This window comes from Mesorhizobium sp. LjNodule214 (genome assembly GCF_964252735.1).
In the GTDB taxonomy this organism is placed as follows: Bacteria; Pseudomonadota; Alphaproteobacteria; order Rhizobiales; family Rhizobiaceae; genus Mesorhizobium.
Window position 1 is genome coordinate 113,101 of sequence record NZ_CAXUPE020000004.1, and the last position, 115,343, is coordinate 228,443.

88 protein-coding genes and 7 pseudogenes (1 of these 95 running past the window's edge) are annotated in these 115,343 nt (G+C 59.6%); 45 read left to right on the plus strand and 50 right to left on the minus strand.

Annotated features, from left to right (window positions below):
- The first annotated feature begins 59 nt into the window (after window positions 1–59).
- From ACSQ3Z_RS32300 to ACSQ3Z_RS32315, 4 genes are all read left to right on the plus strand, one after another.
- Window positions 60–2,018: a putative bifunctional diguanylate cyclase/phosphodiesterase gene (locus tag ACSQ3Z_RS32300; protein ID WP_436175441.1), complete on the plus strand. Its 1,959-nt coding sequence runs from the start codon at window positions 60–62 to the stop codon at window positions 2,016–2,018.
- Between the two features lie 110 nt (window positions 2,019–2,128).
- The gene (locus ACSQ3Z_RS32305; protein ID WP_436175259.1) at window positions 2,129–2,251 is read left to right on the plus strand and encodes a hypothetical protein; all 123 of its coding nucleotides are present in this window, start codon (window positions 2,129–2,131) and stop codon (window positions 2,249–2,251) included.
- A 296-nt stretch (window positions 2,252–2,547) separates the two neighbouring features.
- Window positions 2,548–2,850 (plus strand): DUF982 domain-containing protein, encoded by a 303-nt coding sequence (locus tag ACSQ3Z_RS32310; protein ID WP_436175260.1) that lies wholly within the window; start codon window positions 2,548–2,550, stop codon window positions 2,848–2,850.
- 485 nt (window positions 2,851–3,335) lie between these two features.
- Window positions 3,336–5,756 carry a bifunctional diguanylate cyclase/phosphodiesterase gene (locus tag ACSQ3Z_RS32315; protein WP_436175261.1) on the plus strand — a complete coding sequence of 807 codons (2,421 nt, stop codon included), beginning with the start codon at window positions 3,336–3,338 and terminating at the stop codon, window positions 5,754–5,756.
- A gap of 893 nt (window positions 5,757–6,649) precedes the next feature.
- On the opposite strand, the gene ACSQ3Z_RS32320 is transcribed toward ACSQ3Z_RS32315, so the two are convergent.
- The 10 genes from ACSQ3Z_RS32320 to ACSQ3Z_RS32365 all read right to left on the minus strand — a co-directional run bounded on the left by ACSQ3Z_RS32320 (window position 6,650) and on the right by ACSQ3Z_RS32365 (window position 15,803).
- Entirely contained in the window at window positions 6,650–7,111 is a 462-nt protein-coding gene (locus ACSQ3Z_RS32320) for a transposase (RefSeq protein ID WP_436175262.1), read from the minus strand.
- A gap of 142 nt (window positions 7,112–7,253) precedes the next feature.
- On the minus strand, window positions 7,254–7,805 hold the full coding sequence (locus ACSQ3Z_RS32325; RefSeq protein ID WP_436175263.1) for a GNAT family N-acetyltransferase: 552 nt from the start codon (window positions 7,803–7,805) through the stop codon (window positions 7,254–7,256).
- The gene (locus ACSQ3Z_RS32330) at window positions 7,805–8,539 is read right to left on the minus strand and encodes an SDR family NAD(P)-dependent oxidoreductase (RefSeq protein ID WP_436175264.1); all 735 of its coding nucleotides are present in this window, start codon (window positions 8,537–8,539) and stop codon (window positions 7,805–7,807) included. Before ACSQ3Z_RS32330 ends, ACSQ3Z_RS32325 begins: the two co-directional genes overlap by 1 nt.
- Entirely contained in the window at window positions 8,532–9,554 is a 1,023-nt protein-coding gene (locus tag ACSQ3Z_RS32335; RefSeq protein ID WP_436175265.1) for a histone deacetylase family protein, read from the minus strand. The genes ACSQ3Z_RS32330 and ACSQ3Z_RS32335 overlap by 8 nt, the downstream gene beginning before the upstream one ends.
- 19 nt (window positions 9,555–9,573) lie before the next feature.
- Entirely contained in the window at window positions 9,574–11,121 is a 1,548-nt protein-coding gene (locus tag ACSQ3Z_RS32340; protein ID WP_436175266.1) for a UxaA family hydrolase, read from the minus strand.
- Window positions 11,122–11,123: 2 nt separating this feature from the next.
- A complete protein-coding gene (locus tag ACSQ3Z_RS32345) occupies window positions 11,124–12,383 on the minus strand; it encodes a CaiB/BaiF CoA transferase family protein (RefSeq protein ID WP_436175267.1) in 1,260 nt (419 codons plus the stop codon).
- 23 nt (window positions 12,384–12,406) lie between these two features.
- The gene (locus ACSQ3Z_RS32350) at window positions 12,407–13,318 is read right to left on the minus strand and encodes a dihydrodipicolinate synthase family protein (protein ID WP_436175268.1); all 912 of its coding nucleotides are present in this window, start codon (window positions 13,316–13,318) and stop codon (window positions 12,407–12,409) included.
- Between the two features lie 148 nt (window positions 13,319–13,466).
- Window positions 13,467–14,315 (minus strand): fumarylacetoacetate hydrolase family protein, encoded by an 849-nt coding sequence (locus ACSQ3Z_RS32355; RefSeq protein WP_436175269.1) that lies wholly within the window; start codon window positions 14,313–14,315, stop codon window positions 13,467–13,469.
- 19 nt (window positions 14,316–14,334) lie between these two features.
- On the minus strand, window positions 14,335–15,012 hold the full coding sequence (locus tag ACSQ3Z_RS32360) for a hypothetical protein (protein ID WP_436175270.1): 678 nt from the start codon (window positions 15,010–15,012) through the stop codon (window positions 14,335–14,337).
- 11 nt (window positions 15,013–15,023) lie between these two features.
- On the minus strand, window positions 15,024–15,803 hold the full coding sequence (locus ACSQ3Z_RS32365; RefSeq protein WP_436175271.1) for a 2-keto-4-pentenoate hydratase: 780 nt from the start codon (window positions 15,801–15,803) through the stop codon (window positions 15,024–15,026).
- Window positions 15,804–15,948: 145 nt separating this feature from the next.
- On the opposite strand from ACSQ3Z_RS32365, the gene ACSQ3Z_RS32370 reads away from it, so the two are divergent.
- Both ACSQ3Z_RS32370 and ACSQ3Z_RS32375 read left to right on the plus strand, forming a co-directional pair.
- Window positions 15,949–17,010 carry an ABC transporter ATP-binding protein gene (locus ACSQ3Z_RS32370; RefSeq protein ID WP_436175272.1) on the plus strand — a complete coding sequence of 354 codons (1,062 nt, stop codon included), beginning with the start codon at window positions 15,949–15,951 and terminating at the stop codon, window positions 17,008–17,010.
- A 171-nt stretch (window positions 17,011–17,181) separates the two neighbouring features.
- A complete protein-coding gene (locus ACSQ3Z_RS32375; protein ID WP_436175273.1) occupies window positions 17,182–18,798 on the plus strand; it encodes a phytoene desaturase family protein in 1,617 nt (538 codons plus the stop codon).
- An 828-nt stretch (window positions 18,799–19,626) separates the two neighbouring features.
- Here ACSQ3Z_RS32375 and ACSQ3Z_RS32380 read toward each other — a convergent pair.
- The 6 genes from ACSQ3Z_RS32380 to ACSQ3Z_RS32405 all read right to left on the minus strand — a co-directional run bounded on the left by ACSQ3Z_RS32380 (window position 19,627) and on the right by ACSQ3Z_RS32405 (window position 25,815).
- Window positions 19,627–19,902, minus strand: coding sequence for a Gfo/Idh/MocA family protein (locus ACSQ3Z_RS32380; RefSeq protein WP_436175442.1), 276 nt, complete (start codon window positions 19,900–19,902; stop codon window positions 19,627–19,629).
- A 147-nt stretch (window positions 19,903–20,049) separates the two neighbouring features.
- On the minus strand, window positions 20,050–20,886 hold the full coding sequence (locus ACSQ3Z_RS32385; protein WP_436175274.1) for a carbohydrate ABC transporter permease: 837 nt from the start codon (window positions 20,884–20,886) through the stop codon (window positions 20,050–20,052).
- A 4-nt stretch (window positions 20,887–20,890) separates the two neighbouring features.
- Window positions 20,891–21,826 (minus strand): carbohydrate ABC transporter permease, encoded by a 936-nt coding sequence (locus tag ACSQ3Z_RS32390; RefSeq protein ID WP_436175275.1) that lies wholly within the window; start codon window positions 21,824–21,826, stop codon window positions 20,891–20,893.
- Window positions 21,827–21,883: 57 nt separating this feature from the next.
- Complete coding sequence (locus ACSQ3Z_RS32395; protein ID WP_436175276.1) at window positions 21,884–23,131, minus strand: ABC transporter substrate-binding protein; 1,248 nt, start codon at window positions 23,129–23,131, stop codon at window positions 21,884–21,886.
- 657 nt (window positions 23,132–23,788) lie between these two features.
- The gene (locus ACSQ3Z_RS32400; RefSeq protein ID WP_436175277.1) at window positions 23,789–24,601 is read right to left on the minus strand and encodes a 3-deoxy-manno-octulosonate cytidylyltransferase; all 813 of its coding nucleotides are present in this window, start codon (window positions 24,599–24,601) and stop codon (window positions 23,789–23,791) included.
- Window positions 24,602–24,657: 56 nt separating this feature from the next.
- Complete coding sequence (locus ACSQ3Z_RS32405; RefSeq protein ID WP_436175278.1) at window positions 24,658–25,815, minus strand: acyl-CoA dehydrogenase family protein; 1,158 nt, start codon at window positions 25,813–25,815, stop codon at window positions 24,658–24,660.
- 147 nt (window positions 25,816–25,962) lie between these two features.
- Here ACSQ3Z_RS32405 and ACSQ3Z_RS32410 point away from each other — a divergent pair, with 147 nt between their 5' ends.
- The 3 genes from ACSQ3Z_RS32410 to gfa all read left to right on the plus strand — a co-directional run bounded on the left by ACSQ3Z_RS32410 (window position 25,963) and on the right by gfa (window position 28,766).
- The gene (locus ACSQ3Z_RS32410) at window positions 25,963–26,754 is read left to right on the plus strand and encodes an IclR family transcriptional regulator (protein WP_436175279.1); all 792 of its coding nucleotides are present in this window, start codon (window positions 25,963–25,965) and stop codon (window positions 26,752–26,754) included.
- A gap of 196 nt (window positions 26,755–26,950) precedes the next feature.
- On the plus strand, window positions 26,951–28,078 hold the full coding sequence (locus ACSQ3Z_RS32415; RefSeq protein ID WP_436175280.1) for an S-(hydroxymethyl)glutathione dehydrogenase/class III alcohol dehydrogenase: 1,128 nt from the start codon (window positions 26,951–26,953) through the stop codon (window positions 28,076–28,078).
- Between the two features lie 118 nt (window positions 28,079–28,196).
- Entirely contained in the window at window positions 28,197–28,766 is a 570-nt protein-coding gene (gfa, locus tag ACSQ3Z_RS32420) for an S-(hydroxymethyl)glutathione synthase (protein WP_436175281.1), read from the plus strand.
- A gap of 317 nt (window positions 28,767–29,083) precedes the next feature.
- On the opposite strand, the pseudogene ACSQ3Z_RS32425 reads toward gfa, so the two are convergent.
- Window positions 29,084–29,573: pseudogene (locus ACSQ3Z_RS32425) on the minus strand (transposase); the annotation flags it as partial.
- Between the two features lie 539 nt (window positions 29,574–30,112).
- Between ACSQ3Z_RS32425 and ACSQ3Z_RS32430 the strand changes: the two are divergent.
- The 3 genes from ACSQ3Z_RS32430 (at window position 30,113) to ACSQ3Z_RS32440 (ending at window position 33,221) form a co-directional block, all read left to right on the plus strand.
- Window positions 30,113–30,793, plus strand: a complete 681-nt coding sequence (locus ACSQ3Z_RS32430) for a methyltransferase (protein WP_436175282.1) — start codon at window positions 30,113–30,115, stop codon at window positions 30,791–30,793.
- Between the two features lie 92 nt (window positions 30,794–30,885).
- Entirely contained in the window at window positions 30,886–32,223 is a 1,338-nt protein-coding gene (locus ACSQ3Z_RS32435; protein ID WP_436175283.1) for an aspartate aminotransferase family protein, read from the plus strand.
- Window positions 32,217–33,221 (plus strand): zinc-dependent alcohol dehydrogenase, encoded by a 1,005-nt coding sequence (locus ACSQ3Z_RS32440; protein WP_436175284.1) that lies wholly within the window; start codon window positions 32,217–32,219, stop codon window positions 33,219–33,221. The genes ACSQ3Z_RS32435 and ACSQ3Z_RS32440 overlap by 7 nt, the downstream gene beginning before the upstream one ends.
- Window positions 33,222–33,992: 771 nt before the next feature.
- Here ACSQ3Z_RS32440 and tnpC read toward each other — a convergent pair.
- The 9 genes and pseudogenes from tnpC to ACSQ3Z_RS32485 all read right to left on the minus strand — a co-directional run.
- Window positions 33,993–35,267, minus strand: a pseudogene (tnpC, locus tag ACSQ3Z_RS32445) (IS66 family transposase); the annotation flags it as partial.
- Complete coding sequence (locus tag ACSQ3Z_RS32450) at window positions 35,176–35,526, minus strand: transposase domain-containing protein (RefSeq protein WP_436175285.1); 351 nt, start codon at window positions 35,524–35,526, stop codon at window positions 35,176–35,178. The pseudogene tnpC and the gene ACSQ3Z_RS32450, both read right to left, overlap by 92 nt.
- 69 nt (window positions 35,527–35,595) lie before the next feature.
- Window positions 35,596–35,952: an IS66 family insertion sequence element accessory protein TnpB gene (tnpB, locus tag ACSQ3Z_RS32455; protein WP_436175286.1), complete on the minus strand. Its 357-nt coding sequence runs from the start codon at window positions 35,950–35,952 to the stop codon at window positions 35,596–35,598.
- Complete coding sequence (tnpA, locus tag ACSQ3Z_RS32460) at window positions 35,949–36,395, minus strand: IS66-like element accessory protein TnpA (RefSeq protein WP_436175287.1); 447 nt, start codon at window positions 36,393–36,395, stop codon at window positions 35,949–35,951. The genes tnpB and tnpA overlap by 4 nt, the downstream gene beginning before the upstream one ends.
- Window positions 36,396–36,605: 210 nt before the next feature.
- A complete protein-coding gene (locus ACSQ3Z_RS32465) occupies window positions 36,606–37,241 on the minus strand; it encodes a histidine phosphatase family protein (protein ID WP_436175288.1) in 636 nt (211 codons plus the stop codon).
- A gap of 46 nt (window positions 37,242–37,287) precedes the next feature.
- Complete coding sequence (gene kdsB / locus ACSQ3Z_RS32470; protein WP_436175289.1) at window positions 37,288–38,103, minus strand: 3-deoxy-manno-octulosonate cytidylyltransferase; 816 nt, start codon at window positions 38,101–38,103, stop codon at window positions 37,288–37,290.
- Between the two features lie 28 nt (window positions 38,104–38,131).
- Window positions 38,132–39,073 (minus strand): sialidase family protein, encoded by a 942-nt coding sequence (locus ACSQ3Z_RS32475; protein ID WP_436175290.1) that lies wholly within the window; start codon window positions 39,071–39,073, stop codon window positions 38,132–38,134.
- A gap of 357 nt (window positions 39,074–39,430) precedes the next feature.
- On the minus strand, window positions 39,431–40,066 hold the full coding sequence (locus tag ACSQ3Z_RS32480; RefSeq protein ID WP_436175291.1) for a KpsF/GutQ family sugar-phosphate isomerase: 636 nt from the start codon (window positions 40,064–40,066) through the stop codon (window positions 39,431–39,433).
- A gap of 587 nt (window positions 40,067–40,653) precedes the next feature.
- Entirely contained in the window at window positions 40,654–41,337 is a 684-nt protein-coding gene (locus tag ACSQ3Z_RS32485; protein WP_436175292.1) for a GntR family transcriptional regulator, read from the minus strand.
- A gap of 695 nt (window positions 41,338–42,032) precedes the next feature.
- Here ACSQ3Z_RS32485 and ACSQ3Z_RS32490 point away from each other — a divergent pair.
- Window positions 42,033–42,353, plus strand: a pseudogene (locus ACSQ3Z_RS32490) (TCP-1/cpn60 chaperonin family protein); the annotation flags it as partial.
- Between the two features lie 601 nt (window positions 42,354–42,954).
- On the opposite strand, the gene ACSQ3Z_RS32495 reads toward ACSQ3Z_RS32490, so the two are convergent.
- The 3 genes from ACSQ3Z_RS32495 to ACSQ3Z_RS32505 form a co-directional block, all read right to left on the minus strand.
- Entirely contained in the window at window positions 42,955–43,632 is a 678-nt protein-coding gene (locus ACSQ3Z_RS32495; RefSeq protein WP_436175293.1) for a ProQ/FINO family protein, read from the minus strand.
- A gap of 143 nt (window positions 43,633–43,775) precedes the next feature.
- Window positions 43,776–43,976: a hypothetical protein gene (locus tag ACSQ3Z_RS32500; protein WP_436175294.1), complete on the minus strand. Its 201-nt coding sequence runs from the start codon at window positions 43,974–43,976 to the stop codon at window positions 43,776–43,778.
- A gap of 138 nt (window positions 43,977–44,114) precedes the next feature.
- The gene (locus ACSQ3Z_RS32505) at window positions 44,115–44,306 is read right to left on the minus strand and encodes a hypothetical protein (RefSeq protein WP_125006927.1); all 192 of its coding nucleotides are present in this window, start codon (window positions 44,304–44,306) and stop codon (window positions 44,115–44,117) included.
- 1,752 nt (window positions 44,307–46,058) lie between these two features.
- Between ACSQ3Z_RS32505 and ACSQ3Z_RS32510 the strand changes: the two genes are divergently transcribed.
- The gene (locus ACSQ3Z_RS32510) at window positions 46,059–47,087 is read left to right on the plus strand and encodes an IS110 family transposase (protein WP_436175295.1); all 1,029 of its coding nucleotides are present in this window, start codon (window positions 46,059–46,061) and stop codon (window positions 47,085–47,087) included.
- A gap of 601 nt (window positions 47,088–47,688) precedes the next feature.
- On the opposite strand, the gene ACSQ3Z_RS32515 is transcribed toward ACSQ3Z_RS32510, so the two are convergent.
- Window positions 47,689–47,859, minus strand: coding sequence for a Tn3 family transposase (locus tag ACSQ3Z_RS32515; RefSeq protein ID WP_425462890.1), 171 nt, complete (start codon window positions 47,857–47,859; stop codon window positions 47,689–47,691).
- 534 nt (window positions 47,860–48,393) lie between these two features.
- Between ACSQ3Z_RS32515 and ACSQ3Z_RS32520 the strand changes: the two genes are divergently transcribed.
- The 9 genes from ACSQ3Z_RS32520 to ACSQ3Z_RS32560 all read left to right on the plus strand — a co-directional run bounded on the left by ACSQ3Z_RS32520 (window position 48,394) and on the right by ACSQ3Z_RS32560 (window position 58,302).
- A complete protein-coding gene (locus ACSQ3Z_RS32520; protein ID WP_436175296.1) occupies window positions 48,394–49,815 on the plus strand; it encodes an alpha,alpha-trehalose-phosphate synthase (UDP-forming) in 1,422 nt (473 codons plus the stop codon).
- A gap of 479 nt (window positions 49,816–50,294) precedes the next feature.
- Window positions 50,295–51,248: a LysR family transcriptional regulator gene (locus ACSQ3Z_RS32525; RefSeq protein ID WP_436175297.1), complete on the plus strand. Its 954-nt coding sequence runs from the start codon at window positions 50,295–50,297 to the stop codon at window positions 51,246–51,248.
- A gap of 231 nt (window positions 51,249–51,479) precedes the next feature.
- Complete coding sequence (locus ACSQ3Z_RS32530) at window positions 51,480–52,214, plus strand: helix-turn-helix domain-containing protein (protein WP_436175298.1); 735 nt, start codon at window positions 51,480–51,482, stop codon at window positions 52,212–52,214.
- 132 nt (window positions 52,215–52,346) lie between these two features.
- Window positions 52,347–53,222, plus strand: coding sequence for a hypothetical protein (locus ACSQ3Z_RS32535; RefSeq protein ID WP_436175299.1), 876 nt, complete (start codon window positions 52,347–52,349; stop codon window positions 53,220–53,222).
- A 137-nt stretch (window positions 53,223–53,359) separates the two neighbouring features.
- Window positions 53,360–53,932, plus strand: coding sequence for a glutamate acetyltransferase (locus ACSQ3Z_RS32540; RefSeq protein ID WP_436175300.1), 573 nt, complete (start codon window positions 53,360–53,362; stop codon window positions 53,930–53,932).
- A gap of 117 nt (window positions 53,933–54,049) precedes the next feature.
- Entirely contained in the window at window positions 54,050–54,748 is a 699-nt protein-coding gene (locus tag ACSQ3Z_RS32545; RefSeq protein WP_436175301.1) for a glycoside hydrolase domain-containing protein, read from the plus strand.
- 138 nt (window positions 54,749–54,886) lie between these two features.
- On the plus strand, window positions 54,887–55,747 hold the full coding sequence (locus ACSQ3Z_RS32550) for a site-specific integrase (protein WP_258598415.1): 861 nt from the start codon (window positions 54,887–54,889) through the stop codon (window positions 55,745–55,747).
- Window positions 55,748–55,760: 13 nt separating this feature from the next.
- The gene (locus tag ACSQ3Z_RS32555; protein WP_436175302.1) at window positions 55,761–56,942 is read left to right on the plus strand and encodes an IS91 family transposase; all 1,182 of its coding nucleotides are present in this window, start codon (window positions 55,761–55,763) and stop codon (window positions 56,940–56,942) included.
- A gap of 411 nt (window positions 56,943–57,353) precedes the next feature.
- A protein-coding gene (locus ACSQ3Z_RS32560) for an IS630 family transposase (RefSeq protein WP_436175443.1) occupies window positions 57,354–58,302 on the plus strand; the annotation gives its coding sequence in 2 pieces (ribosomal slippage) (window positions 57,354–57,689 and window positions 57,691–58,302; 948 coding nt in all).
- 440 nt (window positions 58,303–58,742) lie between these two features.
- On the opposite strand, the gene ACSQ3Z_RS32565 is transcribed toward ACSQ3Z_RS32560, so the two are convergent.
- Together ACSQ3Z_RS32565 and ACSQ3Z_RS32570 are read right to left on the minus strand one after the other, a co-directional pair.
- A complete protein-coding gene (locus tag ACSQ3Z_RS32565; RefSeq protein ID WP_436175303.1) occupies window positions 58,743–59,771 on the minus strand; it encodes a type III secretion protein in 1,029 nt (342 codons plus the stop codon).
- A gap of 505 nt (window positions 59,772–60,276) precedes the next feature.
- Window positions 60,277–60,558, minus strand: a pseudogene (locus tag ACSQ3Z_RS32570) (type IV secretory system conjugative DNA transfer family protein); the annotation flags it as partial.
- Window positions 60,559–60,977: 419 nt separating this feature from the next.
- On the opposite strand from ACSQ3Z_RS32570, the gene ACSQ3Z_RS32575 reads away from it, so the two are divergent.
- Both ACSQ3Z_RS32575 and ACSQ3Z_RS32580 read left to right on the plus strand, forming a co-directional pair.
- A complete protein-coding gene (locus ACSQ3Z_RS32575) occupies window positions 60,978–61,157 on the plus strand; it encodes a hypothetical protein (RefSeq protein WP_436175304.1) in 180 nt (59 codons plus the stop codon).
- Window positions 61,158–61,178: 21 nt separating this feature from the next.
- A complete protein-coding gene (locus tag ACSQ3Z_RS32580; protein WP_436175305.1) occupies window positions 61,179–61,382 on the plus strand; it encodes a hypothetical protein in 204 nt (67 codons plus the stop codon).
- A gap of 154 nt (window positions 61,383–61,536) precedes the next feature.
- On the opposite strand, the pseudogene ACSQ3Z_RS32585 reads toward ACSQ3Z_RS32580, so the two are convergent.
- The 3 genes and pseudogenes from ACSQ3Z_RS32585 to ACSQ3Z_RS32595 all read right to left on the minus strand — a co-directional run.
- Window positions 61,537–61,908 (minus strand): annotated as a pseudogene (locus ACSQ3Z_RS32585) (OB-fold nucleic acid binding domain-containing protein); the annotation flags it as partial.
- A 265-nt stretch (window positions 61,909–62,173) separates the two neighbouring features.
- Window positions 62,174–64,093, minus strand: coding sequence for a potassium transporter Kup (locus ACSQ3Z_RS32590; protein WP_436175306.1), 1,920 nt, complete (start codon window positions 64,091–64,093; stop codon window positions 62,174–62,176).
- Window positions 64,094–64,633: 540 nt separating this feature from the next.
- On the minus strand, window positions 64,634–64,813 hold the full coding sequence (locus ACSQ3Z_RS32595; protein WP_436175458.1) for a hypothetical protein: 180 nt from the start codon (window positions 64,811–64,813) through the stop codon (window positions 64,634–64,636).
- Here ACSQ3Z_RS32595 and ACSQ3Z_RS32600 point away from each other — a divergent pair.
- Together ACSQ3Z_RS32600 and ACSQ3Z_RS32605 are read left to right on the plus strand one after the other, a co-directional pair.
- Window positions 64,784–64,918 (plus strand): annotated as a pseudogene (locus tag ACSQ3Z_RS32600) (IS110 family transposase); the annotation flags it as partial. The gene ACSQ3Z_RS32595 and the pseudogene ACSQ3Z_RS32600 sit on opposite strands and share 30 nt — an antisense overlap.
- Before the next feature lie 81 nt (window positions 64,919–64,999).
- Window positions 65,000–66,620, plus strand: a pseudogene (locus ACSQ3Z_RS32605) (ISL3 family transposase).
- 10 nt (window positions 66,621–66,630) lie between these two features.
- Here the strand turns inward: ACSQ3Z_RS32605 and ACSQ3Z_RS32610 are convergent.
- From ACSQ3Z_RS32610 to ACSQ3Z_RS32630, 5 genes are all read right to left on the minus strand, one after another.
- On the minus strand, window positions 66,631–67,014 hold the full coding sequence (locus ACSQ3Z_RS32610) for a helix-turn-helix domain-containing protein (protein ID WP_436175307.1): 384 nt from the start codon (window positions 67,012–67,014) through the stop codon (window positions 66,631–66,633).
- Between the two features lie 18 nt (window positions 67,015–67,032).
- A complete protein-coding gene (locus ACSQ3Z_RS32615; RefSeq protein ID WP_436175308.1) occupies window positions 67,033–67,263 on the minus strand; it encodes a hypothetical protein in 231 nt (76 codons plus the stop codon).
- A gap of 101 nt (window positions 67,264–67,364) precedes the next feature.
- Window positions 67,365–68,081 (minus strand): dihydrodipicolinate synthase family protein, encoded by a 717-nt coding sequence (locus ACSQ3Z_RS32620; RefSeq protein ID WP_436175444.1) that lies wholly within the window; start codon window positions 68,079–68,081, stop codon window positions 67,365–67,367.
- A gap of 15 nt (window positions 68,082–68,096) precedes the next feature.
- Window positions 68,097–68,897: a YggS family pyridoxal phosphate-dependent enzyme gene (locus ACSQ3Z_RS32625; protein ID WP_006333993.1), complete on the minus strand. Its 801-nt coding sequence runs from the start codon at window positions 68,895–68,897 to the stop codon at window positions 68,097–68,099.
- A gap of 1,126 nt (window positions 68,898–70,023) precedes the next feature.
- Window positions 70,024–71,883: an ABC transporter ATP-binding protein gene (locus ACSQ3Z_RS32630; RefSeq protein WP_436175309.1), complete on the minus strand. Its 1,860-nt coding sequence runs from the start codon at window positions 71,881–71,883 to the stop codon at window positions 70,024–70,026.
- 819 nt (window positions 71,884–72,702) lie between these two features.
- Between ACSQ3Z_RS32630 and ACSQ3Z_RS32635 the strand changes: the two genes are divergently transcribed.
- The gene (locus ACSQ3Z_RS32635) at window positions 72,703–72,930 is read left to right on the plus strand and encodes a 6-carboxytetrahydropterin synthase (RefSeq protein ID WP_436175310.1); all 228 of its coding nucleotides are present in this window, start codon (window positions 72,703–72,705) and stop codon (window positions 72,928–72,930) included.
- A gap of 1,088 nt (window positions 72,931–74,018) precedes the next feature.
- Here the strand turns inward: ACSQ3Z_RS32635 and ACSQ3Z_RS32640 are convergent.
- On the minus strand, window positions 74,019–75,584 hold the full coding sequence (locus ACSQ3Z_RS32640) for an RNA-directed DNA polymerase (protein WP_436175311.1): 1,566 nt from the start codon (window positions 75,582–75,584) through the stop codon (window positions 74,019–74,021).
- 674 nt (window positions 75,585–76,258) lie between these two features.
- Between ACSQ3Z_RS32640 and ACSQ3Z_RS32645 the strand changes: the two genes are divergently transcribed.
- The 16 genes from ACSQ3Z_RS32645 to ACSQ3Z_RS32720 all read left to right on the plus strand — a co-directional run bounded on the left by ACSQ3Z_RS32645 (window position 76,259) and on the right by ACSQ3Z_RS32720 (window position 104,649).
- Window positions 76,259–82,225: a DUF3320 domain-containing protein gene (locus ACSQ3Z_RS32645; protein ID WP_436175312.1), complete on the plus strand. Its 5,967-nt coding sequence runs from the start codon at window positions 76,259–76,261 to the stop codon at window positions 82,223–82,225.
- A 13-nt stretch (window positions 82,226–82,238) separates the two neighbouring features.
- On the plus strand, window positions 82,239–83,363 hold the full coding sequence (locus tag ACSQ3Z_RS32650; RefSeq protein ID WP_436175313.1) for a metallophosphoesterase family protein: 1,125 nt from the start codon (window positions 82,239–82,241) through the stop codon (window positions 83,361–83,363).
- A complete protein-coding gene (locus tag ACSQ3Z_RS32655; protein ID WP_436175314.1) occupies window positions 83,360–85,993 on the plus strand; it encodes an AAA family ATPase in 2,634 nt (877 codons plus the stop codon). Before ACSQ3Z_RS32650 ends, ACSQ3Z_RS32655 begins: the two co-directional genes overlap by 4 nt.
- A gap of 91 nt (window positions 85,994–86,084) precedes the next feature.
- Window positions 86,085–86,915, plus strand: coding sequence for a DUF6088 family protein (locus ACSQ3Z_RS32660; protein WP_436175315.1), 831 nt, complete (start codon window positions 86,085–86,087; stop codon window positions 86,913–86,915).
- Window positions 86,912–87,991: a nucleotidyl transferase AbiEii/AbiGii toxin family protein gene (locus tag ACSQ3Z_RS32665; protein WP_436175316.1), complete on the plus strand. Its 1,080-nt coding sequence runs from the start codon at window positions 86,912–86,914 to the stop codon at window positions 87,989–87,991. The genes ACSQ3Z_RS32660 and ACSQ3Z_RS32665 overlap by 4 nt, the downstream gene beginning before the upstream one ends.
- On the plus strand, window positions 87,988–88,845 hold the full coding sequence (locus ACSQ3Z_RS32670) for a DNA-binding response regulator (RefSeq protein ID WP_436175317.1): 858 nt from the start codon (window positions 87,988–87,990) through the stop codon (window positions 88,843–88,845). The genes ACSQ3Z_RS32665 and ACSQ3Z_RS32670 overlap by 4 nt, the downstream gene beginning before the upstream one ends.
- Window positions 88,842–89,420, plus strand: coding sequence for a hypothetical protein (locus tag ACSQ3Z_RS32675; protein WP_436175318.1), 579 nt, complete (start codon window positions 88,842–88,844; stop codon window positions 89,418–89,420). Before ACSQ3Z_RS32670 ends, ACSQ3Z_RS32675 begins: the two co-directional genes overlap by 4 nt.
- Window position 89,421: 1 nt before the next feature.
- Window positions 89,422–92,823 carry a UvrD-helicase domain-containing protein gene (locus tag ACSQ3Z_RS32680; RefSeq protein WP_436175319.1) on the plus strand — a complete coding sequence of 1,134 codons (3,402 nt, stop codon included), beginning with the start codon at window positions 89,422–89,424 and terminating at the stop codon, window positions 92,821–92,823.
- Between the two features lie 80 nt (window positions 92,824–92,903).
- On the plus strand, window positions 92,904–93,650 hold the full coding sequence (locus tag ACSQ3Z_RS32685; RefSeq protein WP_436175320.1) for a multiubiquitin domain-containing protein: 747 nt from the start codon (window positions 92,904–92,906) through the stop codon (window positions 93,648–93,650).
- On the plus strand, window positions 93,625–94,797 hold the full coding sequence (locus ACSQ3Z_RS32690) for a ThiF family adenylyltransferase (RefSeq protein WP_436175321.1): 1,173 nt from the start codon (window positions 93,625–93,627) through the stop codon (window positions 94,795–94,797). Before ACSQ3Z_RS32685 ends, ACSQ3Z_RS32690 begins: the two co-directional genes overlap by 26 nt.
- Window positions 94,794–95,234 (plus strand): DUF6527 family protein, encoded by a 441-nt coding sequence (locus ACSQ3Z_RS32695; protein ID WP_436175322.1) that lies wholly within the window; start codon window positions 94,794–94,796, stop codon window positions 95,232–95,234. Before ACSQ3Z_RS32690 ends, ACSQ3Z_RS32695 begins: the two co-directional genes overlap by 4 nt.
- A gap of 219 nt (window positions 95,235–95,453) precedes the next feature.
- A complete protein-coding gene (locus tag ACSQ3Z_RS32700; RefSeq protein ID WP_436175323.1) occupies window positions 95,454–98,111 on the plus strand; it encodes a PD-(D/E)XK nuclease family protein in 2,658 nt (885 codons plus the stop codon).
- Window positions 98,111–101,503, plus strand: a complete 3,393-nt coding sequence (locus ACSQ3Z_RS32705; RefSeq protein ID WP_436175324.1) for a UvrD-helicase domain-containing protein — start codon at window positions 98,111–98,113, stop codon at window positions 101,501–101,503. The genes ACSQ3Z_RS32700 and ACSQ3Z_RS32705 overlap by 1 nt, the downstream gene beginning before the upstream one ends.
- A 294-nt stretch (window positions 101,504–101,797) precedes the next feature.
- On the plus strand, window positions 101,798–102,784 hold the full coding sequence (locus ACSQ3Z_RS32710; protein WP_436175325.1) for a hypothetical protein: 987 nt from the start codon (window positions 101,798–101,800) through the stop codon (window positions 102,782–102,784).
- A gap of 238 nt (window positions 102,785–103,022) precedes the next feature.
- A protein-coding gene (locus tag ACSQ3Z_RS32715) for an IS3 family transposase (protein WP_436175445.1) occupies window positions 103,023–104,200 on the plus strand; the annotation gives its coding sequence in 2 pieces (ribosomal slippage) (window positions 103,023–103,269 and window positions 103,269–104,200; 1,179 coding nt in all).
- A 107-nt stretch (window positions 104,201–104,307) separates the two neighbouring features.
- Complete coding sequence (locus tag ACSQ3Z_RS32720; RefSeq protein ID WP_436175326.1) at window positions 104,308–104,649, plus strand: hypothetical protein; 342 nt, start codon at window positions 104,308–104,310, stop codon at window positions 104,647–104,649.
- A 43-nt stretch (window positions 104,650–104,692) separates the two neighbouring features.
- Here the strand turns inward: ACSQ3Z_RS32720 and ACSQ3Z_RS32725 are convergent, their stop codons facing one another.
- The 3 genes from ACSQ3Z_RS32725 to ACSQ3Z_RS32735 are packed head-to-tail and all read right to left on the minus strand — an operon-like array spanning window position 104,693 to window position 106,453.
- Window positions 104,693–105,220, minus strand: a complete 528-nt coding sequence (locus ACSQ3Z_RS32725) for a DUF6650 family protein (protein WP_258598829.1) — start codon at window positions 105,218–105,220, stop codon at window positions 104,693–104,695.
- A gap of 8 nt (window positions 105,221–105,228) precedes the next feature.
- The gene (locus tag ACSQ3Z_RS32730; RefSeq protein ID WP_258598831.1) at window positions 105,229–105,942 is read right to left on the minus strand and encodes a DarT1-associated NADAR antitoxin family protein; all 714 of its coding nucleotides are present in this window, start codon (window positions 105,940–105,942) and stop codon (window positions 105,229–105,231) included.
- Window position 105,943: 1 nt separating this feature from the next.
- Window positions 105,944–106,453: a DarT ssDNA thymidine ADP-ribosyltransferase family protein gene (locus ACSQ3Z_RS32735; RefSeq protein WP_024927403.1), complete on the minus strand. Its 510-nt coding sequence runs from the start codon at window positions 106,451–106,453 to the stop codon at window positions 105,944–105,946.
- A 195-nt stretch (window positions 106,454–106,648) separates the two neighbouring features.
- Here ACSQ3Z_RS32735 and ACSQ3Z_RS32740 point away from each other — a divergent pair, with 195 nt between their 5' ends.
- The gene (locus ACSQ3Z_RS32740; RefSeq protein WP_436175327.1) at window positions 106,649–108,100 is read left to right on the plus strand and encodes a hypothetical protein; all 1,452 of its coding nucleotides are present in this window, start codon (window positions 106,649–106,651) and stop codon (window positions 108,098–108,100) included.
- 218 nt (window positions 108,101–108,318) lie between these two features.
- Here the strand turns inward: ACSQ3Z_RS32740 and scpB are convergent, their stop codons facing one another.
- From scpB to fic, 6 genes are all read right to left on the minus strand, one after another.
- Complete coding sequence (gene scpB, locus ACSQ3Z_RS32745; protein ID WP_436175328.1) at window positions 108,319–109,068, minus strand: SMC-Scp complex subunit ScpB; 750 nt, start codon at window positions 109,066–109,068, stop codon at window positions 108,319–108,321.
- Window positions 109,069–109,073: 5 nt separating this feature from the next.
- Window positions 109,074–110,024 carry a DUF1403 family protein gene (locus tag ACSQ3Z_RS32750; protein ID WP_436175329.1) on the minus strand — a complete coding sequence of 317 codons (951 nt, stop codon included), beginning with the start codon at window positions 110,022–110,024 and terminating at the stop codon, window positions 109,074–109,076.
- A 409-nt stretch (window positions 110,025–110,433) separates the two neighbouring features.
- Window positions 110,434–111,639, minus strand: a complete 1,206-nt coding sequence (repC, locus tag ACSQ3Z_RS32755; RefSeq protein WP_436175330.1) for a plasmid replication protein RepC — start codon at window positions 111,637–111,639, stop codon at window positions 110,434–110,436.
- Window positions 111,640–111,793: 154 nt separating this feature from the next.
- Window positions 111,794–112,759 carry a plasmid partitioning protein RepB gene (gene repB / locus ACSQ3Z_RS32760; RefSeq protein ID WP_436175331.1) on the minus strand — a complete coding sequence of 322 codons (966 nt, stop codon included), beginning with the start codon at window positions 112,757–112,759 and terminating at the stop codon, window positions 111,794–111,796.
- A gap of 77 nt (window positions 112,760–112,836) precedes the next feature.
- Window positions 112,837–114,039, minus strand: coding sequence for a plasmid partitioning protein RepA (gene repA, locus ACSQ3Z_RS32765; RefSeq protein ID WP_214393836.1), 1,203 nt, complete (start codon window positions 114,037–114,039; stop codon window positions 112,837–112,839).
- Window positions 114,040–115,298: 1,259 nt separating this feature from the next.
- Window positions 115,299–115,343, minus strand: the final stretch of a protein-coding gene (gene fic / locus ACSQ3Z_RS32770; RefSeq protein WP_436175446.1) for a protein adenylyltransferase Fic. The gene runs 1,059 nt beyond the window's last position; only the last 45 of its 1,104 coding nucleotides appear in the window; the start codon falls outside the window, past its right edge — the gene reads right to left on this strand; it ends in the stop codon at window positions 115,299–115,301.

Consider the following 115,343-nt stretch of genomic DNA (forward strand, 5'->3'; position numbering starts at 1 on the left):
GTTCGATGCTAGGGGACCAACACGCAGCTACTACTCTAGCGTGGGGGAGTGAAAGAGTGATGCAGCGTTTGTATGCCGCAAGGCTCGGTGACCTTCTGGCGGGAGACCTGCGTTTTTTTGGCGGCCCCTCGACGATCGAACCACTTGCCGGCCGAATCAGGGCGGAGCAGGTCAGTATCGTGCTTCGCAACACGCCTCTTGGTATGGCTGCGAACATCCTCAATGCGGCCACTCTTGTCATGGCGCTTTGGGGTTCCCCCGACCAGACGAAAGCCATCCTCTGGGCGAGTGTTGTCATCGTCGCCGCCGGGTTCGTAGGCCTAAGAGCGAGATCATCATTTCAGTCAGTCAAACCAAGGTCGGTGTCTCGCCGAACAGCGCAAAACCTGGTCCGTAACGCCTTCCTGTTCGGCACTTGGTGGGGAGCACTTCCCGTTCTGTTCTTCAGCGGGGCAACCAGTGCCGCCCAGGTCGTCATTACCTGCCTGAGCGCCGGGATGATCGCAGGCGGTGCCGCTTCTTTTTCCACGATTCCTATTGCGGCCGTCGCGTATACGCTCCCGATTTTCGTCGGTTCGATGCTTGCGATCGCGTGGGTGGAAGGCGCCGTCAATCTGCCCGTCGCAATCCTGATAGTGAGCTACGCCATCACGCTGTTTCGCGCGGTGCTTGCCCACGCGTTCGAATTTACCCGACGCTTCATTCTGCAAGCGGAAAGCGAAAATGCCATTCGCAGGGATGTTCTAACGAGGTTGCCAAACCGGTTCAGCTTCAACGAGAGGCTGGAGAACGCGTTGGTGGACGCAAAGCAGTTTGACCAGCACTGTGCGTTGCTTTTGTTCGATCTTAACAATTTTGCCGAGGTGAATGATCGCTTTGGCCGAGCAATGGCGGATGCCCTTTTGGTCGAAGTGGCTGCGAGACTTCGGAGATCGACGCGGGAGAGCGATGGCATTGCCAGATTGGAGGGCGGCGAATTTGCAATAATCGCTACGCGCGATATCAGGCCAGATCAGATCAGGTCCTTGGCCAAACAGATCATAGAGGCCATGCGCGCCCCCTTCTTGATCGAAGGGCGCGAAATATATTGCAGGGCCTCTATAGGTATCGCTTTGGCCCCCGCTGACGGTTTGGATGCCAACCAACTCCTGCGGTGCGTCGACACCGCGCTATACAGGGCCAAGACGCTGGGGGCGGGCTCCATCCAGTTTTTCAGCCCGTGCGACGATGAAGCTGCTGCAAGGCGCCATGCCCTTGAACGCGATCTGCCATCTGCGCTGGCCAATGACCAGCTTTGGCTCGCATTTCAACCATTTCTCGACCTCGGGAGCGATCGCATCCGAGGTTTTGAAGCGCTTCTGCGCTGGCAGCATCCGACCCTTGGCCCGATCCCTCCGTCGGAGTTCATACCCATCGCTGAAGAAACGGGTTTGATTCACTCCATCGGACACTGGGTCGTCAAAACGGCTTGTTTGGCAGCGGCGCGCTGGCCGCGCGACTTGCGGGTCTCCGTCAACTTGTCGGTAATGCAGCTTAAGAACAAGGCCTCGCTGGATGGAATTATAGTGGCCTTGGCTGAAGCCGGTTTGGAGCCCCGACGATTGGAGGTCGAAATCACAGAAACTGTGCTGATTTCGAATTTTGAAGAAACGATTTCATTATTACAATCGTTAATTTCTCTATCCGTCACAGTTGCTCTTGACGATTTTGGCACCGGCTATTCATCACTGACTTATCTTCGTAAATTGCCTCTTTCGCGGCTGAAGATCGACCGATCTTTTGTCCAGGATATGCTCACTGATGCGGACTGCGCCGCGATTGTACGATCATTGGTTGAGCTGGCGCATGAGCTTCGAATTGAGGTAACGGCCGAAGGCGTAGAAACTCCCGAACAGCTCGACTATCTGCGCGGCGTCAGATGTGATGAAGCTCAAGGCTATTTAATCGGGAAACCTCTCCGGATAGGCGAAATTCCTGGCATTGCCGCGGAGCCGGTGGGTCAGAAGCTAGGTACTTGAATAGCAGGACCGGCATTTTGGCGATGGTCTGGTTGTCTCATATCTCGACGGGGACGGCCGCCTTGCTCAGGTAAGCTCGCAATCCTGGCGCAAGCACTGGGAGTAGTCCTGTGACGAAGCATCCGATCGAGGTGATCATGTCGGCCGAGCAGCGCCGGCGTATTCTCGGAGGAGAAGAGCGTCTGGTCGCAGCGACGCTTGAGGTTGAGACCAGTGTTTTGGAGATCGCGTGATTGACCGGCATTCATATGTTTTTCCGGAAAGCTGGAGTAGGATCCTCGGGGGGGTCAATGGCGGAGGATACACCAACTTATTCATCCGCAGTGGTCGAAGCGATGTCGATTTTTTGCCACCTGATGAGCCGCTCTTGCAGCAGTATGTTTGGAATCGGCCTGCTAGCCGAAGCGTCACACCGCTGCTTTCCCCCTTGAACCGTCATTGCCCTGACAACACATTCTGCAATCGTCGGCGGGTGCGATGAGGCGCCTGTTCACGCAAATTAGCGGTTCAGCAGGATGGGGAGGAACAGATGAACCCGGAGGCTTTCAGCAGCCCACTTTTCGTGAAACGTGCAGCATACATCGTGCAGGAGATCGCCAGTCTTGCCGACGCTATCGATTTCCTCAACGAATGGCCAGAAGATCGGAGAGACCTGGCTCACGATGCCGCCCTCAGGGCGTGCTATGATGCACACGCTGGGGGAGAACTTGTTAAAGCAGCGCGCAACGCCTTTCTCGGTTTTGCGAAACAGGCCGCCATATTGGAAGATGCGACCTCCGCCATGAAATGGCTCGCTGCCTGCAAGTCGGGCAGTAGAAAAGTGCGAGTTTAGACCGTGGGCGATGCATGTGAGGCTGGCTCGGGGCACGTCGGTGTGTGATCGCAGCGCGAACCGCGCTCGGCGGAGACGAACTGGGCCTATGGGCGCATAATCACCGAGGGGGCACCTAGATGACCGAGTTTCGTTGTTCAGATTAGCCGCCATAGCCCAGAGCCTCGTGTTCGACGTTGGTGATGCCGCCGCTATCTTGCTGAGTGATCTTCATCGTGAGACCGGGAAACGGACGATGGACGCCAGTCTGCAGGTATTGCTTGGGTAAGGCCCATCCAGCAGCGGCTCGAAGAGCTTTCGTGGCAGCCGCTCTTGAAGCAAAGATACTTCGCAGCGATTAGCCCCTGCACTGGATCTCGATCTCCGCCGGCGACACCGTCGACCGCAACCGCCAGCTCGAAGTGGATTTTCCGCTTAAGCGCTTTATTCAAGTTTTGGCCGTAGATTTCTTCCCAGCAGGTGATCATCCTGCCTGGGGGAAGAGCATGTTGAAAGTCTACACTTGCATTGCGACGCAGCATGATTTGCGTCTGGTTGCGCTGGCCGCCTTCATTTGCGCCCTGGCTTCCTTCACGGCCGTGAACCTCCTCCACCATGTCGGGCGCAGTGAAAGCGAAATGCGACGGATCTGGCTAGCCGTCGCTGCGGTCGCCACCGGCTTCGGCATCTGGGCCACGCATTTCATAGCCATGTTGGCCTTCCAGCCGGCCGTACCGAGCGGCTACAACATCGCTTTGACGATCATGTCGTTGCTGGCCGCGATCGCCTTGACCGGGACGGGTCTCACGATCGGCATCTCGCCACGCGTTCCCCATGGACGCTGGATCGGCGGTGCGATCGTGGGAGGCGGCATCGCGGTGATGCACTACACTGGCATGGCCGCATTCGAGATCGCGGGCCGCGTCGTCTGGGACGTGCCGCTCGTCGCCGCCTCAATCATTCTTGGTGGGCTGTTCGGCGCGGCCTCATTGCCGGTTGCCCTTCACGCCAACACGGTCAAATGGAAGTCGCTCGGCGCCCTCGTGCTGACAGTAGCGATTTGCAGCCACCATTTCACGGCGATGGGTGCGGCCGCAATCATGCCAGACCCGCGCATTGTCATTTCCGCAACGGCGTTGCCCGCCGACTGGATGGCAGCTGGCGTAGCCCTCGTTTCGATCCTCATCATCCTTTTGGCCATCATCGGCCTCACCCTCGATGTGCGTGAGCTGCGTCGCGCCGGCGAAGCAGCGCGTATGCAGGAGCTGGCCGATGCGGCCGTCGAGGGGCTGATCGTGTACGACGAAACCAGGATCGTGGCAGCCAATCGCAGTTTCGCCGCGCTGGCCTGCGTCGACAGCTCTCAGCCGGTCGGCCGCCAGTTCACGTCCTTTTTTCCCACGGTTTCGCAAGGCGACCTCACGGGCACCGCGCAAATCCCGCTGGAGGTGGAGCTGTGCGCGACGGACGGCAGTACGGTCCCGGTTGAGCTGATCCGGCACAGCATGCTCTATGCCGGCAAGCAACACCAGGTTCTTGCCGTCCGCGATATCCGCGGGCGCAAGCGGGCGGAAGAGGAGATTCATTTCCTTGCCCACCACGATCCCTTGACCAAGCTTCCAAACCGCACGAGCTTCAACGAAAAGCTGGAGGCCGAGTTTGCGACGCATCGCAGCGGAGAGCGGTGCCTTGCCGTCCTCTTCCTCGATCTCGACCGCTTCAAAGAGATCAACGACCTCTTCGGCCATCTCGTCGGGGACGCCGTGCTGCAGTGTGTGGCCGACAAGATCAGGGGCGTCCTTAAGCCAGGGCAGATGGTTGCGCGCTTGGGCGGCGACGAGTTCGCTGTAATTGTTCCCGGTTTGCCGAGCGCGGCCTATGCGACGCGCACTGCTGAAGCCATCCTGGAGGCATTCAACGACACAGGCGCCAACCTGCCTGCCGGCGTCACCATCGGCACCAGCATCGGCATTGCTGTGTTCCCGAACGATGCACCCGATCGGGAGACGCTTCTGAGCCATGCCGACGCAGCGCTTTATGAGGCAAAGATGCAGGGGCGTGGCCTTTATTGCGTTTTCGAGCCATCCATGGGTGAGCATCTGCGCGATCGCCGCCAGTTCGAGCACGACATTCGTCACGCGATCTCGCGCAAGGAACTCCGCCTCGTCTATCAACCGCAGGCGCAACTCCTGTCCAACGAGGTGTTCGGTTTCGAAGCGCTGCTGCGGTGGGATCATCCCGAACGCGGCGCCGTTCCGCCGGCGGTGTTCATCCCGATCGCAGAGGAGTGTGGCGCCATTCTGAAGATCGGGGAATGGGTACTGCGGACTGCCTGCGCCGAAGCGGCAAGCTGGCAACAACCGCTAGCAATCAGCGTCAACGTTTCACCCATGCAACTCCATGGCGGGAATTTATCCGAGCTGGTGGGGGCAGTGCTGAAAGAAACCGGTCTCGATCCGTGCCGCCTCGAGCTGGAAATTACCGAAACTTGCCTGATCAAGGATATCGGGCGGGCGCTCGCTGTCTTGCGTCAGCTGAAAAGCCTTGGGGTTCAAATCGCCATGGATGATTTCGGCACCGGATACTCGTCGCTGTCGAACCTGCGGGCCTTCCCTTTCGATAAGATCAAAGTCGATCAGTCTCTAGTGCGGGCGGTGGATACCAGCGATGAGGCGGCTGCCGTCATGCGTGCGGTCTTTGGCCTCGCTCGGGGCCTCAAGCTCCCGGTCCTGGCAGAGGGTGTCGAAACGGATGCGGAGCTGACCTTTTTGCGGCAAGAAGCCTGCGATGCGATCCAGGGTTACCTACTTGGCCGACCCTGCCCGATTTCCGACTTCGCTCAGCACACGAGCGGCAAAGGCGGGACCCCCGCTTCCCGACGGCTGGGGACCCACGAACTGCGCGTGATCAAGAACAGCGCGGCGTAGTGCAGAAGCGGGTCACATGTTCGTACTCGCGAGCGTTCGGGGATGGGTGCATTGTTCCGCAGGTCCGCGCGAGCGGAGGTCGCTATCGGGTTCGACCGTGTTCATGTCCGAAATATGCGACAAGTTTCGGATACCTGGCCTGGAAGCCTCTCGTTCAAGTCGTCTTGCGCACCCTTTGCGGCCGTTCGCGACAGGCGCTGGCACGCTCCGAAACACAAATCCCACAGCAATCGTTTACGGACTGCGGATTCCTGCATGAGTTTTCGCGTCGCCACTAGCGCACAGGAAGGTGCCCGCAGCGCGTTCCGGTGACTTCAGCCATCGGTGCAACTCCGCCACGAACGCCAGCTGTGTCGGTCGCGCGCCCGAGACAACGTAACACCGAGCGATGTCAGCGGAAGGAAGCGCCAATAGGTCCAGGATTTGCTTTTGGAAGCTCCCGAGCTTCGCGTGCTATAACAGGTAGAAGGCTCTGCGCCTGCTGGCAGCCCTCATTGGCAACCCGATTTGGGCAACGCCGGGCGCAGCCCGCTCGCAAATTCATGTGGGCTTCATAAATCCGTCGCGACGGTTTCGTACCTTCTGGAGACGGCTTTTGTCTTTGGCATCCATGCGCAGCACGTATTATGGAATGTTGGCCGTCGACTGATCCCAAATCTGCTGCCTGCGGCGTCAGCGTCATGTGAGCAGCTCACCAGGACAATTGCTGGCATTGTAGTTCGATGGGAATCTTGGTGCGAGCACGTGGTCGAGAACCTGACAACGGAGCCGTGCGCTCCCGAGCCGCCTACCACTGTCGTGTTAACTGAAGTCGAGGAGTTCGTTCGGCTTCAGTTCGCCTGAGCTGGTCAGCTGTTCGATAGGTATTCTTCGAAATTGACGGGGGACGACGGTCAGCCAGCTTGTTGCAGCGATTCACTCGTGTCTCCCATTGCAGCGAGAATGTTCTCGCAAATGGCTCTGCAACGCTTGTGCCAGCCGGAAAAGCCTCGCCTGATATCGGCACCGCGCGAATGACTACGCCATCCAGCTCGATCTCGACCGACGCAGATACTGTCGGCGTGACCTCGACAAAGCCGAGCCCAGCCATATCCCTCCTGACCGCACTGCTCTCGACCGCCTTGCGCCGCCAGCCGAACAGCTACCGAGCTCGCCAGTCCAGCCTGGCGCGCGGTCGCCGACGCGTTCGCACCAGGATTCAGAGACTCTTCAACCAGCCGTGCCTTCGCTTCCGCCGACCATCGCCGCCGCAGACTTGCGTCCAGCCGCATGATTGGCCGCTCCCTTTTGCAGAATCCAATTCCTTCGCTCGCGCCTGCTTCTGCACGGATCGATGGGCAAGCCCAATGATGCATCCGGTATTTTGTCTTGGCGTGCTTCCGTCAAAACTGAAAGCAGCTAGAATAAGACTAGAGATGGCGCACTGCCGGTGGGGAGGCATAGGCAGGGCGCGCCACTGCATCGGTCTCGGTCGGGCGCGAACCGGACGGCGGCAGTCTAAAGTTTTCGGCTCCATTCTTGATAGGTAAGCCTGTAAAGGACTTGGCGTCTCAGGGGATCACCGATTGCCTTCAGCGGATGGTCGAAGTCATCCTCTGGATCACGAGACATCCCAATGCGTTCCATGACCCGCCGTGACTCGACGTTGTCCACGGCGGCGTTCGCGACAATTTGGTCCAATTCCAGATCCTGGAACCCGAAGCTAAGCGACGCAAAGGCTGCTTCAGTTGCATATCCCCGCCCCCAACAATCTGGATGCAGTCTCCAAGCGATCTCAACCGCCGGCGTAAAATGTGCAACATAAGGAACTTTAGTGAGGCCGCAGAAACCGATAAACCCGGCACTGTCCGAGGCTTCGAGAGCCCAAAGCCCATACCCGTATCTTTTGAAGTGATGACGTTGGGCACTGACCCAAGCGTCAATCGCGATCCGGTCCGCAAGTCTTGCGACATACTTAACGACCCTACCGTCGTCATTCATACGAGCGAATGGTTCGACGTCTTCGTCCTTCCACTCACGCATCAGCAATCGTTGGGTGCGCAGTTCCATCAGTAACTCGCCCTTCCGCCGGAGATATCGAAGACCGCGCCAGTTGAAAAGCTGCTCTCCTCCGAAGCCAGCCATGCGACCATGGATGCAACTTCGTCAGGCCGGCAAAGCCGGTGCATGGGTATTAAGCTACGCAGAACTCGCAGTTCTTCTTCTGTTGCGGTTTCCGATAGGCCGCCTTCGATGACCGTTGGCGTGATGCAGTTCACCAGGACACCGGTTGTTGCAAGCTCTCGACCCATTGTCTTGGTCAGTGCAATGACCCCAGCTTTCGAGGCGTTGTAGGCGCTGGTCTTAATAGGCGCTTCCTTGCCACGAAGCGATGCGATGTTGATGATCCTACCGCCGCCAGCAGCAATCATGCGCGGAACAACTGCCTGGCTGCAAAGAAACACGCCGGTCAAGTTGATATCAATGACTTTGCGCCAAGTGGCGACATCCAAGGCAATCGCGTCGGTAAATGGCCCTTGTATTCCTGCATTGTTAACCAGAATGTCCAGCCTGCCGAAGGCGTCGATAGTCCTGTCGGACGCGTCCTTCACCAATTGCTCGCTTGTCACGTCAACGATAAGGGACAAATCTGCCCAGGGCGCTTCGGCTTGGTCCCACACGGCAACCCTGGCGCCGTCACGTTTCAGGCGCTCAGCGATAGCTTTTCCCAATACGCCTTGCCCGCCGGTCACCACCGCCGATTTGCCTGAAAACGGAAGGCTGCGTCCATCGGAGCTATTCATCTATAGCTCCGAGAAATGCGACAAGGTTGTCTCCAAGTTCGGGGCACGGGTAACCACCCTCCTGCAGGATAGCGATCGGTTTGACGAATGCCCCAATAGTCTCAGCCGCCTGGCGAAACCCGTCGGTGGTGACATCAAACACACTGAGTGGGTCGCCGCGGTAGGCATCGAGGCCGAGTGAAACCAGCAGGACATCCGGTCCGAAATCCTCTATCTTTCGCATGCCCACCGCGATTGCATTGACGAAAGCTGCATTATCGCTGCCATGCCTCAGCGGTAGATTGAGATTGAAACCTTCTCCGGCACCCGAGCCGATTTCGTCTGCATAGCCGCTGAAGAACACAGGAAATCCGTCTGGATCAGCATGAACCGATACGGTGAGAACGTCGGGGAGGTCATAGAAGATCTGCTGGGTGCCGTTCCCATGGTGAATATCGATGTCCAGAATCGCGACGCGTTCCGCGCCTGATGTCCGCAGGGACTCGGCCAGCACCGCCACATTGTTGAGGTAGCAAAACCCCCAAGCCATTTCCGTACAGGCGTGATGCCCGGGCGGGCGGCAAAGCCCATATGCTCGGCTCTGGCCACGTGCAATCAGATCACCGACGTTGAGGGCAATGTCGACACTGGATCGAGCTGCTGCCCACGTTCCGCGGCCAACGGGGCAGGCTGTGTCAGCTTGATGGAAGCCGGCGCGTGCCACGATATGGCTGGCATAGTGCGACGCAAAGCGGTTGGGGTGCGTGTTGGGTACGATTTCCGGGCCGGCATGGGGCAGGGCTAGCCATTCATTGATGCCATTTTCCAGAAAATCGAGATAGCGTGCCGTGTGCACGCGAGTCAGCATTGGCGCGTCCGTTTGATTTGCCTCCAGCGTCTCATGCCCAGCGGCGATCGCTGCCGAAAGCAAAAGGTCTGCACGTTCCGGCCGCTCGGGGCTTTCGACCAGCCGGCCGCGATGAATGAATGTCTGCGGATTGTGGCTGCGGTGGCCATCCGAGTAAACGATCTTCATGTCGACGCTTTCTTGTGACCTAAACCGTCGCCCCGAGAACCCATGGCGCAAATTCGTCGGCACCAAAGTCAAACTCTTCGCTCTTGGTCCGTTCGCCCGAAGCGACCCGCAGGATCAAATCGAATATTCGCTTTCCGCATTCTTCAACGGTCTCGCCCCCGCTAAGGATCTCGCCGCAATTGACGTCCATATCGTCTTTCATGCGCTGGTACATGGCCGTATTGGATGCCAGTTTGATCGAGGGCGCCGGCTTGCAGCCAAACACGCTGCCTCGTCCCGTCGTAAAGCAGATCAGATTTGCACCACCGGCAACCTGCCCGGTCGCCGATACCGGGTCGTAGCCGGGAGTGTCCATGAACACCAAGCCAGGCCCCTTGACGGTTTCGCCGTATTTGACGACATCGACCAGGTTTGTTGTGCCGCCTTTGGCCATCGCTCCCAGCGACTTCTCGACGATGGTGCTTATCCCGCCGGCCATATTCCCAGGGGAACGATTATCGTTCATAATGGCCCCTTCCCGCTTGAAGTAGGCATCCCACCAATCCATCAGGGCGATCAGCTTTTCGCCCACTTCGCGTGAAACGGCCCGTCGAGTCAGCAGATGCTCGGCGCCATAGGTTTCAGGCGTTTCGGACAGGATCACCGTACCGCGGTGCCGCACGAGAATATCGCTGGCGGCTCCCAATGCTGGATTCGCGGTGACTCCTGAAAGGCCATCTGACCCTCCGCACTGCAGCCCGACAATGAGTTCGCTCGCGGGAATGGGTTCCCGTGTAACCTGGTTCGATTCCTTCAATACATCCCGGACAAACTCAACCGCGGCAGCCACGGTTTTCTTGGCGCCTCCCATGGCCTGAATGTCCATGCTCCGCACCCGCCCTGCCAGACGTTGATCCTCCAACAGACCGCCAATCTGGTTGACCTCACAGCCCAATCCCAGAACTATGACATGGCTGAAATTAACGTGGCGCGCGTAGCCGCCCAGGGTCCGGCGCAGGACATTCAGTGGCTCGCCCCCCGTCATGCCGCAACCTGTCTTATGGGTCAGCGCGACGACACCATCCACATTCGGAAACTCAGCCAACGGGTCGGTGCCGGTAAATGGGTTTCTCTTGAAAACCTCTGCCACTACGTTGGCAACGTGGCTGCTGCAGTTCACACTGCTGAGAATTCCGACATAGTTTCGTGTCGCAGCTCGGCCGTCGGGGCGGCGAATACCCAAGAATGTCGGCGGAGTGTCAGTATATTCAGTCGGGCGAGCCGCCTCGCCAAATGCGTAGTCCTTGTCGAACTCACCGAGCGCCATGTTCTGAAGATGAACGTGAAGGCCAGGATCTATGTCTTTTGTCGCAAAGCCGATTATCTGACCATAGCGAAGGATCGGTTCGCCTGCCCCAATGAATCTCAGAGAAACTTTGTGGCCGGTCGGGATCGCGCTTTTAGCGACAATCGATCCACCCAACGCCGTACCCTGCGTTATCATTCGTCTTGCGATCGCGACATTGTCGCTATCGTGCAGGATCAGCACGGGAGCGACGTTGCGGTTTTGGGTGGCATCGCTCTGCATGGCTAGTCCTGGCTGGCTTGGGGATTAGAGACCCGAACTGTTCCGCTGGCGATCAAGGATTCAATGCGAGCCTGCTTGATGCCAGTCTCTCGCAAAACCTCGACGGAATGCTCGCCCAGATCGGGGGCCGGACGATCGAATACAAGCGGGGAGCCTGAAAGCTTGAGCGGTTCTAGCGCGACGCGATAGCGACCTCCGTAGCTGTGCTCAACCTCGCGGACCAACTCGCTGGCCACATCGGGATCTGCCAACGCTTGTTCGACGCTGCGCACCGGAGCCAGCAGGATACCCGTAGGCGCAAGACGGGAAAGTGCATCGTCGCTGGTCAACTGACGTAGCCGCTCCGAGAGGATGGCAGCGATCTCGTCACGCTTCGTCCAAGCACCCTTACCCTCCAGCAGAGGCACAATACGGTCGGTCAGATCCAGCGCAGCGGCAATGCCGGACAGGGCTATAGGGTGTGCCACCAGAGCAATGGCACCATCGCGGGTCGAATAGATGCCGTAGGGGGCTGGCTGGTGACTGTGGCTAATGCCATTTCGGCCTCTACTTGCCTGCTGCTCCGCGTTTAGGGAATAGCTTGATTCAGAGGCCAGCAAATGAAGTGCACAAGACATCATATCCACGCGAACCCATTGGCCGCGTCCTGTCTGGTCCCGCTGGCGCAAGGCAGCTTGAATTCCGATAACTGCCTGTGATGCCGTATAAGTATCGACGATGTAGGCACCGGCAGCTACAGGCGGACCGTCGGCAGTCCCGCCAAGACTGGCGATGCCCGACAGGGCCTGGATAATGAGATCCTGACCCGGCTTGTTTCGGCTTGGGCCGGCCGGGTCGTAAGCTGCGATCGAGCAATAGATCAATCGAGGGTGCTTCTCAATAAGGACGGCACTGCCCAGACCCATGCGATCCAAAACTCCGGGACGGAAGTTCTCAAGAATGATGTCTGCTCCGGAAATCATCTCGCGAATAATTGCTTGGGCCTCGGGTTTTTTCAGGTCGATGGACAATGAACGCTGGTTGCGGTTTATGCCGAGAAAATAAGGGCTGGGTGCATCAGCGGCCGCGGTCGGTTCCTTGATCCCGGTACGCTGATAATCACCCGCGGGGGCTTCGATCTTGATGACATCTGCACCAAGGGAGCCAAGATATTGCGCCGCAATTGGCCCAGCCGCGTAGTGAGTAAATGCAAGGACGCGAATACCGCTCAGCGGATGCACGTCACTGTCCTCTAGGCCATTCGATTTGCTGGGGATGTTCACCGTTGGTTTCCTCCGCTGGCTCTCTATGCTGCCTTGGAATTGCGGCTTCTCAGGGAGGCGATGGTGGTGTCGATCACCGAAACGACCTTTTCGCGCTCCTCGCCGACCAGCGGCAAACGCGGCGCTCGCGTCCATTCGGGCGCCCCGTAGACAAGATGTTCAGCCAGCTTAATATATTGAACAAGCTTTACGCTGGTATCCAAATGAAATGCCGGCGTCATGACTCGATACAGGTCGAGCGCCTCGGCGAACTTTCCGGCTCGACCCAGTTGGAAGATGCGGACGCATTCTTCTGGCCAGGCGTTCGTCATTCCTGAGACCCAGCCCGTCACCCCCAGAACGAGGCTTTCCAGTATCAAATCGTCAACCCCGCAGAACACAGAGAACCGATTTCCGAATTCATTGTAGAGATCTGTGACGCGGCGGATGTCGCCGGATTCCTCCTTGATGCAGACGATCCCATCGACATCTTCCAGCGTACGCAAAATTGCCGGCGTTACATCAACGCCATAGGCAATGGGATTGTTGTAGATCATGATTGGAAGGTCGCAGCCGGCAGCGAGCGTCCGGTACCATTCTGAGGTCTCCCGTGCGTCGGACTTGTACGCAATGCTGGGAAAGGCCATCAAACCTTCCGCCCCGAAGCTCTGGAATTTGCGCGCCGCATCGATCGCGGCCTCCGTCGAAACCTCCGCGAGACCCGAAAGAAGCGGCACACGCCCGGCGACAACTTCCTTTGCGGATCGGATGACTTTCTCTTTCTCCGACAGCTTCAAAGAGGCGTTCTCACCCAACATCGGCAGAACAATGATGCCAGAGACACCATTTTGGATGAGCCGCTCAATGCTGCCCTGTGTCGCGATCAGATCGACATCACCATTTTCGCGCAGTTTCGTCGTGACCGCCGGAAAGACGCCCGTCCAATTCACTTTCATTTCATGCCCCTCGTTTTGTCGTTAAGGATTTCAATGTGGCCAAACGTCATTCTTGATGGAACAGTATTCTATTAGCTCGACAAGCCGATGTCAATTGAGCCAAGAATGGTGCGCTGCTCGGTTGTTCACATTAGACGCGAGGAAAAGCCTATCCTCCTCGAAGGACGACAGTTTGCTTTTGCCGACCTAGCCCATCTGCGCCCAGTTCGACCACGTCGCCCGCCTTTAGAAATACAGGAGGCTTCATCCCAAGTCCGACACCATGTGGAGTGCCGGTCGTGATGACGTCCCCGGGTTCGAGCGCCATGAACTGCGAGATGTATGAGATCAAATATCTGAAGGGGAAGATCATTTTGGCTGTTGATCCTGACTGCCTGGCGATCCCGTTAACTGTCAGCCAAAGATTTAAGTTTTGCGGGTCGGGGACCTCGTCCCGCGTCACGAGCCAAGGTCCAAGCGGGCCAAAGCTTGGCGAAGATTTGCCTTTGATCCACTGTCCACCACGGTGTATTTGAAACTGGCGTTCGGAAACATCGTGGCAAATAAGAAACCCGGCCACAACCGACAACGCATCCTCCTCCGCCAGCTCAAAGGCATGCTCACCGATCACGACGGCAACTTCCCCCTCCCAGTCCAGCATGCGAGCCTCTCGAGGCATCACCACGTCATCATTTGGTCCGACAATGCATGATGGCGCTTTGGAAAAAATAACCGGCTCATCGGGAATGGGAGTGTCGGTCTCAATCGCGTGATCCGTATAGTTCAGGCCGACCGCAATAAAGTGGCGAACGTCAGCAACTGGGGGCCCCAGACGAACATCGGCATCAACACTTGGCAGCGACGAAGGAGGGACGGAACGCAACATCTCCAAGCCAGCCCGTGATAATGTTTTGCCGTTAATGTCCGGAACAACACCGCTAAGATCTCGGATAATTCCAACATCGTCCAGCAAACCCGGCTTCTCCGAGCCGAGGGGCCCAAATCGTAACAGTTTCATGATTTGTTTTTCCTTACACTCAGCCGGCTGCCATGTCGGTCTTCAAACGGGTGTACTCGAGCAGATATCGACCTACTTGAGCCTTTCGTACGACAGGATGTTGGAGGAGAGCATTGAGAGGTGTCTCCAAAGCCTCCGCGGTGCACCCTTCCAAAAGAAAAAACCAATTGGGTGGCGTGTCATAGTCTGTACGCCCATCACTTTCGGCGGTGCGTATCCCGGTAGCTTCCTCGTCAGATTCGCACAAATGCGCCCCGGTCATGAGTGGCGACTGCATAATCTGAGACACAACGGACGAGAGTTCACCAAGCGCCCGCTGGGCATGGCTTGTGACAGGCTGGAAGCGCACCGTGGCAAGGACGCCACCCGGCCCTGGGCCCTCGGACAGCAAGACTCGCGCTAGACCGCGAGAGGTATTGAGAAAATGCGATGTTGCGCGCCTTGTCCAAGGTGTCGGGGCATTGAGCCTCTTTGCATACTCTTCGCCTGTAATGACGGCGAAGTCCTCAACTTCATAGAGCGTAAAGAACTCTGGATGGGTTTCCTTATCCACAGCACGATAACGTCGACCTCTTAGGAACCCGGGAATGCCGGCTCTCTCCGGCATGTGCTCGTGGATATGCCACTGATAGAAATCTTGGCGTCCCTCCTCGGTTATTCCGTTCCAGATGGCCACCACACCCTTACCGCAAAGCATAGCTCTCTCCGCTATTTCTCTAAACTGTTGAAAGCCACCGAAACGGGGCTGAAACCATCAAACTCGGCTACGATCTCGTCACCTGGCTTTGCCGTGTGAAAGCCTGTGTAGCTTCCGGTCGTGACAATCTCGCCGGGGCTGAGCACAATTCCCCTTTTTCGCAGATCGTTCGCGAACATGGTCAGGAGGCCAATGAGATCTCCGTCGGGGTGGCCGCCCGTACTTTGGCATGCGGTACGTCCGTTGATCCCAAGGCGAGCCCCGAGCGCTCTAAAAGCGACATCTCTCCAGTTCCTGTTTGCGGGTCCGACAACCAGCGCGCCGTTGGAAAGCAGGTCCGCGATCATCGCGTTACGAGGTGTGGAGAAGGTCGTGGCCCAACGGCTATCTACGACCTCAATGGCCGGGCAAGCTCCATCGATGGCCTCGATGATATGCTCCTTTTCGAAGCCCTCGCGCCCCGGAATTGGCTCTCTCACAAACCGGAACGCGATTTCGCATTCGACGCCGCCTAGCCCGTAAATCGCAGGACAAATCGATGCCGGGCTCGGAAAAAGGCGATCTCTGAGAATAGGTGCAGAGATCAAGTCTCCATCTGGCAATGCCGCCACCTTCCAGCCCGCGACAGGAACCGCCAATGCTTTGACCACCTCATGCTGAATGTTCAAAGCTTGAACGCGGCTCAGCGCTTCCAGCATCAATGGATCGGCGGGAACGCGCTTGCCGGCTCTGTATGCCGCGACGAGCTTTTGAGCGATCCCTCGCGCGATTTCGTTGGCAATGATTGACATGACATCCTAACTGGAATAGCGTTCCAACAACGATATGGCGTTTTACGACTGGGGTCAACCGGACTTGTCGGAAAAATGATAATGTGAGCTGGAAGGTCCGCTGTGCGGAACGAAACCTACCTATGCCAATAAAGGGGAAGTCTCCGTGTCTAGTGTTTCAATAAATCAAGTGACGAAGTCTTACGGAAAGATCTCTGTCATACACGGGATTGATCTTGAGGTAGAAGATGGGGAATTCGTAGTTCTGGTAGGCCCATCCGGATGCGGAAAATCAACATTGCTTAGAATGATTGCCGGCCTTGAATTGATATCAGGGGGGCAAGTGTCGATCGGATCACGAGTGGTGAACGAGCTTCCACCTAAGGAACGCGATATTGCGATGGTGTTTCAGAGTTACGCGCTCTATCCACACAAAACTGTTACTCAGAACATGGCCTTTGCCCTGAAACTGCAAAGAGTTCCGAAGGCCGAGATCGAAAGTCGCGTCAAGCTGGCCGCCGGAATTCTAGGACTTGACGGTCTACTGGACCGTTATCCCAGGCAGCTCTCAGGCGGTCAGCGGCAACGCGTTGCAATGGGCCGAGCGATCGTAAGACAGCCTCAGGTCTTTCTGTTCGATGAGCCCCTCTCGAACCTGGATGCCAAGCTTAGAATTTCGATGCGGACGGAGATCAAGGAACTGCATCAGAGACTAAAGACCACCATGGTCTACGTTACCCATGATCAGATCGAGGCTATGACCATGGCCGACAAGATCGTGGTGATGAACAGTGGACGCATCGAGCAAGTCGGCGCGCCACTGGATCTTTATGACTCGCCCCGGAACCTCTTTGTCGCCCAGTTCATAGGCAGCCCGGCGATGAACCTGCTTGAGGGCAGTCTCATCAAACATAGCGAAGCCGCGATTGTGACCGCGGGCGGTCTTCGGATTCCCGCGATCGCTCCTCCAACTTTGGCCAATGGGACGGGCTTGGTTTTCGGAGTGCGTCCCGAGCATGTCCGCATCGACGATGCTGGATTTCCCGCCGCTGTCGTTGTCGTCGAACCGATGGGTGCCGAAACGCAGGTAACTTTCAATGCTCAAGGAACGGAGTTCGCAGGAGTGTTTCGAGAGCGGATCCGAGCGGCGCCAGGCGAAATAATCCGAATTAGCTTTGATCCCGATAGAATCTACCTGTTCGATAAGCAAACAGGTCACCGGCTTTAAGCAGCGAGTTGGAACCGCTGCCGGTCACTCTGTTGGCCGCGCGGTGTGGCTTTAACCCTGAGGCGGTTTCGATCGGGCGACTTGGCCACGGCAGCGAAGCTGATCGAGCAGGCGGAACGATGTTCCCGAGCTTTGACAACCGAAACCTAGCAATTTCCAGAGGATAAAAAAATGGCGACAAAAACGGATTATGACGTCGTAATCATCGGCGGCGGGCACAACGGCCTGACAACGGCCGGCTACCTGTCCCGTGCCGGCCTGAAGACCTTGGTGCTCGAGCGACGGGGAGTCGTCGGCGGTGCTGCCGTCACTGAGGAGTTCCATCCCGGCTTCCGCAATTCGGTTTGCTCCTATTCCGTCAGCCTACTCCATCCCAAGGTCATTCGCGACCTCGAGCTCGGCGCCTACGGTCTGGAAATCATGGAGCGGCCCGTGGCAAGTTACATGCTCCTGCCCGACGGCGAATCGATGGTTTTGCCGCGCGAGGCCGAAGCGGCTGAGCGGGAGATCAGTCGCTTTTCTCGACAAGATGCCCTCCGCATTCGCGAGTTCGATCAGCAAAGGCAGCGTTTGGCCGACGTGTTGCGCGACAGCCTGCTTGAGACGCCGCCGAATTTCGGCGGCGGATTTGGCGACCTGCTGACCCTGCTGACCACGGGCAACCGCTTCCGCAAGCTCTCGCCGGCTATGCAGCGCGAGTTCGTGAACGTGATGACAATGAGTATCGGCGACTACCTCAACGAATGGTTCGAGTGCGATCCCCTCAAAGGCGATTTCGGCTGGGAGGGCATTGTCGGCAACATGGTCAGCCCCTACCAGGCTGGGACCGCCTACTTCCTGCTTCACCACGGCTTCGGTGAGGTCAACGGCAAGAAGGGCGCTTGGGGCCACGCCCGGGGTGGTATGGGCGCGATCACGCAAGCGATGGCTCGTTCTGCCGAGGCCAAGGGCGCCGAGATCCGCCTGAGTGCGCCCGTGCGCGAGGTGATTGTCGAGAAGGGTGTGGCGCGCGGTGTGGTGTTGGAGGACGGAACGGCGATCCGTGCGCGAGCCGTCGCCGCCAATGTCGGTCCCAAGCTGCTTTACCTCAAGATGATAGACCGCTCTGCCATCGACTCGGATTTCATGCGCCAAATCGACGGCTGGCGTTGCCGTTCCGGCACGTTCCGGATGAACGTAGCCCTTTCGGAGACGCCGCGCTTCAACGGCCTCGATCGGGTCGAGAATCCCGCCAAAGCGCTGACCGGCTCGATCCACATCACTCCTTCTCTCGACTACCTCGAACGAGCCTACGACGATGCCAAGCGTGGCGGCTGGTCGAAGGAGCCGGTGATCACGATGGGCATTCCCAGTGTGTACGACAACAGCTTGGCCCCGTCCGGCTGTCACGTAATGAGCCTGTTCTGCCAGCATTTCGACTCCCAGCTCTCTGGCGGTCGGACCTGGGACGACGTGAAGGAGGAGGTGGCCGATCTGATTGTCGCGACAATCAACGGCTACGCTCCCAACTTCAAATCCAGCATCCTTGGGCGCCAAGTGCTGAGTCCACTTGATCTGGAGCGCGAATTCGGCCTGATCGGCGGCGACATCCACCATGGCGCTCTGCACCTCGACCAGATCTGGTCCATGCGCCCGGTCGGCGGGTACGCCCAGTACCGAGGCCCGCTAGGCAATCTTTATATGTGCGGCGCCGGCACGCATCCCGGCGGTGGGGTGTCCGGGATTCCAGGCCACAACGCCGCGCGGGAGATCATCAAAGATTTCAGGAAGCGCCGCTTGGCAGCTTAGTATGGCCCTGTCGCTCGGCATCCCTTGCGGTCGTGCACAGTTTGAAAGCCGGTCGAGCGGCTTTTCGAACAAAAGGGGTGCCGAGATGAAGCGGCTAATCGGTGAAGGCGCTAACCTGCATCGCTGCCAGGTCGCACTTCACGGAGAACTCACACCCCAATTTCTCCAGGAAACATTTTGCCCTCTTCGGCCAACGCATCCTTTGAAGTTCGTCTTTGGGGTGCCACAAATCTCGGGCGTTGGTCCAAACTCTGTCCGAAGATAGATGTCGCTCGTCGCAGTTTTAATCCAACAACGTGTCCGCTCCGCTGAGCTCCGCGCGCTACGTCGAAGAGCTCTTTGCTGAGACGAATAACGCGACACACGACGAGCGGATTGCGTGACACCGCACTTCTCGCCGCAACCTCGGGCGAAACCGCCCTGTTCTTCACGATCGAACGTCGACGCGATTAACTGCGATGCAGAGGCGTTTGAGTGGGCAAGGCGGCTATGAGGACCAAAGGGCGACATTCAAATGTTGGCCTGAATGACCTTGCCCGTTTCGCAAGACCGGATCGCCGCCTCCATCAGAGCAACGCTTTTATATTGTCGCTCCATCTGGGAAGAACCATGACCTAGGCTGCCCGATGATGGCTGCGGCAAAAGCCTCGAGCACCGCTGCCCTGCCAAAAAAACGGTCCCGCACGAGCGCCTCAATGCAGTCTTTTCCATGGCCGTCAACCACGGACACCCGATCCCCATCAAGGGTGACGTCACGGTCGCCACGCTGGCATCGCACGTGCCAATCGCCCGAAAATGCGTATTGCTCCGTGCTTCCCACGATCCTGACTAGGTCACGGTTACGCCGCCGTCAAAAACCACGATCGCCGCGGCCGTGGCGGGATCATTAAATTCACTCCAAGACGGTCGAGGTGCGGCGCAGCAGACAGATACAGGCTCTCGACCGATCACCATGCGCATGAGGTCAAAATGATGGATTGCGAGATCAGCGATGAGTGGGTGGCGAAGCTCGCAATGCCATCGCGCACTCGCCTCGCTTTCATACGAGTATCCGGGGAATGCGATGGAAACCGCGGCGATTTCGCCGAACTTGCCTCCGCGCATCTCTACGGAACATCTGACTTTCGCCTCATTCCATGAGGCGGACTTTGCCTGGATCACTGGGCTTGAACTGCCGATATCTTTGGAACAAAAAGCCCCTCGCCCGTCAGCACCGATGCCGAACAGCCCTCGAATTCCAAAAACATTCGGTCAGCCCTTGACGGCCCCAGCACTCAAACCGGCCACGAATTGCCTCTGCATCAAAAGAAATAGCAGTACTGGGGGTAAAGAGAATAACACCGCTGCTGCCATCACCAGATTCAGGGGTGTCAAGTATTGGCCAACGAACGAAGATATGCCGATCGACGCGACCCAGTTTTGGGGCGAGGTGATGATTGTCCGTGCAAGCATGTACTCGTCCCAGGCATCGAGAAATGCATATATCGTGGTCGCCGCGAGCCCCGGAAGAACCAACGGACCAGTGATATGGATCATTATCTGGAACCAGGACGCTCCATCTATGCGCGCCGCCTGTTCAATTTCCTGCGGTACACCGTCCAACATTGCCTTCATCATCCAAACGACGACAGGCAGCATAAAAGCGAAATTTCCAAAAATTAGGCCCAGCAATGAGTCTCTGATCCCCAACTGCACGAAAATTTGGAAAAGCGGGATGATTAGCACCAGGGTCGGGATCATCTGCGTCGTCAGGATCAGCAATGAGAAGAACGCCCGCCCACGGTACCTGAATCGCGAAAGTGCGAAGGCGGCGGGAGTCCCCACAAGCAAGGCCAAAGCTGTTGAGCTTAGCGACACGACAAGCGAGTTGCGCAACCACAACGGCAAGTCGGTATCGAAGATGACTGAAATGAAATTTCCAAAATTCAGCCGTGGTATAAAGCTGGGGGGAAAATCGAACACTTGTTCAGTCGTTTGCAACGAGGTCACGACCATCCAGTACACTGGGAAGAGTGCAGCAATGCAGGCCACGCCCAGCGACACGAAAAACAGGATTCTCTTCGAACTCACTTTGGTTTTGGAGGGCATAGCGTCACTCCTCCGAACGATACAAAATGGCGAGGTAGATAGCGGAAAACACCAAGCATATTCCCAGGATGATGGTCGCCAGGGCCGCGCCCGTCCCCGGATGGAAATAGCGGAACACCTCATGGTAGGCTTGAATTACCACAGTCTCTGTTCCCCTTGCCGGACCACCAGCTGTCAAAACGTAGACGATCGTGAATGCTCTCCCGAAGCTCCAGATGCCGACTAGCAGCATAAGAAAAATGCTGATGGTCTTGAGGCCGGGCAGCGTTACATGAAAAAATTGAGATATAGGACCTGCACCGTCGACAAACGCTGCCTCGTACTGCTCCTTGGGAATCGATTGGAGCCCAGCCAGCAGCATCACCATGCCGAAAGGAAAGCCCTTCCAGACAGACACGCCGGTCACTGACATAAGGGCGTAAGGATTCCGATTAAGAAAATCAGGCGCGGTCCCGGCAACCGCAGCCGTGAGATACCTCAGGACTCCAAATTCATAGTTGAACATCCACGACCAAATTAGGGCAGTGGCAACATACGGAACAGCCCATGGCAAGATCAGCACGCACCGAAAGAACCAACGGCCCGTGAAATCACCGTGAACCAGTAAGGCGCCCGCGAGGCCAAAAACCCACACCAGTATGACATTACCCGCCGTATAAATAGCTGATATGAATAACGCGCGATAAAAGTAGTCGCTCGAAATAATTTGCGAGTAATTTCTGAATCCCACAAAATTCGTCCCGTTGGACGAAAGTTCATTCGATTCGAATGACGCTCTTATAGCCTCTAGTATGGGATAAAAATACACGACGGCGAGCGCTATTGCACATGGCAAAAGGAACAAGAACGGAGTGAGCTTCTCGCGCCTGCTCCAGCTCAGACCGAACTTCCATGCGCGGCCATGCGACAACTCCATGGCGCCAGGAACTGCCTTGTGCATCGGGTCCTCCTTCGTGCGACGGTATACCGACCGGCCGACGGCCGGTCGGCAATGACATCAGTTCGCCTTCTTCTCAGCTACGAACTTCTCGAGCTCCCCTTGTAGATCGTTGGCGGTTTGCTCAACGTCCTTGCCGTTGAAGAGGATGTCTTCGATGCCCGGCCCGATTATGTTATAGATCTCGGGACCGTACTCCTCCATACCCTCAGGCGCATAAGAGACAGCGCGGTCCCCCGCTTTGACGAAGGCCTTGAACCAGGGATTTTGGTCCAGGAAGCCGGCCGGGATCGAGCCTTTGACCGCGGGAAGTGCCTTGACGATCTCGACAACGCTCTTCTGCATTTCGGGCTTCAGAAGAGTAGCGATGAAGCGTCCCGCTGAATCCTTGTTTTTAGCTGCCGTTGGGATGCCCAGAAAGACAGTGACCGAGGCTGATTGATCCCCCGGAAACGGAGGTATGATGGCTTCGATATTCCCGTAGGTTTCCTTGTTTTGTTCGGCAGCAAAGCCCACCAGGAAGGGCCCGACAATGAACGAAGCGATTTTGCCATCGACAAACAACTGCTGGGCTGCCCTGCTGTCGATTCTAGGCACCAGACCGTCGTCATAGACTTTTTTGATAAATTTGAGCGCAGCAATCGTCTGCGGGTTGTTTGCTGTTGGCTTACCCTCCTTAAACCAACTTCCACCGAACCCCAGAACGATCGGCGCCGTCTGCAGATAGGCGTCCTGGGCAGGCCCGCTTGTAGACAAGCTGTAGAACCCAAACTGCTGCTTGGTTGGATTTCGCAGCTTCTCAATCGCGGCAAGGAACTCGTCCAGGTTTGTCGGCATGCTCAAGCCGGCATCCTTTAGCAGCTTGCCATTCACCAAAAGGGCGCGCGGATTTGTTTGAAACGCTACACCAAAGACATGACCATCTTTGATTGCTATCTTGTGGGATGCACTAAGCTGATCAGCGGATACACCGGCCGTCTCCAGATACTTATCCAGAGGCTCCAGCAATCCTTGCTTAACGTATGAGGCAACATCAGGGTCAAAAAGCGTAACGATATCAGAGGGGCTACCAGACCGCACCTCAGAATACTGTTTGTCGAAGAAGCCCTCATACGGAATGTTAATCGGGGTGAGCTTGTCTTGTGGATTATTCTTCTCAAACTCGCCTTTGATCTTGTTCAGAAGTGCCGCGTTCGAAGATTCTCCCCACTGCCAAGATGGGAAACTAACCTCAGCGGCGCTCACAGCGCCGCAAAATCCCATGGCGACTGCACAGCTCACTACGAGCAAAAGTTTGGATCCCTTCATTTCGTTTTCCTCCCTTGGGAAACGCCGCCGGCCTTCCGGCAACTTCATTCCTAACAGAACGCTATTCCATCTATGGTGTGAGGTCAACGCCTTTCTGCTTGTGGCCTCATCCCGACTGCGAGGAATCGCGGCGCTGAGCAGCAGCACAATCGGACGCTGCCGTATTTGCTTGCTCTTGCAGGCCGGCTGACGCACATGTGAGCTGTAGTCCGAGAGGGCCTCTAGACAGTTGACCATAGCTGGCGACCTGACAGATTGGTCCTCGTCCTTGCTGCTGCGAGGGCGGCCTTCGATTTTCTATGCCGAAGGTCTTGGATGGATGGATGGATGGTGCAAGCAATTCGGAGTTGGTGGCTACGGGCCATGCCGCCGACCCAATCCTCCGCGAGGCATGGTAGTGTCGTTGCCAATGCAGGAAGTGCCGACGGCCGTTCCCAGCTTGCTGCGCCCGGTAGGACGGCTTGGCCGTTTCCGCCGAACGTGCCGATAGCTACCCGAGATGGACTTCCGGCCGGACGCCCTTTGCAAGGAATCTTGACGAGAACGAAGCACCGAGATTGCTCGTCAATGCAATGATCTCCCTGGCACAGAGTCGCCACGTGCGGGGGGCGGTAGGAGGCGGTCCGATTAGGAGCTGACCGGCGGGGCATCTTGATTTCAACATCGATCCGTATCCGATCGCAACGGCTCCCCGGATGGCAGAGCTCGTTCCAGATACGAGACATCGCCAGGGTTGTTGAGTTCCCAGAACTCCTGGCCGTCGTCGTCTACTTCGACAACGTGAACGGCATGGCCATTTTCCAAAAACCGCAGTTGCTCGAGCCTTTCAGCCCGTTCCAGCGGACCGACAGGCAGGTGCGGAAAACCCTTAAGACACCTGACCCGATACCCATAGAGACCAACATGATGATATACAGGCAGGTCGAAGAGTGTCTCCACCGAGGAGCCATTCGGAAGGAGTGCCTTTGAGAAGTAGAGCGCGCGACCTTGTGAATCGAACACGCTCATCGTGGCGCCGATCCTTCCATTGCGAATATCTTCGGCGATGCGAAGGTAGCTTTCGGCGCCGCACCTGATGACAGGGGTGGCGGCGTCAGCTTCGGGTCGCTCATCCAGAACGCCAAAAATTTTGACAATGAAATCTGGGGGCGTCAGTGGAGCGTCGCCCTGCAAATTGACAACAAGATCGTCCTCGTTGAGCCCAAGGATGCTGGCTGCTTCGGCCACCCTCTCAGTCCCGTTGCGACATGAGCCACTCGTTAGCAGCGCCGTGCAGCCATATGCTTCCACTACCGCTGAAATCCGGTCGTCGTCAGTCGCAACATACACGCCGTCGGTGTCGCCGACCCTCCGGGCGACATCGATGGTGTGCAAGATAGCAGCTTTACCGTTGAGCGCGACAAGGGGCTTACCTGGAAACCTTGTAGACCCATAGCGTGCGGGGATGATTATTGTGCGTTTTCTAGACAATCAATGGTCCGCCTGACGATTCGAAAGGGATACTAAGCATCGACTGTTTCCCAATATTATAAGACGCCACCCTCGAATTGCTTTCTGATCTGACGCGCAATAACGATGCGCTGTATTTGATTGGTTCCATCCCAGATTTGATGGATCTTGGCATCGCGGTAGAACCGCTCGATTGGATACTCCTTGGAGTAGCCGTAGCCCCCGAATATCTGGAGGGCATTGGAAACATTCCTCACGCACATGTCGCCAGCAAAGAGCTTGGCATGCGAGGACTCTTTGGTGAAGGGTAGACCAGCATCTCGCCGCCATGCGGCATTCCAGATTAGCAGTCGGGCCGCCTCTATTTCGGCGGACATATCGGCCAACATGAATTGAATGGCCTGATGATCAAATATCAGCTGTCCGAACTGGCTTCGCTCAAGTGAGTAGGCGAGTGCGCTCTCCATCGCGGCCTGTGCTAGACCTACTGCTTGCGATGCGGCACCCAGTCGTCCTGGGCCATCCAGACCTTGCATGACAATCCGGAACCCCTCGTTTCCACCAAGTTGGTTCGACGCCGGAATTCTGCACTCATCGAAAAAAACGGGGGAAGTGCCGAACCCGCGAATGCCCATCAGATCGAGCTTCTCTCCAACGGCCAGGCCTGCCGCGTTGCGGGGAACGATATAGGTGCGAATCCCTTTGTGCCGTAGCTCTTTATCCACGGTCGCGACGACGATAAAGTGGTCCGCGTAGGCCGCGCCAGAAATGAACATCTTTTGCCCATTTAGGATGACTTCGTCTCCCTCATGGCGTGCGGTCGTACGCACGGACGCGGCGTCCGAACCTGTATTTGGCTCGGTAAGCGCGAAAGAGCAGAGCGTCTCCCCTCGAAGAAGCGGAGGTATGTATTTTTGCTTCTGCTCGTCTGTCCCGAGCGTTGAAATGTAGTGAATCATGCCGTCTGTAAGGGTAATTCCATTCGACACTGTAGAGGACGCCCTTGCAATCTCCTCGACGACAATGCACCAGCTAAGCGTATCGCCCCCCTGCCCGCCGAGCTGTTCAGGAGCAGTTAAGCCAAGGAATCCCAATTCTGCTAAGCGTCGGTGAAGGTCCCAGTCAAACTGAGCCGACGCGTCAATGTTCGCAGCCCTGCCCGCGACCTCGGATTTTGCGATACTACGCGCCTGATCTCGAATTGCCGCTTGTTCGGCGGATAGCTCAAGGTTCATACATTTACTCCGTTCGATTTCGAGACGCCATTGTATGGGTGCGGCGCGACCCGAGGAGGCGTCAAGGACAAGTCAGGAACGGCTTGACCGGCGCATCGCCAATAGATAGAATGCTGTTCTTACTAGAACGCCATCTAGGAGTCTCAGGTGCGGGTTGTCAACTCTCTTGTCGAGCGATGTTTTGCTGTCGTTGAGCTGCTGGCTAACGAGGCATCGACAATTCGGCTCGGCGAAATTGCCGAAAAGCTCGATTTGCAAAAAAGTGCCGCCCACCGGATGCTCACCACTTTGTGCGAGATAGGCTGGGTTGAGCAGGAGCCGGTCACCGGTTTTTACAAGCTGTCTCTCAGATTGGCCATCCTGGGACAACGCTTCCTGAGCGCTACGCACCTAACTGACGTCTGCCAGCCAGTGTTGGAGGAGTTGGCTAGCGAAAGCGCCGAGCTTGTTCGTATGGCGGTAGTGCAGGGTGAAACGCTGACGTGGATTGCGCAGGTCCAGGGCGCTCGAAACGGACTTAAATATCAGCCGGAATTGGTTGCGAGAGTTCGCTTGGCGACCACAGCCAACGGCAAGGCTTATTTGTCGAAGCTAAATCCGACAGACGCAATTCGGATAGCCGTCAATGACGGCGGCCCCAACGCGGAGAAACGCGCTATCACTTCAGTAGAAGAGTTTATGGGAGAACTGGAGCTGACCAAGAAAAGAGGTTGGGCAATTTCCATCGAGGAAGCTGAGCCTGGAGTCGTTGCGATTGCTGCCCCGATTACATTGAGCGGTGGCCAAACGGTCGGCACGGTTAGCGTCGCAGGCCCCAGCTCGCGGTTAACTCCGGACCGACACAAGGAAATCTCGTCGTCAGTAGTAGCTACAGCTGGCAAACTCGGAGAGCTCTGGCCGCTAAGGGAACGATACCAAAACGCGAAGCAATCGGCATAGATACTGTCCCGAATTGGGGTGCTATGCGTGTAGGCTCCGCCCCGTGCCCGCTACATAGCCCTCGGCCGGCTAGCCTCAGAGATGCTCGCGCTCAACGATGTGGCGACTGCTGCGTTTTGCGCAAAATTACCACGGGGAAGGCTAAGTCCGTTGACATGCCGCCAGAGGCTTGAGGCCAAGCAGGAAAGCAGAAATTATGGATGCACGGGCAGCTGTCGCCATTCAGGCCGGAAAGCCGCTGGAAGTCATGACAGTTCACCTCGACGGCCCGCGCGATGGCGACGTGCTGGTCGAGATCAAGGCGACCGGCATCTGCCACACCGACGAATTCACGCTGTCGGGCGCCGATCCCGAAGGCCTGTTTCCGGCCATCCTCGGCCATGAGGGCGCCGGCGTCGTCGTCGATGTCGGCAAGGGCGTCACCTCGGTCAAGAAGGGCGACCACGTCATCCCGCTCTATACGCCCGAATGCCGCCAGTGCCCGTCCTGCCTGTCGCGCAAGACCAATCTGTGCACCGCCATTCGCGCCACGCAAGGACAAGGCCTGATGCCGGACGGCTCCTCGCGCTTCTCGATCGGCAAGGACAAGCTTTTTCATTACATGGGCTGCTCGACCTTCTCCAACTTCACCGTGCTGCCCGAGATCGCCGTCGCAAAAGTCAATCCCGACGCCCCCTTCGACAAGATCTGCTACATCGGCTGCGGTGTCACCACCGGCATCGGCGCTGTCATCAACACCGCCAAGGTCGAGCAAGGCGCGACCGCCGTCGTCTTCGGCCTCGGCGGCATCGGCTTGAATGTCATCCAGGGGCTGAAACTTGCCGGCGCCGACATGATCATCGGCGTCGACCTGAACAACGACAAGAAGCCCTGGGGCGAGAAATTCGGCATGACGCATTTCGTCAATCCGAAGGAGATCGACGGCGACATCGTCCCTCACCTCGTCAACATGACCAAGCGCGGCGCCGACCAGATCGGCGGCGCCGATTACACGTTCGACTGCACCGGCAACACCAAGGTGATGCGCCAGGCGCTGGAAGCCTCGCATCGCGGCTGGGGCAAATCGGTCGTCATCGGCGTCGCGGGCGCCGGCCAGGAGATTTCGACCCGGCCGTTCCAGCTGGTCACAGGCCGCAGCTGGATGGGCACCGCCTTCGGCGGCGCACGCGGCCGCACCGACGTGCCGAAGATCGTCGACTGGTACATGGACGGCAAGATCCAGATCGATCCGATGATCACCCACACGCTGAAGCTCGAAGACATCAACAAGGGCTTTGACCTCATGCATGAGGGCAAGTCGATCAGGAGCGTCGTGGTTTACTAGAGCGCTAGCAAAAGTGGCGCCCGGTTTTGCGTCCGATCGCGCTCCAAGCAGGAGAAGGAAGCCGCCGACCGAATGCCAGCGACTGAAGTTGCACAGGGTTCAACAAGGGAGGAATAAAATGCCGGAAAAACTGCATCCGAAAATCGACAATGGCCTGCCCAGGGAAAGCGCAAGCTTTGCCGGCGGCACGCTGGTCTGCGCCTGCACCAGCAACCCGGTGAAGGTGAAGATCAAGGGCCAGATCGCGCACAACCACGCCTGCGGCTGCACCAAATGCTGGAAGCCTGACGGCGCGATCTTCTCGGTCGTGGCCGTGGCCGGCACTGGCGACGTCACCGTCGTCGAGAATGGCGACAAGCTGAAAGTGGTCGACCCGAGCGCGCTGATTCAGCGCCATGCCTGCACCGGCTGCGGCGTCCACATGCACGGCCCGGTCGAACGCGATCATCCGTTCAAGGGCCTGTCCTTCATCCATCCCGAGCGTTTCGAGGAAGACGGCTGGTCACCGCCGGGCTTCACCGCTTTCGTCTCGTCGATCATCGAATCCGGTGTCGACCCCAAGCGCATGGACGGTATTCGCGCGCAGTTGAAGTCGATCGGGCTCGAGCCCTATGACTGCCTCAACCCCGGCCTGATGGACTTCATCGCAACCTGGACCGCCAAGAAGTCCGGGGCTCTGCCAGCCTGAGATATGTTGAACTGGGATTGCGGGGCCGGGCATGTTCCGGCCCCTGCTCGTTCTGGAGATATGATACCCGCACCCGCCATTTACGTCGACGCCGATGCATGCCCGCCATGTTGTCGTGATCGGGTCGTATACGTCTCAAAATAGCGCCCAACTGGCTGACTCGGCCTAAACGCCTAAACTAATCTCACTGCGTCATAAATGACGCGGAACTGTCCATTGCCCGTGTGCAGCACGGACATGGTTGCAGACGGTCGGCCAGGGCCACAGTCAGGCGTCGCCTGAAGGTCGGAAGCGGGGTCGGGGCGTGCCGCTCTGGTCGGATCGGAGGATCTGCGGGGTCGACAACGGTCGGGAAGACCAGGTGTTTGGCGGCCTTGGGCGAGAGCTGGACCCAAGGGGGAAATAGTCTCCCTCAGAGAGGAAGCCATAGGCGGCGATGCAGAGCCTGGCGTGGTGGTGGAAGCCCCGCCACCCTCGGCCTTCGTAGTGGCCCAGTCCCAGCTCCTGCTTAAGCTCCCGATAGTCTCGCTCGATCCGCCAACGCAGCTGGGCGGTGTCGACCAGATGGGCGACCGTAAGCGTTGGCCGGCAAGGTGGAGAGCCAATACTTGCCCGGGTCGATCTCGCCTTCAGGCCACTCGATCAGGAGCCACATTCGGCGTGAGCCTCGGGCCGATTATGGCCCCTGGAACCCGGCCGCAAGTGCACGGCGGCGAAGCGGGAATTGAGCTCGGTGTTGGTTCCTTCACACCAGGCGATGGTGCGCCAGGTCTCGGCGTCGAACTCGGCCAGGGCCTTGGCCGATAATTGGATAGAGAGCTTCTGACTTCTGGCGCCACCGCTCAGCAAATCTGCCTCAATGCAAACGCTGTTCGCCCGAACCAGTGTTGGAGTGCCATCAGTGCATTCTCATGCCGCTGCTCGCCAGCGGACAGGTTGGAACTCTAAGAATGATAGGGACAAGAGCTGCCCAAGATGGTGCAGTTTGTCCGCCTTCGTTTCAGAACCGCATTGGCAACCGGGCTGTTGGTGACTTGGGTTGACACGCTGCACGGACCGGCGCTGTCGCGTCGGCCGCTCGGCCTGCGCATCGGCCCGACCGACACAAGCCCGCGCTACCCGTCCACGAAGCAGCAACGCGCCATCGCTGATTCAAAGGGCAGATCCACATCAGTCCACAATCACAGAAATCCAAGCTCAAAAATATTATATAATATATTATTTTTTTGCGAATGTCTCTGTGGTATCCACATCGGCATTAGCAGAATAAATGCTCAGCAACCGAGCCACGCGATCAATTGCACGACGATATCGTGTCTCGCTCGCTCTTAGTTGAGGATGATAATATGGCAGATCTTCGCCAGGTAAAGATGAACCTTAAACTCAGTCAACAGCATACTTTCCCGCTGCACATCGAGGCGTTTGGAATGCAATTGACCGTGCACGAAGGTGTCTTTTCTCCGCGAGACTTCCATAGTTGGCGCTGGTACACAAAGAACTTCCCGTGCGTAACGGGGAAGCACATACTGGAAATCGGCTGCGGCTTCGGTCTTCCCGGACTCCACCTCATCCAACTCGGCGCGGCCTCCTTGGTGGCTTGTGATATCGATCCTAAGGCGGTCGTCAATACGATGGAAAACGCCGCAAGAAATGGCATTGACAATGTGGAAGTCTTCCAAAGCGACGTTTTCAGTAATATTCCGCCCCATCGAAAGTTTGACTACATATTTTGGAATTGTCCGTCAGTCTTTGCGCCAGACGACTACGAATATACACATGCCATCGAACAGGGGGCCATCAACCCCGGCTATAAATTGCTGAACCGATTTCTTTCGGAAGGCCCCGAATACCTCACCCACTCAGGTCGCATCCTTCTCGGGTTCGCCAGCGACGGACGCGACGATCTTCTCTCAGGCATCGTGGCAGCAAACGATCTCAATTCTGTGCTTCTCGGAACCGGCACTTACCCGGACGTGGGCGCTCATTACAGGCTGTTCTCGATTCAAAAAAATGGCCGAAATACATGAACCGCTCGACCGCCGACGTCACCTCCACAAGGTTGGCGGACGGGAGCAGACTTTGAGAGTTTTATCCAAAGAAAACCCTTTTTGGAGGAAGAATGAGCAATTCCTACGCTCTGTCTAAGGCTCTCCTTGCAAGAGCTCGTGTCGTCATCCCAGGAGGGGTGTCAAGTGGAAATCGAGCGAATTGGACTCCATTCCCCCTTTACTACGACCGAGCTGATGGCGCTCGCGTATGGGATGTCGACGGTAACCAATACATCGACTACGTTTTGGGCCGAGGACCACTTATACTTGGCCACGGCGAACTTGAAGTCATTGAGGCGATCCACCAACAATTAAAAAGGGGAGAGTTTTATGCCGGCCAAACTGAGGCGGAGATAGCGCTTGCCGAGCTGATTTGTTCCCTGGTGCGCAATGCAGAAATGGTCCGATTCTGCAATTCTGGCTCAGAGGCGGTACACGCGTGTATTAGGCTTGCTCGATCAGCTACTGGTCGCGAGAAGATAATCAGATTCGTAGGGCATTATCACGGCTGGTATGATGGGATCGCGTGGGGATTTTCAGGCGTGAAACCCAGCCCCGGGGGGCGCTCTTTGCCCATGCCAATGTCTCTCGGCCAACCCTCTTCCGATGCAGTGAATATAGTTCCTGTCGAGTGGAACGATCCAGACGCATTCACACATGCCGTAACAACTAACCGAGGGCAAGTTGCCGCCGTCATTACCGAGCCAATCATGTTTAACGGCTTCTGGAGCAATATCCAGCCGCTTAATAGTTTTCTTCGACTTCTGCGAGAACAATGTGACTCGAATGGCATGCTTTTGATTTTCGATGAAGTTCAAACTGGCTTTCGCACCTCTTTGGGTGGGGCCGCAGAGCACTTTGGTGTAGCCGCGGATCTGAGTGCGTTTGCCAAGGCGCTGGGCGGAAGTGTTTGTCTCGCTGCCTTTGCTGGTCGTAAGGAACTTATGCGCCTGCTCGCTGAAACCAATACCGTGCATACTGGGACCTATAATGCTTACCCGCCGGCCGTCGTAGGAGCGCTGACGCATCTAACGCTCTTGGCCGAGAAGTCCGGCGCGAGGCTCAAACGAGTACATCATCATGCAGCGCTGCTTGAACGAGGCCTTAGAGAGCTGGCTAGGGAAACTCAGTTGCCTTTTGTGGTTCGAGCGAGCCCTGGGGCAGTCACCACAGCCTTCAGAGGCGCGGCGACGCCGGTTACCAACTTTCGCTCGGCTGGTGAGGGTCTGGATTTTGAACTTCAGCGCAGATGGCACCTAGCATTGCAGAACAGAGGAGTCCGGATCACGCCTGAAGGGCTGTGGTACGTCTCCGCAGCGCACTCCGCCAACGACATAGAAGTTACCATCGATGCTGCGCAGGATGCCCTTCGCAGCCTGTCGCCACGAAAGGGAGATGCGCTATGCTGACAAGTTCCAACAGTGTTGCCCGCCTTATTTCTCCCGGCCGCCTGATCCTCACGTGCGACGCGCTGGGCCAGGATCTTCCTCGAGATTTCATACGAATTAAGATCGAGTTTTGTGGTGTCTGCGGGACGGATAGGTCGTTCTATTTAGGTCACCGCGATGAAGGATACCCGATCAGTCTTGGCCACGAGCACTGCGGCACTATCGTAGCCGTCGGCGATGGAGTCACACTCTGTAGGGTTGGTGACTTCGTGGCAATTGACCCCAACTTCCGCTGTGGTGATTGTCACTATTGTCGAAGTGGTGCTGGTCATCTGTGCGTCAACGGCGCTGTTAACTGGTATTCCAACCGCGGCTATGCAAGGTTTGTTGATATCAAGGACACGTACGCTCTTACGCTTCCGAAATATAGGGCTCCTCATATGGGGGCTCTGGTCGAGCCTTTGTCGGTGGCGATTAATGCAACAGAGATCGCGAAATGTGCTATAAGTGACGAGGGATCACTTGTACTTGGGGCGGGCGGAATTGGAACGCTTCTGATATTCACTCTCCTTGAGACCCAGGAAGGGGAAATATGGATCTACGACAAAGAGCCTCACAAGATGGCCGCTCTGCAAGCCCTTTATCCAACCCGGGTCAGAATATTGGAGGACACGGATGACCGGGTGTTCAGCGTAGTTTTTGAAGCGACTGGCAGTTCGAGCGGCTTTGCCTTGGGGTGTGCTCGGTTAGCAAAGCTCGGCAGGCTTATTGTAGTGAGTAGGTATCATGCCGATGAACCCGCCATCCCCGAGCGGTTGCCTTGGAAACAGCCCAATGTCTACTTCGTCCATCTGAATGGAAATGGCGAGTCCTTCCCGAAAGCAGCTGCATTGATGGAAGAGAGCTGGGGCCAGGACCACGATTACCTGCTTAGCTTCCACTCCCTCAGCGATATTGACAAGGTGTTCTCGGAATATGGGACCCTTCCAGCCAACAAGAAGATTATCACAATGGAGTGAAGTAGTTCGTATTGCGAACATAGTTTGACCGGAGCTGCTGATGCAGAATATAATGGTCTGCAATGAAATCGGCGGGTTAGGGACGCTGCGCTCACAAGGCATGAACATCGGAAGAAGATCGTTGCCTATCGAGGGGAGACGAGACAGACAGTCCTTGCAAACCATGCCGCCCGTCGTTGGTTCCATGGCCCGCATTGGTGATCGAGAGTTCGCTCCGCCGATCGGAACGTTCAGAAAGCGGCATCGATTCGGACCGTCAGCTCGTGGATCCAGTCCGACAGATCGCAGGATTCGCGGACCCAGATTAGGCAATTGCGTTCTCGTCCTCAACGAGCCTGCAAGTGCGCAGCAAAGCCGGTGGCTAACTCCAGAATTGCGCGGCTTTGCAGAGTGAGTCCGCGCTTCTTTACATTTTTGCGGCGTCGCCCACCACTGAAGATATGCTCACCTGATCCATTACTACCTGAACGTCTGACAAGTTGACATACCGAGGTGCAATCAGCCTCGGCTCATGACCAAGCAGGGCCGTGTCGCGAGCCTAACATTGGGAGCCGGCGCACGCCTCACACCGCCACGGCAGCCCTAGCGCTCTTCATAAACCCGCAAACGCGGGCGCGACAGCTCCTTTGCGAAATGCAAGAGTTCCGTGAGCTCCCGCTCCATACAGCCGCACCGCGTGTGGGTACCGCAGCTCCGCGCTGCGCAATCTGGTACCGGCCGCGAAGCTAGAACCGACGACCTGCGCCGCAAACGGCAGCGTATCCGCTGTTCTCAGGCCACGGCCTTTAGCTCGGGCGCCCGGATGTAGGCCCACGGCAGCAGGTCGTCGATCTGGCTGTTGGGATGGCCGTTGACGATCCTGGTGAGTACGTCGGCGAGATAGCCGAGTGGCTCGACGCTATTGAGTTTGCAGGTTTCGATCAGCGAGGCGATGACGGCCCAGTGTTCGGCACCGGCGTCCGAGCCAGCGAAGAGCGCGTTCTTGCGATTGAGGGCGATCGGACGGATTGAGCGCTCGACCACGTTGCTGTCGATCTCGATGCGGCCGTCTTCGAGGAAGCGCGAGAGCCCTTGCCAGCGTGAGAGCGTGTAGCGGATCGCCTCTGCGAGCTTGGTCTTCTGGCTAATCAGGCCGAGCTTCTCGCGCAGCCATGGGTCGAGTGCAGCGACGATTGGAGTACTCTTCTCCTGACGTGCAGCAAGGCGTTCGTCGGCCGATCGGCCACGGATGTCATCCTCGATCTTGTAGAGTTCGGCGATCCGTCTCAGCGCCTCGCTGGCAATCGGCGCGGGACCGGCTGCTGCCAGTTCATAAAAGCGTCGGCGCACATGTGCCCAGCAGAAGGCGAGCGTTACGGCGCTCTTGTCGGCCAGCACGCGATAGCCGCCATAGCCGTCGACCTGCAAGATTCCGGTGAAGCCTGCGAGGTGAGCGATCGGACGCTCGGCCTTTCGATCCGGCGCATAGACATAAGCGACGCCCGGCGGGTCGCTCCCCTCCCATGGTCGGTCATCGCGGGCATAGGCCCAGAGTTGGCCTGTCTTCGTCTTGCCGCGGCCCGGATCGAGCACCGGCGCGGTCGTCTCGTCGGCGAAGAGTTTTGGCGAAGTCTTCAGCTTGCCAAGCAGTCGCTCATGCACCGGACGCAGGTGCCAGGCGGCGCGGCCGACCCAGTCGGCGAGCGTGGAGCGATCAAGATTGATGCCTTGCCGGGCGTAGATCTGCGCCTGACGATAGAGCGGCAAGTGATCGGCGTATTTGGAGACCAGCACCTGGGCGACCGTCGCCTCGGTCGGAAGACCACCCTCGATCAGCCGGGCCGGCGCGGGAGCCTGAACGACCACATCCTCACAGGCGCGGCAGGCATATTTGGGCCGGCGCACCACGATCACACGCAGCTGCGCCGGAACGATATCGAGCCGCTCGCTCACATCCTCACCGATCCGGTGCAGGCTATTGCGGCAGCACGGGCAGGCATGGTCCTCGATGTCGACGACCATCTCCGTGCGCGGCAGATGGGGTGGCAACGCGCCGCGGTTCGCCCGGCGCTTGGCGACACGCGCCCTGACGTTCGCCAAGAGCGGTCTGTGCCTGCTCTTCGTCGCCGGCGGCCTCGAGCTGTTCGGCCTCTTCGAGCCCCAGCAGCAACTGATCCTCGGGAAGCGTCTCGGCACGTCGGCCGAAGCGGTGACGCTGCAATTCCTTGATGATCTGGATCAGACGGGCGTTCTCGACGTCGCGCGCCAGGACCATCGCCTTCAGCGCGTCCGGATCGTCGGGAAGCTGGTCAGCCGTCATCGCCATGACCGGATCAGACCATATTCGCCGACAGCCCGCGACAGCGGAATCCAGGCTGATTCACTTCGTCGCGGGTCAGCCCGCCTGAACGGGAACGCGGGTCCGGCGCGCCTCGTGGACCCGCCGCCAGTCCAGCCCTTCCAATAGCGCCGACAGTTGCGCGGCCGTCAGCCGCATCATGCCGTCATGCACTTTCGGCCAGCGGAACTCGCCGTCCTCCAGACGCTTGGCAAAGAGGCAGACGCCGGTGCCGTCCCAGAAGATCAGCTTGATCCGGTCCGTTCGCTTCGCCCGAAAGACGTAGACCGCCCCGCTGAACGGATCGGCACCCATCGTCTCGCGCACCAGCGCCGCCAGCCCCTCCGCCCCCTTGCGGAAGTCGACTGGCTTTGTCGCCACCATTACCTTGACCGCACCCGTCGGCCCGATCACGTCGTTGCCTTAAGCGCGCGGATTACAGCAGCCACCGTCTTGGTATCGGCGCCACGGCCAACGCGCATGGCGACACCGTCGATCTCAAGCTCGATCACGCCGGCGTCGCGGACCGCCTTCTGCTTCCGTGGTCGTCCTGGGCGCTGCGCCACCGGTTCCGGCAAGGACGGTGCAACCACCGCAGGAACGAACAGGGATTCTGATGCCGTCGCCTCCGTCGAGGGCTGACGCGCAGCTCGGCGCCAGGCAAACAGTTGCTGCGGGGAAAGCGCATATCGGCGAGCTACAGCACAAACCGTCTCGCCAGCCTCGTAGCTCTCCGCAACGATCCGCGCCTTCTCCTCTGGAGGCCATTCGCGTCGCCGGCCGGAGCCCGTGAACACCTCGAACCGGCGCACCGGCTCCAAATCGTTCGACTTAAGCGTAAGCTCTGAAATCGTCATATGTCGAAGCCCTCAAAGGCTCCGAACATCGTCCTTCACGCCGATCCCCGAAAGGTGCCGTCGGAACATCGCTTACACGGCAGCCGCTGCTCTCGGTCCTTCTTAGCCTTGGCCTGATCCGCCGGGGCGGCGGCCATTGACACCGGGCGCTCTGTGTTCGAGCCAGCCAGGTTTCCGAAACACGTCAATCACCAGATCCGGTGGGAACGTCTAGCTGAGCAGACAGGCGGGATCTGGTGCAACGTTCCAAGCGTGCACCAGCCAATTGTCGCGTCGTGCGTCGAGAATGCAAATATGACCTGTCGCGACCTTGCCACCACGCCTCCCCATATGCCCCTTGGCAAGACGCGAGAAGCAACTTAGCACGCCGTTGCTGGTTACGGCGAGCACCACACTGTCCTCCCCTTGCGTCTGGGAGAGTTGCCTCACAAAGGTCTTAACGCCATCCGTCAACGCAGCCTCAGAAGGGCTCCAGCCAGGAGAGCGGGGCCACGTGCTACTGCGTTCCCACGCCTCCAACTCCTCCCTCCCAAATTGAGCTACGATCTCCTGACTGCTCATACCCTCCCACGCACCATAGTCGATCTCGGCCAAGCGCGAATCGACAATCAATCCGGGTGCACAACCAATCCGTTGCGCGACCATTGCAGCATGCTGGCGCGTGCGTTGCAACGGTCCGCAATAAAGCCCACTGAGGAGAATGCCCGATTGGCACAGAACGGCACCCAGATGCTCAGCCTGGCGAGAACCCTCTGCTGTCAGCGGCAGATCGGTTCTGCGGCCTACCCATAGGACCTCTTCGTTGCGCTCAAACGTGTTGCCATGACGGCCGAGGATAAGCTTCATGGAGGTGCCCACGTATGTTGCAGATGATACCGGCAATTTGGCGGACTCAGGCTCCAACAAGGTCACCTTCTTCGCCAATGAGTGTTTCGACCCGTTTCAGATCGTCTGGACTGTCGACAGCCCAATGTGTCCGACCACCATAATCGACCTCCACTACCCGGACAGGAATTCCATGCTCGAGTGCGCGCAATTGCTCGAGACTCTCAAGGCGCTCCAGAGGACCGGGTTCGAGACTGATGTACCGGCACAGACTTTCATAGGCGTATGCGTAGAGGCCGATATGGCGAAAGACGGGTGAGAGGTCCGTACCTTCACCTTGTTTGTCATCGCGGACGAACGGGATAATGGATTTCGAGAAATAGAGGGCATTACCGCGCCGGTCGAAAGTGACTGTTGTACCTCCGACCTCGCCATGCCGCTTGGACGCGCGCAGAGCTTCATAACTGCGCTTGTCCATCTGCACCGCAGCGGTAGCGATTCCCACCGTCGGGTCGCGATGCATCTCATCGATCAGAGTTGTAATGGTCCATGGCGGCGTGAGAACGGCGTCACCCTGAAGATTCACCACGATGGAAGGCGTTGTGACCAGCATCTCAGCTGCTCTTAGTACCCGCTCGGTGCCGTTTACGCATTCCTTGGGGGTCATCACCACCTCACCACCAAAACTGCGAACGTGATCGGCGATGCGCTCATCGTCAGTAGCGACGCAGACGTGGTCGACCCCAGGTACAGCACAAGCCAGTGACCAGATACGATTGATCATGGTCCTACCAGTGATCATTGCCAGCGGCTTTCCGAGGAACCGGCTCGAGCCGTAGCGAGACGGAATGATGATAGCGACCGGGCTCGAAGCTCTCGGCATGTTTCCTCACTTTCAGCAAGACAAAAGCTCAATAGACGAGATTGCGGAATTCCTTGACGCGATGAAACGTAATGAGGTTGGCGTATTGCGGGTCCCGTCCCTCGTCATCGGCTGACCGACATAAAACGAGAAGATCATCGCCGTCGACTGCCATGCTCGGATAGTTCCGTGCGTGACGTTCGCTCTGACCGGCTGCCACTATTCCTGCAAAGCACCAATCGACGCAGTTTTTCGAGAAGTGAAGTTGTAACCTGTGCCGCTCATTATTCGGCAAATTGTAGCGTTCCGACGACATGTGTGTAAGACGCACCATTGAATCTGTCGGTTGTGAACTTAGCAGCCAGTACAGCTTACTCCCGTCATCATAGAGAATAAAGAATTTTAGATGACCTCCCGGCAGCGGGATGAACAGAGACATTCTCCGAGAGGGCACGGTCTCCAATGCCGTAACTAAACGACCGTCAGCCTGCTCGACCACCTTTATCAATGCTGCATAGCCAGTTCCGCCGGTATTCGCCCGCAAGAAGAGGTGCAATGTACGGCCGGCCGGATCGTGCCAGAGATGTCGCGGATCGTGGAATTGGACAATATTAGGCTCAAGCCAGCCAATCGGGGCACAAACACGCCCCAATCCAAGTTCGGCCGGAGCTCGGGTTGGCGTGGTATAGAATGGGATGCCAAAATGATCTAAATCGTCCGCGGACACTATTTGGTTAAACGCGGGAGCCTCCGAAATCGTCCAGCTTTTCGGATCAAGCAGATCGTCGTTCGTATTAGCACGCAGCACCCGTGGAGCCAAACCGGCAGTGTTCCAACCCTCGATTGAAAGATCGCGCCGCTCGTCCATGGCAAGGTGAACGTGTTGATGCGAGTAGTGCACGTTGCAGGACGACCCATGCCATTTCATGTTCGAGGTTAGCGAGACAGGCGCGCTCCATGTCTCCCCTTCATCGCTGGAAGCGATGATCATGAGGTCCCCGGCATGGCCGAGGATGTATAGCCGCCCGCCAGCTATAAATGGCCGAGCATGCCAGAACGGAAACGAATGTCGCTCGGCCCAGGAACGGCCACCATCGTCGGACAAGCAAACCTTGCCCATTCCGAATCGCGTACCTCGCGCGCGAGATCCTTTCGGCCCCAGGAGGTTTCTAACCCCGTCACCGCCTAGATCAAAGGTCGCAACAACTCTGCGCTGCGCCGTGACAGCGAGGCCCGGCGTGTAGCAATAGATATCCTGGGGCCGCTCGGACCGGTAAACGATCTTGAGGTCATCTGCTAAGGCGCGCATCGCAGAACCTCGTCCGTCATGCGAGCAGCACATCGAAACTCAACCGGCCACATCAGATCGCCTACTCGCATTCAACTCCCGACCGAGACTTCCGCTCGGGTGAAGACGCGCGAAATCCTGGCGTGTGAATCCTCGCCGCTCCTGCAAGATGAGTGCTAGAGCGTCCCCCATCGCGCCCATAGCCGTGGTTGAGGTTGTGGGAGCCAGACCGAGCGCGCATGCTTCCGGCGTCAGTCCGATGTCGAGCACGACGTCGGCAGCATGCGCCAGAGACGAGCAGGCTCGTCCCGTGATCGCGGCCACGATGACACGGAGGTGCCGGACAGCGCGGATGAATTGCAGAAGTTCAGCAGTTTCCCCGGAATTAGAGAGCGCAAGAATAACATCCCCTGCGCGCACGCGCCCGAGATCTCCGTGTAAGGCATCGACTGGGTCGAGCGTGATCGATCGCGTGCCGGTCGATGCCAGACTTGCGGAGATCTTTTCTCCAACCAGTCGCGATTTGCCGATGCCGCACACCACGACCATGCCCGTTGACGAGAGGATGGAGGCCGCGAGCATACAGATACTCTCATCGAGCCTGTTCGACAGGCTTTCCAACGCAGCGGCCTCTTGTCGAATGATGGCCTTCGCACGCTCAAGCATCACCATTCTGCTATCGGCCGTGGCCCACATTGGGGTCTCATTGTGCGGGCTCTTCATGCAAATGACTGTACGCGTGAGTTTAAAGTCGTCATTAAGTCATCCTTTTCATTAGCGGCACTATGGTCGATCGCTGGCATAGCGGGGGTGATCTTTGATTAAGTTTTTGCTGCAGTTTTGTAATGGCATCGGCGTGGCTCTCCCCCAACAACTAGGAGTGTTCACCCGCAGATCGACGCTAGTCGGCGCTGTTGCTTCTCGTCCGCTCCTGTTGATCGTTGCTTTCCACGAGCCACTGGGCCTCTTCGCGGCCGCTCGGGCCGCCCTTAAAGGCGAAGGAGATCGCGACGTCTAAGTCCATTGTCATGATTGGGACCCGCTTCGCCTACCTCTAATCTGTCCGGTCATGGAAGCTAGCGCGGCCCACTCCTTCAAAGCGGGAACTCGGTTTGTCGACCGGCTTGAGAGGCGCCGGGATATGTCAGTTTGCGACCGGCCCCACACGCACCCGGGCCCTTCATGGCTCCCGCGCGAAAGCCGTTAACCGCGCAGTAGTGAATGCTTCCCAATGCACTCGAGTTTCGCCGCAGCACCAGATCTCGCCTAGACGCCGGTCTCGCTCAGCCGACAGTCTGAGCTCCATTCTGCTTGAAAGCTATCAGAGAGCGAGCAAGACCCTCACGAACAAGATCACTCATTTGCGCCAGCTTCTTATCCCGTTGACGCCTCAAATTGGTGATTGCGTCCGTGATATTGCCACGTTCCAATACGCTAACGAGAGTAGACATGTCATCGACAATTTCACTGAACTTGTCATCGGCCTCTAAATAGATAGAACGCACGAAATGGGTCTGGTCGTTAAACTTGCGGATGGACCGGGACATGACTCCGTTTCCGGTGAGCGCTGCAATGCCAAGATAGAAATCCTCTATAAACTCTGAACGACATGCAGAGTACGCAACCATCTCGCGCCGAGTAAGATTTGATAGTACCTTCATCGCTTCTGTGTCGATAAATTGGCGGTTAATTGCGTTGATAGAAATCTGTAAAGCTAATTCATATTGATCTCTCATCTCTTTTAGATCGAGAGTCTTTGCATAAAACCCACGATTTGCTACTAGATTAACAAGCTCTTCACCGTGGAGACGCGCTAATGCTTCTCGGACGGGTGTCGCGCTAACACGCAGTCGATCGGCAATGCTTACAGGGCTTAGCGGCTCTTGAGGGCGGAATTGATAGTTGACGACAAGTTCCTTTAGTCGGCGGTAGGGGGACTCGGGCCTTTCTCGGCCGATTGCTACCAAAGTTCATTCCTCTGCCGTTTGAGCGTGCAAGGTTCTAAGGGCGGAAGCTGTATCTGGCCCGATGCATTCCACATCCGAAGGGCGTAGCAGCCCATTACATGAGCGTGTGACGATGTAAATTTGCGCGGCACACCGAAGTCGTTCTCGACGGACGAACATCGGGATAGTGTGGCATTTCTCCTTTGGCCAAAAACAGCCGTCCTGATGGCCGCCTCCTTGCAACACCGTCAGTATGCTTTCGATCTGCTTTCGGTCGTCGAGCTCCACACAAGACATTAGTTAGGCTTGTGAGTTTCACAAAGCTGCAACCCTCATACCTATTCCTTTCGCTGCATGGGTATTCTCCATTATGTTCCTTCGCCCTGAGCGCCCAAATGTCATAAGCAATCTTCGTGCCATCGCAGCGGTTGTGCGAGCAAAAGAACAAGACGGTCTAATTTGTGACGCGTCGGAGAATACCTGCGCCCTGAGTGTGTCGGGTCTCAAACATAGACGGTGTCGCATCCGGAACGTGATCGGACCGGCGCAAGCAGGTCGACGGCTGCAAAACCCAAGGATCGCGACCCGGATAGGTGATGTAGCGCTTTCCGGTTTGGTGGTCGGTCTGGCTTATCAGGACAGGTTCAAGCGTCCTCCTCCGGCCCGGCGATCGCGGCGCTCGCTATCTCGGTCAACCTTGTCGGCGACTGGATGCTCAACCGCATGCCCGCCAGATCGCGGCAAACGCCGGTGCGGAAGCCTCGATCGTTGCCGGCAAGATCCTTGAGAACAAAGGCGCGACCTTCGGTTTCAACGCCCAGACCGGCGAATATGGCGACATGATCGCCATGGGCATCGTCGATCCGGTCAAGGTCGTGCGCACGGCTCTCCAGGACGCGGCCTCGGTCGCCGGCCTGCTGGTCACCACCGAAGCCATGATCGCGGAGGCTCCGAAGAAGGAGTCGGCTGGCGGCGGCGGCATGCCTGGCGGCATGGGCGGCGGCGGTATGGGCGGCATGGGCGGCATGGATTTCTAAGGTCCACGCGTCTCACAATCTCGAGGGCGGCAGCGATGCCGCCTTTTCCTTGAAGTCGGATCCGGCCGGAAATGTTCGGCGCGTACACCGACCGTATAGCCGTAGTAGCGCTGGTCGTGAAAGCAGGACTAGAAGCGAGCGCGGGCACGGATGCGGCGGAGAGCCGCTGGCCTCGTGGCTTCGAAGACAATCAACGATTCGAACCCTCTCATGAGCATGAGGGAGCGGTGGCGAAAACGTGCAATCGGCCTAGATAATGTTCGCACCTCCCCAAGTCGCCGAGAGCATGAGGCAGCAGCGGCCCCTTGCCGTCGAGATCAAACAGAAGCGTGGGCTCGTGAAGCGGCCACACAGTCAATCTGGGCCGGCATCGACCTAACTGCCATCCCGAACGATAGAGGTCGCGGCGGTGGCCAGAACGACCATCGGAATAGCATCCGGCCTCTCGTTCATCCCGAAGAAGGGTTGACCGACCACTCCGTTTCGCCAGCGCGAATGCGGCAACTCCATTGCGATCGCGGCAATTCGGATTGGCGCGGGGCGCCATGTGCTCCGACCCTGAGGGCTGTCCCGGTCGGCACGACCCATCGCTCAGCGGCGATCAAGTCATCGGTTTTCGGAATGACCGGCGACGCTTCGTCTCAACGACTATGCCGGTCGGGCTGTCGGCCGTATTCTTCTCCTTGAACACGGCGGTTCGCTTCGGTTTTGGTTTGGCTGGCGGTTGAGGCTCTACCCTTGGCTCCGGCGTTTGCTTCGCCTCTTGTTTCTGCTTGCGGGCCCTCAGCAAAGCCTTGGCGGTCGCCGCGTCGGCATCCGAGACCACGCCGGCCGGCTTGCCATCGAGATCGACCCGTGCGGCGCCGGCATCCAGTCTCGCCAAGTATCTGGCCATCTTGGTATACGCCAGCAGGGCTCTCCTTAATTCATCATCAGACAGTTCGCCGTCAAGCACGCGAATGTCATGATGGATGCCGATCTTGAGCGGTCTGGGCGCTTTCGCATTGAAGGCCGCCGGCCACTTGGCCGACAGATAGCGGAAAAGCTGTGCAGGCGATTTGCCTCGGCTACGGCTCAACATCATAAGCCTCGCCCCATTGTTTTCGTTTCCAATTCGGACCTTCCTAGCACTGATATATGCAATGATTATGGAAAAATGAGCATTCGCTCCGCAGGGCAAAGCAGCGGTCTTATTCGGACAGACGAAGTGCCTGGTGGACCGAGCAGGATCGGCAGCAACCCACGCCGAACCGTCCCGATAGAGTTCACAGTCATACATCAGGGCCCGTGGAACGCTGTTTTCCCATATCTCAGCCAGCCCATTGACCCTTGGCAGCGCATATCAAACGCCGGCAGCGACAACTCGACGGCTCTCCGCGGAGGCCGTCGGTGGGTAGTAGGAGCCGAAACTGTCGCGGCTCCTCACCCGTTCGGCCGTTCCGTCGTACAAGGGGGTCGCGTAGCGCGAAAGCTGCTCAGGCGACCGTTCCTGATCTCGGCCGGATCGACGCCGTCATGGGACAGGAAGGCAGGCAAATGGCTGGAAAAAGCGTTCGGCCGCAACCCGGCGTCGATCACCAGGAACCTGGCGCGGGCGCGGCGGAACTGCTGGGCGGCGGCCATTCCGGAATAGCTGCCGCCGATGACAATAGGCGCAGCGAAATTCCGAAGTTTGTGAGCGACAGGCCTCGGACTCCCATTCGATTGCCGAATCGGCTCATGCCGTCACGGGCGCTCATGATTGCCACCTTGGAGATCGCCTCAGAAGCGACGCCCCATCGGAAACATTAGCACGTCCGCGTTTTGGCTCGGCTGCTTGAACTCCTCGCCGGCAACTGCCTCAATTAGCAAATCCAAGGCTTCGCGCCCCCTCCGGCTCATCGGGTCATCACCTCGCAGATAATGATACGCTCGATCTAGATGCACTCGCGCGGCGGAAAAATCGCTTGTCATTTCATCCTCTCAGTTGCCGCCCGCGTTAGCCGTCTACGAGGTGAGGGTCGCGCAATCGTCAATATCCTTGGACGTATTTGATTTAAATCGCAGATGATCCGGGAGTAACCAAACACCGGTTGTATGCGAGAGCCCCTGATTGCGTCACCCTGGCCCGGTTGACTCTGCAATAGGGTTACCACAAGCCTTGCCAATGGGTCCCCAGCATCATCCATAAGCCGTCCCGAGTTTCTGACCTGTCGAGCCATGGCACGCGCAGGCTTGCGGCGGCAATCAGCCGGATGGCGAAGATCGCGGCGAAGGCGGCAGCAAATCGGAAGCAGACTCCCGTTTGTGCGGTCGGGCATTGATTCCTAGATAGGAAATTCCGCCATTACATCTCGCTGATGGGACAGCTTGCGAACGCAAATGCAGCGCGCCCTCTTGACTGACACCGTAAACAGCGAAATCGTCATCCAGTGACCCATGAACGCAATAACGCCGGCACATTGTCCGGGACATATGGGTTAGTCCCGGCGCCAAGAAACCTATGTGGTCGCTCTTCTCGCCGAATAGAAGCTGAGGAATGCCGCGCAGTTAACGGCTCGTTAATCATGCGGGGCGTAGCCAAGAAGCGTCACATCACCTACCCAATCACATGTGACCTTAAAGACCCGGCACCCAGATTGTGCCGAGTCTTTTTGTTAGGGTAGCCTGATCCAATTGAGCGGGTCAGGAATAATGTCGCAGTGCGGGGATCAGGAAGCTTCTTAGGCCGGTCACCGACTTCATAAAGCCGACTGGAGCTGCAACCACTTGACTAGGAATGCCCTCCGAGCTTGACGGTGTCAGGCCCGGAACGCGCCTTGTTGGCCGTGTGCCAGTCCCTGACCGACAGCGGATTGCGACATGCAACTTCTCCACACCGGAGGTAACCGTGGCGAAAGTGTCGGCGCGTGAGCGCCAGGGAAGGCTGGTTAAAGAGCCGGCCCGCTTGCAGGAATCGAACTCATGGCTGACCGAAGCCTCCGCATCCTCGAGGCCCATTGCTTGGCGGACGCCATTATGGCGTTCTGCGTTCTGTCTTATCGCTGTGCCATTTGCCGCACAGGATGCCCGTAACGACATTGTTTCCCGCGTGAGGTGAAGCGATGCGAGCAGGGTAGAGTGACGCGCGGCAGGGAGGGCAGGAGGCCCTAGCAAAGGCTGAAACTCGGTGAGAAATGATCCACCGGCACCTGCACGGATCACCTCGCAAAAGTGGAGGGTGGGACCTGGAATCAAGCTGACATTGCGAGATTTTCGCGGCCATGGCGGCTTCGCTGTTTGCTGTCCGCGGGGGCGAGGCGCATTAGATGGGCCAGCGGCGGATGCACGCGAACCGCGGGGATGACGAACACGACCTTCGCTGGCTAGGACTGCGGCACCGCGAACCCAATGTTGGAGGCTCTACGCCGCTCGATCTGGCGAGGCGCGGCGGTCGATGCGGCCCGCAGAACCCGCGCTACCGCGAGGCGCTGCCATCTCGACATAGGAGCTGCTGACTTGCAGAACACTGCACTATCTGCGAACGAACGCATCGCGACATGCCCCCTGTAACCGCTTCCGCGCTGTTCTTGATTGACCAGGCGCAGTTCGACGCAGGGCGGCTAGCGCTCGGCCGATGTGTCGGGCGCCAGCAAAGTAGATGGGGTGGTTGCCGCCCTCTCCAAACGGCATCGCGATGTGCCATGATGGTGGTGTGTTTGGGCCACCGAGACGAGAGGACGGCAGATGAAGGATATTATGATCGGCGTGGATCTGGCAAAGAGCGTTTTCCAGATTCACGGTGCAACTATGACGGGCCGGGTTCTGTTTCGCCAGAAGCTGTCTCGCGGCCAGTTTTTGCGGTTCATGGGGAGCCAGTCAGCCGCTGTCGTGGTGATGGAGGCTTGCAGCAGCGCGCACTATTGGGCGCGGGAATTGCTGACACAGGGCCATGAGGTCAAGCTAATTGCGCCACAATATGTGCGGCCTTTCGTCAAGCGTCAAAAGAACGATGCCGCCGATGCAGAAGCGATCGTCATCGCAGCACAGCGTCCGGAGATGCGCTTCGTGGAGCCTAAGACCTCTGATCAGCAAGCCAGGGCGATCTTGTTCCGGGCCCGGGAGCGCATCGTTCACCAGCGGACGGAACTGGTGAACGCGCTACGTGCCGTGCTTTACGAATATGGCCATGTCGTTCCTCTAGGGATCGCCCACATAAAGCGCATCGAGGCGATGGTCGATGATGCCGACATCCGCTTGCCGGACATCGTGCGGGAGGAATGCCGCGATCTTTTGGCCCAGATCAGCGAGAAGACGGCCAGGATCGAGGACAAAGCAAGAAAGATCGCGGATCTTTCCCGCGACAGCGACGTTGCGCGACGGCTCCAAACCATGCCGGGCATAGGCCCGATGACGGCCCTTGCGATTGAAGCCTTTGCCCCGGCAATGGAGAGCTTCAAGTGCGGGCGGGACTTTGCGGCCTGGCTCGGGCTTGTGCCCAGGCAGTTCTCGTCCGGAGGCAAGGAAAGGCTCGGCCGGGTGTCCAAAGCCGGTCAGGCCGACATCCGCAGGCTGCTGATCATCGGCGCAATGGCCCGCGTGAGCTGGGCGGGCCGTCGATCGCCCCTCCAGGGCTCATGGCTAGCCCGGATGCTTGCCAGGAAACCGCGGATGCTGGTGGCGATCGCACTGGCAAACAAGATGGCTCGCAAAATCTGGGCTATGCTGACGAAACAGGAAAACTATCGGGATCCGGCGTTGGCCGTTGCGGCATGAACTGATGCTGACCACGGACGGCTAACGCCGGTAAGGAGGTGTGAGAAGTCGACGACCCGAATGGGCGCATGATCGAACCGATCCGGATAGGGAAAACCAGTGACATTTCTTGAGCTTGCAAGCACGGAAAGTAGATTTGGACCCGATCCGCAGATCACCATACCGGCCAGCGGCTTTTGGAAGCGCCGCACTCAAAGGCCTGACAGAAGACCGCACTCGATCACACGTTCAAAAGATCAGAAGCTCCTTGCACAACGGGCGGCAACCACAGAAGAAATGTTTCATGGCCGTGGGGACGGCCACAACGAGAGAGCCCGATCGGGCGTCACCTGGTCGGGATTGCCAGCCCGGATCAGGTACCGTTCAGTCAGGCACCCCTCGGCTTAGAGAGCCGCCGCTATGAACTAGCTTCGTTGGCCGGGGCCGGCCGCAGCGGGATCGCTAAGCATCGTGACGACGTCAGCGATAGGATTCTTGTCACTCTCCGTCAGCCGCAGATCGACGTCCGCGAACGGCGCGCCCGACTTCCGGTAGGGACGCCTGAGTGGGTGCTTGCTCAGGCCGGTTGGAACCGGCGGCCTGCCGGGTTTGCGACCGCGTTTCACATAGCCGTTGCTCTGAGCGCCATCAAGGACGACCGGGCCTGAGATCGCCGGCGCAATGCGGGACTCGAATAGCATTCGATCATGGAGAGCGACCGCTCGACGCGGCCGAGTTCCCGAAGAGTTTGCCCAGTTGGCTTTCCTTCCGGTGATGCCGAGAGCTTCTTCAAATCGTCGAGGGCACAACCGCACCGGTGTTGATCGATGCCCGCCAGATTAAGGTCGATTTCCAGCTTGCGCAGGAAGGCAATCCGTTCGGTCAGCCGGCCAGGTTTGAGGCACCAGGCGCATCCGCCGCCGATCGCAGCCAATGAAAGCGTGTCTGGTCAAATGGTCGGGGTCGCGGCGTTGAATTTTGGCTTTGACCGACACCCAACCCACGCCGACGGTTACAAGAGCGCGGGCGAATTCGTAGAGGTGGTGACAAAGGTCTGGGAAAATTGGGAGGTTGATGCGCTCATCGCGAGCCGGGGGCGCCGGTCTGCCAAACTAGTGGTCGTAGGGAATCGGGTCCACGCTCTCGGTTAAAAACTTAGGAGAAACATGATCCAAAAACCGAAGCTTTGCGAGCTCAGTTCCTGTCCCGCTTAGTGCCTATTTGTGTGCGCTATTCTACCATACGCCTAATGAGATTGTCCCACCTGATGACCGTCACTAACTTGGCAGAGATCGAAGCCAAAAGCTGACAGGCAACAGGAGTGACCATGAAAAACATTATGAGTGTTGGGGACGGTGGAGACGGCAGACTGGTCATTGTCTCCAACAGGGTTGCGTTGCCCGACGAGCACGGGTCACTGCCCCCGGGCGGGATGGCCATTGCGCTGAACGCCGCGCTCCAGCAACGAGGCGGGCTTTGGATGGGCTGGTCGGGGAAGGTGAAAACCGAGAAGAACCAGGTGTCACCGACCATGCAGGAGGCCAACGGCATCACCTATGCCCTTGCGGATCTCTCGCAGAAGGATCTGGACGAATATTACTACGGCTTCGCCAACAGGGTTCTTTGGCCGGTCTTCCACTGCCGTGTCGACCTCGCCGAATACAACGACGCTAGAAAGTCAGGATACTACCGCGTCAACCGACTCTTCGCAGAGTCTTTGATGCCGCTCCACCGCGAGGACGACGTCATATGGGTGCAGGATTATCACCTGATCCCTCTAGGGAAAGAACTGCGCGAACGCGGCTGCCGCAACCGGATCGGCTTTTTCCTGCACATACCATGGCCGCCGGCGGACATCCTCGCCACCGTGCCGCTCTGCGAAGAATTACTGGAAGCGCTTTCGTTCTATGACCTTGTCGGCTTTCAAACCGACGACGATCTTGACAACTTCGCCGAATGTCTACGCCGCCGAAACTTAGGGCGTCTCATGAAAGACCGTAGCTGCCTGGTCAAAGGGCGGGAGTTTCGCTGCGGGGTTTTTCCAATCGGTATCGACACGGCCAAGTTCGAGAGCCTCGCAGAGCTAGCGACGCGCGACGGGGATCTGCAGGAAGTTTACAAGAGGACTGCTGGCTGTGACGTCGCCATTGGTGTCGACCGATTGGATTATTCCAAGGGCATCGATCAGCGCATCGTGGCGTTTCGCCATTTCCTTGATCGTAACAGCCATCGCGTCCGCAAGACGCTACTGCTGCAGATTACCCCGAAATCCCGCGGGGAAATACCGGCCTATCTGGCGCTGCAAAAGCGCATCGCCGAACTGGTGGGAAGTGTCAATGGGGAACTTGGAACCATCGATTGGGTACCAGTACACTACACCAATCGTTCCCATGGCCCGCTGCAACTGGCCGGCCTCTATCGACTGGCACGCGTTGGCCTGGTGACGCCGCTCCGCGACGGCATGAATCTGGTGGCGAAGGAATACGTGGCTGCGCAAGACCCAAGCAATCCGGGCGTCCTCGTGCTCTCGCAATTTGCCGGCGCCGCTGGCGAATTGGAGGGAGCGGTGCTTGTCAATCCCTATGACCCAGAGGCTGTGGCGGCCTCCACGGAACAGGCATTTCGCATGTCGCCAGACGAACGGAAAGACCGTTGGAAGGCAATGAAGCACAGTCTCATCGGGCATGATGTCTATCGATGGTGCGACGGCTTTCTCGCCAAGCTCGAGGCGGCGGACTTGCCAACATGAGGCTGATCGCGACTAATTGAATCAGGGCAGCATTCCGGCCTCGCCGAGGCGTGGTTAATGTGCTGTGGTGGATGGCGATGACCGCAGGCCAACCACCCAGTTGGGTTGTAGCCGATTATGCTGGCACGGGAGCGAAGAACTCGCGGCTGCGGTCACACATCAAACTAGTTTGGCCGATCCGCGCAAGAGGGCTCTCGTCCCCGGCTCCGTCGGCGTCGAGTATTCGACTGTCATCGCTTCGCTGACGAGACCCCGTGTATTGAATATGTCGACCACCAGGTTGGCGACATTGCTGATGGGCTAAGCAGCATCGACCTACACCGCACGCCAGATCTCAAGACGTAGCATGAGCACATTCCAATTTAAAACAAGAGGAAAAAGACATGGGTGAGCTCTCTTGCAGTCGGCAGCTTTCTTCAAACACGCGTGAGCGGCCACGACCGATAGTCGAGGGCGCTCGCGCCCCACGGCCACAGCAAATGTTGGCATCCATTGACCTGAATTTACTGGTGTCTCTTGAGGCGCTGCTGGAGCACCGCAACGTCACGCATGCGGCTCGGCACGTGCGCTTGAGCCAACCGTCGATGAGCCGAGCGTTGACAAGGCTGCGTGGCATTTTCAATGACGACCTCTTGGTTCGCGGCTCGAGCGGCTTGGTCCCGACGCCGCAGGCCGAACGGTTGGCCCGAATGCTGCCGCCGGTGTTGGATGCGCTCCGCGGGATCGTGAACCGCCAGGGGGAATGGCGATCAAAGACAATAATGGCGATACCCGACCACCAAGCCCTGATCTTGCTGCCGCCTCTCCTACCCCTGCTGCGCGAGCACGCGCCTAATCTCGACATCGTCACCGGCTCGTTTCTAACTGGCGCGCTCCGGCGGCTTGAACAAGGTGAGATCGATCTGGCCGTTGGGCAGACCGGTGAAACGCCACCGGGCTTCTTTCGGCGCAGGCTCTATACTGATCGCTTCGCCTGCCTGCTACGTTGCGACCACCCAGCCCTGGCGCAGGAATGGACGATCGAGGCCTTCGCTGCCCTGCGCCACGCTGCCGTTGACTCGGATTCTAAGGGCGGCTTCGGACGGGTGCATGACGATCTGGCAAATTTACACCTCCGAGATCGCGATCCGGTGCTGGTTTCCAACCTCCTGACGGCCGCTGTAGCCATCGCGGCGACTGATCTGGTGCTGATTGTACCACACCGCGTCGCGACACGGATCGCCGCCTTGCTCCCCCTGGCGATTGTCGATCCGCCGGTGGAACTATCGCCTTACGAGGTTGGGCTGATTTGGCACGAGCGTTGCCATCGCGACCCAGAACATCACTGGCTGCGCCACAAGATTGCCGCCGCAGCGGCGGCGGGAACAGAGTTGGCGCGTCCATCGACAATGAGAGGGCAAACGGCTGATGCTTCGCCAAGGGAAGAAGCGTGATGCGATCGAGGTCTGGCACTATCTTCAGGACCGAGCCAGTTGATTACCCCCCTCGTCCATCGGACGTGATGCTGGTTCCGCTGTCCCAACTCAGTGAAACCGACGCGCGCTGACTTCGAGCGAGCATCTGCTGTGAAGAAGGTATTCACACTTACAGCCAACTACACAACCCAAGACCCTCCTTCTTCGACCGCCGTTCGGCCGCGTCAAGGCCTTCGCAGGCAGGGTGTGGTGCATGCATCGATTCTGGCCGCGTATCTTGGCCCGGACCCTTTGGCAGGTAAGTGTTTGGCACAAATTGCGAGTTCTCGGATCTTCGGCAATCTGCCCAACGAAGCGCGGCAGATCGATATCCTTGAGCACCGTTTGTTGCGGTTGGGGCACTGCGCGCAAATCGTCATCATCGATTGCCGCGAACCGGAGCAACATGGGTACGGTCATGCGAAGCTCTCTTCCGGGCTGGTGCAACTAGCCCTGGTTTCCGAAGACAGGCTGGACCGAGAGGCGGTTTTCTCCGACGGGTATTCCGATTACCTGTTGTGGCCACTGATCGAGCAGGAAGTTGTAAGCAGACTGATCGCCTGCGTCGCCCAGATCGCGCGGCGTTCTGCACCGCTATTCTTCTCAGCCGACCCCCTCGTTCAGAAGGCGTGCGATCTGCTGGCACAGCGAGTCGGTCAGCAGATCGCCCTCAGCGAACTGGTGCGCATAGCCGGGACCAACAAGACAACGCTCGTCAACCGCTTCGAGGCTGCCTTTGGCTGCGGGCCTATGACCTGGTTACGGCACTACCGGATGATGGAGGCTGCCGCCCGCTTGCGAAGCGGGCATGAAAGCGTGGCCGAGGTCGCTGAATCCTTAGGCTACGAAAACAGCAACAATTTCTCGACGGCGTTCAAAGCGATTCATGGGCTCTCGCCGCTGCGCTATCGCAAAATGGCGGCGCGCAGAGAAAGGTCTGCCTGACGCAAAGGTGGGGATCGAAACAAACTGGTATACAGCCAGTGAAGACACGCAAAGATTACCTGATACTCAAGCGTTTACCCGCTCCAGGCACTTTGCGGCCTTTGCAGCAACGCTCAGAAAAGGAAGATAAGCATGTTGAACGCGGTCGCAGCGCATTTTCAAGGGCATGAACAGAGCTATTCGGACAAGAACTATGAGGCGGCGAGCACCTTTTTCGGCGCCAAGTCCCTTCTTTTGGCCCAGCCAGGTGCTGCGCGCCCCAGTGACGACACGATCGCCAACGATCAAGGAACAGTACAGTTTCACCTCATTGGTCAGAAGACCGATGACCCGGCGTACAGCGGCATCATGAAAGAAAATCAGGACAACCTTCTGGCTATAGGAGGACTCATTCACGACTACATGCATACCCATTATCCTAAGGTTGATGCGGAAAAACTTGACATCAACACCTGGACGAACGTTGTGGGCAACATTCCCGACCTTTCGATGGGAGCGCAAAAACAGAAAGGTTACTCAAACAAGTTTTCTGGCACCTCCGTTTCAGCCACGTTCCTCTCCTTGATCGCGAAGGCGATCGTCACTGACGGGGCGTCTCTGCTAACGGATTTCGAGTCCTTCCTCACTGAGATGGGCAACCTGGCCTTTAGCGCCAACAGCAAGTCGCAGCAGTACAAGGCTCTGACATGCACCTACCAAAGCTACCTTCTCGATAACGGGGCAGGCGGATACTACGACTACGGAGCAATTGTTCTTCGAGAAGTCACGTTCAATGAGTACTTCCTTGATCTACAATCTTCGTGCTCATCGACACGATATGTCAACGTCGACCTACGTTATAGCGAGGTTACCAATATCGTTCAGACCCGCCGGATCCGCAACGGCGGCCCCGATTACAAAAACTTCCAGGAGATCGTGAATAAGAACGCGACCGAGCAGTTTATGAATGCCAAGAACTTCTTTAATGGTGGCTCGACCCCGCAACAAGACATCACGCCCAAGGTCTGATCCTAATGATTGGTCTCAAAAGCAGCAGCGCACCAGCCGACGGTGTCAATTCGAAGAAACCTCGCCAGCGTCATAGATCAGGTCCGGCTGACAGCGGTGCCGACGAACTCCGGCCCCGCTTCTATAAGAAACCAACTATGAACCCCATCGCAGAAACAACTGCGGGCCTCTTCCTGGTAATCGGCGCCCATAGCAGCGGCCCCCTCGAAGCGGAGAGGATTTGCTCAGGCTTGATCCGGAAACTGTCCGAAGGCTCAATTCTGAACTTGGATCCTGATATCTGGCAGAATGCGATGCAGATGGTGCCGAACCAGGTGGAGGCCGCCACGGCTTCGACGACCCTGAACCGCACGATGGCCGTTGCGGATTTGCCAAGTACCCTCGCGTCAATTTGCGCCGATGCTGCCGACGGCGACAAAGCAGGCGTCGATCTGGCGAAGCCCATCAGTGTCTATCTGAGCAGATACGGCGAACCGACTGCATTCAACTGCTTCATCCTGGATCAATCCGACTCCGCGAAAATCTATTTATCTTTAACCTGCCTTGCCGTTTTCGATGGTGGAAGCCCTGGCAGTTTCGCCGTCACCTCGACATTGCTGAAGGCGTGGCTGAATCTGTCAAAAAAGGATACGCAGTCCACTATCGCGCAGCTTTTCGGCCGCTTCGGCCCGCCGAGCGACTCACCTTACTACCTGCGCGTCTTGCTCTGATCCGTATGCCAGACGTTACATTCAGCCAGAAGGAGCAGCACGCTCGTTGAATATGTGAATACCGCAGATTTCGTCAGCGGAGCGAAGTCGGCGGTGCCCTTTGTAGCGGGAAAGCCCATGCCCTATCATGAAGACTTCGCGAAGGCGGACGGATGGTCCGCAGCGGATGTCAGCGTCCGTCTCAACAATGCGGCAGGCCGGAAATTTCTCACTTTCTTGCGAAGATCAGGGGTGACCACGGTCATTCGGTATTACGCGAGTTCCGCGAGGCCAAAAACCATCACACCAGTGGAGGCCAAACTACTATCTGGGCACGGTTTCGGAATTCTACCGATTTTCCAGGACGGCAGCCGCCATATTTCCAATTTCTCGAGCTCGATCGGTACTGCAAATGCAAGGAGTGCTATGGGGTTCGCAAAGCGCGTCGGCCAGCCGAAAGATAGAGGCAGTACGATTTTTTTCGCCGTCGATTTGGACTATCCGGCTACGCAGATCGATGGCCCTATCCTCGCCTACTTCCACGCGATTAAAGAGGAGATCAACGGCACTTTCGTAGTCGGCGCGTATGGTAGCGGTGCCGTGCTCTCAAAATTATTGGCGGAGGTACTGATCACGGTTCCATGGATATCTATGTCGCCACTGTTTCTTGGAACCGAGCAGTTCTTTTATTCCAACCGATGGTCGATGCGGCAGGTACCTCCAGAGGTTGCCCATGGCTCCTCTGGGGTGGGCTATGACCGCAATATCGTTCGGGTTCCTCGGAGGGAGATCGGGGCCTTCCAAGTTGATGAGTCGGGCGAAGGCTCGCTGGCCTAGAGCGTTTCCTGTTTTGAGAGAATCGTAGGATTGAACGAAGCCGCTGACGCGGCATTTGGCAGGTCGGTTTGCGGGTGAAGCTTCTGTTTTAGAGGATTGCGGCTGTTGAAGCGCAATCTTGAGAACAGGAGCAATAAAATGGCCGAGTTGAGCCCGCTTCGCCGGCGCATGATCGAGGATATGACGATCCGCAATCTGTCGCCGGCCACGCAGCGATCCTACGTGCATGCCGTGGCGAAGTTTTCGCGCTACTTTGGCCGTTCGCCGGACCGGCTCGGTCTGGAGGACGTCCGCGCCTTCCAAGTTCATCTGGTCTCGACCGGAATCTCGTGGCCAGCGCTGAACCAGACGGTGTGCGCGCTGCGGTTCTTCTACGGCGTGACGCTGGGCCATGCCGAGATTCCGGAGCGTATCGTCTATGCTCGCTCGCCACGCACGCTGCCGGTGGTGTTGAGCGCCGATGAGGTCGTCGCCTTCCTGGAGGCGGTGCCGAGCCTGAAGACCCGTACGGCCCTGACGACGGCCTACGCAGCAGGTCTTCGCGCCTCGGAGACTGTCGGGCTGAAGGTCGGCGACATCGACAGCGGTCGCGGGGTGATCCGTGTCGAGCATGGCAAGGGCGGCAAGGACCGCACCGTGATGCTGTCGGCGCAGCTGCTGCGTATCCTGCGGGTCTACTGGCGTCTGGCGAAGCCGCAGGGCTGGCTGTTTCCCGGCCGAGACGTCAATCGGCCCATCGACGTGCAGGTGCTGTATTCGGCCTGCCGCTCGGCGCGAGCCGCCGCCGGCATCGACAAGCGTGTGACGGTCCACACGCTCAGGCACAGCTTCGCCACGCATCTGCTCGAGAACGGCACCGATATCCGCATCATCCAGGTGCTGCTTGGCCACAACAATCTTTCCTCGACGGCGCGCTACACCAAGGTCTCGAACGGCCTCATCCGGCGCACGACGAGCCCGCTCGACCAGCTGAACATCGAAGTCGTGCCGCCGGGCTAACCGGTCCCGGCTCATGTCGGCGAGACTGGAGGTGGCGGATATCTTCCGCCGCCATGGCGAGGCGTATCGACAGGTCAATATCGGCCATCTCGGACGCGTCGAGCGCCGCTCGATGAGCGCCATCGAACTGTGCCGGACCGCCGAACTGGGCGGCCATGTGGAGGGCTGCCGGTCCTGCGGGGCGATCCGCGTGGCCTACAATTCCTGCCGCAACCGGCATTGCCCCAAGTGCCAAGGGCAGGCCTGCCGGGACTGGCTCGCCGCGCGGCAGGACGAGCTTCTTCCGGTTGCCTACTTCCACGTGGTGTTCACGCTGCCGGCCGCGATTGCCGCGATCGCCTTCCAGAACAAGGCGGCGGTCTACACGATCCTGTTCAAGGCGGCCGCCGAGACGCTGCGCACGATCGCCGCGGATTCCAGGCATCTCGGCGCAGAGATCGGTCTCATCGCGGTGTTGCACAGCTGGGGCCAAACTCTCACCTACCATCCCCACATCCATTGCATCGTGCCGGGCGGTGGTTTGTCGCCCGACGGCACGCGATGGATCTCCTGCCGGCCGGGGTTCTTCCTGCCCGTGCGCGTGCTGTCGCGTCTGTTCCGCCGGCGCTTTCTGGAGGAGCTGCGAGCGGCCCATGATGGGGGGCGGCTGGGCTTCTTCGGCGATCTCGCCCACCTGGCAAAGCCCGATGCCTTCGCCCGCTTGCTCGCCGAGGCTCGTCGCCGGGAATGGGTTGTCTACGCCAAGCCGCCCTTCGGCGGTCCAAAGCAGGTGCTGGCCTATCTCGGCCGCTACACCCATCGCGTCGCCATCGCCAACTCCCGGCTGATCAGCATGGACGACAATCGCGTCGCGTTCCGCTGGCGAGACTACCGCCACGGCGGCAAGACGAAGATCATGACGCTCGACGCGCACGAGTTCATCCGCCGCTTCCTGCTGCACACGCTGCCCGACGGCTTCCATCGCATCCGCCACTACGGCTTCCTCGCCAATGGTCATCGCGCTGCCAGACTCGACCTGTGCCGCAGGCTTCTGGCCAGCCCGCAGCAGGACGATCTCGAAGCGGATGCCGAAAGCGCCGCCGAGCCCCTTGCGGCAGCGCACCGCTGCCCATGCTGTGGAGGACGGATGATCACGCTTGCCATCTGGCGGTGCGGACAGGCACCGCCGAGCTCATTCTGGAACGACACCTCATGATCGCGCCGGCGTCTACATCACCCGGTACGGTATCCGTCGCCGTGCGCGCTGGAACCCCGACCCTTGTCCCGCCGCACAAAGCCGCAAGCAGCCAGCCCGGCGATAGAAAGCACTGCAGCCTCTCCGACGGCTCGCGCTATCACGGTTCCGCCTTCCAACGTGCCATCCTTCGCTGTGGCCGCATCGTGAACGCCCTTCATCAGCCTGGTACCGACGATCCCGACCGCTCCTCCAGGCTACAGTCCCCATAGCACCAAACCTACCCGCGCCTCCGTTCAATCCGGCTTACAATGAGGCCCGACGTCCTGCCAGGTGGCTCCGTCGAGCATGCGGACCTCACAGAAGCCTCCAGATTCCCAAAGCAGGGCGATTGTGATTCAAGATGCTGGCTGGATTGGAGGCCAGCATCTGATGACGCGAGCGCTTTCAAACGATCTTCGTGAGCGTGTTGTTGAGGCAGTTGGCGCGGGTGAGAACTGCCGTGCAGTGGCATCGCGCTTTGGCGTTGCAGTTTCCTCTGTGGTGAAGTGGTCGCAGCGTTACCGTGCAACGGGCTCGGTGGCACCGGGCAAGATGGGCGGACACCGCAAGCGGGTTCTTGAGCCGCATCGTGCCTTCATCGTGGAGCGGATTAATCAGACCTCTGAACTGACGCTGCATCGGCTGAAGGACGAGTTGGATGCGCGCGGGGTCAAGGTCTCGCACAATACGGTCTGGCTGTTCTTGAGGCGCGAGGGCCTGAGCTTCAAAAAAAACGCTGTTCGCCCTTGAGCAGGCGCGCGCTGATATTGCCCGCAGGCGTCAGCGATGGCGATCTTGGCAGACCGGTCTCGATCCGCAATGCCTGGTCTTCATCGACGAAACCTGGATCAAGACCAACATGGCTCCGTTGCGAGGCTGGGGGCCGAGGGGCAAGCGGCTTCGCGGCCTGGCTCCGCACGGCCATTGGCGCACGCTGACCTTCCTTGGCGCGCTGCGCTGGGATCGGCTCGCGGCACCTTGCGTCTTCGACGGACCGATCAACGGCCAATGCTTCCGCGCCTATGTCGAGCAGCAGCTCGTCACCGTTCTGAAGCCCGGCGACATCGTCGTCATGGATAATCTGGGAAGTCATAAGTCGGCGGCCATCAGGCAGATGATCAAGGCTGCCGGTGCCAGGCTTTGGTACCTGCCGCCCTACTCTCCGGATCTCAATCCGATCGAGCAGGCCTTTGCCAAGATCAAACACTGGATGCGCCAGGCTCAGAAACGCACCGTCGAGGAAACTTGGCGCCACATCGGCCACCTCGTCGAAACCATCGAGGCAGCCGAATGCAAGAACTACTTCGAAAACGCCGGGTACGCTTCCGTCAAAACCTGAAAGGCTCTAGGATGGCGAGGGACTCCGGCTCGTAGGCGCGGCAAGCTGAAAACGTTGTCGCGTTTATGTTCGTAGAGGTCTCCGACGTCAACGGCGAGTGTAAGGTTGTTCGCGGTATCTCGCAAATCGTCTCTCCACGCGCTCGCCCCGCTACAATCGAGCGGTGCGGCCGCCATCATCATCCCCGGAAGTACCTGCAGCGCCGTCCACCCACGCCCAACCGGCGGCCGACATTGGGCACCAGTACCACGCCGACGTCGTGCGATGTCGCCGCTCGACAGATCGATGCCGGAGCGGGTGGTGTGTGCTTGGTCGCACCACCCGGCAGACGTGTTTCTGAAAGTTACCCTAAGTCAGGTACATCAACGGCCAGCGCATTGGAAACGGCAACGCTGTGAACGGAATTCGGGGAGAAGGCGTCACTTACCATGGCCGAGACCTCAACGGCCGGAGCGATCTCTGCTTCTGGAGGCAGCCATTAGATCCTCGCGGGCGTGATTGTAGGCGTGGCTTATGGACTGCCCGACTTGACCACCCCGCCGCAGCTGTTCATAGGAGATTTGCGCACCTGTCGCACGGACTTCAGCTTCAAGACCTGCTATGTGGCCGTCCAGATTCGCATTCCATGCATGCTGCGGCGGAGGCATGTGCGGCAAGATATCTTGCATGCCGGGAACTGCGTGAGCTTGGACCTGTTGATTTGCGTCGAACTGGTGATACGCCGCCAATTCCGGCGGCTCGACAGGAGGCCGGGGCAGCGAGTCCAGTTGGTTGGCGGCCACCAGAACTGATTCCACTGCGTCTTGGTGCGTGCGCGAGGAAGGATCCATTCCGTAGGCTTCCTGAATCATCAGTGATGCGATTTCCCTTTGTTGGCCTTCAGGAATACGGGACAATGCGTTGCGTACACTATCGGCGAACTCGGGTGAGATCACCTGTATTTCTGCATATTTCTTCCACGATACGGGTGCGTTTTGCTTCCGGCGCAAATCGTTGGCAGTTTGTTCATTTGTGTCCGGATGCGCGAACGGAATCAACCCCTCAACACGGTTTTTCAGGAATTCGGCGGTGCTTTTGTCCATCGACCAATGACCTTCCTTGACCGGCACTCCGCTCCATGCGCTGTCCTTCAACCGAACAGCGGGACCGTTGGCCCAGGCATCCATAACCACGGTCGACCTCGGGTCCCGGCTTCCGCGCCGCAGTTCGTTCCAAATGTGACCCGTCTTGACTGGGATCTCATCACCTTGGTCGGTTATCTCTTTCATTGACACGGAAGCACTAGAGGTCATACTCCGCTCGTCGGCCGCCATGTGTGGGGCGTGGACGATAGCGGAAAGGGGAGCGGTCTGATTGCAGCACGCCGCTCCCATGACTACGGCCACTGCAACCTTAATGTTGTCGTCTGCTCCCATCATTGCAACCGACGATCCGATGCTGTTGTGGCCGTGAGAGGGAATGTCGTCCACCTTAACGTTTCCCCGGCCATGCTTGAGCAGCAGGCGGACGTCGTGAACTGTTTGCCCCGCTGTCGCGAGTCTTATCGGGCTGGTGACATCGTCACCGACGACACACGCTCCCATATGATAGGCGGCCTGCTGGATCTGATGTGGCTCCAGAGGCGCATCTCCGCCCCGTCGCAACCTGTCGGCAGGCGTGCCCAGGGAGACCCTCAGCGCTGATATGCTGCTCTCAAAGCCCGACGCCGTGGATTCTCGCGGCGACTGTCGAGTCGATCCGGAGGATTTGGAGATGCAAATTCCCATAGCCGTTCACCTGTAGTGGAGTTTCTGATCGCCGAGGGACGGGATACGCGAGACGGGCGCTTAACCGTCAGTGTCATCTGGATGACTCATGCTAGGCGGGTTGGCTTACGACAAGCTGACGGGCACCGTAAACTTAACGCTGTGAAAACGGGCACCGTGACGTTAACCGGGCATCGATCAAAATGTGGGATCTGGCGGCATGACCATTCGGCGTCTCGTCATCGGCAGTGGCCATGAACACTTGCAGGCCGGTATTGCCGAGAAAATTCTGCTTGCCAGCCTCGCCTTAGGCCCCCGTCAGTGCCGAGAGGCTCTGGATGATGAGCCTGAAGCGACCCTTGTAGCCCGCGATGGTCGTAATTGCGGTCTCGATCGCCTCCAGCTTACCCAAGTGCTTGAATTCATAGAGCACAAAGAAGTGCAACGTCCTGAACTGCACGTCGCGGTTGCCTCTCGGCGGATTTGAAGCTCCCGAGATCGCTTGCTGCATCGCGCGGGTTAGCCGTTACTAACCGTTCTGCAACATGGTCAATGGCCCGTCTGGAAGGTCGAGGTGGTTACGGCGTTCCTCGGCCCTCCTCCCGTCGCGGGATGAACTTCCAGCTGCACGTGTCCGTTTGCTATCGCGATCCATTGCTCAGCTTCCAAAGTCGTTTCTGTACCCCATGAGGTTACCACCGAAGCATGATCTGCTAAACCAACATGGTGTTACACTTGTAGTCTCGCAGAGGCTTCTCCCAGCTCTCTGGGTCACGCCGAGAGCCGTAACCAGATCAGATTTTCCGGGCGGAGGGGTTTGCGGCGAGCGCGTTCGTGATTCACCATTTGCGGACGCTACCACCGACTGATTCGCTTGAAGGCCTGTCGCTTGCTCAGCTCCGCGGGCCGTTTGCTGCGCTGATCGGCATAGTGCGCGGTCTTCAAGGCCGGGTCGAGAGCCTTGAGATCGAGAACCAGGCGCTGCGCGCCGAGATCCAGACCCTCAAGGATCGCCCTCCGGACAAGCCGACCAAGCCGTCGGAATGCGCAACGCATCTGGCAAGGGGAAGCGACGCCGTCGCGGCGCAAAGCGCGACGGCGGTCGCGTGAGCCGCGAGGTGAACGGTTGCGGTGAGCGCGGGCTCACGCTTCAAGGGATACGAGACGATCCTGGTGCGCGATCTGGTTCTGTCGGATGTGATGCGCTATCGCCGGGAGTGCTGGGTGACACCGAGCGGCGAGAGGCTCGTGGCGCCGCTGCCGGCGTGGATTGTTGGCGGCTGGGCGCGAACCTGCGCCGCTTCATCCTGGCCTGTCACATTCAGCGGCAGGTGACACTCGACAACGGAAGCCTGTCCCCGCGACGACTGCGCAGGAACCGCAGCGAACGCATGTGGGCGCCGCCACAGCACCCGCATCCGCCAGGTCCTGCATAACCGAGATATGCCGGCGCCTTCTTCTACGGTCGAAGGCGTGGTCGGCCCCGGCCGGGCGCGCCGTGATGAGCCTCATCCCCGCGGCCGTGCGGCAATGGAAACGGCATCTCACGGTTTCCCACGCTGGCCAGCTCGGCCGACAGATCGGTCAGCTCGTGGGCGACGAGATGCACCACCTCCCCTTCTCGCTGGATACGACCGCGTACGCCGAGCATGGCCGACGAGAGAAGCACGAGCCGGAATTTCTCGAAGATCTTGACCCAGACGACGATGTTTGCCGCGCCCGTCTCATCCTCCATGGTGAGGAACATGAAGCCTCTGGCCGAGCCCGGCCGCTGCCGGACCAGCACCAGGCCGGCGGCCTCGAGCCAGCTTCTGTCTCGCGCCTGCATGGCTTCCTGACAGGTCACGACGCGGCGCCGGTTAGGCGGCACGCCGATTTTGGTAACGCTTGCCTGTGAACTGAAAGATTGAAGGTCGGACTTGCGGCACATCGATTACGTTCAAATGAATAAGTTGCTGCCCGGCGAGGTCGTTTCAGTGCATCTCGACTGGTGGGTCGGCAAGACAATGGGGAAGGGGAATGATCGCAGGCGTAAAGGGACGGCTTTGGGGCCGGAAGCTTCGGGCCTGGAGTCAGGCATTCACCGGCTCGGAAAATGCCAATTGATTCTGCTCAACCGGGCATGCCTAAACGGCCACCTGCGTCCCGATCTCGACCACACGTCCGGTCGGGATCTGGAAATACTCCGTCGCATCGGCCGCCGAGCGCGCCAGGCCGATGAACAGCTTGTCTTGCCAGATCGGCATGCCGGAATTCGGCGACGCCTTGAGCGAGCGCCGTGACAGGAAGAAGGACGTCGTCATGATGTCGAACTTCCAGCCCTGCTTGCGGCAGATCGCCAGCGCGCGCGGAATGTTGGGCTGTTCCATATAGCCGAAGGTCAGCGTCACCCGCATGAACAGCTCGTTGACCGTCTCCATCTTGACGCGGTCGCTGTCGGGCACCACCGGCTGCGGCGCCGTCACTACCGAAAGGATGACGTTCTGCTCGTGCAGCACCTTGTAGTGCTTCAGGCTGTGCATCAGCGCGGTCGGCGCGCTGAGCGGATCGCTGGTCAGGAACACCGCAGTGCCCGACACCAGATGCGGCTTCTTCTTCAGCAGATTGCCGGCAAGGAAATCCAGCGGGATCTCGTTCCGGCGCGTCTTTTCGAACAAATAGCGGGTGCCGCGGATCCAGGTCCACATGGTGAGCACAATAACTGCGGCAATGGCAAGCGAGGACCAGCCCCCTTCAAACACCTTGACTATGTTGGCCGCAAAGAAGCCGGTATCGACGAAGGCGAACACCGCCATCAAGGCGACCGCGACGCCGACCGGCCACTTCCAGATGCGCGTCATCACAATAAAAAGCAGTATGTTCGTCACCAGCATGTTGCCGGTTACCGAAATACCGTAGGCCGAGGCCAGTCTGCTCGATTCACCGAAGCCGACCACCAGCAGCATCACCACCAGCGCCAGCAGCAGGTTGACGCGCGGCAGGTAGATTTGGCCCGACTGTTTTTCCGACGTATGCAGGATCACGAAACGCGGCAGCATGTTGAGCTGCACCGCTTGTCTGGTCAGCGAGAAGGCGCCGGAGATCACCGCCTGGCTGGCGATCACAGTCGCCGCCGTCGCCAGCACCACCATCGGGATAAGCATCCAGCCTTCGTTCATCTCGAAGAAGGGATGACCGACGACACCGCCATTCGCCAGCACGAAGGCACCTTGCCCGACATAGTTGAGCAACAGGCAAGGAAACACGATTGCCAGCCAGGCGAGCACGATCGGCTTGCGCCCGAAATGGCCGAGGTCGGCATAGAGCGCCTCAGCGCCGGTGACGGCGAGAAAAACCGCACCAACCGTGACGAAGGCGACTTCGGGCGAGTTGACCAGGAACGACACGATGTAATGCGGGCTGATGGCCAGCAGGATTTCCGGGTCGTCCATGATGTGGTTGAGGCCAGAAAGGCCGATGGCCAGGAACCACAGCGCGGTAACGGGCCCGAACACCAATCCTACGCCGCCGGTGCCAAACCGCTGTACCGCAAACACGATCGCCAGGATGGCCAGTGTCAGCGGCACCACATAGGGCTGGAATGTCGGCGTGACGACATTCATACCTTCGACCGCCGACAGTACCGAGATTGCCGGCGTAATCACTGCGTCGCCGAAAAAAAGCGCCGCGCCGACGATGCCGATGCCGAGGATCACCGCCGAGCGGGTCGGGAAACTGTTGCGCGCCAGCGCGACAAGCGACAGCACTCCGCCCTCGCCTCGATTGTCGGCGCGGAGCACGAACATGATGTATTTGATCGTCACGGTGATCGTCGGCGACCAGATGATCAGCGACAGCACGCCGAGGATGTCGCCACGGTTGGCGACGTTGCCATTGGCTGATGCATGCAACGCTTCGCGGAATGCATAGAACGGGCTGGTGCCGATATCGCCGTAAACGACACCGAGTGCCCCCAGCATCAGCACCTTGGTGCTGTGCTGCTCGACCTTAGAATGGCTCGATTGTTGGACAGGTTCTGCCTCGTTACCAGCATTGGTAAGGGCCATGGACGACACTCCGATAAGCGCGCGGTGCTCTACGCTTGCTGCACTGCAATATCAAGTGCCGCAACGTAATGTCTGCCGGCATCGCCTATCGTTGCTCGCCTTGGCAGACTCGCCAGCCCTCGGCCACAGTGCCCCCCGCGATGCGACCGATGGCGACCAGGGTGTCGGGGCGCATAAGGATGGCGGTTTCCTGATGCCGTTGCTCCATTGTGATCGCACCGTTGCTGCGTAAGCCATTTACATGCTCGATCCCAGCGAGACGTGGCCAACTCGAACGCAGGGCCAAGCCGCTCACCGGCCGCACTTTGCGGCGCAGATAACGATTCGATCTCCGCGGCGAGATGCTGGTTGAAGAAGCCACCAAGCTTGTCGAAGGGCACACGGTCGTAATATCGACATGCCAGCACCCGAACCCAGACAAGCTCCTTCGGCTTCGCTGCTCGCGCCACGAACAACCCGATCTTCTCTGCGAAGGGGGCGCCGTAATCCTTCAGGTCGAAGCCAAACGGGGGTCGTGACGTATGCTACACAGGCGAAGGGCTAGGAGGCGGGTTCGGTGAGGAACGGCATGGTGTCCACGCCGTCTCCTGGAAAGACAGAGGAATGCGGATGGTTCTCGAAAAGGCCGGCGGCGGCCTCGATGGCGGAGAAGATGCCGAGCTCGCAGTTGTCACTGTTAGTAACCGATAGGTGGTTTGGGAAGATGGCCGGCTGCGCCATCACGGACGGGTCGACATGACCCGCTCGGGACTGGAAGGGTTCGGCCGCAGTTTGCGACGGACCGATGAGATTGTCGTTGAGGCTACGGGCAACGCCATGGCGGTGGTGTCACTTGGCAGTTAATTAGGTTCTTCCTCACTTTGTGTGATTCATTCGCCGTTAGCGACGGTGTCGCTATGGGCGGGCATGCGAACGAAATCGAAATGGTCGCCCGGCCCAGGGGTCAAGATACTGGGTGTCGCGCTCACCGTTGATGACGGCTGGGTTGTTTCCGCTGCCGGGTCCGCGATCGGCATTTGCCCCGATTGTCGACGGCAAAGCCGAAGTCGGCACGGCTGGTCCAACCGCAGCCTTCAGGATCTGCCGGTCCAGGGCAAGCCCGTTACGGTGAAGCTCCTGCTGAGTCGCTGGCGATGCACAAGTCGGAAATGTGAGCGGCGAACGTTTACCGACCGTCTGCCGACGGTTGCTGCTCCTTATGCGCGCCGGACGACGAGGGTCGGGGAGATTGTTGGCCTGCTTGGCCATAGTACGGGCGGCCGTCCTGGCGAGCGCTTGATGCAACGGCTCGGCATGCCGATCAGCGACGACACCATCCTACGGCAACTCAAGCGGGATGCCGAGGTTGCTCATCGCAACTCCGAGATCCGGGTGGTTGGCATCGATGACTGGAGTTGGCGGCGGGCGACAAGCTATGGGACCATCATGGTCGATCTCGAGCGCCGCGCGGTTGTCGACATTCTGGACAACCGCAGCGTCGAGAGTGCGGCCAAGTGGCTGCGGAGCCATCCTTCGGTCGAGGTCGTCAGCCGGGACCGCTGCGGCCTCTATGCGCAGGCTGTTCGCGAGGGCGCACCGCAGGCGCGACAGGTCGCCGTTTCACCTGGTCCAGAATCTTCGCTCGGCGATCGAAGAACAGATGAACCTTTCCGGCCGTGCCACCGGCAGGGCGATCCTGTCGGAGGACGCAATCGTTGACGCCGCGACACATCGCCGGCGCGCCCGTCTCGCACATAGCCAATCTCGTCAGGAGATATTCGAGAAGCTCCATGCCTTGCGCGACGAGGGACTGTCGTACAGCGAGATCGCCCGTCGGACCGGCTATGAACGTCGCAGCGTAGCGAATTGGCTCGAGTTCAAGACTCCGCCAGACAGGCGGCGGGCGGCATTGAACCCCACATCACCTTGGTATTTCGAAGCCTTCCTTGCCCAATGCTGGAAGGATGGAAACCGCTGCGGACGACATCTGTTTCATGACGTCAAGCAGCGCGGCTACACCGGCAGCTTCGCCAATCTGGAGCGCTTGCTGGGAGCTTGGCGGCGGGCCGAAAGGGAGCAGGCCTATGATGTACCACCCACGGCCTTGAAGTTGGAGCCGGTTCGAGACCCGGAAACCGGTCATGCGATCTCGCCGGTGATTGCCGCAGCGCTGTGCATCAAGCCGCGAGGCCTGATGACAGGCCGGCAGGCAAGGAAGGTCGATGCCCTGAAGCAGGGATCTGACGCTTTCGCCGCGATGCGGCGCCTGGCGATGCGCTTCAACGGCATCCTTCGCAGCAAGAGATCGGCACCACTGGATGCGTGGATCGACGATGCGATCGACTCCGAACTCATCCCGATCATGCGGTTCGCTCGTATTTTGCGCAGAGACATCGATGCCGTCAACAATGCCATCGAACTGCCCTGGAGCAACGGACAGGCCGAAGGCCAGATCAACCGCCTCAAGACTCTCAAGCGCGCGATGTACGGTCGGGCAGGCCCTGAACTGCTGAGGGCACGAATGCTGCCACCGCTCCACACAAAGTGAGGAAGAACCTTTAATGTGAGAGCTCCCTCAGGACCGTCGACGCGCGATGCAATTGCGTGTCATTGGGTAGAGCTGTGCGCAGCGTCTCCGTTACGATCTCGGCCTGCCGTCGTTTGTTCAGGGCGCTCGCGGCTTCTTTGCTGGTCGCCTGGGGCGTGGTCGACCGCACGACACTGTCCACTGCGGGAAGCGCCTTCTTCGGCAGGAGCTTCACTTCAAGATCGAGGGGCCGCGCCAGCTGAATTAGGCTGGAAAGTTGCAGATCGACCTTGCCGCTTTCGATTTTCGAAATACTTTGAGGCACCCCTGCGCGCGCCGAGGTGCGCTGGCTCAAGGCTTTCGCCTCGCGCGCGGACTTAAGCGCTGTTACGACATCTTCTATTGCATAGCGCATTTAATATGCCATCGCATATCAATCTCCCAGATCTATGACGGTTTCACATCTGAAACCGCGAAATAAGGACGATACGCGCAGTTCGTCGAGCGTATCGAGACTGTGTCGCATATCGAAGTCGAGTGGCGCGGCGGTCAGGCCGCTGTCGGCAACATCGACATATTCCGGCACATATCCGGCCTCTTCCGCCTGCTCGAATGTGCCGAGCGTGTCGAACTGGACGTGAATGGTGAGCGGGGTTGGAGACATCACAGCATTATCCCTTAGCCATTCCTGATGGTCGGCCTGCCAGCATCTCGGCCACGTGTCGCTTCACCGGCTCGGGAAGCGGCAGGATCGGCCGAGGCGGCTCAGCGCGGCAGACGTCGAGAGTTTCGGCCAATGCACAGACGACGCGCAGGCTGGAATACTGCCTGAACAAATCCCAAATCGGCGCCAGTGCGGCATCGAGCTGGCGTGCCTGGGGCGGCATCGCCTTTTGTGCAGCTCTGACGATCTTGAGGCAGACTTTTGGGAACAGCCCTGCAAGAACGCCTGTACCAGGTGTCGGCGCCGGCGATCATGGTTTCCGTGGCCAGCCAGTCGCCGCTGCATCCGATGGAAAAGCCGTCCGGAACGATCGCGCGCTGCTCAGCGAGATGCCGGGCTGTGTCGTCCGTCTTCCAGCCGGGGTTCTTGATCGCGACGAGACGATGGGAAGGCCGCTCTCGGCCGCTATCGCCCTGAAATGCTCGTATACCTCGTCTTCGGTAAGGGCGTGTAGGAAGCGGCCGAAAGAGGACCGGCTGATGCGCCAATGGCTTGGCGTCCTGGGCGAGCTTCACCGCATCGTCGGTGCGCAACGCGCCGATGCCGGCGACGACCGGGATATGACCCGAGGCTTCCTCCACCGCAGCTTCGATAGCGCGGCGTCGTTCGTCGCGAGTCAGATACACATAAATGCCGGTGCTGCCGAGCAGGCCGATGGAATCGACCTCAGCCGCGATCAACCGGCTGACCAGTTTCCGTAGCGCGTCAACGTCGACCCGGCCGGAATGATCGGCGGGGGTGATCGGAAAAGCAGACAGGCCGTTTGCGAAAAATCATGGTTCAATTCCTCGATCGGTGGGGGCGAAACCCGGCCAGTAGTGGCCGTCAGGCGTCGGCCGCTTGCCGAAGATGGCTTGACCGACGCGCACGACAGTGGCGCCTTCCTCGATGGCTTCCTCGAAGTCTCCGGTCATGCCCATGGAGAGCCCGGTCAGCGCGGCGTTGTGCTTCACGGCTTTGTCCCGCAGCCGGCGCAGCAGAATGAAGCAAGGCCGCACCTTGGCCATGTCGGAGGAAAACAGCGCAAGTGTCATCAACCCGCATGGCCGGAGACGGGGAAGCTGATCGAGAGTCTCCACGAAGGGCAGCAGTGCGTTCGGATGGAGGCCGAACTTGCTGTCCTCGCCAGACGTGTTGACCTGCACATAGACGTCGAGGAAGCGATCTTCGCGTTCCAGCCGCGTGTTCAGAAGGTCGGCGAGCCGCAGGCTGTCGAGCGCATGAAACTCACGCGCGAAGCGGGTCAGATATTTGGCCTTGTTGGTCTGCAGATGTCCGACGATGCTCCAGTCGATGGCGAGATCGTGAAGCGCCTCGCACTTTGTCATTGCCTCCTGGATCTTGTTCTCGCCGAAGGTGCTGATGCCGACGTCGAAGGCATATCGCAGGATATGGGCCGGCACCGTCTTGGTGATCGGCAGCAACCGCACGGAGGCACGGTCGCGCCCGGCCCGTGCGCAAGCAAGCGTGATGCGCTCTTCAACCGACGCCAGATTGGTGCGGAAGCTGGTAAGGGGATCAGGCCCGAAACGTTCGACGTCCTCGGGCGAAAGCGGCGGATTGTTCGTGCCCATTGTGATCTGCCCCTGTCGTAGACAAGCTCGTTGGCCTTGAGCCACGTGTAGCCGACGCCACTAAGAAACACGAGGCTCTTGTCGGGCGGTGCATAGATGGTCCGATCCGCCGCCGTAGCGACGGTAGCCAATGTGCAGACGGTGGCGAAAGCAAGAATTGCAAACTGATGATGTGCAGCGATTCATGGGGCGGCCTCCTTGGCCCCCCAGGGATCGGGATAGCCCGTTTGTGATTTTCCGTTAAACGTCGGCGGCTCTCAGCGCCTGTACGCGGGGAGTTGTTTGTCGCGTCGACCATTCCTGGGCATTGGTGCAAAGACGTTGAACTCCGATGCGATGTCGAGGACGGCTTTGGTCATTGCCCTTTGTCTGGTGCGCACCGCGCTCGTTGCCCGTTCTACATGGGTAGCGGTGGGCCGCCTTGAGCTGGATCAGTTTTAGGCGAACGGCCTGGTTGAATTCCGGCTCGCGACCCCGTTGCGGGGCCAATTGCAGTGGCGTCGGCAAACGAGCCACCCCCCGGCCCTGCCGGTCATGCGTTCGCTGACCCCAATTCCCGAAGCTCGTCGAGCATGGCGACGTCGAGCCGGTTGGGGCAATCTGCCATGCGCCCCTGCTCCTCGGCGTGTTGCCTGCGCCGTTGCGGACCAGAGGCCGCGATAGCACCGGCGCAATTAACCAGCGGTGTTGCGCCACCCAACTCTTGTACCACGCCTTGTGACCCGGTCCGGATTGCACCAGACGGAGTTTCCAGTTTTTCGACTCGGCTCACCCCTCGTATCGTAAGCTTCTGTGTCCTTGCACGTTCGGGCACCACCTCAGCAGCGCGCTTTGTGTCCCGCGTCCAATCGTCGACGACAGTGAGGATGTGGAACGGTCGGAGACGAAGTCGAGCGATCACCACTGCTTAAGACTAGGCGGTACCAGCATCGGCGCGGCCGCGGGCGGACAGCTTCTCGCGATAGAACCGAAGAGCTCTTGTGGCAATCTCGTCGCCCATTCCCACACATTTGCGACGGAGGCGGCGAAAGCCGAGATTTGTCTAACGCGAACATGCCCGCTCTCTACGACAACAGCCAAGCATTGCGAGCAGCGCGGAGCCGTGACGAACGACCTTCCAGTCGGCTTATCTCTCCTCGGAACTGTCGGCAATGTGGCCGCCGGTCTGCCGCCGCCACAGGCGGGCATACAGGCCGTCGCGTTTGAGTAGCTCCGAGGGGGAGCCCTCCTCAACGATGCGCCCTTTGTCGAGCACGACGATCCTGTCCATGCTGGCAATCGTCGACAGGCGGTGGGCAATGGCGATCACCGTCTTGCCCTCCATTATAAGCTCGAGTTTTTCTTGGACCGCCGCCTCGGCTTCACTGTCCAGGGCAGAAGTCGCCTCGTCTAGAAGGAGGATTGGCGCGTCCTTAAGCAGCACCCGAGCGATGGCGACCCGCTGACGCTGCCCGCCAGAAAGCTTCACCCCGCGGTCACCGACGAAAGCATCGTAGCCGGTGCGGTTTTCGCTGTCCTTGAGATCGGCCACGAAACCGTCCGCATCGGCCAGCATTGCGGCGCGTTCGACCTCCTCCGACGAGGCATCCGGCCGGCCGTACCGGATATTGTCCCCGACAGAGCGATGGAGCAACGAGACATCCTGGGTCACGACCCCGATATTCTGACGCAGGCTTGCCTGCGTCACCGACCGGATATCCTGGCCGTCGACGACGATTGCGCCATCGTTTACGTCGAAGAACCGCAGAAGCAGGCTAACAAGCGTTGACTTGCCGGACCCCGACATGCCGACGAGCCCGACCTTCTCGCCGGCGCGGACCCTGAGCGATAGATTCTCGATTACCCCTTTTCCTTGCCGGTATTCGAACCGGATATCCCTGAACTCGACCGTGCCGGCGACAACGGCCAGCGGCCTGGCTCCGGAGACATCGGTTACCGTTGAAGGCGTGGTGATGACCGGCATCGCGTCGCGTATCGTGCCCACAGCCTGGAATATCTGCTGTCCTAGCTGGAGAAAGGCCAGGGAGTTGGCGTTGAGCCGCTGAACGAGTGCGATTGAAGCAACAAATTGGCCGGTGGTGACAAAACCGGCCACGAGTCCCCAGAGCCCGACGGCGATGTTGGTCAGCGAAAGAAGGACGTTCAGCAGGACGACGCTGGTGTCGGTTGTTAAGTGGATACGCCGTTCAAGCTGTTGCGTCTCGATGGCATCTCCCATGATGGTGCGCATTGCGTCCGCCTCGCTGTCTTCGGCCGCAAACAGCTTGACCACGTGGATGTTGCTGTAGAGGTCGGTCATGGCGCCGACGACGAGGCTGCGCGCGCTGGCAGAGTGGCGGGACCGCACGGCAAAATATGGCACTGCCACAACCGCGACTGCGACGTTCGCCATGATCCAAAAAAAGACCGGAAGCGCCAGCGGCCATGACAGCGTGGCAAGCAGCAAAAGCGAACCGAGAAACTGCACGAGAAAATACGGTATGCTGTAAGACGCTACGACGATCTGCTGCTGCACGGCGGAGGCGAGTTGCGAAATGCGCGACGCCACCTGGCCGGCGAAGAGATCGTGGAAGAATGCAAGGTCCTGACGTTCGACCGCCTTGTAGCCATGCCATTGCATAGCGGCGGGCATGCATACGGACACTGCCTGGGAACCCAATGTATTGGCGATGAACATCAGCAGCGGTTGCGCGGGGAACATCAGCAGGCCGAGGAACGTGAGCATAGGCCAAGTTTCCCCAAGGAAAACCGCCGCACCGTGCGAGCTCACCCCGTCCACAATGATATACATGCCCCAGATCACCGCGAGGTTGATTCCCTCGACCGCCATCATGAAGACGGCGATGGCCGCCAGCACGCCACGGAACATGCGTGCGAAATGCAGAAGCAGCGCAAACGGACCTGTTGCCGGCAAAGGCGCGTAGGGGATATCCAGCGGGCGGATAAGCGTCTCAAAGGGACGATAGATGAAATGCAAAGGCGACATGGCGGGTCAAACCGGCTGATCAGAGAATGGGTGCGGCGCATCGGAGGAGTGCGAGAGCGCTCGCCCCCTGAACTGCCAAGCGCACGTTCCTCGTCCACACACAATGCGTTCCTGGCGCGCTTCGAGCGGACCACGCAAGGCTGAGGAGCGCACTTGAATGTACATGCGCGCTGTGGCCACGTTCGAGAGCTGCATAGGGTGGCCCTCGTAGTGCTGGTGGACGGCTTGGCTGAAGGAGGCGCGATCTACGAGGAGGCGCCGCGGCTGGCTATAGCGGTCCAGCTCCCCAGGTGTGGCTGGGTTCATCGTCCTGTTCTGGCCGTCGCATTGCGGGCATCGAGCACGCTCCTGGTTGATTTCTCGGTCCTCCACGACGCCCTGCCGACGTCTCACTTACGAGATCAATGCAATTTGCGTGCCGGATTTGCGCTCCGTCTCGTTCCACCGCTTGCTCGCCAGCCGGTGCCTGGCTGTAACGGCCAGCGGGTGGGGCTCCGACATTCTTGTTCAGTTTCGGACACGCTCGGGAAGACCAAATGGAACCTCGAGCATGTAATCGTCGCACCCGAGCCGAATTTCATCCTCACCGGCTCCCGACCAGGGCGCTTGCTGAAAAGAGCGCTTGCTGCGCCGGCCATGGGTTCGCGGTAACCGCCGCAACCTTTTTACTTCTGATATCGACCTGCTGGTTCACGGAAGAAGCCGATCCCGTGCGTCGCGCGATCGAGCGACTGCCGATCATCTGCGGGGAAGGGACATTCCCTCACGACCTGATCTTTGCATCGGACATTTCGATCGAACGAGTGCAGGAGCTACTCCATGACGGCGTTTAGAAGCCGGGGTAGGCCGAGAATTAGTTCGGTGCAAAAAATCCTGGACCATACATACCTGAACGACATTGACGGTTTGGCGGTGCCATCCTTGGAAAACATCGCCAAATGGATCTGGGAGAAGCTGGCGCCTCATTCCCCGCGAATTGATCGCATCACCGTCTCGCGCGGCCCGGATGGGCAGGCCGAAGGCAGCATATATTCGAAGAGCCCCTGATTGCTGGGTGCCTATCGGCCGTTTAATTGCGGGTGATGTTCAAGCCATTTCACCGTTCTTTCATGGACGAGATCTGTGGCGGAGGTGTTTGGCGATGTTCCGTTTGAGTGCCTCAGCTATGCAACGAGGCCCGGACAAGCAACCTCAGCCGAATTCGACGAGGTCTCGCAGCAGGCCCGGGCAGAAGCATTGTGTCAGCCTTCAGTCCGGTTTGTCGTCGCCGGGGTCACCCGAACTGCGGCAACAGGCGCTGAGCGCCGCGCGGACACAATCTGATGGCGCGACCAAACTCGGCGGCGGCGTTCCAGTGTGCCCTCCAGAATTATCTGTCGTTGTCCGGAATTAAGCCGGGCTTAGAACTGAAAGGAACCCGCCGAGAAGTGCGAGTGCGGGTTCGATAAGGGTTACCAAAACCTGTTCCTCTGGGTTACCAATCCGCGTGTTGGGTGGCCTCAGGTTACCAATCAGCGCCGCAATAAGACCTAATGAAGACAGCCCCTTAGCGCCAGTCCGGAATTAATTGTCATTGGGGCACTGATTGGTAACCTGAGGCCACCCAACACGCGGATTGGTAACCTGTTGACCGAAGGGCATTGGTCACCCCTTCTGGCGAAAAGGGTGGAATATGAGCCACTTAGCAGTCAGGCCGACGACAGATAATTCTGGACTTGGAGTCGCACCAACGACAGATAATTCTGGACGGCATACCACACTGCCATTTATGCGACTTTTTGAGCACAAACCAGGAACATCTGGGCGTTTTCCATTCATCGCCTAAGGCCAATTTCGCGCTGGAAAAAACAAAATGCGGGAGTTCAGAAATGGCCGCAACGGGCCGACTGCCGACTGTCCGGTTCTGGCCGGCAAACGGAGAAAGCCGACGTCCGGCTACGATTCCAAGCCGGTCGTTGGTGGCCCCCGCTTAGTCGATGGCTGCTTGTAGCGAATGTTGACGGAGGCTGTGCGACTTGAAGCGTTAGATCCTACCTGTGATCAATTAACGGCCGACCTATTGGTCGGAGCGGTTCCAGTCTGGAAGTGAGTGGAAGCACAGCTTAGAAAGCCTCGGCCCTGCCAGATGGCAGCAGTCAGATGGTCTGAGCGATCAGCGTGTTGATCGCGTTGTGCCCGCCCCAGGCCCGCTTGCAGGTCTTCTTCTCCACGGCGGTCAGGTACTTCGAAGAGAACAGGATCGAGCTCCGGACATAGTCGGAGGGCTCGTCCTCGTAGGAGGTGCGCACCGTCCGCTTCTGCTGCGCCACGCCATGCTTCGCGGCGAAGATGGCGGCCATGGCGCGGGTCTCCTTCGCGACAGTACGGTTCTGAAGCCACTGGAGGGCCGTGTTCACCGTCGCCCGGCTCGCGGTCCTTGCCCTGACGAGCGCGGCCAGCAGGAACATCCGTTGGTAATCGGATACGGTGTCGTCGGCGGCGAGCGCCTCCAGCGCGTCGACCACGTCTTGGTTTGTCCGGACGAAGCTTGAGATGTAGGAAAAGTATAGCCGGGTCTGGTGCGGCTTCTCCTTCAGGTTCTCGAGCACGTGCTCGACGGCGGTGTCCGACTGGGCTGAACGCAGGATCGGCAGGCAGAACTTCTCGATCTGGTCCGCCTGGTTCGGGTAGTCCCCAATGTTCTCCATCAGGCGCTCGACGGCGGCGTTCTGGAGGTCCTCGTCGTCGCCGTCCTTCTCGTCGTCGTCTTCCTCGTCGTCCTCGTCCTCGTCTTCCCACTCCACCTCGAACCCGTACGGGCTGGCGCGCTCGTAGGTCTCGTCGTCCGCTACCTCATCGCGAATCTCGTCAAACAGTCGGTCGATTGCGGTCTCCTCGCGGATGATCTCGTCGGCGGGCATGATCTTGGACTTGTATTCGTTGAGGTGCAGGCCGTCCTTGCGCAGGGTCTCGATGAGGCTGGCAAGGCCCTTCCGCGCCTCCGCTTCAGACGGGAAGCCCATGTAGATGTCGTCCACGTAGCGGGCCGACAGGACCTCGTCGAGTTCGCAGTGGGCGTCGAGGGCAGACAGATAAAAGTTGCCCAGCGCGTCTGACGGATACACGCCCTGGACGATGCCGAACGAATTGCGTTCGCGGAACGCCAGGAGCATCTCCTCCAGCAGGCTGACCACCTCCGGCGCGCAGCCCGCCGCAGACATCAGATTCACCAAGTTATGCTGAGGCAGCCGCTCGAAATAATTCGATATGTCCGCCTTGAGGACGAATTCGCTCTCGCCGCAGATCTCGGCGATGCGCTCCTGGAAGCGTTCCCAGGACTCGTGGTTGGGCTCGAACATCTGCCCCTCTTCGTCCGAGGGGACGTGGCTGAACGAGCGACTGCGGTCATGCCCTTCTTCCAGCTGCTTCATGATGTTGTCGACGAGCCCCTGGTACATGAGCCGGTCCGAGGGCCTGAGGATGCTGCCCGGCCTTGTGAAGAAGCGCTCCTTCGGGACGCTCATGGTGATCGGCAGTTCGGGCTGGTACGTGCCCGCGCGCAGCTGCTGCTTCACCTGGTCCCAAAGTTCATCGCCCGCCCGGTTGAAGATGGCGTTGTAGTGAGGTGCCAGGATGAAATCGCTGCGAATGTCGGCCTTCACGTGAGCGATGACGCTCTCGTGGTCGATTTGCGCGATGATCCTCCTGTCCAGGCCGGGCATGGTAATTCCGCATAGTGAACCGTGCTCCATAATGGTCCGAGACCAGGGAGTCCATCCAGCGGTGGCTTGTCCGTCTCCCAGCCTGCCCGGATCCGTGCGATCAAGTGTACCGAAGTTCTGACATCCATGTTACCCGCGCCGAGCGAAGACCGTGGAAATCGTCGGATTAGCGCTACGTGCCCATTGCTGACCTTGGTACGTGCTGCCTGAGAGCTCCGGCGAATGTCCGTTCCGGGAGCGATGCCCGGCATTCTGAACGACGGCAATGAGGCGCAAAGCGGTCATCCTTCGCCTTACCTGCGATTGTTTGCTTCGAGCCAAAAGGGGCGACCCGCCATTGGTCTTGAAAGGGGTCGGACCAAAGACCCACCAGTTCGTTGTCCGGACGAACGCCGCAGTCCGGCCTCAAGCGAGCGATCAGCGCGGCTCAACGAAACGTGGAAGCAAGCGCGGCTGGCACGAAAGCTCCTCGAGCAACTGCCTCATCACAGATATCGTGCTGTACCGGCGGCAAGGACCACCAATCCCTGCAGAGGTCCACAACTGTCCAATCTGACGGAGGCATTTCGAGTTCAGAGATTTATGCTGCTGAAGAACTAAGCGGTGACCATACCGAGAATTTACTTTCAAATTCTGGCCGCAAAGTTCTATGTGAATGAAATAGGGGATGGGGCATGGAAACGAGTTCGGACACTGGCGACGCCGCCGGTATATCAGTCGCGGCGCCCGTAATAGAATTAGTGGCTGACATCGCCGCCAGCTTTACATATGCATCCTTCCAAAATGCGATTCCGGTGATCCGGTCCATCTCTCTCAATAACCCAACCCAGCAGGCTTTCGAAAAATGCACTCTCGAGCTGACATCGAACCCTCCTTTTTTGCGCGCCAAAAGCTGGATAATTGATCGGATCGTTGCTGGTGACCGGCTTCCCTTAAGCGACCGAAAAATCGATCTCGACGCCAGCTATCTGGCCGGTCTCAACGAGGCTGAGCGCGGGGAGATAACGTTGCGCCTGACCTCAGGAGGCGCAGTGCTGGCCGAGCAGCGTGTTGCGGTGCGCCTGCTTGCCCGCGACGAATGGGGTGGCGTCATCGATATGGCGCAATTGCTGCCTGCATTCGTCATGCCGAACGACCCGGCGATCGCAGGACTGCTGCGTTCCGCAGCGGAGCGGCTCGCAGCGCATGGTCACGCCTCCAGCCTCGATGGCTATCAAAGCGGCAATCCGCAACGCTCATTCATGCTGGCGGCCGCAATTTATTCGGCGGTTGCCGGTCTATCCCTGCATTATGCTGAGCCACCTGCCAGTTTCGAAAGCCGAGGCCAAAAAATCCGACGTCCCTCTACAATTACGGCGGAGGGGCTGACTACCTGTCTCGATGCCAGTCTTTTGTTCGCCTCCGCCCTGGAGGCGACGGGCCTGCACCCAGTCGTGCTTATGTTCCAGGGCCACGCTGCCGTCGGCGTCTGGATGACACAAAAGACGCTCGCCAACGCCATCGAAGCTGATGCCATGGAGATCCGCAAGGCGCTGGCATCGCGCGAACTGATCGTGTTTGAGACGACAGGTGTGACGCATCGGCCGGCGATGACGCTGGAGGCTGCGCAACGAACAATCGAACAGCGGCTCGACGAAACGCAGGTGGGCACCTTTGTCGCCGCTATCGATATCCGCCGCTCGCGCAGCGGCGGCATTACGCCGCTTGCCTCGCACGAACCGATGCGTCGCAGCGTGGATACCGAGGTGGCAACCGAAATCGTGCTGCCGCTGCCAACGGCACCGTCCGCAACAGTCCTGCCTGCCGACATCGTCGAGGTGAAGCCGACGTCAGCAGCCGGGCGGATCGACCGTTGGCAGAAAAAGCTCCTGGATTTGACACTGCGGAACCGGCTGCTCAATTTTCCGGACTCCAAGAAGACAATTCCGTTTCTTTGTACTGACGTCGGCTACCTCGAGGACCGCCTGATGGCAGGCGCTTCGATCCGGCTGATTTCGCTGCCCGAACAGAATCCACTGGGCGAGCGCGATGCTGCCCTCTATCGCGAGGTGCACGGACGGGACCTCCAGCGAGGCTTTGCCGCGGAAGCGCTTCTGCGCGACGAGCTCCCGTCGACGCTCGATGGGCGCCAATTGGAATCCCGGCTGATCGATCTTTACCGGCAAGTCCGCAACGACTTTGCCGAGGGCGGCGCGAATACGCTTTTCCTGGCGGTCGGCTTCCTGCGCTGGAAGAAAAAGCCGGAGGACGAGCGCAGCTATCGCGCACCATTACTTCTCGTACCGGTCAAAATCGAGCGCCGCAGCGCGACATCGCGTTTTACCTTGCGCTTCCATGAAGATGAACCGCGATTCAACGCCACCTTGTTGCAGTTTCTCGAACGCGACTTCGAGCTCAAACTGCCACAGTTTTCCGGTGAGCTGCCCGAGGACGAAAGCGGCGTTGATGTGCCGCGGCTGCTCGGTCTTATGCGCCAGGCAGTGCGCGACGTGCCCGGCATGGAGGTGGTGGACGAGACGGCGCTCTCAACCTTCTCTTTCGCCAAGTTTCTCATGTGGAAGGATCTGGTCGAGCGTACTGATGCGCTGCGCGAAAACCGCGTGGTACGCCACCTGATCGATACGCCAGAGATAGCGTTCGAGGGTAGTGGCGCATCATTCCGGGACGAGCGCGAACTCGACCGGCACTATGCCCCGTCCGATATCGTTTCGCTGCTGCCGGCCGACTCTTCACAGACCGCGGCAAGCCTTGCCGCCGCTGAGGGCCGCGACTTTGTCATTATCGGTCCTCCCGGCACTGGCAAGAGCCAGACCATTGCCAACATGATTGCCAACTGTCTTTCAGTTGGCAAAACCGTGCTGTTTGTGGCCGAGAAGACGGCGGCGCTTGACGTCGTTTATCGCCGCCTGCGCGAACATGGCCTGGGCGCGCACTGCCTCGAACTCCATTCCAGCAAGGCGGACCGACGCAACTTTCTCAACCAGCTCAGGATCAGCTGGGAAAGCGGCGTGCGCGTGGACGCAGCGGAGTGGATTGCGATCAACGAGCGGCTTCGCGTCCGTCGCGACGAACTGAATGCCTATGTCGAAGCGCTGCATCGGCGCCATATCAACGGCCTCACGCCCTATCTGGCGCTTGGAATCGCTCTCAAGAATAGGCAACAGCACGCTCCGGTATTGTCGTGGCCATCGCGCGATAGCCATGACGAGGCAAGCCGGCTGGCGCTGGAGCATATTGCCGCCGAAACAGGTGTCGCGTTTCATTCAGTGGAGATGCGGTCGGTCTTGCGTCTCATAGATGTCACCGAGTGGACGTCAGGCTGGCAGGACAATTTGCTCGAAGGGGCAAAGACCCTCAAAAGTGCGTCCGAGGTTCTAGCGACCGCACTCGACGCCTTCCTGGTGAGCGTCGGCCTGCGCGCCAAAGGCGACGCGTCAAAAGCGGAGCTCGAAGCGCTGCGAAAACTAGCAGGGGCATTCCAGGACAGTGCCGGCCATGACGTCAGCATTGTCTTTGATCGAGATTTCGCCCTGTTGCGGGGAGCCCTCGCCACTCTCAATGAGGCAATCGGAGACTATCGCAAGTCTCGCAAGGACCTGTCGGCCCGCTATGACGAGGCAGCCGTTGCGCGGATACGAATGGAGGACATAGAGCAGCAATGGCAACAGGCCGCTTCTGCGTTCTGGCCAAACAGTCAGTTGGGCAAACGCAAAGTCCAGAAGCTGCTTCAGGCCTATGTCACAGAAGGCATGGCCGATCCTCAGCAGGACTTGCCGCTGTTGCGCGTGATGCAGGACCGCCGCGCTGCTGTCGAAGCCAATATCCTATCCGGCAAACCGACCGGATTTGCTGGTCTTGATACCGACACCCACCGTATCGGGCAGATACTCTCGATGGCCGAAAGGCTTCGACAGACGCTACGGCTGCCCGGCCTTGGCACTGAGGATCTCAGAGCACTTCTGCAAGCAACCGCACCGAGCCTGCGAAGCGGTGCAGCAGATAGTACGATGCGGCAAGGAGCAGCCCGCTTCCTTGCGGCTTCTGCAGCATTTGAGGCTGCCAAGACCCAATTTGCGATCCCTGCTGGAAAGACGCCTTCTTGGGCAGAACATGATAACCCGCTGACCGAATTGACGACTGCGATGGGAGACTTGCTCGACGCCCGTCATCTTCTGCGGGACTGGACTTCGTGGTGCGGCATTCGTCGCAGGGCTGTCAGTCAGAATCTGGGAGCGTTGGTCGACGATATCGAGGCGGGTCTAGTGCGACCAGCTGAAGCTCAATCCGCGTTCCGCCTGGCCTATGTACGCTGGTGGCTGCCGGCCACGCTGGATGCCGATCCGGTGCTGCGGAATTTCCGGCGCTTCCAGCACGAGCACGCTATCGAAGATTTCCGGGAAATCGACGATCTTGTCCGCGCTCAAGCAAGCCTTCGCGTCATCAGTGCCATCGCTCATGGTTTGCCGGCTGTGCAAAGCGTCCCGCGCAATTCCGAGTTGGGCCTGTTGCGTCATCAGATGGAATTGCAGCGGCCCAGCCGGTCAATCCGCGAGATGATTGGCGCGATGCCGACGAGCTTTGCCAAGCTCGCGCCGTGCATGCTGATGTCGCCGCTTTCAATCGCTCAATACCTACCTCCCGACCAGGCGCTTTTCGACGTGGTCATTTTCGACGAAGCATCGCAGATCACCACCTGGGACGCTGTCGGTGCTATCGCGCGAGCCCATCAAACCATTATCGTAGGCGATCCCAAGCAGTTGCCGCCCACCAATTTCTTTGGCCGCAACGAGGAGGACGAGGAAGTCGTCGAGCACGAAAAGGATCTTGAGAGCATTCTCGACGAAGCCAAAGCGGCCGGCATCCCGGTACGTGACCTGCGCTGGCATTATCGTAGCCGCAATGAGTCGCTGATCGCCTTTTCCAATCATCATTACTATCAGAATCGGCTCATCACCTTCCCTTCCCCAACGGTGGAAGATCGGGCGGTGCAACTGCGAAAAATCACGACCGGCATCTACGATCGTGGAAAAAGTCGCACCAACCGCATCGAAGCCCAAGCGGTCACCGATGAGGCGGTCAGCAGGATGCGGCGTTGGCTGACCCTACCGGAAAAGGACCGACCCACGCTCGGAGTCATCACCTTCAACGCGCAACAGCAGTCGCTCATCCTCGACTTTTTCGACAAGGCGCGACAGACGGAGCCGGAGCTTGAATGGTTCTTTGCCGACGATCGTATTGAACCCGCGATCGTCAAGAATCTGGAAAATGTCCAGGGCGACGAGCGCGACATAATCCTGTTTTCGATTACTTTCTCGCAAGACAACGCCGGCAAGCGAAGCATGGATTTCGGCGCGCTAAATCGGGACGGTGGCGAACGCCGGCTGAATGTCGCGGTGACGCGTGCGCGGCAGGAACTGATAGTATTTTCAGGTTTTACCGCCGACCAGATCGACCCCAACCGGACCAAGGCAATTGGCGTACAGCATCTCAAAACCTTCCTCGATTTTGCCGAGCGCGGTGCCGTGGCATTGCCAGCGCAGGAACGCGGATCGGTCGGGACCTTGGAATCCCCTTTCGAGGAGGCTGTAGCCGCCGAGCTTGAGAAGCGCGGATGGACCATCGTTCCACAAGTTGGCATTTCTGGCTTTCGAGTGGATATAGGGATTAGGCATCCCGATCTCGCCGGCGCCTATCTGGCGGGGGTCGAGTGTGACGGCGCGACCTATCACAGTTCTGCCACGGCGCGAGATCGAGACAAGGTCCGCGAGCAGGTCCTACGGGGCCTCGGGTGGAACATCGTCCGGGTATGGTCAACCGATTGGTGGTTTGATCTCGAAGGTTGCACCGAGAGGCTTCATGCCAGCCTGGCCGCACTGCTCGAGGAAAGCCGTCGCAAGCAAGCTGAACAACAGGAAAGTGAAGCGACGATCCAATGGGACATGGGACATAAGGTCGACCCCATAGACCCATTGCCAGCCGAAGAGTTTGCATCGATCGGCGAACCTGAAAACTTGTCGCTAATATCAGAGCCAGAACTTGTCGCCGCTCCCGTCGCGACGGTAGAGTACCCATCAGCACCTGGAGCAGTTTTGCCCGCTGCCGCGAATTCGACGCGTGATTCTGTACCGATGGGGGGCCGTTATCGCCTCACTGACCTATCAGCATTCGCTATCAGCCCGGATCATTTTTACGACTTCGCCTACCGAGGCACTTTGCGGACCATGGTCGACGCGGTGATCGAACAGGAAGGCCCGCTGCGAGAAGACGTCCTTGCGCAGCGCATCGCACGGGCGCATGGCTGGCTCAGAACGGGCAACAAGATTCGGGAGCGGATCGACCTGCATCTGCGCGATTTCGATAGAACTGAAGAATCCAGCGGCAGCTTCCTATGGAAGAAGGGGTCGGTGGTCGATCTGCTTGATTATCGCATGCCGTTTGACGCCCTTGCCCGCCGGTCCATTGCCGACATTCCAATCGCCGAGCTAGCCGCTGTCGTCGTCGCGAACAAAGACGTTCTGGAACAGTCGGATCCCGCTCTCGACCTTGCACGTATGCTCGGCGTCGAACGACTTGCGGCGATATCACGCTCCCGGCTGGATGAGGCCATCGATCGCGCCCGGCGCTACCCGGCATCGACATAGTCTCGGAGACTCCATGTTTCGTTTCATCCACAGCTCCGATCTTCATATCGGCAAGCGGTTCGGCAACATGCCGGAGGATCTGCGCGGGCGACTCCGTGAAGCGCGCCATAGCGCGATCAGCCGGCTGGCAGAACAGGCACGGGTCCATGGTGCATCCACCATACTTCTGGCCGGCGATACGTTCGATACCGAAACGCCCACTCCAGCGATGTTGCGGCAGGCCATGGCCGAGATGAGCCAGAGCGCGCCTCTGCGCTGGATATTGCTGCCTGGCAACCATGATTCCCTGTTAGCTGATCAATTGTGGAGTGCAGCGGACAGCGTTGTGCCGGACAATGTCCTGCTGGCGACGCGGCCCGAAGTCTCGACCATTGCCGCGGGCGTGGCGCTGCTGCCTGCACCGTGTACGACCCGCCGGCCCGGGCGCGACCTTACCGAGTGGATGGACAGCGCCGCAACGACGCAAGGCGCCATCCGGCTTGGGCTTGCTCATGGCGCCATTCAGGCCTTTTCCGAGGATTCCGCAGCGTCCGACATCATCGCGCCAGATCGCGCGGCCAAGGCCGGTCTCGATTACCTGGCGCTGGGCGACTGGCACGGCCCAGTCGCCATCAATGAGCGCAGCCGTTATAGCGGTGCGCCCGAACCTGACCGTTTCAAACATGACACGCCCGGCCAGGCTCTTGTCGTTTCCATTGCCGGGCCCGGCGCCATGCCGGAGATTGCGGCGGTCGAGACGGCCAGCTTTTCCTGGAAAACCGCTCCCCTGCATCTGCTGTCTGGTGACGACAGCTCGGCGGCGTTTGAAGCGTTGCTTCCACCGGTACATCTGCGGCGCCAGACCTTGCTGCGAATTGCCGCGTCTGGCCGGGTGCGGTTAAGTGGGCGAACCGCCCTTCAAGCGGCGATCGCGGCAGCCGCGCCCGACTTCGCTTATCTGGAGCTGGACGGGGACGGGCTCGCGACCGACTGCGAAAGTGGCGATTTGGATCGGATCGACCGCTCTGGTGCCCTTCGCGAGGCAGCGCAGGCACTGTTGGATGAAAGTAGTGACGAAACCCGGTCGGCTGTCGAACGCGACATATCGCGAGAAGCACTGGTTCGGCTGTTCAGCTATTGCGAGGCGATGGGATCATGAAACTTACGGCCCTTCGGCTCCACAACGTCAAACGGTTCGCCGGGCAAGGCGTCGCCATCGAGAACATAGGCGACGGCGTCAACGTGCTTTGCGCAGTCAATGAATTCGGCAAATCAACCTTCTTCGAAGCACTCCATGCACTTTTTTTCCAGCCTCATACGGGAACGCCCGAAGGTGTGAGACTGCTACGGCCTTATAGTGGGGGCAATCCGGTGGTGGAGGCCGACATCACCACTTCAGAAGGACGCTATCGGCTTACCAAGCAGTTTTATGGCGGCAAGCTGGCCAGCGTTATCGACCTCGATCGGGGGCGACTGTTGGCTCATGCGGACGAGGCCGAAGCGTTTATCGGCAAACTAATCCATGGCGGAACCGCAGGACCGGCAGGATTGCTCTGGGTTCGCCAAGGGGTCACCGGCATCGAAAAGCGCAGCAAAAGCGAGGAGGATGGCGAAAAACGCGTGCGCGAAGGCCTGCTGTCCTCGGTTCAGGGGGAAGTTGAAGCCCTGACCGGCGGGCGACGCATGGCCGAAATCACCGCCGCATGTGAAGAAGAACTCTATAGCCTGGTTACGTCAACGCTGCGTCCCAAGAGCGGGGGTCTCTATGCGGCGGCGCTCGATGAGCGTGACAAACTGCTGAAAGAAGAACTGCGCCTCAGCGCCGAAGTCACCGGTCTGCGCGATGCGCTCGACAAGCGGCGCATGGCGTTGGCGCGTCTGTCTGAGCTTGAAAACCCCGAAGAAGGCGCTATCCGGCGGGAGAGTATCTCGGCCGCCGAAGCCGCGGTCGAGGCCGCCAAATCGCACAGCGAAGCCCTGAAGGCTGCTGAAGCGGAAGCTGCTCTGGCAGCAATTCACCACGACGCAGCGAAGCAGGCCCTCGATAGTTTTCGGACCGCGCTCAAACGAGCCGCGGATTTGCGCGAGCAGTCGACGATTGCGCAGCTTCGCCGGAGGGAGGTTCTCGATCGGCGCGCTTCTGCCATAGCCGAAAACGAACAAGCGATGGCCGAGGTTCAAGCAGCCGAACAGGAAGAGCGCGAAGCTCGCGAATTTCTCGCGCGGCTGGATGCGACCCTTTTGGCGCGTGACGCTGCCGAACAACTGGCCGGCTCGGACAACCGGTTGAAACAAGCCGAAGTCGCCAGATCCCAGATCGAAGATGGAGAGGCAGCACTGGCGATGCTGGCGGTGCCGGAACAGGCTGTCGAGCAACTGCAGGCGCTCGAAATCGAGATCGCCAGCCTTCGTGCAGCTCACCTGGCAACCCTGCCGACGCTATGCATGGAATACCGGGACGGCGCCGCCGATTTGGTGACGATCGATGCCAAGCCCTTGCCCCATGCAGAAGACCAAAGCTTTGCTGGCACCGTGCGCCTGGATATTGCCGGCATCGGAGCCTTGACCCTGCGATCGAATCGGCCGCAGCAGGCCGACCGGACCATCGAAGACGCCGAAGCGAAGCACCGCAGCCTGCTTGCGTCCCTCGGTGTCGACAGCCTCAGGACGGCACGCCAGCGCCTAGTGGAAGCGCGCGACAAGGCTACCGAACTGGGCTTGGCGCGTCAGCGACTTGCCGATCTCGCGCCCAAGGGCATACAGCAATTACACGAGGAGCTTGCTCGTATGAGTGCCCTCGGGGCCGGGGACCTCGAACTCAAAGTCGATCCGGAACAGATCCGGCAACATCATGCCGCAGCCGAGCAGCGTGTGGCGACAACACGCAACAGCGTGCGCGAGGCCTTGCCTTTGCGCAGCCATGCCGACGAGGCTGTCATGGCCGCGGAGACAGCTTATGTCACCATCCAGGCGGAACTGACCAGCCTCGAGGTCATATTGGGACCCGATGCAGCGCGCGAGGAAAAGGAGCGCTTGCTGCTTACCGAGGCCACCGCACGACAAAAGCTGCGCGAAGTGGCCGGAATGCGCGCTGCTCCCCTGCGCGACGGCGCTCACGATCTCACCAGCGCCGAAGCCGTTCTCCGCCGCGCCCGTTCGGTTCAGGATGCCGCCACACAGGAAGCAAGTCAGTTGCGTGTGACCCTGGCCGATCTCAATGGCCATATTCGCACTCGGTCCGACGACGCGGTGGAAGAAGCTTTGCGCGAGGCCACAGAAAAATTGGAAATCGCTGGAGAGCGAGCGAGACGCTTCGAATTCGAAAAAGCCGTCCTAGACCGGCTGCGCACGACGCTGGTCGCTGCGCGCTCGACGGCACGCGATCTTTATCTGAAACCGGTCATGTCCGAGCTGCGACCGCTGCTTGGATTGCTATTCGATGACATCTCCATAGTGTTCGACGAGAACACACTCTTGCCGCAGACCGTTCGCCGCAATGGTCAGGACGAGGATGTCGAGAGGCTGAGTGGCGGCATGCGAGAACAGCTTTCGGTTCTGACCCGGCTGGCCTTCGCCCGTCTGCTCGCCCGCGACGGGCGACCCACACCGGTCATCCTCGATGACGCCTTGGTCTATTCCGATGACGACCGCATTGAGCGCATGTTCGACGCGTTGCATCGTCAGTCATGCGATCAGCAGATTCTCATTTTCTCCTGCCGCCAACGCGCGTTCGCAAAACTCGGCGGAAACATTTTGCAGATGAGCGACTGGCAACCGGGTAAGTCATAAGCGGGGATGAGATGGCTCTGTCCGAAATTTGTATATATGTTTCGGACAGGCTGCTTGTTGATCGTCCGAAAAACGTCTACAATTTTCGGACATGAGCGACTCGCCCGATCTGAAGACAGCCATCCTTGACCGCATCCGTGCCGACGCGCCGCGCAAGGTGTGGACGCCCAGTGATTTCGTGGATCTCGCCTCTCGGGACGCCGTCGATAAGGCGTTGCAGCGGTTGACGAAGGCGCAAACCCTCAGGCGGATTGATCGCGGGCTCTACGATCAGCCTGGCTTCAACAAGCTCACCCAAAAAACCAACCCACCCGATCCGCGCTCGGTCATCGACGCAGTTGGTCGACGCGACCAAACCCGGATGCTTGTCGATGGCATGACCGCAGCAAACGATCTGGGCCTGACCGACGCGGTCCCTGCAAAAATCGTGGTGCACACAGACGCCCGCCGTCGTGCGATCAAGCTCGGTAACGTCACGATCACCTTCCGTCCGACCGCGGCAAGCAAGCTGTTCTGGGCCGGGCGACCGGCGATGCGCGTCGTCCAGGCGCTTCACTGGCTCCGCGATCTCCTGGTCCGTGAAGGAGAGAGTGATCACGTCAAGCGCAAGCTCGCCAAGCTCTTCGAGGATCCCGTTGCGGGCCCGCAGCTGAAAGCTGACATCACTGCGGGTATGGCGGCGCTGCCAACCTGGATGTGGGTGTTTCTCAAGCCGCTTGTCGAAAACGCCGCTGGCGTTGGTCGTTGGCATGTCGGTGATGATGATCATGCTGGTGCCGATGCTGATAATGATCGTCAGCGACAACGAACGAGGGACGGCGACGACGATCACGCAGCCATCAGCCGACGGAAGCCGAAACCGCACCCTGCCGACAAGACACGAACCGCCAAGCGCGGCGCAACCCGGACCGCGAAGACATGAATGCGGCTTTCGACGAGGTCCTCGCGGCAGGGTCGGACACGATGTTAAGCGCCTTCGATACGACGGCGCTGCGCCTCGGCACGGCATCCCAGAATATCGAAAAGGACTTCTGGGTCTGCTGGACGCTGGATGCCTTGTTCAATGGCCTGAAAGAGGGGGAACCCCGCCTTCTTTTCAAGGGCGGAACCTCCTTGTCCAAAGGCTTCGGTCTGATCAACCGCTTCTCAGAGGATATCGACGTCACGGTGTTTCGGGACGACATTGGCGAACCGGCGACCATCGAGGAGCTCGACGCGCTGAGTGGTAAGAAACGCAAGGCGCGCCTCGATGCGATCAAGGACGCCTGCCAAGCCTACATCAACGGCCCGCTGCGCGTCGAGTTGACTGTGATCCTACAAGAAAGGCTCAAGGCCGCCGGCCTCGATACCGGGGCGGGACGGGTGGACGCCGACGATGCCGATCCCGATGGGCAGACGCTGCTGATCTGGTATCCAGCGGCGACGCCACGATCGGATTATGTGCGAGCGGCGATCAAGATCGAGTCTGGCGCGAAATCCGCGCTCGACCCCAATAGCGAAGTGCCGATCAAACCCTATGTCGACGATGATCTGCCGGCGCTCGACCTGACCGTGCCGGCCGTGCGAACGGTCGACCCTGAACGCACCTTCTGGGATAAGATCGTCATCCTCCATGGGCTGCGACGCTGGTTCGACAAACGCGGAGAGTTGCGTGGGGGCGGCCAGCGCGTGTCTCGACACTACTATGATCTGCACCAACTCGGCGCGACGCTGGTGGGCGACGCCGCCATCCCTAACAGCGCGCTCGGCGCGGACTGCGTCGCGCATGCCCGGATGTTCTTCAATCGACCGGACTTCGATCTCGCGAGCGCCGTGCCTGGCTCGTTCGCGCTTGCACCGCATGACGCTATGATCGAACAGTTGCGCGTCGATTACAGAGCCATGAAAGGGATGATCTTCGGCGATCCTCCGGAATTTGAGGCGGTGCTCGACAGCATCCGCTCGCTCGAGACGCGTCTGAACGAGAGGCGCGATATGGAAAGCGAGGCGGCGCGATGAACCAGTTTGAGGGAGCTGCCGACGCAGGGCAAGAGGCAGACGCGCAGCGCATGCGCCAAGCGGCAGTAACACCGCTGCGCAAGCGACGCCTCAGCGGCGAACTCTACAAGCGCGACCAGAGGGTAGAAGCGCTCATCGCCGAACTGGCGGCCCTGTCGCGTGACGAGTTGATCGCCAGGGCTGCAATCAGGAAGCGCTCCGACCCAGCCTACGTCCCCAGCGAATGTCTCGTCTATTTCATCCGCGCGAGCCGTCGCGATAACAACGAGATGTGGTTTGAGCGCCTCTATCGGACCCTGATTGAACGGGTAATGCGTAGTTTGTCCAGGGCGGAAAGCCCTGATGGCAAGACGGAATCGTTGACGCGCGGGGTCGTGCGCGACAAGGTATTCGGCCGGTTCGTCGAGCTGCTGTCGGCGGATCGCGCCGCCTATGTCGACAAGGTCGACTACTTCGAGGTGCGTTTCGACGGCGCGCTGGCTAGTCTGCGGCGCGATGCTCAGGAGCAGGCCTGGCGCGACGAGAACCGTTCCCGACCGCTCGAATATGACGAGGAAAGCGGTGAGCTGTCACTGGAGGTCGAGGCCGCCGCCGGGGTTCACGACCCGTTCGCCTTGTCGGATTTAGACGATCCGGCTTACCGGTTGCGCCTAGATGCGGCGATTGCGGCTCTACCGATAGAACAAAGCAGGATCATTCACATGCTGAGACAGGGCTTCCCCATCGACTCAAAGGAGCCGGACGTCATGACCATCGCCCAGGCCCTGGGCCGCTCCGAAAAGACCGTCCGAACCTATCGCGACAAAGCCTTCGCCGCCCTACGGGCCGCCATGGCCGATGGAGAAGAGCGGTGAGCCCCGCCGGAGAACGTCCAACCCGCGAGTCTGTGCTCGACGCGTTCGCGGTCGAGAGCGAGCCTGGCCGGTCAACCTTAGAGCGCTATTTGCGGCTTTATCCGGAATATGCCCGAGAGCTCGTCGACCTGTCGCGCGAGCTTAGCCGCGAAGTCTACGACGATGACGCGCCGCTGGCCGCTGCCGATCAGGCCCTCATCGACGCTGCCTGGTCACAACACGCGGCGGCCATGCCGGCGCCGATGACCGACCCCTTCGCGGCGCTGACGGTCGCCGATTGGCGTGCCGTGGCCCAGCGTCTTGACGTGCCCCGGCAGGTCGTGACCGCGCTGCGGGAGCGACGGATCTCCCTCGTCAGTATCCCGCGACGGTTTCTCGGGATGTTGGCCGAGGCGGTAAGCAGTTCGGTCACACAGTTGGAATTGTCCTGGGGCCCCGCGCAGCTGGCGGCCGGGCGCAGCTACAAGGCCGACGGCAAGCCGGCGATCGGCGGGCAGGTCACCTTCGAGCAGGTGCTGATCGACGCAGGTGTCCCGGTAGAGAAGCGCGCCCGGTTGTTGGCAGAGGCGGATTGATATGGACAGCGTGGAGCTCGCCAGGCAAGTCGCCGCAGAGCTTCATGCTCGCCTCGTTGCTTCCGGCGCCGATCCTTGGTCGCCCTATGACTTTGCTGTCGCCGAGGCCAGGCGACGGGGGATTGATGTCGAACCGACGGCCGCCGGGGCAGCCATCCTCAATGGCGGCCGTGCGACCTTCGTCGCCGCCGACGATCTGATCCTTCACGAGAGTGTCGGCTCGCCGTTCGAGCAAGCCTTCCTGGTCGCGCACGAGATTGGTCATGTCGAGCTCGGCGACGATCCTGAGGGCGAGCCGGTACCGACGATTGATCCCAGCCGCGCCGCAGAGCCGTCGCCGGTTGGAATGGATCGGGTTGTCGACTATGGCCGCAGGCAACGCCGTGAGGTCCAGATGGACCTGTTTGCACGCGAGCTGCTGCTCCCGCGCACCCTGGCGCGCGCACTTCATATCGACGAAGGGCTCTCCGCGTCCGCCATTGCCGCGAAATTCGGCGCACCGTTCGAGGTCGTCGCGCAGCAGCTGTTCGACGCCTTGCTGCTGCTGCCGGTGCCTCCCGCGACAGCCACGACGCATGTCGAGCGGCCGCTGAATTCGCTGCAAGCCTCGGCGGCGGCACATCGCGGCGAAGCCTATCTGCTTGAGGCGGGTCCCGGCACTGGCAAGACGCAGACGTTGATCGCTCGCGTCGAAGGCCTTCTGGACGAGGGTGTCGATCCGCGGCGCATCTTGCTTCTGACCTTCTCGAATAAGGCGGCGGGCGAGATGGCGGAGCGGATCGCCCGCAAGCGGCCCGAGGCTGCTGCCGCGATGTGGATCGGCACGTTCCACGCATTCGGTCTCGATATCATCCGTCGTTTCCATGTAGAACTGGGCCTGCCGAAAGACCCGCGGATGATGGATCGGACCGAGGCGGTCGAGCTCCTCGAGGAGGAGTTCCCGCGCCTGAGGCTTGTTCATTACCGCAATCTCTACGATCCGACCCAGATCATCGCCGACATGTTGGCCGCCGTCTCACGGGCAAAAGACGAGGTGGTCGACGCCGAAACCTACGCCACGCTCGCCGACGCAATGCTTGCGAAGGTCGGGGACTCCGATACGCGCGAGGTCGCTGAACGCGCCGGCGAGGTGGCACGCGTCTACGCCGCCTATGAGCAGCTCAAGCGCAACGCGCATTGCATCGACTTCGGCGACCTTGTCGCATTGCCGGTGCAATTGCTCGAGAAAGACGTGGCCATCTGTGCGACGCTCCAGGCGCAATATGACCATGTCCTGGTTGATGAGTATCAGGACGTGAACCGCAGCAGCGTGCGGTTGCTGCGTGCGTTGCGGCCAGATGGCCGCAATCTCTGGATGGTCGGTGACGCCAAGCAGTCGATCTACCGGTTTCGCGGCGCCTCTTCCTTCAACATGGCACGGTTCGGCAAAGAGGACTTCGCTAACGGCAAGCGCGGCCGTTTGAAGCGCAACTATCGTTCGGTGCCGGAAATTGTCGAAAGCTTCTCCAGCTTCGCTACCACCATGTGCGCCGGCGACGTGGACAGCGGCCTTGAGGCGCATCGGGACGGCAAAGGTCAAAAGCCCGAACTGCGGACTGTGCAGCGGGCCGAGCAGCAGCAAGTTGCTCTTGCAGATGCGATCGAGCAGCTTCGCAGCGAGGGCTTTGCCTACCGTGATCAGGCGGTTCTATGCACCGGCAATGAGAAGCTGTCGACGATCGGGCAGGATCTCGAACGGCTTGGTGTCCCCGTCTTGTTTCTGGGAAGCCTGTTCGAGCGGGCCGAGGTCAAGGATCTCCTAGCCGTGCTCTCCATTCTCGTCGATCGGCGCGCCATGGGCTTGCTGCGGATCGCGTGCTGGCCCGACTTCACAACTTCCTTCTCTGACGTGGCGGCGATCTTTGAGCACCTGCGGGCAGCCGACCACGCGCCGGGCGGCTGGCTCCAGCAGGTGGATGCGATCCCCGGCGTAAGCGACGCCGGCCGTCAGGCACTCTCCAGGCTGGCGATCGCGCTCAGCGGCTTCGACCAGACAGCCTCGCCCTGGACCGTGCTCGCCATGCTATTGCTCGATCGCACGCGCATCGTCGCGCGCCTTGGCGCATCCGCAGAGCTCGCCGACCGTACGCGCGGCATAGCGATCTGGCAGTTCCTCAACTTCATGCGCGTCCAGCCGGCCGGCCGCGGACTACCGATCACGCGCATGCTCGATCGTGTGCGCAGGCTTGTGCGTCTCGGTGACGATCGCGACCTGCGCCAATTGCCGGCGGCCGCTCAACATCTCGACGCTGTGCGTCTAATGACCATCCACGGCGCAAAGGGCCTCGAGTTCGGTGGTGTGCATATGCCGGGGCTCAACAGCGATACGATCCCGCGCACGCCGCCGGCGCCGCCATGTCCAGCGCCCGACGGCATGATTGCGGGCGCCGAAGGCAGCGCGCTCGAGGCATATCGCGCAGGGCAGGCAGAGGAGCAGGAGTGCCTCTTCTACGTGGCACAGTCGCGCGCCCGCGATCGCCTGATCCTTTATGCGCCGACAGAGAAGAGCAACGGTCACAGTCGACCGCTTTCGCCATTCCTCGACCGCCTCGGGAGCGCCTTGACACGGCGCTCGGTTGTCCCAGCGCGGCCGCTTCCGGTGGCGGCGGAAGCGCGGGGAGTCGAATTGGTCATCGACGGGCGGTTGCGCTTCGGAGCTCCGCAAATCGCTCTGTATGAATCCTGCCCGCGCCGCTTTTTCTATACCCATGTCCTGCACGTCGGTGGGCGCCGAACCACTACGGCCTTTATGCACTTGCACGAGGCGGTTCGCTCGGTAGTCGAGGCGGTAATCGCGTCGGACGTGCCTGTGACCGAGCAGGAACTCACTGATCGCACCGATACTGCGCTTGCCGACGAGGGACTAGGCGAGCATGGCTATCGCGCTGAATTCCGCGATCTCGCATCGGCGATGCTGCGTTTCTTTCTGTCGGGCCGCGCAGGAGCGATCGCTGAGGCGCCGGTGGCGGTCAGTATCAACCTCGGCGGCGAAGAAATCCTCGTCGAGCCGGACGAGGTGTTGATGCGGCCGGACGGCATCCGCGCCGTGCGCCGCGTCCGCACGGGTCACATGCGATCGGCCGAGAGCAAGGATGTCGGCGCCGCGGCGCTGATCCTGGCGGTCAAACAGGCCTATCCAGGTGCTGTTGCGGAGCTCGTCCATCTCTCCGACGGCGAGGCATCCGAGCTTTCCCTCTCAGACCGCGAGTTGAAGGGACGCACGGACAAGCTTTCAAAGTTTCTCGGCGACATCCGCGCTGGACGGTTCCCGGCCGAGGTCTCATCGCGCACCTGTCCGAACTGCCCGGCCTTCTTCATCTGCGGACCGACACCCGACGGCCCCTTGCAAAAAAAGTTCGCCTGACCTTACCGGTCGGCGAATCTCGATCCGATTGGACCCTTAGAGCCGTGGCCCCGCCTCGGCCCAACCTAAGGACTAATCGTATGAACACTGAAGAACTTCTCGACTACGACGACGTCGGCGACGCCCTGCGCGAAGGGCGGTCACTGCGTCCGGCGCGGGGATATCGCTTCCTCCTCGCCCAGGGCGATCTCAACTTCCTGTCCCGCCAGGTGAGCGATCCTGTGCCGCTCGGCCGCCAGCTGCTCGAAGCCGCCGCTCTGGACCCTCAGGACGGCTATAGCCTCTTCGCGGTCCTGCCCTCGGGCGATTTTGAAGACGTGCGGCTAGACGAACCCTTCGACCTGCGCGAGCACGGTACCGAGCGCTTCGTCGCCTTCCTGACTGATCGCGACTTCAAGCTGACGCTCAACGACGACGAGCTGCGCTGGGGCAAGCCCGTCATCAGCGGGGTAGTGCTCTATGGCCTTGCCAAGCCCGGCGATGGCGACGGCGTTTTCCTTGAGGTCCCTGGCGGCGAAGACCGCTTGATCGAGCTTGGTGAGCTGATCGATCTGGCCGAGCCCGACATCGAGCGGTTCATCACCGCGCGGCTGACGTTCGAGATCATCGTCAATTCGCGGCCGCGCGCCGTGAACGCGCGCACGGTGACGTTCGAGCAGATCGTCCAGCTCGCCTTTCCGGGTCAGCATGAGCCCAACGTCGTCTTCTCGATGACCTACCGGCACGCGGCATCGACACCGCACGCCGGTGAGCTCGGCGCTGGCGGCTCTGTCGACGTCAAGAAGAAGGGAACGGTGTTCAATGTCACACGCACTGTTCAGTCTTAATCCGGACCTCAAGCGGCTGCGGGACGAGGGCTACTTTGTCCAGCAGCGCGGTGGGCATCTCGTCATGCGCGAGGTACCCTATGTCGATGCGCACCGGCAATTGCGCATCGGCACCCTGATCTCGAGCCTCACGCTGGCCGGGGACCGGACGCGCAAGCCCGACACCCATGTCGCCCACTGGGATGGCGACTTCCCGTGTCACGCCGATGGGTCGCCCATCCAGGGCATCGCACACCAGACCGGCGCCTTCGATCTCGGCCATGGCCTGAAGGCGACGCATGCCTTCTCAAGCAAGCCGGCCGAGGGCTACACGGACTATCACCACAAGATGACCAGCTACGCCAACATCATCGCCGGTCCGGCCGCGGTGCTGAACCCCGGCACAACGGCCCGCACCATCCGTGAGCCTGAAGCGGAGGAGGACAGCGTCTTCAATTATGTCGAGACAGCCTCCGACCGTGTCGGGATCGGCGCCTTGGCCGAGCGGCTGGCCAGCGAGCGGGTTGCCATCATTGGCGTCGGCGGCACTGGCGGCTACATTCTGGACTTCGTCGCCAAGACGCCGGTTCGCGAGATCCGACTCTTCGACAGCGACGAGTTCTTGACCCACAACGCGTTTCGGGCACCGGGCGCTCCGAGCCTGGAGGAACTGCGAGAGGCGCCAAAGAAAGTCGAATATCTGAAGGGTATCTATAGCCGGATGCATCGCAACATTGTGGCGCATGACGTGGCGCTCGGCCCGGCCAACCTCGAGCTTCTCAACGGCGTCACCTTCGCGTTCCTGTCCCTCGATGCCGGTGACGCGAAGCGGTTAATCGTGGAGAAGCTCGAGACGATTGGCGCTGCGTTCGTCGATGTCGGCATGGGCCTTGAGCTCGACGAAGGATCACTCGGCGGCATCCTTCGGGTGACCGCCAGCACGCCTCAGAAGCGGGATCATGTGCCTCAGCGCATTTCATTCGTCGGTGGCGGCGTGGAGGCCATTTATGCATCCAACATTCAGGTTGCGGATCTCAATGCCCTGAATGCTGTCCTGGCAGTGGTGAAGTGGAAGAAAATTCGCGGCTTCTACCGAGACCTCGAACATGAGCATCACTGCACTTACACCACCGACGGCAACATGCTGATCAATGGGGATCTCAAGTGATACGGCACAAGCGACTCGAGCATCGTTTCGTCGACCACATCCCTGAGCGCCTTGGGGCAGGCGTGCTGTACCTGTCGATGGAATATGCGACATCGGCCCACAGCTGCTGCTGCGGTTGCGGCGAGGAAGTTGTCACGCCGTTCACGCCGACGGACTGGAAGATGACCTTCGACGGTGAGACCATCTCGCTTCATCCGTCGATCGGCAACTGGACGTTGAAGTGCCGGTCACATTATGTGATCGACCGTGGCAAGGTGGTCGAAGCCGGCCCGTGGAGCGACGAGCAGGTGAAGTCCGAGCGCAGTCGTGATCGTGCCGCCAAAGCTCGTTTCTACGGGCAATCGCCCACGGTCGAGCCTTCTGCTCAACCTGCTCCGCCCAAGGCGACACCAGGCTTCTGGCGGCGCCTTTGGAGCCATATATCTGGTCGATTCTAACGATAAACTTGTGGATTACATTCCATCAGAAGCATCTCGCCCGGTATTCTACTGTCTACCTGTTATAGAGAGCCTCTCTGAACGGGTTTGACAGACTTCCCACAAAGTAGCCCCGCCAAAATAATACCGCCACGCAACAGTCACGCGCTCGCCAGCGCGGCAGCCCCGGCTCTGAGCCGGCGCCCGAATGAGAACTGACCTCGAAAGGAGGGAACCACAATGGCCATCTCGGGCCGATCCACCCTCGTCGTTCACGGCCGCCTCGCCATGCGGGAAGGCCGCCTGGCGGCGGCGCGCGACCGCCGTCATGGCCTGCAGGTCATGTCGTTCGAGCAGGCGGCGGTGCGGCTCGCTGGAGGTTTCGTCCGCCCAATTGATGATGAAAGCCTTCGCGTGGCGATCCAGACGGTCCTGCCGGCAACGCCGATGGGCGAGCTGGAGAGCATCAAATCGCTGCCCGGGATGATAGACGCAGCCGCGGACACCCTGCACAAGGCCTGGCGCGCTGGTATCGACCTTGCAGCGCGCGCGGTCGAGCATCCGCGACTCGACGCCATCGCTCGATTGGAGTCGGCGGTCCTGGCGCAGCTACCAGCCGCCATGATGCGGCCCATCGACATCGTCGCCGACGCTACCAGCCGTATCACCCATGCGCCCGCCGTTCTCGGCCCGATGGAGATCGCTGGCCTCACCGAACTCTCGCCCTGCTGGCGGCCGCTCCTGAAAGCGCTCACCGCGCACATTCCCGTGCGATGGACGGCCGGGCCGAGGCCGACGCCGGCCTGGTTGGAGGGCACGGGTGTCGCAGTGCTGCGCGCGCCTTCGCAGACCCCGGAAGTCAGCACCGTCAGCGCGGCTACGGCCTATCACGAAGCCATCGAGGCCATGCGCTGGGCGCGGTCGCTTCTCGCCTCCGGGCGCGCGGCGCCGTCCGATATCGCGATCGCCACGGCCTCGCCCGCCGACTACGACGATCACTTCCTCGGCCTGCGCGCGGACGCCAACATCGACCTGCACTTCGTCCAAGGCGTCAAGACCGTCACCACCCGCGATGGCCAGGCCGCCGCCGCGCTAGCCGACATCGTCGTTCGCGGCCTATCGCAGTCCCGGATCCGTCGTCTCGCCGCCCTGTGTCGGGATTCCACGCCTTTTGCGTCACTTCCCGAAGGCTGGCTGCGGATCCTGCCAGCCGATGCGCCGATGTCGACGCCCAACGCCTGGGACCGCCTGCTGGCGCGATTGAAGCCCGAGGACTGGCCGGACGACGCGGATCACGCCCCGGCCTTGCGCGCGGCCATCGACCTTCTCACCAAGGGGGCCGACGCAGCACCGGAGATCGGTGAGGCCTTTCTTAAGGGCCGCGCGCTCGCCATCTGGCGCAAGGGCCTCCTCGCCGGGCCGGCGGCCTCGATCGACACCAGCCTCGAAACCCTGAAGCAGGATGACGGGCTGGAGGCGTGCGTGTCCGTCGGCTGGATGCCTGCTAGCGCGCTAGCAGCCTCGCCGCGGCGCTTTGTGCGGCTGATCGGCCTCAACTCTTCGCACTGGCCGCGCGGAATTGCCGAGGACCGGCTGATCCCGGACCATATCATCCCCACTGCCGAGCTCGACCCGCTCCCGGTGAGCCTGGCCGATCGCCGAGACTTCGAGACGATCCTGGCAACGACGACCGGCGAAGTCGTCCTCTCGCGCGCCCGTCGCGACAGCGACGGACGGCTGCTGGGACGCAGCCCCCTCCTCGCTGCGCACGGTCAGGAAATCTATCTCCGTCGCAACGCCGTTCCGATCCATGCGTTTAGCGAAACCGACCGCCTCATGGCCAGGCCGCAGGAGTTTAGCGCCGACCGGCAGGCGCTCAGCGCGCAAGGCTGCTGGCGCGACTGGCGGCACACCGAGATCACGCCGCATGACGGCCTCATCCGGCCCGACCATCCGCTCATTCTCGCAATCCTGGCCCGCACCCAATCGGCCAGCTCACTCCGGCGTCTGCTGCGCAACCCGCTGAGCTTTGCCTGGGTCTATGCCTTCGGCTGGCGCGTGCCAGAAAGCACCATCGAACCGCTCGTGCTTGACGCGCTCGGCGTCGGCGATCTGGTTCACATGGTTCTCGATCGCGCCTTACGCGATCTGGAGAGCGCCGGTGGATTGGTGTCCGCCGACGCCGCGGCGATCACGGCGACGGTTGACCGGGCCGCGGCGCTTGTCGCCGCCGATTGGGAAAGCGAACGTGCGGTCCCCCCGGCCGTCATCTGGGGGCGCACCCTGGGTGATGCCCGGCTGACGGCGGAGCGGGCTCTTGCCTATGGCGATGTGCTTCTGCCGGGTGCCCGCTCCTATAGCGAGGTGCCGTTCGGCGGGGCCGAGCCCAAGTCGGACGCGCAGACGCCGTGGGATCCCAATGTGCCGGTCACGATTCCCGACACGGGTTTCAATATCGCCGGCTATATTGACAGGCTGGACATCGCAGGCGACGGCAAGCGCGCGCTGGTCCGCGACTACAAGACCGGCCGTCCTCCGCGAGGCGACATCCGGCTGAACGGCGGCCGCGAGCTTCAGCGCTGCCTCTATGCCTTCGCGGTGAAGGCGCTGCTGGGCGATGATGTCACGATCAGCGCCTCGCTGCTTTACCCGCGTGAGCCAATCAACCTCCAGCTCGAAGATCCGGACGCGGTCCTCGCTGAGATCACTGACTATCTGCGCGCGGCGAGGAGCAGCTTCGCCGGCGGTGCCGCGCTGCCAGGCCCCGACACCGGCGGCGACTACGACGATCTCGCCTTTGCCCTGCCGGCGAATGCCAGCGCCACCTATTGCAAACGCAAGATGCCGGCCGCGACCGAACGGCTCGGTCAGGTCACTCAAATCTGGGAGGCGGAATAATGAGCAGCGTGTCTAGGGTCCTTAAGGATGACGACGCGCGACGCGACGCGATCAGTCTCCATGATCGCTCGATCCTGGTCGAAGCTGGCGCAGGCTCCGGCAAAACTGCCGTCATGGCCGGACGCATCGCCGTCATGCTCGCGGAGGGCGTTCCCCCGCACGCCATCGCCGCCGTCACCTTTACAGAGCTAGCAGCCAGTGAGCTGCTTTCGCGGGTGCGCGAAATTGTTGCCGATCTTGCGGTCGGCAACATCTCGACCGAGCTGCGCGTGACGCTGCCCGGTGGCTTGTCGCAGGCGCAGCGCGACAATCTCGCCGCCGCGACCGCCGTGATCGACGAAATCACCTGCTCGACCATTCACGGCTTCTGCCAGCGTCTGATAAAGCCCTATCCGGCCGAAGCCGACATCGATCCCGGCGCCGGCGTCATGGACCGCAACCAGGCCGATCTCACCTTCCTTGAGATCGTCGATGGCTGGCTGCGCGAGCGTCTGTCCGGCGATCAGGACGGCATCCTAGCCGAAATGGTGCTGCACAGCCCCGGTGAAACCGTGGCGCTCGTCCACAAGATCGCTGAGAATCTGCGCCGCTGCCGCACCCTCGCAGCGCCGCCCGTATCGCCGCTTGACGGTCATCTGACAGCCTTTCGGCAGGCGACGGCGGATTTCGCGGCCTTCATGCGCAGGGCAGCGGCGACCGAGCCGGAAACGCTCGCGATCGTCCAGCGGCTGGCCGAGATGGCGACCGCGTTGGCTGCCGGTCCCGATCCCGCGACGCCCTCCGGCCTGGTCCAGCTTCTGACCTTGCGTCCGCACCCGGATCTTTGCACCAAGGCAGGCGCTTTTGCCTCCTATCGCAAGAAGGGCAAATGGGCTGCCGCGGCGAAGCAGGCTGGCCTCTCCAAGGCCGATGGAGATCGGCTGAACGATGCAGCGGAGGTCTGCTACAACGCTTGCTGCGAGGCTTGGGGTTTGCTTCTTCAAGCCGCGGCCGGCCAGGTTCTGGAGGCGCTGATCGACGACGCGCGTCCGATCCTGCAGCGCTATCGCGACTACAAACGGGCGAGCGCCCAGCTCGACTTTGATGACCTGATCTTCGCGGCGCGCGACCTGCTGCGCGACCATAACGATGTCCGGCGCGCGCTGGGACAGCGCTTCGCGCGTGTCCTCGTCGATGAGTTCCAGGACACCGATCCCCTGCAAACCGAGATCTTCTGGCGGCTGTGCGGCGATCCGGTCGACGACGTTGACGACTGGACACGGTTCCGGATCCGGCCGGGCGCGCTGTTTCTGGTCGGCGACCCCAAGCAAGCAATCTATCGCTTCCGCGGCGCCGACGTCGGCGCCTATGTGCAGGCTCGCGATGCCTTTCGCACGCAGGACCCCGACAGCCTTCTGTCGATCTCCACCAATTTCCGTTCCTGCGCCTCGATCCTCACCTTCGTCAACGAGCGCTTCGAGGCGGTGCTCTCGGCCGATGGCCAGCCCGGTTTTACCGCTCTCGACCCTTTTCACGACGATCGCGGCGACCTGTGCGTGGCGGCCCTCGACGTGGCCGCGGCGGACGAAAACGGCAAGGCCAGCGCCGAGCGGCAGCGCGATGCCGAGGCCGATGCAATCGCCGATCTGTGCGCGCGCCTGATTGATACTCATCCGATTGTCGACCGGCGCAGTGGGACGGAACGTCCTTGCCAGGCCGGCGATATCGCTTTGCTGGCCCCGACCGGCGCAGAGCTGTGGCGCTATGAGGAGGCGCTCGAACGTCGCGGCATTCCGGTGGCGACACAAGCCGGCAAGGGTCTCTTCCGCCGCCAGGAAATCCAGGACCTGATCGCGCTGACCCGCGTTCTCACCGACCGGCGCGACACGCTGGCGCTTGGCTCGCTGCTGCGCGGCCCGCTAGTCGGCCTCACCGAAGAGGAACTTCTGGACATTGTCTGGGCGCTGCCGCGTTCCGAAGAACAGCCCGACCGAATTCCCCGTCTCGACCTCGGCGTCGATCCCGCCGCCATCGTTCATCCGCTTGCACGAGAGACCATCGAAAAGCTGCAGACGCTCTACCGCCGCAGCAACAGCACGACGCCGCACGAGTTGCTCTCGCAGGCCGTGGACATGATGCGAGTTCGGCCGCTCCTTCTCGCGCGTCATCGCGGCCAGGCCGAACGCGCGCTCGCCAATGTTGATCTCTATTTGAGCCTGTCGACCAGCTACTCCGTTCGCGGTCTTCGCTCCTTCGCCGAGGCGATGACCGCAGCCTGGACCGACGAGGCGCGCGCAGTGGAGGGTCGGCCAGATGCGCAGGAAGAAGCCGTCGCGCTCTTCACCATGCACGCGGCCAAAGGCCTCGAGTGGCCAATCGTCATCCCGGTCAACACCATGACGGGCGTCATGGCGCCCGACAGTGCGGTCATCGACCGTCAGACGGACACCTTCTATTGCCCGGTCCTGGGCGTCGCGCCGGACGGCTACGAAGTCGCGCGCCAGGCTGAGAAAGACGAGCTTGATCGGGAGCGCGTTCGCCTCTGGTACGTGGCCGCCACGCGCGCCCGCGAACTTCTCGTCCTGCCCCGGCTCGACACAACGCCGTCGAAGTCCGCCTGGATCGGTCTCGTCGATCTTTCGCTGGCCGAACTCCCCGGCCTGGACCTCTCGCATCTACCCGCCGACGTCGCGACGGCAGCCAACGGAGCGGCCAATACCCAAACTCGCGCAATCTTCGCCACGGAAGCCGAAGCCGTTACCGAGCGGCAGGCGCGGCTGATCTGGCTTGCGCCCAGCCGGGATGAGAACACCGCCGGAGCGGTGCTGCAGCAAGAAGAGGCCGGGATCTGGACCGGATCGGCTGATGACCAGCCAGCCGAACTGCAAGCCGCTGTTCTGGTTCAAGGAAGCCGCGAACGCGGACTGATCCTGCACAAGCTCATGGAAGAGGTGCTGACCAGGGAAACCAATGAGGCAAAGGCAGCCCTTGCAGACCGAGCCACCATACTCATCCGCGCCCTCGGCCGGTTTCCGGTCGCCGACCCGGCGACGGGACTGTCTGCCGAGGAACTGGCGGGCTGTGTCGTCCAGACCCTTGCCCTGCCCCAAATCGCGGCCTTGCGGCCGGCTCTCCTGGCCGAGTTTCCCGTCTACGCCGCGCATGCGGACGATAGGATGGAAACGGCAACGACCGGAATCGCGGATGCCCTAACTCTGACGTCTGAAGGCCGTCCAGCCGTCGTCGTCGATTGGAAGAGCGATGTGGCGCCCGATCCCCAGACACTCGACCACTACCGCGCGCAGGTTCGAGCCTATCTCGACATGACCGGAGCCGAGCGCGGTCTGATCGTGCTAATGACCACAGGTGCGGTGATCGGTGTCGGGCCGACAGCCCAGCCGATGGCGGCCTGATCGGAGGGACTGTGCATGCCGTCAACGTCTAGCGACGGTCGACGCATTGAGGGCTTGCCGCCGCTATCGACGATCTGCCGCCTCCTCTCGGTTTTTTCTGACGAATGCAAAGGCTCAATACCGGCTGCCGTGATCTCACTGATTGGCTGAGTTCTGTCGCAGATCCCCACGACGGCGGACTTGAAGAGCAACAGATACATTAGCATGAGATGTCTGGATTGATTGGTCGGCTTAACCGAGCCTCAGTACGCCGTCGGTAAAAGGCATGAGGACTGGGTACATTGGGGGAGCGATTTGGCAGGCAAAATCTATGTCATCATGACGGGGAACGAAAACAGCCTTTGGTCTCGGTGCCTCAGCGAGAGCCTCGTAGCCCTCGAATTTGGCAAGACCTATTTTGATCCGTGGCGCGCAGAAGACTATGATAGCTATCTGGAGGTTACGAAAGCTGACGCCGCCAAAGACGACTCAGAGGCCGACGTCAAAGGTCGGGCGACGCTCTGGTTCAATCGAGGTAACGACCTGACGCGCAGTGAAGGCGATCTCTGGCTCCACAGAGACAAGGACAGCGATAGTCTCTATTGGGCCCAGACGACGAGTGCCGATCCGGTTTTTGATCACTCCGCTCCCGACAGTGTTATGCTCGCGAAGCCTGTCACCAAGTGGTCCCGCCATGACAAGAAAATGAAGCCGTTGTCATGGAAGACGATCCATCCCGTGGCGAAGGACTATATCTCCTCAATGGCAGCGATGTTCAGCGTCGCCAATGCGGATATGAAGGCCTATGTACAGTCCCTCATCGACGGAGGTGACCTCACTCCGTGGCATTCGCGCCCAAAGTGGGAAGAACGCCTCGGCGTGCACAACGGGAAGGCCCTCGGATCGAGCGTGTCGCTGCATGAGCTCACTCTCGCAAACCTCATGCTCTCGATCACGGGCGCGGTTGCGAATTCGAATGGTCAGAAGGTCTTCAAAACCTTGAAGAACAAGGAACTCCATTGTTCCGAGGCCGAGATGAAGGCTCATCTTGCCAACCTCTACGAGGAGCAGAAGGGGAAATGCGCTATCACCGGCCTTACGATGCATCTGCATGGGCAGGACGATTGCGATAGCGATATGCTCGTTTCTCCGGACCGGATTGACAGCTACGGCCACTATTCGATCGGCAATGTTCAGCTCGTCTGCCGGTTCGTGAATTTCTGGAAGATGGCTCAGGATAATAACCGCTTTGCCGAACTTCTGGACCGTGTGGTGGCCAACCGGCTCGCAGATACGTTGTAGCCGCGCGCATCGACCCTCCTGTCTCGCACGTCAAGATGACAAGGCGCAGTTCATTATCATGCCGCAGGAAGCGACCGTCGAAACTAGCCAAGCGTTCGTTCGCGAATTCGAAAGTTGGACGGTCACAAACGGATTTCGAGATTTGGTTGAGACCTTCTCAGTGTTCCTCGTGGCGGTGTTTTCGATCGCGTACATCCTTGAACGGGGCACGGTGCTTAAGGGGTATCACGACAAGGCGATACGAAAATTCGATCGCGGCGGAGTGGAGGCTCAGCTTGCGGCGCTTACAAAGACGCTTGGGCTAGACGGAGGGTTTTCACCGATGTTTGTGTCCTTGAAGAGCGCGCGGAATTGCATGGCACATCGCAGGGGCATCGTGAGTTTGGAAGACACCGGCCCGCTAGAGGATGAGAACGCTCGTCTGAAGCGGCTCCTGGCGGACGCCATGCTCGACAATGCCGCTTTGAAAGATCTTCTCGGAAAAAAATGGTGACGCCCGCTGCCGAGCGAGAGCTTGTCGCGCATCTTCGAACGGCATTCGAGATGAGCGAGCGGCGGGCGTGCAAGACCATCGGCTGCTGCCGGATGACGGTTCGCCACAAGGCGAGCCGTGGCGACGATGGTGACCTGCGGGAGCGGATGAAGGCGATCGCGCATGAGCGCCGGCGCTTTGGCTATCGCCGCCTGCACGTGCTGCTGCGGCGGGAAGGTTATGTGGTCAATCACAAGCGTCTGTTCCGGCTCTATCGCGAGGAGAAGCTTGCCGTTCGGCGCCGTGGCGGCCGCAAGCGAGCCATTGGAACGCGGGCACCGATGATGGTCCCCGTTGCACCCAACGACCGTTGGTCACTGGACTTCGTGTCGGATCAGCTGACCGATGGCCGTCGCTTCCGGATATTGACCGTCGTCGACGACTGCACGCGCGAGTGCCTGGGGTTGGTCGCGGATACGTCTCTGTCCGGCGTGAGGGTTGCCCGCGAACTCGATCGGCTCATGATCGAACGCGGCAAGCCGAAGATGGTGGTCAGTGACAATGGCAGCGAACTGACCAGCAATGCGATCCTTGCCTGGGCCGATGCAAGCCGCGTGGACTGGCATTATATCGCGCCGGGCAAGCCAATGCAGAACGGCTTCATCGAGAGCTTCAACGGTCGCCTCCGTGACGAACTGCTGAACGAGATGCTGTTCACCTCATTGGCACAGGCTCGCGCGGTCTTGGCCAGTTGGCGGACAGATTACAACTTCAATCGCCCACATTCGCGGCTCGGATGGCAGACCCCCTTCGAGTTCGCCCACACCTTCACCCCGCGACGGGACACAGCGCTGCGCACTATGATCAGCTCCGCGCCTGCGCCCGTCGCTCAAACCGCCCAACAGGGCAACATTGATCGCCGGAGCGAACTCAGGATTGGATAAAACTTGGGGGCAACGTCACGGCGGACACTTGGAAAACTCAGCATTCTGACCAGCCGTTTTTCTATCCTCTTGCGCCATTCTCTAGGGCCAACCGGGTCAAGTCCTTCTTGGTCGGCTACCCGACAATCGAAGGCGTGATGGATGAGTACCTAGAAGGTTTCGTCCCCGAACAACCTGGCTCCATTCACATCAAGCGAGCGATCTCTGACTGCGATCTAGACAAGAGCTACCTGACAAATGTCGAATTTTACCGGCGCTACCTTAATGTCCGCGAGCGGCCGGTTGTCGACGGCTACAGCGGCGGAGCGGTGTTTTCGCTGACTGGCGAATTGGAGAATTTGGAAATCGTACTGGACGGAATCGTGGTGCGCGCTGGCGCACAACACATCCACGTCGTAGACGCTGATTACCTCTTAAAAATCATTACGGACCAATCGAAACGGGGCTGAACGCCGACACGGCCGATGGAAGGTCCGATGCCGTAGGCCCTTGCTACTCGTCGGCCAACTGTGATGCCTCCCCAAGGGTCGGCATGATGGACGCCAGAGGGCCTTCGACATCGATCCCGTAGCAACCTGCCAGCGCCGCCACTTGGTGCCCTACGGTTGCCCGGAACGCTCCCAACGCCACAAAGAAGCCCGGACGGGCATGGCTTCCGCGCCACTGATAATCGAAGTGGCGATAATCCTCGTGCTGCTCATCATGGAACCGTCGCCCGGCTTCACGGATCGCGCGAAGAGGCACGACGGCGAACGCGTCGGCGGAAAGCGCTTGAAGAGTCTTGGTGCCTTCCTCGCGTATCTGGTGGATCGAATGACCCACCTCTGCCTCGGTCTCCATATCGAAGGGATTGTAGAGGACGCGTCGATCTTCGAGAAACACGAGGAAGCGGCGTACGATTTCTGTCTCTGAGGGGCCGGGGTCCGACCAAGACACGCCGAAGACAGGTGTACTGATACCGGTTACCCGGCGTGCGGTCTCGGCAGTGACCTTGCTGCTCTTGCGGAAGAAATTGCGCATACCGCCTCCTAGCCGACCCTAAGTCTGGCCTGCTTCAAATGAGGTTGATGCTCGGTCGGCCGAAGCGAATGAGCAGCCATCGCGGCAATGAAAACCTCCGGCGTTTTCAGGTAGCGCTCCAGCTTGTTCTCCCTCATGAGCACTACGAACAGAGCGCACGTTTTCGCCTGACAATTGACCGACTTGCTAGGGTTGAACTCTATGTCAGTGAAACCGGCATACTGCATTTCGCCATCCACTCGATTTTTTAGCCATACACGGTGAGGAAAGATGGCATTGAGATAAAGCCAATCGTAGAACACGGTCGTGGGTTCTAGCGGGAACTCGAAGCCGTCGAATTTGAAGCCCACCAATGCGCCGGAATCGCGGAGTCGTGGCTCGCGCTTCGCATCGCGCGGTTCAACCTCGTACAGATCGGTGTACGGCCCGCCGCGCTCGAATACCTTACTTCCCTGAAAGGCGTTCTCCAGCGGTATCTCGCCGATGCTGGTCATCACGCGCAGGTGAAACGCGCTAAGATGCCGACCGGCGACTTCATCAGACTTGCTAGACACTTCTAGCAGCGGCGCATATCCGGCTTTCTTGGCGGCCTCATGCAGCGACCGGATATTCTTCTTCTTCTGAACTTCAGCGAAGCCACCGGCCCACGGAATTTCGAAATCCAATCGCCTGACGTAACCTTCGTCCTCAGTCGCGGGGATAAAGACGGGTCTCTCAGCCATTCTAAATGTTCCTTATTAAGCCGAGTGGGATGACATGGGGAACCAACACCTCGTATTTCTCCGCCTGCGTGAGACGCGCCTTAATCGCCGGGTCCTTCCAGTCCGTTCGGGTGTAAAGTATCTCAAAATCGATTAGCGGTTCAGCCTCTCCGATAGGAACCGATTCGACGCCAGCTTTGTTCGCGACATCGTTGGTGAAACGAACACCCGTGAACTGCATCACCGAGGGGTGTATTTGCAGAAAGATCGTGTCCGTGATCCTCCCATCCTGCCGGGCAACGTACTCCATCGGATGGGTGCTACGAAAGCAAAGGTGGACGTAGTTGCCCATTCCCTTCAACGCGTCGGCGTCCCGACTCCATTCATTGCCGCCCGGTGCCGGAACCTTGACCTTCTTCTGGTCAAGCTGCGCGAGTGGATAGAGTCCTCCCATTTCTTTAATCACCGGCAGGTTCCTCCGATCGGTGAAGTGATAGAGCAGCGGCACCTTCTCAAGAGTATCAATTGCCATGTTCCCCTCCGCCCACACCGGTGGAATCTTACGGCAGTCATCGCCCGAACGCCATGATCCGAGCCAAGGTGTTCAGATTGGCGACGTTCTTCAATTGTTCTATACGAGGAAAATAGAATTCTACATCGCTAACTATGGTTCGAAATCGTCGTGCACGGCAGCTCCATAACGATCACCATCCCAGACATCGAAAGCATGACCGACGACGAGTTGGAACAGCTTGCGCGAATGCGAGACGGCCGATGGAGCGCGCAGACCAAAGCGCTTATGCGCCGGTTCAACACCGATAAGCTCAATCTCAATCGGGCATGGGCTGGCACCTGGCAGGGCTGGACATGCCCATGCTGCCAGAGGGCCAAGCCGCAGATTGCGAGACTCACGACATCCGGCGTCCTGCTATGTCAACTTGAATTGCACCACGACCACCTAGGCGATAAGGCCGGGAAGCTATTCGAGGAAATCAACCAGAAGTCGGAGGATCGCGAGTTCAACATCCAAGTGTCGCATGCCAAGTACGGCATGCTCCAGTTCGTGGAACGCTTCGAACGAACGCTCATCTGTATCGACTGCAATCTGGCAGAGGGAAGTGCTAAGGCGACACTCGACAGCGCCGTGGATTGGGACTTCACTTTCTCACCGAAAGAAATCACCGGGTTTATTCGCGCCACCGACAACGGTGTCCATACAGTCGATTTTGAGGCCGCACGCACGACGTGGGAGCGGGTGAAGCCAGACATCGCGGATCGCCTCGATTTTGCTGAGCGGATGGCAAGGCGGTTCGCCAAGGGGAAGAACCGTCGCGAAGTGGCGATTGGGGTGCGGGCCGATTTCTGGATCGATGACCGGGCGCTGGTATGGGCGCAGGTTACAGACGCGTTGCCGCACCTAGACCGTGGCAGCATCGGCATGAAAGTACTTGCCCGATCGGTTGCGCGGGACGCCGTTGGCAAATCAGCGAAACGGAAGGTGAAGCCTGCCGGCAAGCCGCCCAGCGATGCTGAGTTCGCCGATGTAGGGAGCCAGAACGGCGAACAAAAGCATTGGAATGCTGTAAGCGAGGATTGGACGTGCGGGTGCTGTAAGCGCTCCAAGCGGGAGATATGCAGGAAGTCGAACAAGGGAAAATGGACGGCGCGCATCCACATCATCCGGGATTGGATCGCGGAGGAGGATATCAGCAACCTCTACTGGCGCGGTGGCGACATGACGGGTGGAATGGTAATCGGCTCCCATGTCACTGTGCTCATCTGCCAAGACTGCCGGCATATCATTTCTGAGGTCCAGCGTCGTGATGGCACGCTTGAGGAGTCGAGCTTGACGCTCGGAGAGGTAGAGGCTGCTATCGTCGCAATTGCCCCTAACCAGATGCACGATGTTGACTATGAGTGGGCAATCGAGACGGCGCGGAACAACCGCGATCTTGTTGCAGCCGTGGACGAGTATCACCGGCACGCACGCGATGCCCTTGCAAAGTTGGCTCGTGCCAAATGGCTGATGAAAGCGGTTCCATGTTCTTTTGAGAAGGCACGCTGCTTCATGGGTTACGAGCATGCAAAGGCGGAAGACGTCGATCTAGAGGAAGGCGACGCCTACATGGATTGGCTGCTGGGTGAAGGCCTCAGATTTGAGAGCAATGCAGTAGGATAATCCTGTTGCCGCTGCGGGAGCGCGATTGCCCCCGGACGCCACGATGACGACGTCGAGCTCGCGTGCCAGTTCATCCAGCGTCGCAGCCCAGGTGCCGACCTTTCCCCCCGTCGCCGCTTGACTGACTCCGCCGAACGGGATTTGCGGAGGGCATTAACCTGGGCAAACCATTCGTCCCCGTGGGCCGAATGCCGCCTAAGGGTAGGTTGGAAGGATCCTCATTCAGGCACCTCGGAACGGACATCGAGATCACAGCCTTCGATTTCATCGTCCTCCTCGAGCACCCCGCCTATCGCAATTGGAATGTCGCCAGCCAGAAGCCTTTCCTTGCTCAGCAGGCCTGCATCCTCGAGCGCCTCGAAGTCCGGCAGATCGCGCAGCGTATCAAGCCCGAACTCCAGCAGGAATTCTTTGGTCGTGACATAGGTGTAGGGCGCACCGGGCGTCGGGCTACGCGGGCCGGAAGCGATCAGCCCAGCACCGCGCAGATGACCAATAAAATCGCGACTGATCTCCTTGCCAAAGAATGACGACAACTCGGCGCGAGTGATCGGCTGGAAGTAGGCGACACACATCAGCACCAGCACCTCCGACTGCGTGAGTTCGACGTCACGCCCGTTGCCGCCGACGGCCGTGCCAAATGCACTGCGGATGGCATCGGCATAGGCGGGCCGGGTCAGGTGCTTCCATCCACCGGCGACGGCGACGAGGTCGTAGGGACGGCCGCGCAGTTCTTCGCGGATGTCGTCGATGAGGAGATCAATGCTGCAGCTTTTTCCGACGATGCGGGCGAGCGTTTCGCGGTTGACCGGCTCGCTGGCCGCAAAAATCGTTGCCTCGACGCGATGCATCCATTCGCGCCAGCGGGCCTCCGGCGGCAGGTGATCCAGCTCCCGGTCAAACAGCTGGTCAGCTGATCGACCGTCATCTGGCCGCCCCTTCCCTCGTCTGGGCGCTGCTTCCGCCATCGCTTTCAGATCCCGTAGAAGCGGAAGGTTGGCCGGCCGGACAGTTCGCGCACGGCGCCGAGTTCAACCAATCGGTCGAACAGGCGGCGCAGACCGCGGTCACTCATGCCTGCGATGTTTTCCGACGCCACGATCGCATCGTCGGACAGGAGTCTTTCGACAACGGCCTGCGCTGCCTTGGCCCTGAGCTTCGGCGCAACCGCAAGCAGCCGGTCCGCGCGGCGCTCGAGCTCGACGGATAAATCAATGGCGCGCAGCGCGGCGCGCGCCTGCGCGGCCAGCAGGCCTTTCGCACGCTCATCAGGATCTGTCTCAATGCCTGTCGCCACGGAGCTGGCTGCCAGTCGAGGCGTGCGGGCGCCTGTCCCCAAGGCTGCCTCGGCGCCCAGCAGCGGCATGGCGTATGCCCAACCCAGCCGCTGCGCCCGCAGGGCGTCGGCGAGCCAAGCTCCAACGGCGCGTGCGAAGCCACGGCGTTCGGCGGCCGTGAACGCACCGGTCAACATGCCGACCATTCCGATGCCTGCGGAAAGCTGTCGAAGGTCATCCGCCAGATCGCTGACCGCCTCATCATCCGGCGCGTAGCCAAACTCCTCCAACACCGCCGCGAGATTTTTCTCCGTCAGTAGATCCTCCGCTGGCCGAGATGCCAGCCGACGCCAGGCGAGGAGAAAACGGCCGGCGGGGCCGACATTGTCGCCGGGCCGGGTGAGCAACACGGCGTCGCGCAGCGCGCTTTCATCCTCGACGCGGCCAGCCTGCTTCGCGGTTGCCACGGCAGCCGAAAGCGCCAGGCGCTGCCGCCAGGCGCCGGCCCATCGCTCCTGACGGCGGACGACAGCATCGAGCGCGCCGATGGCAGCGCCCGCGGCGAGCGAGACGTCCTCGAACTCGTTTCCCGCATGACTGTGCGCATCCGAGATGGCCCGGCGCAGCCAGGCCGGCACCGCTGCCATTGGCACAGTCGGAGGGGTTCCGGCAGGCGTGGCGTGGTGACGTGCAGAAGGTCTGGGACGCAGAATCATCGAGATCACGATGAATCATGGCGGCGCTTTTAGCAACAGATATGGACGAAAAGCGCTGTGCTTGTCGTGCATCAATAACGAATGATAATCTTGCATTGGCGAAATCTTGGAAGCGAATCCAAAGACCAAGGATCGCTAATTAATTCATCCCGAAAATCTACGCGGGCTAAAGATTCGACCTAGGAGAGTAGCGCCAGGCCCCTCCCCTCTTCCGGTAGAAAAACCCGTAGCCGGATCGTCGGATTTGTCGGCCGCTGGGCGGGACGCTCTGTGCGTATCTATCATCGTCGGCGCCTCTAAATACTGCCCAGCGCGCTCGTCAAGCGGGGCCTCGCATCTCTCATCCGGCCATCCTCGCCGTCACGCCATTCGCCTTTAGCGCCGCCATCAGCATCGGTCCCACGGAAAACTGCCCCGCCCTCGCCTTTTCGGTCAAAACCCGCAGATAACCGCCGGCCGAGTTGATATGCTGCGCCCGTTGCAAGATGCAGGCAACCACAATGGCGGCGACCTCCTGGCCCATCTCATGGCAAGCCTCCTCGTATGCTGAGGGCGAAATACCAAGGTAGCCTCTCACCTGGGCCGCGGTAATCATCAAATCGCGCCAGTTTCCGATCCCGTGCACGGCGTAGTCTGAAATTTCGGGGCACGCTTTCAGCACCAGCCCTATTGGATAGCTTTTCAGCTTCTCATCGGTTCGCTGCCTTGGCTCGACCGCCGCCCTGCTTTGGTCGGAAGCTGGTTCAAATACAAGAATGGAGTCTGTGTTTGAATCCGATTGCTGCCGCTCATTTTGGGACTCATTGGCGCTAGGATTCGTAGAATTCATGAAGTTTTCCAGCATGATATCCACTTCGTCACGAAGTCTGGTCAAGTCGGCAACAATTGCCTCCAGTTCGGACAGCGCTGCCCGCCGGGGGATTGCATCTACAACGGCTCTAAACCGTCTCCAGACGGCTCCCCAGTCGCCAGGAACGCCCTCCTCGATCGCCGCCTCGACAAGTTTGTGGATGTCGCGACGATGGAGCGTAATCCGCTCCCTCATTAACTTGAGCGCCAGGCTGTCGGCGCGCACCTGCTCGGCAGCATGCTGAAACTCAGCGGCCCGTGCCAGCAGCGGCGCCAGCGAGAACCCGAACGCTTCCTCAATCGCACCACCCTTTCCCTTCCGGGCGAACCTTTTGCCGTTTGGACTGTCCCGACGGACGACAAGGCCGCAACTCACCAGCTCGGCCAAGTGTCGCCGCAATGTGGAACTGGGCATGCCGTGCGTGCGAAGCGACAGCTGCGCATTCGAAGGAAAGACCATCAGGCCGTTTTCCTCACTGATTTGGTCGTCCGGATAGAAAGACAAGAGCCCGCTCAGCACGGCCAGAGCGCGGTCTCCCACACCTACGACAGTCTTGCCTTCGCACAACCAACGATAGACCTGCCATTTTTCGACAAGAGCCCCGTCCGGAATCTCTCGTGATGCCGCATTCGCTTGCACCAAGGCAAGCGTCATCGGCCGCCGCCCAAAGGGCGTCGTCGCGTATCCACTCTCCATTTCCCTCACCTTTCAATCAGGCAAAAGAAATCAGCTCGCCGAAACGGCGCCACGACTCTTGACAGTGATTCGGGGAAGTGCGATTCTCAGCTTGCTACAGACCGAGAAGGGCTTCCGCGACGGCGACGTTCGGGGGCCTTTTTCTTTTGCGGTTTTAGTCTCCTGTTTTCTTCGCCATTTCCGACTCCCGAAAAGCCTCGAAAAGCTCGTCGAGCTTGCCGGCGATGAATGCGCCGAAGGGTGATGCTTCCTTGGATTTCAAGGCGAGCGTAAACACCTTTCCGGTGTCGGTGATCTTGGCTCGAACCGACCTATCATCGGGTGTCCAAGCCGTTTCCGTGGACTTCGTAGACGCATGCGGGCGTTTCGCTGGCACACTCATGAAGTCGAAGAGACGGGCAAACCGGGCATCGCTGCCTGGCTGGGCGAAATCGGCGCCTGCCACATACTCTGCCGCCCTCACCCCAGCCCCGGGAGGCTCCATGAGTTTGGCAAGCTGCCACCAGCGGTCCCGACCAATGCTCTTGGCAGCGCCTATCGCCAAAATGACCCGCTCGGGAATGTTGCTTGTAACCGAACGCATCTTCGAGAACGTCGTGTCATCGAGCGCAAGGGCCGACTTCACCGTATCCGGGGAATGGCCCCGCTTAAGAATTCGGTCGGCAAAAAGCGTCCTTTCGATGAAGGACAAATTGGCTCTGGCAGCATTTTCCTGCCCTTGGGCGATAACATGGTCCTCATCGTCCATCTTCTTGACGACAGCGCGGACCGGTCGGTCCAACTGGCGCGCGACCCTGACACGCCTGTGGCCAAAGACGGTTTGGAAGCGGCCCGAAACCTCGGGGTGAGGCCTGACCAGAACCGGCGAATCCTGCCCTCTCTCACGAATAGCTGCCAGCAATTCCTGGAAAGCCTGATCGTCATCGTCTATGCGGTCGGAAACGAATGACGTGTCGACCAATGCCGGATCAAGATCGACGACCGAACTCTTCGAGAGTTCCTCGAATGACTGCATGATCGAGCGGGACGCGCCGCGAACGGCGTAGGCTGAGACGTCCTTGACGTTCGCAACCGACGCCGCGGGGCCCATAACGCTGCCAAATATGTCCTTGCGTGCCATTCAATCGCTCCGATTCTCGGTTAGTCGACTGATTTCACGACCAAAATTCCTATTATTTACTGCCGTAAAACCCGCCGTCATGACCGGCCCCATGCGCGATGGATGAGCGTGGCGATCTCGGAATTCACCGCATCCAGTGATTCCAGTGCGCGGTCGTAGGTAGAGCGGGTAAAGGACGACTTCTCGACCTCGTAGAGTGTCTGTTTCGTCAGCCCCGCATCCGAAATGGCCGTCGACTTGAGCATCGGATTTTCGAGAATCTGGCCAGCCAGCATCGACTGCATGAAGCCAACCATCTGCGCCTGCGGGATGTCTGTCGGTTCGTAGCGCGTGATCAGGTAGCGAAACCAATCCAGCTCGATTGCTGCACCGGCTGCCTTGATGGTCTTCAAGATGCCGCCGAGCATCAGCAGGAACTGGCTCATCGACATCAGGTCGAGCATCTGAGGATGAACCGTGATGAGGACAGATGTCGCCGCCGACATCGCCGTCAAAGTCAGATAGCCGAGTTGCGGAGGGCAATCGACAATCACGACGTCATAGCGGTCGTCCACCTCCGACAACGCCCTTGCAAGCCTAGTAAAGAACTGGCGACCTACGTTGGACGTTCTGTCCTGCATGGCGAGCGGCGTGTCGTACTCATACTCCTGCAGCTCAAGACTGGCTGGAATGATATCCAGACCGGGAAAATTCGTCGGTACGATCACGTCGGAGATCGGCTTGCGCTCGTCGTCATAACGGATCGCCTCGTACAAAGAGAGGTTCCGATCAAGTTCCGGCTGGAAGCCATGCAGGGCGGACAGCGAGGCTTGCGGGTCGAGATCGATGGCAAGGACGCGATGGCCCGTCAGGGCTAGATGCTGGGCGAGGTGGGCGGCGGTGGTTGTCTTCCCGCTGCCGCCCTTGAAGTTCACGACAGCAACAACCTGGAGCTTGTCGCCAGCCTTGCGGTGCGGGACGTATTTCTTGACCTCGGTCCTGCCGTGTCGGTCCAGGAAATGGCGCAGCTCAAGCATCTGCTCGGCGGTATAGGATCGGCGCCCCGACGGTATCTGCTCGGGCAGGGGGCCCTTGCGTTCCAGATGGAGGCGCTTCAGATTGTTCTGCGATACTCCCAGATAGTGGGCTACCTCCGCCATCGAAAAAGACCGAAGGGTCTTGGTCGCGTTGGGCGGGAACTTCTCCATACGAAGCTGATTCAGTCGCCGCGATATCTCTTCGCCCTGCTCGATGATCGTGTTATCGAACTCGAAGCGTGGCAGCCGCATGGCAATGTTCATTTCTTGTCGAAACCTGAATTGGCGCTTTTTGTAAGTAATCCACTCAACAAGCGCCATTAAGCTCCGATTCGGTCAACCGCGGCAAGAAGTTTTAGGTTAACAGAAGGTTAACGGGGCCGAGGGGCTTTTACTGCCGGCTGCAGCTGATGTCATGAAGCCAATGCTCATGTGTGGAAGCCCATATTGTCCCGCTCTATGAGCTAAACACATGTTTTCTCTGTAACAAAGGCGATTTTTTACGGCAGTAAAATCATGCTTGTCGGGCAGGGATTGCAAGCGGCCGCACGCGGCCGCGTAGATCTCAGTCGAGGCCGGGGCATGGCCGCTGGGCGCGCAAATGGCCGCGCGGAGTTCAGATCATCGGGGACGTGGTCTGGGCGCTCGCTCGCGAGAATATATCGGGTAGGGGAGGGGATGCCGGCTCGAGCCGACATTTCTGGACTCGCCGGACTGACTGACGCATTCTCTTGGTGTAGGGCGATGGCGGTGTAGTGTCGGCAGGCACGGTCGGGGCAGGCACGTGCGCACGATCACTTTCAGACTGCTCGCATCATCATGTTTATCGAGGGCCCGCCTATGCGCGAATTGCCAAAGAACATCGATGCTGACGTGGTGATCGAGATCAGTAAGTTGCTCGATGAGCATCCTCACATGGTTCCGGTTCAAGTGCATAAGCTCGCCGGGCTGGTTCGCCAGGGTCAAGACCGGTTTACCCGATCAGTCCATTGAAGAGTTGGCCGTCGAAATGGCCATGACACGCCAATTGGCTATGGTTTTCGATCTGCCAAGCCACGAGAATGTCGTGCCGCTCCCGGTGAGACGATAAGATGAGACGATAAGATGAAGACAGCGGGCATCATCGCCGCTGATCGCGGTCCCTCAAGAAACTCAGTTGCTGGCCGAAAAGCCGTGGACGGCAGTTCTCTGTCAGACCGATGCTGTGGCGGCGCTCAAGCCCCAACCGTGATGGTAGGGTGACCGGATGAAAATGCGGGTGACCTAAGAGGGGCGCGAATGGCGGGTGTCGGCATGCCAACTCTTGCAGGAGCACCCCCGAAAAGAGGAGGCGGCCGGCGAGGATCGTGCCTGGCCATTGGCCAACGGTGACCTCGGATGAACAATTTTGGCGGCAATGTAGCGAACGAAAAAGTCCAGGCACGAATCAGATATGCCGGAAACCAGGGCAATCAAACGGTCGTCTTCGGATGAGGGCGAGATGCACGGCTGGGCGGTTTAGTGCCGGTAGGAAGGTGAGGGCTTCACCGGCCGCCTTGCGCCGGCTCGCGCTCGGTGAGAAGCGCCAG

What these genes read in the sequence shown, in the direction of transcription:
- ACSQ3Z_RS32300 (WP_436175441.1), top strand. Translation starts at nt 60, where the DNA reads ATGCAGCGTTTGTATGCCGCAAGGCTCGGTGACCTTCTGGCGGGAGAC.
- ACSQ3Z_RS32310 (WP_436175260.1), top strand. Translation starts at nt 2,548, where the DNA reads ATGAACCCGGAGGCTTTCAGCAGCCCACTTTTCGTGAAACGTGCAGCA.
- ACSQ3Z_RS32315 (WP_436175261.1), top strand. Translation starts at nt 3,336, where the DNA reads ATGTTGAAAGTCTACACTTGCATTGCGACGCAGCATGATTTGCGTCTG.
- ACSQ3Z_RS32320 (WP_436175262.1), bottom strand. Translation starts at nt 7,111, where the DNA reads ATGCATCATTGGGCTTGCCCATCGATCCGTGCAGAAGCAGGCGCGAGC.
- ACSQ3Z_RS32325 (WP_436175263.1), bottom strand. Translation starts at nt 7,805, where the DNA reads ATGGAACTGCGCACCCAACGATTGCTGATGCGTGAGTGGAAGGACGAA.
- ACSQ3Z_RS32330 (WP_436175264.1), bottom strand. Translation starts at nt 8,539, where the DNA reads ATGAATAGCTCCGATGGACGCAGCCTTCCGTTTTCAGGCAAATCGGCG.
- ACSQ3Z_RS32335 (WP_436175265.1), bottom strand. Translation starts at nt 9,554, where the DNA reads ATGAAGATCGTTTACTCGGATGGCCACCGCAGCCACAATCCGCAGACA.
- ACSQ3Z_RS32340 (WP_436175266.1), bottom strand. Translation starts at nt 11,121, where the DNA reads ATGCAGAGCGATGCCACCCAAAACCGCAACGTCGCTCCCGTGCTGATC.
- ACSQ3Z_RS32350 (WP_436175268.1), bottom strand. Translation starts at nt 13,318, where the DNA reads ATGAAAGTGAATTGGACGGGCGTCTTTCCGGCGGTCACGACGAAACTG.
- ACSQ3Z_RS32355 (WP_436175269.1), bottom strand. Translation starts at nt 14,315, where the DNA reads ATGAAACTGTTACGATTTGGGCCCCTCGGCTCGGAGAAGCCGGGTTTG.
- ACSQ3Z_RS32360 (WP_436175270.1), bottom strand. Translation starts at nt 15,012, where the DNA reads ATGCTTTGCGGTAAGGGTGTGGTGGCCATCTGGAACGGAATAACCGAG.
- ACSQ3Z_RS32365 (WP_436175271.1), bottom strand. Translation starts at nt 15,803, where the DNA reads ATGTCAATCATTGCCAACGAAATCGCGCGAGGGATCGCTCAAAAGCTC.
- ACSQ3Z_RS32375 (WP_436175273.1), top strand. Translation starts at nt 17,182, where the DNA reads ATGGCGACAAAAACGGATTATGACGTCGTAATCATCGGCGGCGGGCAC.
- ACSQ3Z_RS32380 (WP_436175442.1), bottom strand. Translation starts at nt 19,902, where the DNA reads ATGCGCGGAGGCAAGTTCGGCGAAATCGCCGCGGTTTCCATCGCATTC.
- ACSQ3Z_RS32385 (WP_436175274.1), bottom strand. Translation starts at nt 20,886, where the DNA reads ATGCCCTCCAAAACCAAAGTGAGTTCGAAGAGAATCCTGTTTTTCGTG.
- ACSQ3Z_RS32390 (WP_436175275.1), bottom strand. Translation starts at nt 21,826, where the DNA reads ATGCACAAGGCAGTTCCTGGCGCCATGGAGTTGTCGCATGGCCGCGCA.
- ACSQ3Z_RS32395 (WP_436175276.1), bottom strand. Translation starts at nt 23,131, where the DNA reads ATGAAGGGATCCAAACTTTTGCTCGTAGTGAGCTGTGCAGTCGCCATG.
- ACSQ3Z_RS32405 (WP_436175278.1), bottom strand. Translation starts at nt 25,815, where the DNA reads ATGAACCTTGAGCTATCCGCCGAACAAGCGGCAATTCGAGATCAGGCG.
- ACSQ3Z_RS32415 (WP_436175280.1), top strand. Translation starts at nt 26,951, where the DNA reads ATGGATGCACGGGCAGCTGTCGCCATTCAGGCCGGAAAGCCGCTGGAA.
- gfa (WP_436175281.1), top strand. Translation starts at nt 28,197, where the DNA reads ATGCCGGAAAAACTGCATCCGAAAATCGACAATGGCCTGCCCAGGGAA.
- ACSQ3Z_RS32430 (WP_436175282.1), top strand. Translation starts at nt 30,113, where the DNA reads ATGGCAGATCTTCGCCAGGTAAAGATGAACCTTAAACTCAGTCAACAG.
- ACSQ3Z_RS32435 (WP_436175283.1), top strand. Translation starts at nt 30,886, where the DNA reads ATGAGCAATTCCTACGCTCTGTCTAAGGCTCTCCTTGCAAGAGCTCGT.
- ACSQ3Z_RS32440 (WP_436175284.1), top strand. Translation starts at nt 32,217, where the DNA reads ATGCTGACAAGTTCCAACAGTGTTGCCCGCCTTATTTCTCCCGGCCGC.
- ACSQ3Z_RS32450 (WP_436175285.1), bottom strand. Translation starts at nt 35,526, where the DNA reads ATGGCGATGACGGCTGACCAGCTTCCCGACGATCCGGACGCGCTGAAG.
- tnpA (WP_436175287.1), bottom strand. Translation starts at nt 36,395, where the DNA reads ATGACGATTTCAGAGCTTACGCTTAAGTCGAACGATTTGGAGCCGGTG.
- ACSQ3Z_RS32465 (WP_436175288.1), bottom strand. Translation starts at nt 37,241, where the DNA reads ATGAAGCTTATCCTCGGCCGTCATGGCAACACGTTTGAGCGCAACGAA.
- kdsB (WP_436175289.1), bottom strand. Translation starts at nt 38,103, where the DNA reads ATGCCGAGAGCTTCGAGCCCGGTCGCTATCATCATTCCGTCTCGCTAC.
- ACSQ3Z_RS32475 (WP_436175290.1), bottom strand. Translation starts at nt 39,073, where the DNA reads ATGATCATCGCTTCCAGCGATGAAGGGGAGACATGGAGCGCGCCTGTC.
- ACSQ3Z_RS32480 (WP_436175291.1), bottom strand. Translation starts at nt 40,066, where the DNA reads ATGTGGGCCACGGCCGATAGCAGAATGGTGATGCTTGAGCGTGCGAAG.
- ACSQ3Z_RS32495 (WP_436175293.1), bottom strand. Translation starts at nt 43,632, where the DNA reads ATGTATGACTGTGAACTCTATCGGGACGGTTCGGCGTGGGTTGCTGCC.
- ACSQ3Z_RS32500 (WP_436175294.1), bottom strand. Translation starts at nt 43,976, where the DNA reads ATGGCCGCCGCCCAGCAGTTCCGCCGCGCCCGCGCCAGGTTCCTGGTG.
- ACSQ3Z_RS32505 (WP_125006927.1), bottom strand. Translation starts at nt 44,306, where the DNA reads ATGACAAGCGATTTTTCCGCCGCGCGAGTGCATCTAGATCGAGCGTAT.
- ACSQ3Z_RS32510 (WP_436175295.1), top strand. Translation starts at nt 46,059, where the DNA reads ATGAAGGATATTATGATCGGCGTGGATCTGGCAAAGAGCGTTTTCCAG.
- ACSQ3Z_RS32520 (WP_436175296.1), top strand. Translation starts at nt 48,394, where the DNA reads ATGAAAAACATTATGAGTGTTGGGGACGGTGGAGACGGCAGACTGGTC.
- ACSQ3Z_RS32525 (WP_436175297.1), top strand. Translation starts at nt 50,295, where the DNA reads ATGTTGGCATCCATTGACCTGAATTTACTGGTGTCTCTTGAGGCGCTG.
- ACSQ3Z_RS32535 (WP_436175299.1), top strand. Translation starts at nt 52,347, where the DNA reads ATGTTGAACGCGGTCGCAGCGCATTTTCAAGGGCATGAACAGAGCTAT.
- ACSQ3Z_RS32540 (WP_436175300.1), top strand. Translation starts at nt 53,360, where the DNA reads ATGAACCCCATCGCAGAAACAACTGCGGGCCTCTTCCTGGTAATCGGC.
- ACSQ3Z_RS32545 (WP_436175301.1), top strand. Translation starts at nt 54,050, where the DNA reads ATGCCCTATCATGAAGACTTCGCGAAGGCGGACGGATGGTCCGCAGCG.
- ACSQ3Z_RS32550 (WP_258598415.1), top strand. Translation starts at nt 54,887, where the DNA reads ATGGCCGAGTTGAGCCCGCTTCGCCGGCGCATGATCGAGGATATGACG.
- ACSQ3Z_RS32555 (WP_436175302.1), top strand. Translation starts at nt 55,761, where the DNA reads ATGTCGGCGAGACTGGAGGTGGCGGATATCTTCCGCCGCCATGGCGAG.
- ACSQ3Z_RS32590 (WP_436175306.1), bottom strand. Translation starts at nt 64,093, where the DNA reads ATGGCCCTTACCAATGCTGGTAACGAGGCAGAACCTGTCCAACAATCG.
- ACSQ3Z_RS32595 (WP_436175458.1), bottom strand. Translation starts at nt 64,813, where the DNA reads ATGGCGCAGCCGGCCATCTTCCCAAACCACCTATCGGTTACTAACAGT.
- ACSQ3Z_RS32610 (WP_436175307.1), bottom strand. Translation starts at nt 67,014, where the DNA reads ATGCGCTATGCAATAGAAGATGTCGTAACAGCGCTTAAGTCCGCGCGC.
- ACSQ3Z_RS32615 (WP_436175308.1), bottom strand. Translation starts at nt 67,263, where the DNA reads ATGTCTCCAACCCCGCTCACCATTCACGTCCAGTTCGACACGCTCGGC.
- ACSQ3Z_RS32625 (WP_006333993.1), bottom strand. Translation starts at nt 68,897, where the DNA reads ATGGGCACGAACAATCCGCCGCTTTCGCCCGAGGACGTCGAACGTTTC.
- ACSQ3Z_RS32630 (WP_436175309.1), bottom strand. Translation starts at nt 71,883, where the DNA reads ATGTCGCCTTTGCATTTCATCTATCGTCCCTTTGAGACGCTTATCCGC.
- ACSQ3Z_RS32635 (WP_436175310.1), top strand. Translation starts at nt 72,703, where the DNA reads ATGACGGCGTTTAGAAGCCGGGGTAGGCCGAGAATTAGTTCGGTGCAA.
- ACSQ3Z_RS32640 (WP_436175311.1), bottom strand. Translation starts at nt 75,584, where the DNA reads ATGCCCGGCCTGGACAGGAGGATCATCGCGCAAATCGACCACGAGAGC.
- ACSQ3Z_RS32645 (WP_436175312.1), top strand. Translation starts at nt 76,259, where the DNA reads ATGGAAACGAGTTCGGACACTGGCGACGCCGCCGGTATATCAGTCGCG.
- ACSQ3Z_RS32650 (WP_436175313.1), top strand. Translation starts at nt 82,239, where the DNA reads ATGTTTCGTTTCATCCACAGCTCCGATCTTCATATCGGCAAGCGGTTC.
- ACSQ3Z_RS32655 (WP_436175314.1), top strand. Translation starts at nt 83,360, where the DNA reads ATGAAACTTACGGCCCTTCGGCTCCACAACGTCAAACGGTTCGCCGGG.
- ACSQ3Z_RS32660 (WP_436175315.1), top strand. Translation starts at nt 86,085, where the DNA reads ATGAGCGACTCGCCCGATCTGAAGACAGCCATCCTTGACCGCATCCGT.
- ACSQ3Z_RS32665 (WP_436175316.1), top strand. Translation starts at nt 86,912, where the DNA reads ATGAATGCGGCTTTCGACGAGGTCCTCGCGGCAGGGTCGGACACGATG.
- ACSQ3Z_RS32670 (WP_436175317.1), top strand. Translation starts at nt 87,988, where the DNA reads ATGAACCAGTTTGAGGGAGCTGCCGACGCAGGGCAAGAGGCAGACGCG.
- ACSQ3Z_RS32680 (WP_436175319.1), top strand. Translation starts at nt 89,422, where the DNA reads ATGGACAGCGTGGAGCTCGCCAGGCAAGTCGCCGCAGAGCTTCATGCT.
- ACSQ3Z_RS32685 (WP_436175320.1), top strand. Translation starts at nt 92,904, where the DNA reads ATGAACACTGAAGAACTTCTCGACTACGACGACGTCGGCGACGCCCTG.
- ACSQ3Z_RS32690 (WP_436175321.1), top strand. Translation starts at nt 93,625, where the DNA reads ATGTCACACGCACTGTTCAGTCTTAATCCGGACCTCAAGCGGCTGCGG.
- ACSQ3Z_RS32700 (WP_436175323.1), top strand. Translation starts at nt 95,454, where the DNA reads ATGGCCATCTCGGGCCGATCCACCCTCGTCGTTCACGGCCGCCTCGCC.
- ACSQ3Z_RS32705 (WP_436175324.1), top strand. Translation starts at nt 98,111, where the DNA reads ATGAGCAGCGTGTCTAGGGTCCTTAAGGATGACGACGCGCGACGCGAC.
- ACSQ3Z_RS32725 (WP_258598829.1), bottom strand. Translation starts at nt 105,220, where the DNA reads ATGCGCAATTTCTTCCGCAAGAGCAGCAAGGTCACTGCCGAGACCGCA.
- ACSQ3Z_RS32730 (WP_258598831.1), bottom strand. Translation starts at nt 105,942, where the DNA reads ATGGCTGAGAGACCCGTCTTTATCCCCGCGACTGAGGACGAAGGTTAC.
- ACSQ3Z_RS32735 (WP_024927403.1), bottom strand. Translation starts at nt 106,453, where the DNA reads ATGGCAATTGATACTCTTGAGAAGGTGCCGCTGCTCTATCACTTCACC.
- ACSQ3Z_RS32740 (WP_436175327.1), top strand. Translation starts at nt 106,649, where the DNA reads ATGACCGACGACGAGTTGGAACAGCTTGCGCGAATGCGAGACGGCCGA.
- scpB (WP_436175328.1), bottom strand. Translation starts at nt 109,068, where the DNA reads ATGGCGGAAGCAGCGCCCAGACGAGGGAAGGGGCGGCCAGATGACGGT.
- ACSQ3Z_RS32750 (WP_436175329.1), bottom strand. Translation starts at nt 110,024, where the DNA reads ATGGCAGCGGTGCCGGCCTGGCTGCGCCGGGCCATCTCGGATGCGCAC.
- repC (WP_436175330.1), bottom strand. Translation starts at nt 111,639, where the DNA reads ATGGAGAGTGGATACGCGACGACGCCCTTTGGGCGGCGGCCGATGACG.
- repB (WP_436175331.1), bottom strand. Translation starts at nt 112,759, where the DNA reads ATGGCACGCAAGGACATATTTGGCAGCGTTATGGGCCCCGCGGCGTCG.
- repA (WP_214393836.1), bottom strand. Translation starts at nt 114,039, where the DNA reads ATGAACATTGCCATGCGGCTGCCACGCTTCGAGTTCGATAACACGATC.